This is a genomic window from Tateyamaria sp. ANG-S1, from assembly GCF_000814025.1.
GTDB lineage: Bacteria > Pseudomonadota > Alphaproteobacteria > Rhodobacterales > Rhodobacteraceae > Tateyamaria.
In genome coordinates, this window is the sequence record NZ_JWLL01000005.1 from 285,216 (window position 1) to 397,752 (window position 112,537).

A 112,537-nucleotide genomic window follows, 5' to 3' on the forward strand; every position below is an offset into this window, starting at 1 on the left:
CAAGGATGCCGACGCGGGCAAGGCCACCTTCGTCTCGCTCCTCGGACTGGACGAGGCGAAACGCCGCGCGAACGAACTCGTGACCGAAGCGTGTGACGCCTTACATGTATACCAAGCGGACGCTGACGCGCTGCGGGACGCCGCCCGCTTTGTCGTCACCCGCAACAGCTAGAGACAGACAGATGTCAGACCAGCCAAAGACCCCGCTTCTGGACACCGTTCAACGGCCCGCCGACCTCAAACGGTTCTCCGACGCCCAGCTACGCCAAGTGGCTGACGAGTTGCGTGCCGAAACAGTGTCTGCGGTGTCCGTAACCGGCGGTCATCTCGGCGCAGGTCTTGGGGTGGTCGAGTTGACCGTCGCCATCCACGCCATCTTCGATACGCCGCGCGACAAGCTGGTGTGGGACGTGGGCCACCAATGCTACCCCCACAAGATCCTCACCGAACGCCGCGACCGCATCCGCACCCTGCGGATGAAGGACGGGCTGAGCGGCTTCACCAAACGCTCTGAATCGCCCTACGACCCCTTCGGCGCAGCCCACTCCTCCACCTCGATCAGCGCCGCCCTCGGCTTCGCCGTGGCGCGCGATCTCGGCGGCCAACCGCCCGAAGGCTCTGGTGACGCCATCGCAGTGATCGGCGACGGCTCCATGAGCGCAGGCATGGCCTACGAGGCGATGAACAACGCAGGCCATCTCGGCAAGCGGCTCTTCGTCATCCTCAACGACAACGAAATGTCCATCGCTCCGCCCGTGGGCGCGATGTCCTCCTACCTCTCGCGGCTTTACGCCCAGAACCCGTTCCAGGACCTCAAGGCCGCGGCCAAGGGCGCCGTCAGCCTGCTGCCGGAACCTTTCCGCGAAGGGGCCAAACGGGCCAAGGACATGCTAAAGGGCATGGCCGTCGGCGGCACCCTCTTTGAAGAGCTGGGGTTCAGCTATGTCGGCCCCATCGACGGGCACGATCTGGATCAGCTTCTGCCGGTCCTGCGCACCGTCCACGACCGCGCCACCGGCCCCATCCTGATCCATGTTCTGACGAAAAAAGGCAAAGGCTACGCACCCGCCGAAACCGCCCGCGACAAGGGGCACGCCACCGCCAAGTTCGACGTCGTTACAGGCAAGCAGAAGAAAGCACCCAGCAACGCGCCGAGCTACACCTCAGTCTTCGCACAACACCTGATCAAACAGGCCGAGGCGGACGACAAGATCTGCGCCGTCACTGCCGCCATGCCGGACGGCACCGGCCTGAACCTCTTTGCCGAACGCTACCCGAGCCGCTGCTTTGACGTGGGCATCGCCGAACAACACGGCGTCACCTTCTCCGCCGCCCTCGCGGCTGGCGGGATGAAGCCGTTCTGCGCGATGTACTCCACCTTCCTGCAACGCGGCTACGACCAGGTCGTGCACGACGTGGCAATCCAGCGCCTGCCCGTCCGCTTCGCCATCGACCGCGCGGGCCTTGTGGGGGCAGACGGGGCGACACACGCCGGTGCCTTCGACGTAGCCTATCTGTCGAACCTACCCGGCTTCACCGTGATGGCCGCCGCAGACGAAGCGGAACTGGCCCATATGGTCGCCACCGCCGCCGCCCATGATGAAGGCCCCATCGCCTTCCGCTTCCCACGAGGCGAAGGCACCGGTGTCGACATGCCCGAACGCGGAGAACCGCTCGAAATCGGCAAGGGCCGCATGATCCAGGAAGGCAAGGGCGTCGCCCTCCTCTCCTTCGGCACCCGTCTGGAAGAGGTACAGAAAGCCGCCGAAAACCTTGCTGCCAAGGGGATCACCCCCACCATCGCAGACGCCCGCTTTGCCAAACCGCTCGACCGCGAGCTGATCCTGCAACTCGCCGCGGATCACGAGGCGCTGATCACCATCGAAGAGGGCGCAATCGGCGGCTTCGGCAGCCACGTCGCCCAGCTTCTGGCCGAGGAAGGCGTGTTCGACACCGGGCTCAAGTACCGCTCCATGGTCCTGCCCGACATCTTCATCGACCAGGCGAGCCCGGCAGATATGTACGCCGTCGCAGGCATGAACGCCGAACAGATCGAGGCCAAAGTGCTGAACGTACTTGGCGTGACGTCAATCGGCGAGGCGCGCGCGTAATCCTTGCGCCATCCGCGCCACATCGGCCAGTGTTAGGGTCACATTTCTAAGAGCCCGAGACATGGACATCCACAGCCGCCCCATCCTGATCTACCGCTGGATCGTGTTCCTTCTGGCGGCGGGCTACTGCCTCTACCAGATGATCGGCGGCCAATGGACAGGGGCGGGGGGACCGTTCCGCTACCTTACCATATGGGCTCTGTTCCTCTCCTTCTTCGCCGCCAGCCGGATGCTCGCCCTCAGCGAACACCGGATCACACGGCGGCACGAGGTGACAGCGACATGCGCCGCCGTGCTGAACGTGATGGTCGTGTTTCTCTACTGGCGGCTTTACCTGACCGACCCCTCGCTGGTGAACGGTGGCGGCCCCATCGTCTGGTGGCTCGAATACTACCTGCACGCGCTCGGCCCCGCGCTCCAGATCATCGACGCGCTCTTCATCGGCAAGGTCTTCCGTCGCGTCTGGCGCGCGGCCCTGCCACTCATAGCCATCATCGCCGCCTACGTGGCGTGGGCCGAACTCTTCGTCCAACGGTTCAACACCAAACCCGTCGGCGACGTGACAAGCGGCCTGCCCTACCCGTTCCTCAACTCCATGGAATGGGCCGACCGCGCCATGTTTTACGGCATCAACGGCGCAACAGCGCTCGGCTTGCTTGCAGTCTTCGGCGTGATCGGCGCAGTGCTCTACCGTATCTGGCCCCGTCAGGTCGCCGCCTGAAACAAAAAGATCGCGGCATACAGAATGCCAAAGGTCACGGCATAGCCCGCAAGCATGAAATACCCGTCCCGCGTCACCAAACCAAAGGCCAGCAACGCAACAGCGCCTGCGCCAAAGGATGTCATAAACGGCACCAACTCCAGAAAAGGCCAAGTCAGCGGGATCGCCATGCAGAACAGCAGCGCCACGTTGCGCATCGGATTGTGGGCAAGCAGCCAAAGGCGCGGATGAGAATGCGTGTCAAACCATGTCGCGGGCCGTCGCAGCCAACGGGTGGCCGTCTGCAAACGCTCCCGTGCCAAACGGCGGCGGCGCAAAAAACCCGGTAGCCACAAATGCTTCCGCCCCGCCAATGCCTGCCCAATCAGCAGGATCAGAACAATCGCAGACAGCGTCGGCATCCCCGGAATACCGGACAGGGGTGACACCAGCAGGATCGAAACGACCAAAACCACCGGCATGATCGATCCCTCGCCAATCTCGTCCAGAATGTCCTGCACGGACACATCCGCGCCCTCTCCGGCCCCGTCCAGCGCATCCAGCAGATGATTCAGCGTGCGCTTGTCGTCGGGCGTCATTCCGGGTGCTGCAGCAAGGCCGCCAGCCCTTCCTTGTAGGTGGGATAGATCAACTCCACACCCAACGCATCCTTGATCCGATCGTTCCGCACCCGCTTGCTTTCAGCATAGAAACTGCGGGCCATAGGGGTCATCTCCGCCGTCTCGAAATCCTCGGCGGGTGGAATGGGCAGGCCCAGCAAATGGGCCGCATGTTCAATCACATCCTCCGGCGGCGCGGCGTAGTCATCGCACACATTGTAGGCCGTACCAGGCGCAGGCCGCGCGATGGAGGCCGCCACGATCTGCGCAATGTCCTCCACGTGAATGCGCGAAAACACCTGGTTCGGCTTGATGATCCGCCGCGCGGTACCATTGCGCACCTTGGCAAAGGGGCCGCGACCGGGACCATAAATACCCGCCAATCGAAAGATATGCAGCGGCAGATCAGGAATGGCTGCCCATGCGGCTTCCGCCGCCTTCCGCCACTGCCCGCGCCGCGTGGACGGAACCAGCGGCGTCTCCTCGTCGACCCAATCGCCACCATGGTCGCCATAGACGCCCGTGGTGGACAGATAGCCAACCCACTCAAACTGCCCCGCGCGCGCCGCGATCTGGTCGCCCAGCTCACGCAAAACCGGATCACCCTCAGCATCCGGTCCCGCTGAAATCAGAACATGCGTCGCCGCATCCATCGCCGCGCCCACGTCATCACCGGGAAAGATCAGCGGCTCCACACCGCTGGCTTTCAACGCCTCGGCCTTCTCGGCTGTGCGGGTCGTCCCAATCACGCGCCAACCATGTGGAAGTAGCAGCGTGGTCAGCGCCTTGGCAGAATACCCGTGACCAAAGGAAAGAAGTGTCTTCGTCATTCTGCATAGGTGGCGCGCCGGGCGACCATGCACAAGCCCCTTGCCAAGCTGAACACCGCATCGCCTAATCGCGACATGGCCAAAGACCCATCCCTCGACGCCGCCTATGCCCTCGAAACGCCAGAGGATTCAAAACAGCTCTATGCGTCCTGGGCTGACAGCTACGACAGCGATTTCGCCCGTATCAGTGACTATATCCTGCCCGAAGCGGTCGCCCGTCACTTCGTGAATATCGGCGGTTTCGGTCCTGTTCTGGACGTCGGCGCAGGCACAGGTCTGTGCGGCACCGCACTTCGCGCCCGCGGGATCGAAGACATCGACGGCACCGACATCTCCGCCGACATGCTCAAGGTCGCAAAGACCAAAGGCATCTACCGCACAACCCGCGTCGAAAACCTCTTTGACGGGCTGGCAACGCCCCATGGCCCCTACCAAGGGGCGGTCAGCTCCGGTACGTTTACCAACGGGCACGTGGGACCGAACGGGATCAAACCGATCTTGGCAGCCGTCAGGTCGGGGGGCCGCGTCGTGATTTCAGTGAACACAAAACACTACGCTGCAGCAGGTTTTGAGGACATATTCGCACAATTAGAGACTGAGATTGACGACCTCACCACAACCGAAGCCGCCATCTACGGCCCCTCCGCCAGCGGAGACCACGCCAAGGACACCGCCCTGCTCGTCGCCTTTCGGCGCACCTAGTCCTTGTCGAAAAACGGCGTCACCTGCGCGACGATCACAGCGTTCTCATCCAGCGCACGCTGCATCAGCGCCCGCTCCTCGCCATCAATCTCATGCCCCTCGGCCAACCGCTCATCCAGCGTGCCGTAGCCGGTCACATCCAGCGGCGCGGTATCTGCCTGCTTCAGCAGTGCAACCGTCTCGCGCACCGCCTCGGCCTCATCCACGCCGGACGCAAAACACATCAACGCAGCCCCAGTCGCACCGTCCGGCAGCCCGTCGCCTGCCTTGCGCGCGATCTGCACAAGCAGGGTAAACACTTGCTGCCGCGAGACAGGCTTCGATTTGGATTTTTTGGTCTCGGACATGAAAAGGGCCGCCGCAATTTGATTGCGACAGCCCTAGCCCAATTCACATCAAGGCGAAAGCGTCAGGCGCTGCGCACCGCGCGCCCAAGGGTGATCAGGATACATGCACCGACGATCCCCGCGACCAACTGCCCGATCCAACCGCCCAGCGTCGCGCCAAAGACAAAGGTCACAATCGCGTTGAACACCACCGCGCCAAGGATCCCCAGCACGATGTTCAACAGCAGCGAATGGTCTGTCTTCATGATCTTCTCAGCGATCCACCCGGCCAAAGCGCCCACGATGATCGCCGCAAACCAACCCAGTCCAGTCATAGGTCATCTCCTGTGTGCCAACCTGCACAGACAACATATGACCGGGACAGTTCGTTCCAATCAGTCGCGCAGCAACTCGTTGATCGACGTCTTGGACCGGGTCTTTTCATCGACGCGCTTCACGATCACAGCACAGTACAGGTTCACACCGTTCTTCGATGGCATCGACCCGGCAACGACAACAGAACCGCTCGGCACTTCGCCATACATGACCTCGCCCGTCTCGCGATCCACGATCTTGGTCGACTGGCCGATGAACACACCCATGCCCAGGACCGACCCCTCGCGCACGATGCAGCCCTCAACCACCTCGGACCGCGCACCAATAAAGCAGTTGTCCTCGATAATAGTCGGCCCGGCCTGCATTGGCTCAAGCACACCGCCAATGCCCACGCCACCCGACAGGTGCACGTTCTTGCCGATCTGCGCACAGGACCCGACGGTCGCCCATGTATCCACCATGGTGCCCTCATCCACGTAAGCGCCAAGGTTCACAAAAGACGGCATAAGCACCACGCCCGGCGCGATAAACGCGGACTTGCGCACGACACAGTTCGGCACAGCCCGAAAGCCAGCAGCCTGCCACTGGTTGTCGCCCCAGCCCTTGAACTTGCTGTCGACCTTGTCCCACCAGCCGCCGCCTTGCGGACCACCGTCCTGCTGTTCCATGTCCTTGATACGGAAGCCCAGCAGCACGGCCTTTTTCGCCCACTGATTCACATGCCAGCTGCCGTCGCCCTGCTTCTCCGCCACGCGCAGGCTGCCGCTGTCCAGCGCGTTCAGCGTGTCCTCAATGGCTTCCCGTGTCTCGCCAGTCGTGGCGGGCGTGATGGTATCGCGCGCGTCCCAAGCGGCTTCGATGGCGGTTTCAAGCTGTGCGTTGGACATGCGGTATCTTCCCTCATTGATCGCGGCGCTTAGACAACAATCCGCAGGGCCTTGCAATCATATCTGGGCAAGGCGCGCGCGGCACGCTAGGCCTGTAGGGTCCGACAGGAGAGTATGTGATGAAAGACGACCACCGCAGCCCGTTCCGCGATGCCTATACCGACCGCAAGGCCGTCGAAGGCGCCCCCGATACACCACAGACACGCTCGCCCGCCTATGGTCTGGCCTTTGCCGACGACGAATTCCTGTGCCGGGACGAACTGCGCCCCGTGCGGCTGCAGCTCGAATTGCTGAAGCCCGAGATGATGATGAACGAACAGGGCGTCGAAAGCACGATTGTTCTCTTCGGCGGCGCGCGCATCCCCGACCCGGAAAACAAGGGCGAGGCACGCACCCAAACCCTCGCTGACCTGTCGTCCTTCTACGACGAAGCGCGCGAGTTCTCGCGACTGATGACGCTCACGTCCATGGAGACGGGCGGCACGGAAAACGTGATCGTCACCGGCGGCGGCCCCGGCGTGATGGAGGCGGGCAACCGCGGCGCCGTCGATGCCGGTGGCCGCTCCATCGGGCTCAACATCGTGCTGCCGTTCGAACAGGCGCCCAACGCCTATGTCACGCCTGACCTCTGCTTCAACTTCCACTACTTCGCCATCCGCAAGATGCACTTCCTGATGCGCGCCCGCGCCATCTGCGTCTTCCCCGGCGGCTTTGGCACGCTGGACGAACTGTTCGAATCCCTCACCCTGATCCAGACAGGCCGGATGGAGCGTGTGCCCTTCCTCCTCTTCGGTCGCGCCTTCTGGGACAAGATCATCAACTGGGATGCGCTGTCGGACGCAGGTACCATCTCCGCCGACGATCTCGACCTCTTCCGCTTCGTCGACACGGCACAGGAAGCGATCGAAGTCATCAACACCTGGGCCCCCACCGGCAAACGCGGCGAGGTTCCCGGCAGATAAATCTCGGAACCCTTGCCGCCCTGACCCGTTGTCCCCCCGAACAATTGCTGAACCGGAGGGAACAATGGCACAGGTAAGAAACGGCAAGGCTGACACATCCGACGTGGCAGCACAGATCGAAGTGATCAAGTCCGACATCGCAGCGCTGACGGCCCTGATGGGCGACGTCGCCTCGCAAAAGGCCGAAGGGCCCACGGCGGACGCGGCTGGCATGGCAGACAAAGTCAAACAGACCGCCACCGATCAGGCAACACTCGCACAATTGCGCGCGTAGGACATGGGCGCATCAGTGCGCACAGCAGCCGAAGATGGGTATGCCAAGACCGAGGACGCAATCCGCCAGCAACCCGCCATGGCGGTGGGGATCGCGGCAAGCGTCGGCTTCTTGGTCGGTCTTCTGACCACGCGCCACGCATAATGCTGGCGCAGATCAAACATAACGTCGCTCAGACCGCCCAGCGCGCAGCGCTCGGGGGGTTGGGCGGTATCTGCCTTCTGGCCGGGGTCGGTTTTCTGACCACGGCCCTTTTCATGTATTTGCTGACCCAAACCGATCCGATCACAACTTGCCTGATCATCGGCGGCGGTTTCTCTGGCATCGGACTTGTCTTTGTCGGCCTGTCGCGCACGGGCAAGCCATCAAAACCACCCGCCGTCGCAACGGCGCAAGCCGCACCTTCGGCGTCGGCCATGACGCCCGTGATGCTCGCCTTCCTCGACGGAGTACAAAAAGGCATGGCGGCACGTCAGGCTGCCAAATCCGGGAACAGCGGCTAAATCAGGCGGCCATCTCAGCGGGCAGCGTGCACACCGCCACTCGGTGCGGCAGCGTTTCAACCACATCGCCCGTCGCCGTCTCGCGGATCGAATAGCCATACCCGGCCAACCGATGCTTCCACTCGCGACGCGACAGCGCCTGGCTGCGTTCACGGCTCACCAGATCCAGCACCTGCGCTTCGACAAACGGGTCATTTCCAAAAAACACGGACATAATCATCACTCCATTTCCTTTTCCCTGAGCCTGTCATGCCAAGGCACCGTGGCGCCATTGGTGCGCAAACGGGAAAAGATTGTGACGATTTCGCGAACAATAACGGCGTCAGCCGCCCAAACCGGCTTCTGCCGCAATCTCCTTGCGGCTCTTGCGCGCGCGCTCAGTCGCCGATTTCAACTGCCCACAGGCGGCCAGAATATCTTCACCCCGCGGCGTCCGGATGGGTGAGGCATAGCCCGCCTGATAGATGATATTGGCAAAGGCACGGATCCGATTGTTCGACGACCGCTTGTAGGGCGCGCCGGGCCATTCGTTGAACGGGATCAGGTTCACCTTGGCCGGAATGCCCTCCAGCAGTTCAACCAACCGATGCGCATCCTCATCGGTATCATTCACCCCGTCCAGCATCACATATTCAAAGGTGATCCGCTCCGAATTGCGCCCCCGCGGGTAGGCTTTCAACGCCTCCAGCAGCGCTTCAATGTTCCAGCGCTTGTTGATCGGCACCAACTTATTGCGGACCTCATCCGTGGTGGCATGAAAAGACACCGCCAACTGGCACCCAATCTCATTCGCCGTCCGCTCAATCTCCGGCACGACGCCCGATGTGCTCAACGTGATCCGACGACGGCTAAGCTGAATGCCCTCCTCGTCCATGCAGATCTTCATCGCATCGCGCACATTCTCGAAATTATAAAGCGGCTCGCCCATACCCATCAGCACGATGTTGGAAAGCAGCCGTGTCTCATCCTTCGGCGCCCCGGGCACCGGCCACTCGTCCAGATCATCGCGCGCCATCATCACCTGACCAACAATCTCCGCCGCAGTCAGATTGCGCACCAGCTTCTGCGTGCCGGTATGACAGAACGAACAGGTCAGCGTACACCCGACCTGAGACGACACACACAACGTCCCGCGATCCTCCTCGGGGATATAGACAACCTCAACCTCATGCCCACCGGCAATGCGTACCAACCACTTGCGGGTGCCATCGACACTCACCTGCTTCGACACCACCTCGGGGATCTCGATGACAAACTTTTCTGCCAACTCGGCACGATACACCTTCGACAGGTTTGTCATCGCCTCAAAGTCACGCACGCCCCACTGATAAATCCACTGCCAGATCTGCCCCACGCGCATCTTCGCCTGCTTCTCCGGCGTGCCGTGGGCCACCAAAACCTCCCGCAACTGCGGGCGGGTCAGACCCACAAGGTTCAAAGGCCCCTCCGGCAATTTCCGGGGGATCGTCAAAACATCCTGCGTGATCGGCGCGTCAGCCATAGCGATATCCATAAATAGGGTGATGCGCCCCTATATAGGAAACCAACCAACAATCAAAAGGATTCGCCCAAAACGAAAAGAGCAGCGGCCAAAACCACTGCCCTTCTTCTGGCTAAAAATACCTTCGGGGAGTTTGAGGGGCAGACAGCCCCTCATCATCAAAAATGAATCGCGCGCGCCGTCAGGCGCACCTCTGGATCACTCGGCGGCTACGTTGCCCTTCGGCTCCCACGCAAACGGGGCAAAGGCCGCGTCGGTCGGCGTCTCGAACAGCGCATTGGTAAAGTTCGACATCACCTTCTGCGCATAGATCAGAATGGTATCCAGGATCGCACGCTCCCCATATCCCGCCGCCTCAAAGGCCGCGATGGCCTCAGCCCCCGGACGCCCATGACTGTCGCGAATGGCCAGGGTAAAGGTCCGCAGCGCCTCCAGCTTTGCGGGCAGCGGCGTCTCGTCCCGCAGTGCGTTCACGACATCCTCGTCGATCTTTTCCATCTTCGCGATGCCGGTATGGGCCGGCACACAATAGTGGCATTGGTTGGCAACATTGATGGCCATCCAGACAACGGTGCGTTCCTCGGGGGTAAAGGCCGTGTCGCTGATCGCAAGGCGATGCAGGTGCTGATACCCCTCCAGCAGACCGGGGCTTTCCGCCATGACCCCGTGCAGGCTCGGCAAGCGACCAAACGCCTTGATCGAGTTTTCAAGCAGCGGCTTCGAGGCTTCGGGCGCAGTGTCGAGGGTGTGAACAGTGGTGGTGACCATGTCGAATTCCTTTCGGGTGATGACGTACAGTCACGTAGTAAGGGACCTAAAGGTTCCAAACTGCCCGAATGCACAAAAGGGCCGTGCATGTCCGCACAGCCCCTCGCAGCCTTGTGATTTGAAATGAGCCTGCGCCGCTACCCGGCGCAGCGCGCCTCGGCGTCCTCAACAGCCGCGGTAAAGCCCAGCAGAGAGAACGTGTCCTTGGTCGTCGTCCCCCGGCTCGAAATCCCGGTGACAACCGCATCGGCCCCGCGCTTCATGGCGGTCACGATCTTGGCATCATCCGCCGGGGTCGCGGGCCAGGCCCACTCGCCTTCGGTAAAAAGCTCAAACTCATTGCCGCCAATGTTCACATTCACGGTCGATCCGGACCGGAACGGATACCCACCGGTAAAGGCCACCTGCCCCTTGGCATCCGCGCTCGGGCGGTAAAACACCATCAACAGAATGTCGCCGCGGGTCGCCGCCACAACGCGGCCCTCACGGGTGTTGACCACTTCCTTGGGCGTCGCCACGCCCCAGCATTCGGTCGGGTTATCTTCGACAAACACGCTCCAGTCGGTCTTGGCCGCAACGCGGTTCGTGCTCTGCTCCTGCGCAAGACCGGCACCCGCCATAAGCGAAAGCGCGCCGACCGCTCCAATCATCGTCTTTGTAAATGCCATAGCCACAGCCTCCAAGCTGTTCGAAACCTCAATACCTGAACCGTCCCCCGGGTGCGTCATTTTCGGCGCATTCTCTTGCAAGAGCGGTCTTTCTTCTCGACAAGTGGCACATTAGCGCGAAAGGCGCGACGCAGGAAAGATGAATTGGCGGGAAATCGCCAAGTTGTGAGGGAAAAGATGACGCATCCGGCACATGGCGCGGTCACCCTGGCCGAAATCTGGCGCGGCCCCTTCCTGGAAAGCGCGCATCAGGGCCACGCGGTCATCTGCGACGACACCGGCCAGATCGTTGAGGCATGGGGCGAACCCGGCACCGTCGTGCTGCCCCGCTCCTCCTCCAAAATGATCCAAGCCCTGCCCCTCCTGACAAGCGGCGCAGCCGCAGCCCACAACCTGACCCCAGAACACCTCGCCCTCGCCTGCGCCTCGCACCAGGGCGCACCCGTCCACGTGGACAAGGTCGGCGCATGGCTCTCCGCCATCGGCAAGAACGACGATGACTTCAAATGCGGCCCCCAAGAATCCCGCGACCCGGACCTGCGCACCGCCATGATCAAGGCCAATGAGGCCCCCTGCCGCATCCACAACAACTGCTCCGGCAAACACACTGGCTTCCTGACGCTGGCTAAGCACCTCGGCGCGGGCCCCAACTACGTGGACCCCGACCACCCCGTGCAAAAAGCCTGCCTCGAAGCCTTCGAGCAGGTCACAAACGAAACCTCCCCCGGCTACGGGATCGACGGCTGCTCCGCCCCCAACTTCGCCTGCACCCTACACGGCATGGCGCGCGCCATGGCGCACTTCGCCGCCGCCGACCCCGACAGCGCCGAAGGCGAACTGCGCAACGCCATGACGGCCCACCCCGACCTCGTCGCAGGCGAGGGGCGCGCCTGCACGCGCCTCATGCGTGCCATGAACGGGAAGGTCGCGATCAAGACCGGGGCCGAAGCGTTCTTCATCGCGATCCTACCCGAACAGCGCATGGGCGTGGCCCTCAAAATCACCGACGGCGGCACCCGCGCCGCCGAATGCGCCATCGCCCAAATCCTTGTCCGGCTCGGCGCGCTCGACCCCAACCACCCCGAAGCACTGGCCTACACCAGCGCGCCCATCAAAAACTGGGACGGGCTGACAACCGGCCACCTCCGCGCCGCCCCCGCACTCCTCTAAGGCGGATCAAGATCCGCCTTACGCACGACAACCCTGTTTCTTCCGACTGAAAATACCACGGGGGAGGCGCGCAGCGCCGGGGGCAGCGCCCCCTCACACGCTCACAAATTCAGACCGCGCATAGCCCTGCAGGTACAACAGCGCCGTCAAATCCCCGAAATTCACCCGCACATCACATTGCGCCGCCACAGCAGGCTTCGCGTGCAAGGCCACACCCATCCCCGCGCGCCCCAGCATCTTCAGATCATTGGCCCCATCACCCACAGCCAGCACATCCGCCTCGGCAATCGCCAACCGCGCCGTGATCTCTTCCAAGGCATCTACCTTGGCCTGCTGCCCAAGGATCGGCATACCCACCTCACCCGTCAGCACACCACCTTTGGCCAACAACGTATTGGCCCGATTCTCATCAAAGCCCAACTTGCCCGCCACAGCAGAGGTAAACGCGGTAAACCCACCGGACACCAAGGCCGCATAAGCGCCATGCGCCTTCATTGTCGCCAACAAGACCGGCCCACCGGGCATCAGGGTAATCCGCTCCTCCAGCACCTGCCCAATCACCGCCTCGGGCAGGTCCTTTAACAACCCAACGCGCTCGCGGATCGCTTCCTCGAAATCCAACTCACCGTTCATGGCGCGGGCCGTGATGTCCTTCACCCGATCCCCAACGCCTGCCACATCGGCCAGCTCGTCGATGCACTCCTGCTGGATCATGGTGCTGTCCATATCGGCCAGCAGCATCTTCTTCCGACGCCCCTCCATGGGCAGGATGACCAGATCCACACCCAAGCCCTGCAGGTCCGCCCACACTTCCCACCGATTGTCCGGCATCACCTCCAGCGAAAACGCCGCCGCCTCGTCCACGGCCAGCCACTGCACATCGCCACCCCCCCACGCATTGCGCAGATTGTCGATCAAGGCAGGGTCCAGTGATGGCTTGGCAGGGTCTGTTAACAGGGTACAAACAAACATGAGGGTCCGTTTCCGATACGCGACGCAGATGTCGCAAATAAATGGTCAAGCGGCGCTATAGCCCCGGATTCCCGGTTGCACCACCCCGCAGACCCCCATAAACGCGGCGGTGGGACACCCTTCCCCAACGAAGGGCGCATATCTGTAAGGATAACATCAGATGGCTACTACTGCTCCGGTCACGCGGCCGGCAAACCCGCGTTTTTCGTCTGGCCCCTGTGCCAAACCCCCCACCCATACACTCGCCGCACTCGCCGACGCGCCCCTTGGCCGCTCGCACCGTGCCGCCGAGGGCAAGTCCAAGCTCAAGCAGGCGATCGAGGAAACGCGCGAGATCCTCGGCGTCCCCGCCGACTACAAGATCGGCATCGTCCCCGCCTCCGACACCGGCGCCTACGAGATGGCGATGTGGTCGCTGCTGGGCGAACGGCACGCCGAAATGGTCGCGTGGGAATCCTTCGGCGCAGGCTGGGTCACCGACGTGGCCAAACAGCTCAAGATCGAACACACCGTCCACACCGCCGACTACGGCCAGATCGTGGACATGGCAGCCCTGAACTACGACCACGATGTCTGCTTCACCTGGAACGGCACCACGTCCGGCGTGCGCATGGCAAATGGTGACGCGATCCCCGCAGACCGCGCGGGCCTGACACTCTGCGACGCCACCTCCGCCGCCTTCGCCATGGACCTGCCCTGGGACAAACTCGATGTGACCACGTTCTCCTGGCAAAAGGTGCTGGGCGGCGAAGCAGCCCACGGCATGCTGATCCTCAGCCCCCGCGCGGTAGAACGGCTGGAAAGCTACACGCCGCCATGGCCGCTCCCGAAAATCTTCCGCCTGACCAAAGGCGGCAAACTGATCGACGGCATCTTCCAAGGCGCAACAATCAACACCCCCTCCATGCTCGCAGTCGAGGATTACCTGTTCTCGCTTGCATGGGCCCGCGAGGTCGGCGGCTTGCAAGGGCTGATCGCCCGCGCCGAGGCCAACGCTCAAGCGGTGTTCGATTTCTGCGACCAGCACGACTGGATCGACAACCTCGCCACTGACCCGGCGACACGGTCCACAACCTCAGTCTGCCTCAAATTCACCGACGACCGGATCACCGATGGTGCGGCATTCGCCAAGGCCATCGCCAAACGGCTCGCAGATGAAAACGTGGCGCTCGACATCGGCGCCTACCGCGACGCCCCTCCGGGCCTGCGCATCTGGTGCGGCGGCACGGTCGAAACATCAGACATCGAAGCAATGCTGCCCTGGCTCGCCCACGCCTTCGAAACCGAAATCAATTCCTGACACACCGCTCATCAGCTCCGCTGGAGCCTCTTCGCGAAGAGAGGCCAGCGGCCTCGATGAGCGCGCCAAGAAAGACAGACACATGCCCAAAGTACTCATCTCCGATAAACTCTCCGACGCCGCCGTCCAGATCTTCCGCGACCGCGGGATCGAGGTCGACTTCGAACCCGACCTCGGCAAGGACAAGGACAAACTGGCCGAAGTCATCGGCCAATATGACGGCCTCGCCATCCGCTCCGCGACCAAGGTGACGCCGACGATCCTGAAAAACGCGACCAACCTCAAAGTCATCGGCCGCGCCGGCATCGGCACCGACAACATCGACAAGGAAGCAGCCAGCAAAAAAGGCGTGATCGTCATGAACACGCCCTTCGGCAACATGATCACCACGGCTGAACACGCCATCGCCATGATGTTCGCCGTCGCCCGCCAGATCCCCGAAGCCTCGGAATCCACCCACGCAGGTAAATGGGAAAAGTCCAAGTTCATGGGCACCGAGCTGACCGGCAAAACCCTCGGCGTCATCGGCGCAGGCAACATCGGCGGCATCGTCTGCGACCGCGCCCGTGGCCTGAAAATGAAAGTGCTCGCCTATGACCCCTTCCTGGGCGAAGAGAAGGCCGATAAGATGGGCGTCGAAAAGGTTGAACTCGACGACCTGATCCAACGCGCCGACTTCATCACCCTGCACGTCCCCAAAACCGAGCAGACGGCCAACATGATCACGGCCGAACGCATCGCCATGATGAAACCCGGCGTCCGGATCATCAACTGCGCCCGCGGCGGTCTCGTGGACGAGGCGGCCCTCGCCGAAGCGCTCAAATCCGGCCACGTCGCCGGTGCCGCCTTCGACGTCTTCGCCGAAGAACCCGCCAAGGAAAACGCACTCTTCAACCTGCCAAACGTGGTGGTCACGCCCCACCTCGGGGCCGCCACGACCGAAGCGCAGGAAAATGTCGCCCTGCAAGTGGCGGAACAGATGGCCAACTACCTGCTCACGGGCGCCGTCGAAAACGCGCTCAACATGCCCTCCGTCACAGCGGAAGAGGCCAAGGTCATGGGCCCCTGGGTCAAGCTCGCCGGGCATTTGGGCAGCTTCACAGGCCAGATGACGGACGAACCGATCAAGGCGATCAACATCCTCTATGACGGTGTCGTTTCCGAAATGAACCTCGACGCGCTCAACTGCGGCGTGGTCGCGGGCATCATGAAACGCGCCAACCCGGACGTGAACATGGTCTCCGCCCCCGTCATCGCGAAAGAACGCGGCATCCAGATCTCCACCACGAACCAGGACCAGTCCGGCGCGTTCGAGGGGTACATCAAGGTCACCGTCGTCACCGACAAACGCGAACGCTCAGTCGCGGGCACCGTCTTCTCCGACGGCAAACCGCGCTTCATCCAGATCAAGGGCATCAACATCGACGCCGAGATCGGGGCCAACATGCTCTACACCACGAACGAGGACGTGCCGGGCATCATCGGCCTTCTGGGCAACACGATGGGCAAGAACGGCGTGAACATCGCGAACTTTACGCTCGGCCGGGCCGCTGTCGGCGGCGAAGCCATCGCGCTGCTCTATGTAGACAACCCGATCCCGGGCGACGTGCTGAACACGCTCGAAGGGACAGGGCAGTTCACACAGGTCAAACCGCTCGAGTTTGACGTCGCGTGAGGACCAGGGCGGAGGACACCTCCGCCTTACGATTGTCACCGAACTGAACTAAACGCATGGGCGACCGACAAGGACCGCCCATGCCACCGCCCACAGCCTATATCCTGTGCACCAGCCCGCGCAGCGGCAGCACACTCCTCTGCGGGCTCCTGCGCGACAGCGGCGCGGGACATCCCAAATCCTACTTCCACCGCCCATCCCTCGCGGACTGGCGCAGCGGGTTGGACCTCGACCCAAACACACCTCGCTCCGACATCTTCGCGGAAGCCACACGGCAAGGGCGGGCAAACACAGACATCTTCGGCCTACGCTTGCAACGCCACAGCGCACCCTTCTTCTTCGACCAACTCCGCGGCATGCACACCGCAGCGCAAACCGACGCGCAAGCCGTCACCGCCCAATTCGGCCCCACCCGCTACCTCTACCTGCACCGGACCGACAAGCTGGCCCAAGCCGTCTCACTGGTGCGCGCCAACCAAAGCGGCCTTTGGCACCGCAACGCCGACGGGTCGGAACTGGAACGCACTGCCCCACCGCAAACACCCACATATGACCACGACGCCATCGCAACCGAACTTGCGATGGCCAAAACCTACGACACCGAATGGGAGGCGTGGTTCACGCGCGAGGGCATCACGCCCCTCCGCCTGGACTATGACAGGCTCGCAGCCGACCCACATGCAACACTGGCGCGCGTGCTGAGCCACCTCCACCTGCCAGCCGTCACTCTACCAGCCCCCGCCGTCGCCAAACTCGCCGACGACATCAACGCAGACTGGATCGCCCGGTTCAAAGCCGACACCAAATGACAGCAAGGCACGGGAACCCTCCGCCTTGCACCGCACGCCAATGACGGTACGGTACGCCAATGCCCGGCTTCGACACCCTCCTCGCTTTCCTCATCGCCACCGCGATCTTCGCCTACATCCCCGGCCCCGCGATGCTCTACGCGACGGCGCAAACGCTCGCCCGTGGCGCACGCGCCGGACTCATGGCCGCGCTCGGCATCCATATCGGCGGCTATGTCCACGTGCTGGCCGCCGCCTTCGGCCTCGCCATCCTCTTTGAACTCGTACCGCCCCTCTACCTCGCGCTGAAACTGATCGGCGCTGCCTACCTCATCTGGCTGGGGATCCAGATGATCCGCACACGCAACGCCCGTGTGAACGCCACACCCCAAGGCAGCCGTGACCCGATCCGCGCCTTCCGGCAAAGCATGACGGTCGAAATCCTGAACCCAAAGACAGCACTTTTCTTCGTGGCTTTCCTGCCGCAATTCTCCGACCCAAGCGCCGCTCTGCCGATCTGGGCGCAACTCCTGATCCTCGGCACCGTGGTCAACATCATGTTCTCCAGCGCCGACCTCGTCTGCGTTGCGCTGGCCTCCCGCATGTCACGTCTGCTCGCACGTTCGGGCCAGGCCACGGCAAAGGCCAAAGCGTTCGGCGGCTCCATCCTCGTCGGCCTCGGCCTGACCGTCGCCCTCGACCGATAGATCCAGCGCCCCGGCCGTAGGGTGCGCATTCACTGCGCACCATCACCTCGCATCCCCTCGACCACCAAAACATTGCGCGCTAAGGCAAAAGACGCCCTCCGCCCCGCCCGAAAGACCCCCATGACAGACCCCATCTACGCCATCGGCGACATCCACGGCCAAATGGCCGAGCTGGACCGCGTGCTATCCCTGATCGAAACAGACGGCGGCCCCGACGCCCAAATCGTCTTCCTTGGCGACTACACCGACCGCGGCCCCGACAGCCGCGCTGTCCTCGACACCCTGATCGCCGGGCGCGACGCAGGCCGCAACTGGACGTTCCTCAAGGGCAACCACGACCGCATGTTCGCATGGTTCATGGCCGAACCGCTCCGCCATGATCCCCACCTGATGGTCGAGCTTTATTGGCTCCACGACCGCCTCGGCGGCGCCACGACACTCGCTTCCTACGGCGTGAACGCAAGCGGCCAGCGCCGGGAAAAGGACGTGCAGTCAGACGCCCGCGCCGCCGTGCCTGCATCACACCTGACCTTCCTCCAGAACCTGAGACTGATGCACGTCACCGGCGACCTCATGTTCGTCCACGCAGGTATCCGCCCCGGCGTCCCCATCAAGGAGCAGACGGAAGAAGACCTGCTCTGGATCCGGCAAGAGTTTCACCGCTCCGACGCAACACACCCCAAACTGATCGTCCACGGCCACACCCCGGTCAAGGTGCCGACGCATTACGGCAACCGCATCAACCTCGACACCGGCGCAGGCTACGGCAAGCCCCTCACCGCCGCCGTGTTCGAAGATGGCAAAGTCTGGACCCTGACCGACGCAGGCCGTGTACCGCTCGCACCGTAAACCAAACGCGCAAATCGGGGCCGTAGGGCGGGGTTCCACCCCACCAAACCCGCGACATATCACCGCAAATTAACCTTTAGAATCAGCGCATAACCCACATCCGACCAAAAACACGCAGTTTCACCCCAAAACTTCGCAGTTTTCCAAAACCACTCTGAATCCACCCAGATTCAGCCGCGCCAAAACACGCAGTTTGAGCCCCAAAATGTGCAGTTTCGCGAAACTGCCGACCCGCTCAGCCCCGCAATTCCCACACAAACCGCCGGTTAACACACCGCACGCTGCTCAGGTCCAATCCAGCACAACCTTGCCCGACGACCCCGCCTTCATCGCCGCAAACCCGGCCTCGAACTCCTCCGCCCGGAACCGATGCGTGATCACCTTCGACACGTCCAAACCGTTCTCCAGCATCGCGATCATCTTGTACCAGGTCTCGAAAATCTCGCGCCCATAGACCCCCTTGATCGTGATCGCCTTGAACACGATCCGGCTCCAATCCACGGGGCTCTTACCCGGCGGAATCCCCAGCATCGCAATGCGCCCACCCATCGTCATCGCCTTGACCATCTGGTCCAGCGCTTGCTGATTACCCGACATCTCAAGGCCGACATCAAAGCCCTGGGCCATCCCCAATTCTCCAATGATCTCAGACAGTTCCCGCTCCGCCACGTTCACCGTCACCACGTCAGCAACCCGCTCAGCCAGCGCCAGCCGGTCCGGGTTCACATCCGTGATCACCACATGCCGCGCCCCCACATGGCGCGCCACAGCCGCTGCCATAATCCCGATGGGCCCAGCGCCAGTGACCAGCACATCCTCCCCGATCAGATCAAAGGACAGCGCCGTATGAACCGCATTGCCAAGCGGATCCAAAATGGCCCCCACATCATCCGAAATCCCATCCGGCAGCGGCACGACATTGAACGCAGGCAGGCGCAGATACTCGGCAAAGGCCCCCTGCTCGTTCACCCCGATCCCCCGCGTCGCCGGGTCCAGATGAAACTTCCCCGCCCTGCTCTGGCGCGAGGTTTTACCGATCAAATGCCCCTCGCCCGAGCACCGTTGACCCAAAGCCAAGTCATTGACGTTACGCCCTAAATCCACAATCTCACCGGCAAACTCATGCCCCGTGATCAGAGGCGTCGGCACGGTGGCAGAGGCCCATTCATCCCAATTCCAGATGTGAATATCGGTCCCGCAAATCCCGGTCTTCTTCACCCGAATCAGTACGTCATCCGGCCCAATCTCCGGCACCGGTGCCTCAACCCACCAAAGCCCCTCGCGCGGATGCGTCTTTTCCAATGCCATCATGGTGTTACGCATCAAATCACCCCCACCGCTTTGCCAGCAGTTTCAAAGGCTTGCAGCCCGCGATCCAGATCATCCCGCGTCAGCGCCGCATTCATCTGCGTCCTGATCCGCGCCTGCCCGCGCGGCACAACCGGAAAGAAAAAGCCCGAAACATAGACCCCTTCATCAAACAACCGCGCCGCCATATCCTGCGCCAACTGCGCCTCACCCAGCATCACGGGAATGATCGGATGCTCACCAGGCAGGAGCTCAAAACCCAGCGTTTCCAAACCCTTACGCCAGTACGCCGCATTGTCGAACAACTGCGCCCGCAATGCATCGCCCTCTTCCACCAACCGGATCGCCTCGATCCCCGCGGCCACAATCGCTGGCGGCAGCGAGTTCGAAAACAGGTACGGCCGCGCCCTTTGGCGCAGCAGATCAATCACCGGCTGCGGCCCCGCGATGTACCCTCCAATCGACCCGCCCAGCGCCTTACCGAGCGTGCCGGTCAGCACATCAACATCCACACCAAAATGCGCTGGCGTCCCTGCCCCCTTCGGGCCCATGAACCCGGTGGCATGGCAATCGTCCACCATCACAAGCGCGCCGAAATTCCGTGCAAGTTCAATAATTTCCGGCAATTTCGCCAGATAACCATCCATGGAAAACACGCCATCGGTCGCAATCATGATATGCCGCGCACCATCCGCCTTGGCCGCACGCAACTGCTTTTCCAGAGAGTCCATATCGCTGTTAGCATAGCGATAGCGCTTCGCCTTGCAGAGCCGAATGCCGTCAATGATCGACGCATGGTTCAGCGCGTCCGAAATGATGGCGTCCTCAGGTCCCAAAAGCGGCTCAAACAGCCCGCCATTGGCATCGAAACAGGCGGCAAACAGGATCGCATCATCCTTGCCCAGAAAGCGCGCCAGGCGCTGCTCCAACTCGCGATGCAAGTCCTGCGTGCCGCAGATGAACCGGACGGAGGCCATGCCGAACCCCTTGTCATCCATAGCATTTTTCGCCGCGGCAATCAGGTCGGGATGGTCAGCGAGACCTAGGTAATTGTTGGCGCACAGGTTCAGAACCTCGCGCCCGCCCACGTCGATGCGCCCGCTTTGGGGCGAGGTGATCTCGCGCTCGCGCTTGAACATCCCGTCCGCCTCAATCTGGGCCAGGGTGTCGGTCACATGGGTCAGAAAGGCTTGGGTCATAGATGTGCTCCTTTCCGAGCATATCTAACATCCCGGACGCGATTCCGGTAGAGCGGATTTCATAATTACGGACAAAAATCCGTTATAGCGGATTTATGCTCAGGCGTTCTGCACCACCAGAAAGGCGCGCGCGGGCCGATCCGCCTCGATCCGGTGCGGCACATCAGCGGCATAACGGGCCGTGTCGCCCTGCCCAACTTTTTCAACAGCACCGCCGCTCGTCACCTTCAACTTGCCGTCAATCACGGTCAGATGTTCGCGGGCACCGCGGGCGTGAGGTTGGCTGTCCAGCACGCCGCCTTCGACGAACCGCAGCTCATAGACCTCATGCTGCCCCGCCTCTTCCGGCGGGCTTAGGATGCGGATGGTACAGCCTGCACCGCGATTTTCGATGCTGGGCACATCGCCCGCGCGCAGCACCTCGATCCGCTCCGCCGTGCCCTCGTCCAAGAGCCCCGCAAAATCCACCTGCAAGGCCCGCGTCAGGTTCCAGAGCGTCGCGATGGTGGGCGAAGACTCTCCCCGCTCGATCTGGCTGACCATGGACCGGGACACGCCCGACAGTTTTGCCACCGCATCGAGACTTAAGCCCTGCGCCCGCCGCGCATCCTTCAGCCGTGTGGGCAGAAGGGACAATATAGCGTCTGTATTCTCCGTCATGACGGAGTGATGCCAATGCCGTTGCGTCCAAGTCAAGTCCGGGGGCTGACATGGGCCGGGCGCAGGGTCATATCAAGTGACAAAAGGGAGGATCACCATGACCCAAGACATCGTCATTCTGGACGGCGCACGCACCGCCATCGGCACCTTTGGCGGATCGCTCGCAGGCACCACACCCATCGACCTCGGCACCGTCGCGGCCAAGGCGGCACTTGAGCGGTCAGGTGTCGAGGGCGGGCAGATCGGCCATGTTGCCTTTGGCCATGTCATCAACACCGAACCGCGCGACATGTATCTGTCCCGCGTGGCCGCCATGCAGGCGGGCGTGCCCGACACGACGCCCGCGATGAACGTGAACCGGCTGTGTGGGTCGGGTGTGCAGGCGATTGTGAGTGTGATTCAGTCTCTAATGTTGGGCGATTCCGAGTTTGGTCTGGCTGGCGGGTCCGAGAATATGTCCCGCTCACCCTTTATCATTCCCAGCCAGCGCTGGGGCACCAAGATGGGTGATGTCAAAACGCTCGACATGATGCTGGGCGCACTCAACTGCCCCTTTGGCACCGGCCATATGGGTGTGACGGCAGAGAAGGTCGCCGCAGAACATCAGATCACCCGCGAGGCGCAGGATGCCTTTGCCATGCAAAGCCAAGAGCGTGCCGCTGCCGCGATTGCAGACGGGCGCTTTGCCAGCCAGATCGCGCCAGTCGAGGTTAAGGTGAAGCGGGACACTGTTGCCTTTGAGGTTGATGAGCACCCGAAGGCAACGAGCATGGAAGCTTTGGGCGGTTTGCGCCCCGTGTTCCAAAAGGATGGCTCTGTCACGGCTGGCAACGCATCGGGCATCAATGATGGCGCCGCGGCTGTTGTTTTGGCGACCGCAGATGCCGCCGAGAAAGCGGGGCTGAAACCGAAAGCGCGCGTTTTGGGCTATGCGCATGCGGGCGTACGCCCCGAGGTGATGGGTATCGGTCCGATCCCGGCGGTGCGCAACCTACTCGACCGGACAGGGCTATCTGCAGGAGACTTCGACGTAATCGAATCGAACGAGGCCTTTGCCGCACAGGCCCTTGCTGTGTCGAATGATCTGGGTCTGGACCCCACCCGCGTGAACCCCAACGGCGGTGCAATTGCCCTGGGGCACCCGGTTGGGGCGACCGGGGCCATCATTACCGTGAAGGCGCTGTATGAGTTGGAGCGGATCGGGGGATCGAAAGCGCTGATCACCATGTGTATCGGTGGTGGTCAGGGGATCGCCTTGGCGATTGAACGCATCGCTTGAGGTCAGCGTCGGACTGGGGCTCTGCCCCAGACCCCGGGATTTTTTTTAAACAGGGAAGGGGCTTAGGCCAGAGCTTCGATGAGGAGCGTGAGGCCGCCCCCGGCCAACAGTCCCGCAATTGCAGCCAGCGTGACCCAGCGCCAGAACCCGTTGCGTTTGGGCGGTTGCGGGTTGGATTGCGCAATGAGTGCCTGTTCGACCAGGCGCGGCAGGCGCGGGCCGAAGCGGGTCAGGACGCGCGCCGTTTTGTAGAGATCGCTGACCACAGCGCGGGGACCGATGGACTTCTGGATGTAATCCGATACCACGGGTGAGGCGACCTGCCAGATGTTGATGTTTGGGCTGAGTGAGCGGGCGACGCCCTCGACCACCACCATTGTGCGTTGTAGCAGGATCAGTTCGGTCCGGGTTTCCATGCCGAAGCGCTCGGTCACTTCGAAGAGGTAGGCCAGCAGGCGGCCCATGGAGATCTTGGAGGCGTCCATGCCGAAGATCGGCTCGCCCACGGAGCGTAGGGCGCGGGCGAATTCATCGACGTCTTTATCGGCTGGAACGTAGCCCGCTTCGAAGTGGACCTCGGCCACGCGCTTGTAGTCCTTGCGGATAAAGCCGAACAGGATCTCTGCATAGACGCGGCGGGTGTATTCATCGATGTGCCCCATGATCCCGAAATCGTAGGCGATGATGTCTCCGTTCGCGGCGACCTTGAGGTTGCCCTGATGCATGTCGGCGTGAAAGTAACCATCGCGCAGGGCGTGCATGAGGAACAGCTTGAGCACCCGTTCGCCCAGTTGGACGCGGTCGTGGCCTGCGGCGTCGATTGCGGCATTGTCGCCCATCGGCACGCCGTCGGCCCATTCGAGGGTCATTACGCGCCGGCCCGAATACTCCCAGCGGACTTTGGGCAGGTGGAACCCTTCGTCTTTTTCGGTGTTGGCGGCGAACTCACCAGCGGCGGAGGATTCGAGGCGGAGGTCCAACTCGCCCTGCACCACGCCGTCGAAATGGGCGATGACGTCCACGGGTTTGAGCCGCCGCGCGCCGGGGGCGAACAACTCGACGATGGAGGCGGCGAAATAGAAGGCGTCGATGTCCTTCTGAAACGCCTTTTCGATGCCGGGGCGGAGCACTTTGACGGCGACGTACTTATCATCATCGGCCAGCTTGGCCTTGTGGACCTGCGCGATAGAGGCGGCGGCGACGGGTTCGCTGAACTCGGAGAAGAGGGTGTCGGTGGGCACACCGAGTTCCCGCTCAACCTCGGCCTTGGCATCGGTGGCGGGGAAGGGGGGGAGTTGGTCCTGCAGGACGCGGAGTTGCACGGCGAGTTCATCACCCACCACATCAGGGCGGGTCGAGAGGATCTGGCCGAACTTGATGTAAGCGGGGCCGAGGGCCGTGATCGCGCGGATGGCGGGCGGCATGGACGGGTCGCCCTTGTAGCCCAGCCAGCGGAACGGTTTGGCGAGCGCCTTGGCCACGATGCGCAGGGCAGGGGGCGCTTCGAACGCATCGAGGACGACGTTCATCGCGCCCGCGCGTTCGAGCGTTGCGCCTGTGCGGATCAGGCGGATGATGTTGTGGGGGCCTTTCACCGGGCTGTCCCCGCGGGGACAGAGGGCCGTTTGGAAAGTGTCCCCGCGGGGACACTTGAGCTTAACGCTTTCTTAACCACAAGATATTGAAAAATCATTAGATTTTCCATCCGGAATGTAGGCAAGCAATGCCCATCGACAGGTTGCGGTACTTGGCATTCTCGAACCCCGCGGCGCGGACCATGGACAGGAATGTCTCCTGATCCGGGAACTTGCGAATGGATTCGACCAGGTACTGGTAGCTGTCGCGGTCATTCGCGATGATCTGGCCCATGCGGGGGATCACGTTGAAACTGTAGAGATCATAGAGCTTTTGCATGCCGTCATTGGGCAATTGGCTGAACTCCAGCACCATCAGGCGGCCGCCGGGTTTCAGGACGCGGTAGGCTTCGTTCAGCGCCTCTTGGGGCCGCGTCACGTTCCGGATGCCAAAGCTGATCGTGTAGACATCAAACGTGTTGTCGTCGAAGGGCAGGGCCATCGCATCGCCGACCACCCAGTCGAGGCTATCGGACATCTTGTCCGCCTCGGCCCGTTTGCGACCCTCGACCAACATGGGTTCGGTGAGGTCCAGCACGGTGGCATGGCCGTGGCCTGCGCGTTTCAGGAACTTGAAGGAGATGTCGCCGGTGCCGCCTGCCACGTCGAGCAGCTTTTGACCGGCACGTGGAGCCAGCCAATCCATCATCGCCTCTTTCCAGATGCGGTGGATGCCGACGCTCATCACGTCGTTCATAATGTCGTACTTGGAGGCGACGGAGCCGAACACACCCTGCACGCGCCCAGCCTTCTCCTTCTCAGGCACGGTCTCAAACCCGAAATGCGTGGTCTTGTCATCGGTCATGGGCGGGGGCGTCTTTCTCTTTTGTCAGGCCTTGTTATAGGCCGCCTGCGGGCATACACAACGGGGCCCTTTCGCCGCAGGAGTCTGCGTTCCATGCCCGAACTGCCCGAAGTTGAGACGGTCCGTCGCGGCCTTGCCCCCACCATGGAAGGGGCCGTGATTGCCCAAGCGGATGTGAACCGGCCCGATCTGCGATGGCCGTTTCCGGTTGGCATGGCAGAGCGGTTGAGCGGGCAGCAGGTGCTAGGGCTGCGGCGGCGGTCGAAGTATATTTTGGCTGATCTGGCCTCGGGCGAAACGCTGCTGATCCATCTGGGGATGTCGGGACGGATGCTGGTGTCGGGCGACCCGCTGGGGGTGTTTGTGCATGAGCATCCGGCGCCAGAAAAGCACGATCATGTTGTCCTGCACATGGACAATGGGGCACGGGTTACCTTCAACGATCCGCGTCGCTTCGGCGCCATGGATCTGTTAGAGACAGCAACAGCGGAACAGCACAAGTTGCTGGCCGTGCTGGGGCCGGAACCCTTGGGCAACGCGTTCAACGAGGATCACCTGATCGCCGCCTTCAAGGGCAAGAACACGCCCGTCAAATCCGCGCTGCTGGATCAGAGAATCGTCGCGGGATTGGGCAATATCTATGTCTGTGAGGCGCTTTTTCGGGCGGGCATCTCGCCCACGCGCAAGGCGGGGCGGATTTCGAAAGCACGGGTGGCAGCACTTGTCCCGATCATTCGCGATGTACTGGCAGAGGCGATTGAGGCCGGGGGATCGTCCCTGCGCGATTTCCGGCAAGCCGATGGAGAACTTGGATATTTTCAACATCGGTTCGATGTCTACGGGCGCGAGGGCGAACCCTGTCGCACACCCGGATGTTCGCAAACCGTGGCACGGATCGTGCAGTCGGGGCGGTCGTCTTTCTACTGCAGGTCGTGCCAATCTTGACTTGAAACGGGGCGCGCGCGTGTTAACCCTGACCCCTTGAACCGCAACTGATGAAAGCGAACCCATGGCCTATGAGACGATCATCGTCGACGTGGAAGACCATATTGCAAAGGTCACTCTGAACCGGCCGGATGCGCTGAATGCCCTGAACGATCAATTGCTGACCGAACTGTCCGACGCGATGGCGGCGGCCCAGACCAATGACAAGGTGCGATGCATCGTCATCACCGGGTCGGAAAAGGCGTTCGCTGCCGGGGCCGACATCGCGATGATGAAGGACAAATCCTTTACCGAGGTGTTTTCGGAGGACCTGTTTGGCCCTGAGACCGACGCCATTGTGCGGGTGCGCAAGCCGGTGATCGCGGCTGTGTCCGGCTACGCGCTGGGCGGGGGCTGCGAGTTGGCGATGATGTGTGACTTTATCATTGCGTCAGATACCGCGAAATTCGGCCAGCCCGAGATCAACCTGGGCGTCATGGCCGGGATCGGTGGCACGCAGCGCCTGACCCGCGCCGTGGGCAAGGCCAAGGCGATGGATATGAACCTGACCGGCCGCTTCATGGATGCGGAAGAGGCGGAACGCTCGGGCCTCGTCAGCCGCGTGGTCCCGGCCAAGAAGCTGATGGACGAGGCGATGGCCGCCGCCGAGAAGATCGCCGAGAAGTCGATGATTTCAGTCATGGCGGTGAAGGAGGCCGTCAACCGGTCCTTTGAAATGCCGCTGCGCGAGGGGCTGCTGTTCGAACGGCGCGTGTTCCATTCGCTGTTCGCGACCGAAGATCAGAAGGAAGGCATGGCGGCCTTCCTCGACAAGCGCGAGGCGCAGTTCCGCGACAAGTAGCGGTCAGGTCTGGTTCGCGCCGCGCAACTGGCGAATCGTGGCGCGGATCTTGCGCCAGTCTTCCGCCTCGGCCGAGTTGCCTGCATCCGATGCTGCCCGGGCGTTCTGGGCGGCGTGCGCTTCGGCCTTGTCACCATGGGCGCGATAGAGCGCGCGGGCGTGCTGAACAGTGGCCATGGGTTGGGTCATGTCTTCCTCCGTCAGTTTCTCGCTGTGGTTGATTATAGCACATGGCTGCGGCGTTTTGGTGATTCAAGGTCGGTCATGGGCTGAGGGCAGTTGACTCTAATCCGCAAACCGCCCATATGCGCGACTTCTGAAACTACCGCACCAACCATTTGGGACGAGATAAGCATGGCAAATTCGCCTCAGGCCAAGAAGCGGGCCCGTCAAAACGAAAAACGCTTCGCAGTGAACAAGGCGCGTCGCTCGCGCATCCGCACCTACCTGCGCAAAGTCGAAGAGGCGATCGCCTCGGGTGACAAGGACGCAGCATCGGCCGCACTGAAAGCCGCACAGCCCGAGCTGATGCGCGGTGTGACTAAGGGTGTGTACCACAAGAACACGGCATCGCGGAAAATGTCCCGCCTGTCGGCCCGGGTCAAAGCGCTGGGCTAAGGCGCGTTTTTTGCGCAACACCAAAGCGTCGCAATTTTGCGGCGCTTTTTTTGTTTTTCCCATGAAAACAAGGCGCGCGCAGATTCTTTTCGGCGGATTCCTGAGTCAAGTTTTACTTTGTCTGGACGGCCTGCTCACGAACTTGCTACCCCTGTTCTGCGATTTGGAATCGCCTTGGGGGGACAGGCCAGACGCCGGGCACACATGCTGCGCGTGGCGGGTGGATAGGGGATGACTGAAGCTAGTCTGATCCGAATTGGAGCATGCGCAACCGCGCCTGCCTGACCTGTCATTTACATTTTGGTGTGCGGACGGCACGTGCGGAAAACCCGGCATAGAGGGGACGGCGCGCGCCACATCTGTGAATATCCGAACGGATCAAAGCCACGCCGTAGGCAGTGGTCTGGTTTTGGTCGCCCTGAGTTTTGGGACGGGCTGTGCTGGCGGGCCATCGATCGCCAGTGAAGGAAAATGGCAGAAGGGATGGTTGGACGCGCATGACACAAGAAAAATGGGGACAGCTGAGACAACGGCTGCTCAAAACGGTAGGCCAAAATAATTACAAAACATGGATCGAGCCCCTGCAGTTTCGGGGACTGCAAGACGGGATAGCCACCTTTGATGTGCCCACGAACTTCCTGGGCAACTATGTCAGCCAGAATTTTTCCGACCTGATCCTGCACGAGCTGAAGTCTGAGGATGACAGCATTCGTCGTCTCAGCTTTGCTGTTGCTGCAAATTCCGGCGCGCGCCCAAGCGCTGTTGATACGCCTGCGCCGGCTCCCGCAGCACCTGCGACAGTCAAACCCGCGCAATCCGCCCTGACGGCAGCGCCGCTCGACAAGCGGTTTACCTTTGACAGCTTCGTCGTCGGCAAGCCCAATGAATTGGCCCATGCAGCGGCCAAGCGTGTGGCCGAAGGTGGGCCTGTCACCTTCAACCCGCTTTTTCTGTACGGTGGCGTAGGCTTGGGTAAAACGCACCTCATGCATGCCATTGCATGGGAATTGCAGACCCGCCGTCCTGACCTGAACGTGCTCTATCTGTCGGCAGAACAGTTCATGTACCGCTTTGTCCAGGCGCTGCGCGACCGCAAGATGATGGACTTCAAAGAAATGTTCCGGTCTGTCGATGTGCTGATGGTGGATGACGTCCAGTTCATCGCGGGCAAGGACAGCACGCAGGAAGAATTCTTTCACACCTTCAACGCGCTTGTGGACCAGAACAAGCAGATCATCATCAGCGCCGACCGCGCGCCGGGCGAGATCAAGGACCTGGAAGAGCGCGTGAAGTCGCGTCTGCAATGCGGTCTGGTCGTGGACCTGCACCCGACTGACTACGAACTGCGTCTGGGCATCCTGCAGTCCAAGGTCGAGCAGCAGATGGAGACCTATCCCGATCTGCGCGTCGAGGACGGCGTGCTGGAATTCCTCGCGCACCGCATTTCGACCAATGTGCGCGTGCTTGAAGGCGCTTTGACCCGTCTGTTCGCATTCGCCTCACTCGTGGGCCGCAAGATCGACATGGATCTGACCCAGGATTGTCTGGCCGACGTGTTGCGCGCATCGGAACGCAAGATCACCGTCGAGGAGATCCAGCGGAAGGTGTCCGAGCATTACAACATCCGCCTGAGCGACATGATCGGCCCAAAGCGCCTGCGCGCCTATGCCCGTCCGCGTCAGGTCGCGATGTATCTGGCCAAGCACATGACGTCCCGCAGCCTGCCCGAGATTGGCCGACGTTTTGGCGGTCGTGACCACACCACTGTCATGCACGGTGTGAAGCGGATCGAAGAGTTGAAACAGTCCGACGGCCAGATCGCCGAGGATCTGGAACTGCTGCGCCGCGCGCTTGAGGCGTAAACCTGCCGCAAAAGAATCACAGAGGGGCGTCCACAGGGCGCCCTTTTTCGTTTTCCGCAGCGCCCCGTCTTGACGTCGGTGTCTGCCCGCCCGACAAGCAATAAAATGCTTGTGAAGCGCTGTGGTTGGGCTAGTCTGCCCGTCCCGGACAGAGGTGGGGAGACGGACCATGAAGATCAGTGTCGAACGCGGTGTGCTGCTGAAAGCGGTGAGCCAGGCCCAGTCCGTGGTCGAGCGTCGCAACACCATCCCGATCCTTGCCAACGTGCTGATTGAGGCCGAGGGGTCCGACGTGACCTTCCGCGCCACCGACCTGGACATCGAGGTCGTGGACAAGGCCCCGGCACAGGTTGAGCGGGCAGGGGCCACGACTGTCGCCGCCACGACCCTGCACGAGATTGTCCGCAAGCTGCCCGATGGCGCGCTTGTCACCCTGACCGCCGACACCGCAGCTGGCCGTTTGACGGTCGAGGCGGGGCGCTCGAACTTCTCGCTCGCGACGCTGCCCAAGGAAGATTTTCCGGTCATGGCGTCATCGGAATATGCGTCGAATTTCTCGGTCGAGGCGCCGAAGCTGCGCCGCCTGTTCGACAAATCGAAATTCGCGATTTCGACGGAAGAGACGCGGTACTACCTGAACGGCGTCTACATGCACATCGCGGATGGCGATGACGGCAAGGCACTGCGCTGTGTGGCAACTGACGGCCACCGTCTAGCGCGGATCGACAGCGATCTGCCCGAAGGTGCCAGCGACATGCCCGGCGTGATCGTACCCCGCAAAACCGTGGGCGAGCTGCGCAAGCTGCTGGACGATGACGAGATGAAGATCGCCGTGTCAGTGTCCGAGACGAAGGTGCGCTTTGCCACGCCCGACATCACGCTGACATCGAAGGTGATCGACGGGACGTTCCCCGACTACACGCGCGTCATTCCGGTGGGCAATACCCGCAAGCTGGAAGTGGATGCGTCCGACTTTGCCAAGGCGGTTGATCGGGTCGCAACCGTGTCGTCCGAACGCTCGCGCGCGGTAAAGTTGCAATTGGATGAGGACCGGCTGGTCCTGTCCGTGAATGCACCCGACAGCGGCGCCGCCGAGGAAGAACTGGCTGTCGCCTATGGTGACGAACGTTTGGAGATTGGGTTCAACGCAAAGTATCTGCTTGAGATTGCATCCCAGGTAGACCGCGAAAACGCCGTCTTCATGTTCAACTCTTCGGGCGATCCGACCCTGATGCGCGAAGGCACCGACCAATCGGCGGTCTATGTCGTCATGCCGATGCGCGTCTAAGATTTCGTGCCTCCGGCGGGGATTTTTTTGAAACAGGGAAGGGGGCGGTGATGGCACTGTCCCTTTCTGCTCTGACCCTCTCGCATTTTAGATCGCACAAGGTGGCGCGGCTTGAGCTTGACGCACGGCCTGTCGCCATCTTTGGCCCCAATGGTGCGGGCAAGACCAATATCCTTGAGGCCGTGTCCCTGTTTTCACCCGGTCGCGGGCTCCGGCGATCCTCGGCCGAGGATATGACCCGCCGCCCCGAAGCCCTTGGCTGGAAGTTGTCGGGTGTTTTGCGGTCTCTGGAACAGGTGCATGAGGTCGAAACCTGGTCCGAAGCTGGTTCCGCCCGGCAGGTGAAGATTGACGGCAAGACAGCAGCGCAAACGGCGTTGGGACGCATCGCGCGCGTCCTGTGGCTGATCCCATCCATGGACCGGCTTTGGATCGAAGGGGCAGAGGGGCGGCGGCGGTTTCTGGATCGGATGACATTGTCGTTCATTCCGGACCATGCGCAGGTGTCGCTGGATTACGAAAAGGCCATGCGCGAGCGCAACCGACTGCTCAAGGACATGGTGCGGGATGCACATTGGTATGCGGCCTTGGAACAGCGTATGGCCGAGACGGGGGCAGCCATCCACTCCAATCGATTGCAAGCGTTGGCGGAGTTGGCAGACGCGCAGGCGGGAGCACAGACCGCTTTTCCTACCGCGGACCTGACGCTGCAACCGGGTGAATTGGGTATGCCGGACAGTGCGGAGGACGTGCGGGCAGCTCTGGCACAGGCGCGCGCGCGTGACCTGGCCGCCGGGCGCACGCTGATCGGGCCGCATCGTGCGGATTTGTATGGCGTCTATGCAGCCAAGGGTGTTCCCGCAAAGGATTGTTCCACCGGAGAGCAGAAGGCGTTGCTCGTCTCTTTGATCCTCGCCAACGCGCGGGCCTTGGCGCGGGATTTCGGTGCGCCGCCGCTGTTGTTGCTGGATGAGGTGGCCGCACATCTGGATGCTGACCGGCGGGCCGCTCTCTACGATGAGATCTGTGCGCTGGGGGCCCAAGCCTGGATGACAGGCACCGAAACGGCGCTGTTCGACAGTCTGGGCGACCGTGCGCAATACGTCGAAGTGACGGAAGATGACGGGGTCAGCGCGGTGGCGCGGCACTAGCCCCATCCTCCTGTCCCGACACACAAAATCTTGTGTCAGTTGCGTGACATTCCCTGTTGAAAACGGTATATTTTGCGGAACCACTCAAAGGGCCCGATTATGGCAGATAACGAGCAAAATCCCGAAGATTACGGCGCGGATTCCATCAAGGTTCTCAAGGGCTTGGAAGCTGTACGCAAGCGTCCGGGGATGTATATCGGTGACACCGATGATGGCAGCGGTCTGCACCACATGGTGTACGAGGTTGTCGACAACGGAATTGACGAAGCCTTGGCAGGTCATGCGGATGCCGTGACCGTCACAATTCACGCGGATTCCAGCGTGTCGGTCAGCGACAACGGGCGTGGGATTCCGGTCGGCATCCACGAGGAAGAGGGCGTGTCGGCAGCCGAGGTCATCATGACCCAACTGCACGCCGGCGGTAAGTTTGACTCGAATTCCTACAAGGTGTCGGGCGGTCTGCACGGCGTGGGTGTATCGGTGGTGAACGCGCTTTCAGACTGGCTTGAGTTGCGTATCTGGCGCGATGGCAAAGAGCATATCGCGCGGTTTGAACGCGGCGATACGGTCAAGCATCTGGAAGTCGTAGGCGACGCCGATGGGCACACTGGGACCGAGGTTCGGTTTCTGGCGTCGACCGATACCTTTTCGAACCTCGAATACTCGTTCGACACGCTGGAGAAACGCCTGCGCGAGCTGGCTTTCCTGAACTCCGGCGTGCGGATCATTCTGGTCGATGAACGACCCGTCGAACATCTGCAGTCCGAGCTGTACTACGAAGGCGGCGTGCGGGAGTTCGTAAAGTATCTCGACCGCTCCAAGTCCTCGGTCATGCCCGAACCGATCTTTGTCAGTGGTGAAAAAGACGACATCGGGGTCGAGGTCGCGATGTGGTGGAACGACAGCTACCACGAGAACGTGCTACCCTTTACCAACAACATCCCGCAGCGCGATGGCGGCACGCATATGGCGGGCTTCCGCGGTGCGCTGACGCGGACGATCAACAACTACGCCCAGTCCAGCGGCATCGCGAAGAAGGAGAAGGTGAACTTCACCGGCGATGATGCGCGCGAGGGGCTGACTTGCGTGCTGTCGGTGAAGGTGCCGGATCCGAAATTCTCGTCCCAGACCAAGGACAAGCTGGTGTCGTCCGAAGTGCGCCCGGCGGTCGAAGGGTTGATGAACGAAAAGCTGGCCGAGTGGTTCGAAGAGAACCCGAACGAGGCCAAGATCATCGTGGGTAAGATCATCGAAGCCGCACTGGCGCGCGAGGCGGCGCGGAAGGCGCGGGAACTCACGCGGCGCAAGACGGCAATGGATGTGAACTACCTTGCCGGCAAGCTGAAGGATTGTTCGGAAAAGGACCCCAGCAAAACCGAAGTCTTCCTTGTCGAGGGTGACTCAGCGGGTGGCTCTGCTCAAACAGGCCGTGACCGCCGCACGCAGGCCGTTCTGCCCCTGCGCGGCAAGATTCTTAACGTGGAGCGGGCGCGCTTCGATCGGATGCTGTCCTCTCAGGAAATCGGCAACCTTGTCATGGCTCTGGGCACCGGGATCGGGCGCGATGAATTCGACATCTCGAAACTGCGCTACCACAAGATCGTCATCATGACGGACGCCGACGTGGATGGCGCACACATTCGCACGCTCTTGCTCACCTTCTTCTACCGGCAGATGCCGGAGCTGATCGAAGGCGGGTATCTCTACATCGCGCAACCGCCGCTCTACAAAGTATCGCGCGGCAAGTCCGAGGTGTATCTGAAGGACCAGACCGCGCTCGACGACTACCTTGTCGAACAGGGTACCGATGGCGCGATGCTGCGGCAGGGCAATGGCGAGGAGATCGTAGGCCAGGACCTCGTCCGCGTGGTCGAAGAAGCGCGCCAACTCAAGCGCGTGCTGCAAGCCTTCCCCACGCACTACCCGCGCCACATTCTGGAACAGGCGGCCATTGCGGGCGCATTCGTGCCCGGTGCGGTCGACAGCGACCTGCAAGGCGTGGCTGACAAGGTGGCCGAACGGCTGAATCTGATCGCTCTGGAATGGGAGCGTGGTTGGCAAGGTCGGATCACGCAGGACAAGGGCGTGCGTCTGGCGCGCATCCTGCGTGGTGTGGAAGAAGTGCGGACGCTTGACGGGCCGATGCTGCGGTCGGGTGAGGCGCGCAAGACCGGGTCTTTCACCCAATCGCTGCAAGATGTCTATGGCACGCCCGCTACCTTGATCCGCAAGGACCGGGTGCAGGCGATCATGGGGCCGATGGACCTGCTGGATGCAATCCTTGAGGAAGGCGAGCGCGGCCTGTCCCTGCAACGCTACAAGGGTCTGGGCGAGATGAATCCGGATCAACTGTGGGAAACCACGCTGGATCCAGATGCGCGCACGCTGTTGCAGGTGCAGGTGGATGACATGGCCGAAGCCGACGATCTGTTCACCAAGCTGATGGGCGACGTTGTCGAACCGCGCCGCGAGTTCATCCAGCAGAATGCACTGAGCGTGGAAAACCTGGATTTCTAATCCCACGCCCGGCGGCACCGCCGGGCAGCGCCGTCACGCCCCCCTGCGGCGGCGCTATCGCACCACCCCGCGTGACGGCCCCGCCCTTTGCGCATCATGTTAGACGTGATCGAGAGCCATTCATGTTTTCCAAAGAAAAACTCGAATACCGCCAACTGCCCCTGCCGGATCGGCAGGAGTTAAGCGACGCCGAGATGCTGAAACGGGTCGAAGACTTCCGCGACTTCATGGCCCAGCGACATACCGTGCGCGACTACTCCACCCGGCCTGTCGCCCAAGAGGTCATTGAAGCCTGCGTCGCCGCCGCCGGTACGGCGCCGTCCGGTGCCAATCACCAGCCCTGGCATTTCGTGGCGATCAGCGATCCGGCCATCAAACGCCAGATCCGCGAGGCGGCCGAGGAAGAAGAGCGCAAGTTCTACGATGGCGGCGCCAGCGACGAATGGATCAAGGCGCTGGAACCCATCGGCACCAATGCCGACAAGCCGCATCTTGAGGATGCGCCGTGGCTGATCGTGGTCTTTGCCCAGCGCTACGGGATGTTTGACGATGGCACGCGGTACAAGAATTACTACGTCCCGGAAAGCGTCGGGATTGCGACAGGCATGCTGCTGACCGCGCTGCATACGGCAGGGCTGGTGACACTGACGCACACGCCGAACCCGATGAAGTTCCTTGGTGATCTGCTGGACCGACCGGAAAGCGAAAAGGCGACCATGATCATCGCCGTTGGTCATGCAGCCGAAACGGCCACCGTGCCCGCCGTTGCCAAGATGAAGAAGCCGCTACAGGACATCCTGACAATCCGCTGAACCAGGGCGGCATTGTCTGCAAAATCGCAACAATTTCTTACCTCTGCCCCTTTCTTGCCGCGGATCAGCGTCAAACCCGTTTTGTGTATTTGGTTAATGACGGAGTCACATCATGACGTGGCAGGACGAGGTTTTCGTTGAACGCTTAGCGCGCCTTGAAGAGAAACATGTACAGCGCAAGAGCTTGATTTTCAGGCAAAATCGATCTGACGGGACAGGTTGGGCAATGGATGTCGGCTTTGCCATCTCGCTATTGGCGGCGGGGCTTATCGGGTTCTTTTCCGTTATCCTCGCGCGATATGCGATGTTTCACAGTCAGGGATTGCCTGACGTCAGCGTGAACCCCAACCTTGTTATGGCCGTCGACGGGTTCTTTGCGTTCTTTATCGCTTTTTTCTGGCTGCGCATGGTGTTCAGCATGACATCCCGCCTGCATGTCACGGCAAAGCTTGTCGGCATCTCAGCCGCGCTGGTGTGCATGAACATGCTGGTTCATGGGTACCCGCAGATTTTCGAGCGTGCCTTTTCACCGGAATGGGTAGAGCAGGCGCGCCACGCCAAGGGACCGGGATGGTTGCCGTTTCAAAGCACAGGGTAAGCTACGGATACCTTCCGGGGTGGTGAGCATGTGTTTGCCACCCCGGCTTACGGGGAAAAGCAGGTCAACTTTTTCCTTTGTTTTGGCACCTTTGCTGCACTACGCTCCCGTCCAAGGTCGCGCAGGGCGACCAAAGTCCAAACGGTGGGAGAGAGAATATGGGCAAACGTGACGATCTGATCGCGCAATATGCGGATGATCTGAAGAACAAGTGCGGCATGACGCCGGACATAGATTTGCTGACCAAGGTGACAATCGGATGCGGTCCGTCGATCTACGACGCCGACGCATCGACAGTGGCGTCCAGCCAGCCGAGCGAGTTGGAAACGGTCAAGAACAACTTCCTGATCAAGAAGCTGGGCCTTGCGGACGGTCCGAAGTTGGATGAAGCGATTGCGTCGGTCATCGAAACCTACGGCAAGTCCGAGCGCAACAAGTACCGCGCCGTTGTCTACTACATGCTGACCAAGCACTTCGGCAAAGAGAGCGTCTACGCCTGATTTCTGCGCTTGCAGCGTTAACGAACCGGACACCCGCTTTAAGCGGGTGTTTCATTTTTTGCTCGAATGAAACGTACTATAAAATGGAAATATCTCACCCTCTCTGGTAGTAAGGTGGGTGATCAGACCAGAAGGTCAGACCCGATATTCAGTTGACTTGCGGTGGCTCGTGGGAGTGTGCACCGGGGTGAAAGGGGGGTTCTGACCGATCCGGGTCAGAACCCTTTTTTCTAGAACAACGTCAGCACCGCACCGATGATAGTGCAACCGAACGTGGCATACCCGCCGTCAATCAGCGCCAGACGGAAGGGCCGCGCGCCAAAGGCATAGAATGTCGCAATCCACGGGGTGACAAGGAACAGTCCGATCCCAAAGCCGGACACCAGCCCTTCACCAAAGCTGTCAACGCCACTCAGCACAAAGACGTGGCGCATCATACCCGCCACCAGGATCGCGCCGACGATGCTTGTGATATAGGGAATTGGATTTGACTGGTTCGCCGGAGCGTCCCCTGCGTCGTTCAGCGGCACGCCCGAAACGGCCATCCATGGCTTGGCCAGCACGGTGTACCAGATCGCTCCGAACATGAATCCGGCGACGCCCGCCGCCAAAACAGCTAAAAATCCCATTTGTCCCTCATTCGTTGGCTATTTATGCCAACAGGTTGCCAGACGATGGGAAAAATCCAAAGCGTTTAAGGGTCTACGCCCGCCATTTCACACACGACGGCCCATTCGGCGTCAGTCACCGGCTGCACCGACAGGCGAGAGTTGCGGATCAGAGCCATCTCTTCCAGCCGAGGATCCGCCTTGACCATCTCAAGCGTGACCGGTGTCTGCACAGGACCAATCGCCTTGATATCCACACATTCCCAGCGCGCGTCGTCGATCGTGCTATCCGGATGCGCCTCGGCGATCACCTCAACAATGCCGACCACCGCCTTTTCGGTCTGCGAGTGGTAAAAGAAACCCCGGTCCCCCACCTTCATCTCGCGCATGAAGTTGCGGGCCTGGTAGTTGCGGACGCCATCCCATTCTTCGCCCGCGTCGCCCTTGGCCACCTGCTGGTCCCAGCTCCAGGTCGACGGCTCGGATTTGAACAGCCAGTACCTCATGCCCCGATCACCTGTTTCCACGCCTTGATCTGCACGTCGCGAAACAGGCCCGCCTTGGCGTAGGGATCATTATCTGCCCAGCTTTGGGCGGCCTCCATATCGGCCACATCCAGTACGATCAGCGATCCACAGGGATTGCCTTCGCCATCCAGGAAAGGCCCCGCCTGTTTCACGACGCCCGTGCTGTCGAGATACTCCAGATGCGCCGGTCGATTCTCCATCCGGACATCCAGCGCGCCCTCTTTGTCAAAGGCCATCAGGGCAAAAAGCATGTCATTCCTCCTTCAGCGGGCGGGCCATCAAACGGGCCATCGCACCGGGTACATTCACCTTGTCATCCACCAGATCCGCGACCGTGGCGCAAATGGGCAGGTCCAGACCGTGCTTGGCGGCGACACCGCGCAAAGCCCGCGCCGTCCCGGCCCCTTCGACCGTAATGGCCGCATCAAATTCCGTTCCCGCGCCAAGGGCAAGACCCAGACGGTAGTTGCGCGACTTGTCCGAGGTGCAGGTGAGCGTCAGGTCGCCCAATCCGCTCAACCCCATCAACGTCTCGGGCTGCGCGCCCAGCGCCACGGCAACGCGCTGCATCTCCGCAAATCCTCGGGTGAGCAGAGCGGCGCGTGCGCTGTCACCCAGACCCGCGCCCATGACGGCACCGCACCCGATAGCGATGACATTCTTCAGCGCACCACCCAGTTCTGCCCCGATCACGTCCGACGCGCGGTAGAGGCGCAGTTTTGGCGTAGAAAGCTGTGTTTGCAGCGTTTCGGCAACCTGGCGGTCAGCGCAGGCCAGTGTCAGGGCCGTCGGCAATCCGCGCGCGATGTCGTCGGCAAAGCTTGGACCGGTCAGCGCCGCAACATGGCGCGCACCAGCCAGTATCGAGGTCGGTCCGACCCCGGTTGTCACTTCAATACCCTTGCAGCAGGCAACTGCGATATGGCCCGACAGGTCGAGGTCGGCAGAAAACACGCGTAGCCTCTGTGTAGGCACTGCAAACAAGAGCGTATCACAGCCCAAAACAGTCTCTAACTCGGCCGAAACGGTGATTTCATCTGGCAAATCGACGCCCGGCAGTCGATGCGAATTCTGTCGGGTGTCTCGCATGGCAGCGGTATGTTCCGGGTTGCGCGCCCACAAAGTCACCGGCCCTTTTGACGCCAGCGCGACCGCCAACGCCGTGCCGAACGCGCCTGCGCCGATCACAGCAACGCTCACGCCTTGGCCCCTTTCTTGCCCGACCCGAGCATCGCCGCGCTTTTCGTATCAAGCGGCATACGCGGACGCGCCGACAGGTCCATACCATCCGGGTGCCGGTAGGGCATCTGTTCAATGGCTGCCGCCGCGATCATCGCGGCATTGTCCGTACACAGCGCCAGAGGCGGGGCGTTGAAAGCGACATGTGCTTCGGCACAAACAGTCTCTAACAAAGCGCGAATGGTCATATTTGCCGCCACACCACCCGCCACACAAAGTGTCGGTTGCGCGGGTGCAAGGTCGAGATAGGCGGCCAACGCCCGCCGTGTCTTGCCCGCCAGACTGTCTGCGACCGCCGCCTGAAACGACGCTGCCAAATCCGCCTGATCCTGCACCGTCAAACCCGCTTGGCCCGCGACGATATCATCCCGCGCACGCAGCACCGCTGTCTTCAACCCGGAAAAGCTCAGATCGCAGCCGGGTTTGTTGGCAAGCGGACGCGGAAATGCAAAACGGGCCGGATCACCGTCACGGGCCGCAGCCTCGACCGCTGGGCCGCCCGGCTGACCCAACCCGATCAGCCGCGCGACCTTGTCAAAGGCTTCGCCGGGCGCGTCGTCAATGGTGCCGCCAAGGCGTGTGAAATCATCGGGCCCATGCGCCAACAGAAACTGACAGTGCCCGCCCGACACCAGAAGCATCAGGTAGGAGAAGGGAATGCCATCGGACAACCGCGGCGTCAGCGCGTGCCCCGCAAGGTGGTTGATCCCGTAAAGCGGCTTACCAGTCGCGGCGGACAGCCCCTTGGCCGTCATCACACCCGCAACAACGCCACCGATCAGGCCCGGACCGCAAGTGGCCGCGATGGCGTCAATATCCGCCAGCGAAACGCCCGCCTGCTCCAGCGCACCGGCGACACTGACATCCAAGCGCTCGGCATGGGCGCGGGCGGCGATCTCGGGCACCACACCACCGAAGTCGGCGTGCAGCTCGGATTGACCGAACACCACCGACGACAGGACTGTCATGTCACCCGGCACGCCACGCACCACAGCCGCTGCGGTGTCATCGCAGCTGCTTTCGATCCCCAGAACTGTCACGGCTTGCGTCATGGCCCATCCGTTGCACCAAAGGCGCGTGCGGGGTAACAGCATAAGCCGTGGCGAACAATGCACCTCTCTCTCCGGTCACTCTGTTGATGACCCGCCCGCTGGCCGCATCGCAGCGGTTCGTGGATGAGATGCCGGACGATCTGGCGGTCAGGGTCACCCCCGTGTTCAGCCCCCTTCTGCGGATCGAACCAGTCGATCATACGCCGCGGCTCGCACCGGATGCGGCGGCAATCTTCACGTCATCAAACGGTGTGCGATATGCTCCCGACGGCGCAGGGCGCACGGCCTATTGCGTGGGCGCCCGCACGACGGCTCAGGCAAGTGCACATGGATGGGCCGCGCAAATGGCAGGGCAGGACGCGGATGCGCTGGTCGCGCAAATTTCGGGACATCCTCCCGACCATCAACTTATTCATATTCGCGGACGTCACACGCGCGGCCACATTGCCGGGCGTTTATCCAAGGCGGGCCACACCGTGACAGATGCGATTGTCTACGATCAGGTGCCGCAACCGCTCAACAAAGTGGCACAGGACGTCTTGATCGCGGGTGACGCGACGATTGTCCCCCTTTTCTCTCCCCGCACGGCTATGGAATTTGTCAAACAGGCGCCACGGACCACATGCCTACACGTGATCGCGCTAAGCGCGGCGGTCGCCAAAGCGGCGCACCCGCTGGACGTGCAAAGCGTGGCTGACCGCCCGGATGCGGACGCGATGTATGACGCAATCCGGTGGGCCATCAGTTCGGGTTGAGGGGCGCGTGGGCGCGCTGTAGAGTTTAAAGCGGTGTAAAACCGCACGGAAGAATCGGAAGGGGAGTTCCTTGGCCAAACGCAAAAGTCCGGAAAAGGGGCCCCAGAAAGACACGGCAGCCGACAATACTGACGCTGCTGACCCGAAGAAGATCGAAGAGGCGACACAAGGTACGGACCTGACGCCCGATGTCGCAGCGACCGAAGCGGTCGACCTTGAAGCCGAGGACGTCGATCCGAAAACTGCAACCGACGACGCCAAAGATCAGGACGAACTGATAGTCCAAGCTGAGCCTGAGCCTGAGCCTGAAAATGTGGTTGCGCCACCGCCGCCGCAACCCCAACCGGAACGCAGGAGCGCCTTGCCGCTTGTCTTTGCGGGCGTGATCACCGCGCTGGCTGGTTTCATTGCAGGGCGGACCGACATCCTCGACCCGATCTTTCCACCGCGCGCGACGGCTGATCCGGAACTGGTCGCGGAACTGAACAACACCGTTGCCGACCTGAGCGCGCAACTGAATGAAGCAACCTCTGACATCTCTCTGCTGCGCACCCAAGTGCAGGACCAGAGCGGTGCCGCCCCAACCGACCTTGGACCGCTGGAACAGCAGATCGCCGATCTGACGGGTCGCATTGATGCGCTTGCGGACCGTCCGGCCACGGGGGCGGTCGTACCGGATGAAGCCATTGATGCCGCACTTGCAGACCTGCGCGGAACAGCAGCGGCGCAACAGGAAGAGATTGACCGCCTGCTCTCTGATGCCCGGCTTGCCCGCGAAAACGCCGATGCTGCCGCCTCGGCCACGCTAGCGCGCGCTGCGATGAACCGGGTGATGGCTGCCGTAGACAATGGCGGACCCTTTGCTGCCCCACTGGGCGATCTGCAGCAGGCTGGTGTGTCGGACATTCCCGAGGTTCTGCGCACAACCTCCGCAGACGGGGTTCAACCGCTGTCTGCACTGCAGGCCAGCATCCCCGATGCCGCACGCGATGCACTTTCAGCAGCGCGGCAGGCGGATGGGTCCGGCGGGCTCGGTGCCTTTTTTGAACGGCAACTTGGCACGCGGTCGATCCTGCCCCAGGAAGGATCAGACCCCGACGCCGTGCTGTCCCGTATCGAAGCAGCCACGCGCGACGGACGTCTGGGCGATGCGCTAGCAGAAACAGACGCGCTGCCCGACGCAGCGAAAGCGGCCCTCGGGCCGTGGTTGGAACAGGCGCAACTGCGTCACGACGCGGTCACGGCCGCAAACGCATTGGCGCAACGCCTGTCGGCACTCTAAAGGGGCCCGTTATGATCTGGTCATTGGTAAAAATCATCATCTTCGTGGTCGCCGTGGCGGCCCTGGCCCTTGGCGCTGGCTGGCTTCTGGAAAGCGAGGGCGGCATTCAGATCGTCGTAGCAGGCAAGGAGTACACGCTTGGGCCGCTGCAATCGGTCATCGCACTGGTGGCGCTGGTCTTTGCGGTCTGGGTCTTGCTCAAGCTGCTCGGCCTCGTCATCGCCGTCTGGCACTTCCTGAACGGCGACGACACGGCCATCTCGCGCTTCTTCGAACGCCGGAAATATGCCAAGGGGTTCGATGCGCTCGCCGAAGGGATGATGGCGCTCGCCTCGGGTGAGGCGCGTACGGCGCTGGCCAAGGCGGAAAAGGCGGATCGCTACCTCGACCGCCCGGAACTGACCAACCTGCTGACAGCCCAAGCCGCCGAGATGGCCGGCGACCGTAAAAAGGCGGAAGAAACCTACCGCAAGCTGGTGACGAACGACGCGACACGATTTGTCGGTGTGCGGGGCATCATGAAGCAGAAGCTGGCGGACGGGGACACCGATACGGCCTTGCAACTGGCGGAAAAGGCTTTCGCCATCAAGCCGAAGCACGAAGAAACGCAAGACATCCTGCTCAAGCTGCAAGCGGACAAAGAGGACTGGACCGGTGCCCGCGCCACGCTGAGCGCCAAGCTGAAACATGGCAACCTGCCGCGCGACGTGCACAAGCGCCGCGACGCTGTGCTTGCGCTGAGCGAAGCACGCAAGGTGCTGGAAGAGGATGAAACGATCGAGGCGCGCGAGGCTGCGATTGAGGCGAACCGCCTGTCCCCTGATCTGATCCCGGCAGCGGTCATGGCCGCACAGGGTTATATCGAAAAGGGCCAGAAACGCTACGCCACCCGCGTTCTGAAAAAGGCATGGGATGCCCAGCCGCACCCCGATCTTGCCGCCGCATATGCCGAGATTGAGCCGAAGGAGACATCGACGGACCGGCTCAAGCGGTTCACGGCGCTGACCAAGACCAAGGCAGAGCACCCGGAAACCAAGATGCTGCTCAGCGAGCTGCACATCGCGGCCGAGGATTTCCCGGCAGCCCGTCGTGCACTTGGCGATCTGGCGGAGACCGATCCAACCACACGGTCACTGACGCTGATGGCCGCGATTGAACGGGGCGAGGGCGCAAGCGATGCTGTCGTGCAGGGCTGGTTGGCACGGGCTGTGACAGCACCGCGCGGCCCGCAATGGGTGTGCGACAACTGCCAGAACATCATGCCCGCATGGGCGCCAACCTGCAGCAATTGCAGCGCCTTTGACACTCTGACATGGAAGCGGCCACCGAACGCGGAACTCAGCCTGCCCGGCGGAAGTGAGATGCTGCCCCTGCTGGTCGGGGGCCCCGAGCAGTCCAAGGATGACACCGAGGTCGCCGTTGTCCAAGATGCAGATGTGATCGAAGCCGAGGATATGGGCAACCCAACGGTCAAGAACAGTTGATTTTACAGGCTCTGCCTATTGTCATTGGGCAACGTTTTGGGCGATTGACCGCCCGTAAAAGAAATATTTGTGTGTGCTACCGCCATTTCCGGATAGACCATTTTCAAACATGATGCCGTGACCGGCTCAGAGGGACAGATCGTGCAAAATCCATTTCGCTTTCTCGCGTCTTTAGGTCTTATTTTCATTCTCGCAGCCTGCTCTTTGCCCCGTGGCGCCGCCATCGAAGGCGAGGTCATCCGCAATCAGAACAACGAGGATGCAGCATTCTCGGTTGTTCCGATCACCCGCGAAAATGTCGCCCAACTGGCCACATGGCCTGCAACCGGTTGGGAAGGGCACTATCACTGGTTCACGCGCAACCCCGGCCCCAAGTCCAACGTCATCCGCCCTGGTGATGCCATTGACCTGGTCATTTGGGACAACCAGGAAAACTCGCTTCTGACAGGTACTGCACAACAGAACGTGGCACTGGAGGGCATTATAGTGTCCCCCAGCGGTTCTATCTTTGTGCCCTACATCGACGAGGTGCGTGTAAGTGGGTCCACGCCAGATGCCGCACGGCGCGGCATTGAAGAACAATTGCGCTCGGTCATACCGGATCCTCAGGTGCAGTTAGCTGTCACGTCGGGACCGGACAACTCGGTTGATGCCGTTGGCGGCTTCAATGCCCCCGGTACCTATCCACTGCCGAACCGCAACTACTCGATCCTCAGCCTCATTTCCACGGCCGGAGGCATCACGCCCACACTTGAAAACCCACTGGTACGGGTAATTCGTGGTGGTCAATCCTTTGGTATCCGCGCCGGCGATCTGTTTAAGCAGCCGTCCGCCAACGTCATTCTGCGCGGCGGCGACCAGATCATCGTCGAAGAAGACGAACGCTACTTTGTTGCCCTCGGCGCGACCGGTACGGAGACCATCGTGCCGTTCACACAAGAACGCATCAATGCGGTCGAGGCGCTTGCACTGGTCAACGGCCTCAATGAGTCCCGCGGCAATCCCAAGGGCGTCTTGATCCTGCGCGATTACACGCGCCAGGATCTGCGCGCCGACGGCTCGGGACCGACCAAGACGCAAGTGGTCTTTGCCATTGATCTGACATCGGCAGATTCGCTCTTTGCCGCACGCAAGTTCAACATCAATCCCGGCGATCTTGTCTTGGCGACGGAAAGCCCGGTCAGCTCGGTCCGCACCATCTTCGGCCTGATCGGATCGGTTGTCGGCGTGGGCAACTCTCTCAGCGGCAACTAAAAAGGCCGCGCAACAGCGCGGCCCTTCGCAATGATATTGGGCGGGGTCATCCCCGCCCTTTTTGCTTAGTAGCGGTAGTGTTCCGGCTTGAACGGACCCTCGGGGGCGACACCGATATAGGCCGCCTGTTCCGGGTCCATCTGCGTCAGCTTCACACCGATGCGGTCGAGATGCAGGCGCGCCACCTTCTCATCCAAGTGCTTGGGCAGGATGTAGACGTCGTTCTGGTAATGCTCGTTCCGGGTCCACAGCTCGATCTGCGCCAGCACCTGGTTGGTGAACGACGCCGACATCACGAAGGATGGGTGGCCCGTGGCATTGCCCAGGTTCAGCAGACGCCCTTCGGACAGCAGGATGATGCGATTGCCCGAAGGCATCTCGATCATGTCCACTTGTTCCTTGATGTTGGTCCACTTGTGGTTCTTCAGGCTTGCGACCTGGATCTCGTTATCGAAGTGACCGATGTTACCGACGATGGCCATGTCCTTCATCTCGCGCATATGCTCGATGCGGATCACATCCTTGTTGCCGGTGGTGGTGATGAAGATATCGGCATCCAGGTTCTCTTCCAGAAGCACAACCTCAAACCCGTCCATCGCCGCCTGCAGTGCACAGATTGGATCAACCTCGGTTACCTTTACGCGCGCGCCCGCGCCACGCAGGCTGGCAGCGGACCCTTTGCCCACATCACCGTAGCCCATCACAACGGCAACCTTGCCCGCCATCATGGTGTCGGTGGCACGGCGGATACCGTCAACCAGCGATTCCTTGCAGCCGTACTTGTTGTCGAACTTCGACTTGGTAACGCTGTCGTTCACGTTGATGGCAGGGAAGGGCAGCTGCCCGTTCTTCACCAACTCATACAGACGGTGCACGCCGGTTGTTGTCTCTTCGGACACGCCCTTGATCTGGTCGCGCATCTTGGTGAACCAGCCGGGGCTCTGCTCCATCCGCTTGGCGATCTGTGCCTTGATCACCGCTTCTTCCTCGGAGGTCGGCACAGGGATAATCTCCTCCCCGGCTTCGGCGCGCGCACCCAGCAGGATGTACAGCGTCGCATCGCCCCCATCGTCCAGGATCATGTTCGGACCATCAGCAAACTGGAACGACTTGTCGAGGTAATCCCAATGCTCTTCCAGCGACTGCCCCTTGATGGCAAACACAGGCACGCCACCCGCTGCAATCGCTGCCGCCGCGTGGTCCTGAGTGGAGAAGATGTTGCACGACGCCCAGCGCACATCCGCGCCCAGCGCCACCAGCGTTTCAATCAGAACCGCGGTCTGGATCGTCATGTGAAGCGATCCGACAATACGGGCACCGGCCAACGGCTTGCTCTCACCATATTCCGCACGGCAGGCCATCAGCCCCGGCATTTCAGTCTCGGCGATATCCAGTTCCTTGCGGCCGTAGTCAGCTAGGCCAATGTCCTTGACGATGTAATCCTGCGACATCCGTTTGTCCTTTCAAATCGGGTTGCCGCGCAGATATCACCGACCCCCGTCAGGAGCAATCACCGCAGCATCGCGCCTGTCGGTGTCAGGATGCGTCAGATGTCAGCAGGTCAAGAAAGGCAAGCGCTTCGGCAGGTGCCGCATTCCCCTGCTCGCGCAGAAGCTGCTCGAAGGCGACGATTGGATCGTCATTCGGCACCCAATCCTCACCCTGGCTGATAACGCAGGCCCGGTCATCTGCGCCAAGCTGCATCAGCGTCCAGGTGCCGGTCGCTTCTGACGCCCAAAGCTGCTGGTCAGCCGCCCAAGCACCCGGGACAGGCGTCTCGCCATACCAGTCGATCAGCGCTGCTTCCATCTCTGCCGCCTCCATACAAACCGGAGATGCGAGTGCCGCCGTCGCTGTGGCAAGGGGTACAAGTGTCGTCAGAACCAGGGTTTTAAGTGCGTGTTGCATGTCTGAACAACGTGCAATCGATGATTCAGTTCCCACACAATTGCTTCCCCACCTCGCACGGCTGCGCTAGGACACGGAACAGACCGGAGGCATAGATGGCAAAACAACCCCGTGCATGGCAGCGCATGCTGTCGGGCCGCAGGCTCGATCTGCTGGACCCGACCCCTATGGATATCGAGATCGAGGACATCGCCCACGGCCTCGCCTTCGTCGCGCGCTGGAACGGGCAGACAGCAGGGGACTACGCCTATTCCGTGGCCGAGCATTCCCTGTTGGTAGAGACGCTTTTTGGCCGGATCGCACCCAATGCGCCCGCGAAATGGAAGCTGGCCGCGCTGCTGCATGACGCACCGGAATACGTGATCGGCGACATGATTTCACCGGTCAAGGCTGCGGTCGGACCAGACTATAAATTGCTCGACGAACGGCTGGAGGCGGCAGTCCACATTCGCTTCGGCCTGCCTGCCAAGGTGCCACAAACCATCAAACGGCAGATCAAGAAAGCCGACCGGATCAGCGCCTGGATGGAAGCCACGCAGATCGCCGGATTCACGGAAGCGGAGGCAAGCAAGTTCTTCGGCAAACCCGACGCCACCCTGACCGACGGGCTGCAAATCGTGCTCCGCCCCCCGGTCGAAACCCGCAATGCCTTCACCGCCCGCCATGCCAGCCTGCTGGAGAGTTGCACATGATCCACGTCCGCCCCGCCATCGCACTTGATGCACCCTCAATGGCATCCCTTCTGAACGCCATCATCGACAAGGGCGGAACCACAGCGCTGACCAAAAAGGTGTCCGGCAGCGACCTCGCCGACTGGATGGCCGCCAATGACGGGCGCGCAGCCTGGCATGTCGCCGTGAACGAGGGCGAACAGGTCGTGGGCTTCCAGTGGATCGAAAGCACGGACGCCCTCCCACCCGAAGCGGCAGACATCGCAACCTTCGTCCAGATGGGCCAGACCGGCCTTGGTATCGGCTCCAAGCTGTTCGATGCGACGCGCAAGGCGGCCAAGGACATCGGCTATGTCTGGATCAACGCCAACATCCGCGCCGACAACGAGGGTGGGCTGATCTACTACCAGTCGCGCGGCTTTCAGGACTATGGCCGGATCGAGGGATACGAGATGGGCAACGGTCAGGTCGTGGACAAAATCCTCAAGCGCTACGATCTTTAGCGTCGGTACATCCGAAACTACTCACACAGGCCGGGCTAACCCACCCGCCTCTTGCGACCGTCCGCGCCCTTACTCCGCTGACGCAGCGTTGCCATGTGCCTGCATCAACAGCTCGATTGGATCGCGGTAACCACTCAGCGCGTCCCTCTTGTACATCTTGCGCAGATCCAGCGCGGCAAGCTGAGCCGCAGCTCCGATTGCAGGCTGGCCCCAAAGCTCCGCTATCACATCCAGTATCGCCCCCGCACTCCGCACTTGTTTGGGCAACACACGAACAGAACTCAATCGTTCCGCGGCTCGCAGCGCATTGGACAATTGCTCGTGCTGCATGGGCAAGGCCAAAACCGGTATCCCTGACAGCACAGCAAGCGAAAGGGTGCCAGCCTGCCCCGCACACAGGACCATCCGACTGCGATGCACGATCTGATCCGGTGACAGCGGCGCTGACAGGGCAGACAAACGCGGATTGCGCGCTAGATCCGCGGCCATATCGGGGGACATTCCGGGTGCCACAAGCAAGGCTTTGAATGGCAGCCGACGCAAGGCATCGCGGATTGCGGGCTCCGCCAACTCATTGGTCGAGAAATAGATGAAGATCTCACCCCCAGCCTCTCGCTTCAGCGGTGGCAGCGACGCAAACGGCAGGGCAAGGGGTCGGTCGCGGGCATCAGCATAAGGATCCCACGCAGACACACCATGCGGCAGGGACAAATCGGCGGCATAAACCTCGGGAAGGTGCGCCAGCGACGAAAGCCCAAGTGGCCCAAGTGTCGTATTCACGCAGTCGAGGATTGGTTTCTCTTGCGGCCCTGGCTCGTCAGGCACCGGATCATGCAAGGCGGCCTGTTCGGGCGTAAGCACTTCGGGAAAGCAAGTCAGCGTCGCAGGCGGCAGCCCAAAGGCTGCACCAACTGCGACGGTTGGAATGCCCTGCGCCCGCGCGGCCAGCAGCGCCGTTGGTGCATAATCCGCCACAACAAGCACGGGCCGCACCGCGCGTATCGCTTCTGACCACCAATCGAATTGTGCCTTCAGGATTTTGGGGTCGGCATAGCCCCGGTTGCGCAACCAGACTGCCCAGGTGAACGCGCCTGCCGGTGGCTGCCCGGGTAGTCGGTACAGCACGGCACCGCGATCCACCTGATTGCAAACCGGGGTCAGCACATCGGCATTTTTAAGTTCGGGTATGATCGCACGGTAGGCATAACTTGTGCCCAAAGCGCGCGCGACCGTTGCCAGGGTTGTGACATGCCCCCGACCTTCGCCCGTTTCGCAACACAGCAACACACAAGGTAATGGAACACCCGTCACGCCGAAGGCCTATGTCGATGCCTTGCGCCCGCCGACCAGCGCGCCGCACGCACGAAAAACGGTTCGGCGCGCGGCGACCAAGACGTTCTCAGAACATGTATGGGCTTGGACCCGGGCTCGGAATTGGAGCCGGAGTGGGAATTGGCGTGGGCGCCGGAGTAGAAACCGGCGTTGTCGGGGGCACGGGAGCGGGAGCAGGCGCAGGCGCCACAGCGGCGTCCTCCGTATCCACGAAACCCGCACCGATGCCAAAGTCCAGATCCCTCCCTCCAAAGGGAAGGCCAAGATCCGCGCCCACGTACCAGTCGTCTCCCAGATACGCGAGCCCGACAGTTCCACGCCAGCTCTGGCTTTGGAACATATAGTCAAGGCCAATGGAAGCCGCGGCGCTATCCTCTTCATCGTCGGAGAATATTCTCACGCCGATGCCCGTCTCCACAGTGCCGTTGCCGAAGCTGAACGACAGACCAATACCAAGCGACGGATCAGCAACCGCAGGTGCTGTCAAAAGCGCTGGAATGGCGCAGGTCATAGAAAGCCATTGCACCTTCTTCTTAAATTTTTGCATAACAAATACCTCAAAAATTGGTAGTTTATTGAAACGCAAGTTCGCCATACCTGTCAACAATGGGCTGATTTCACCTGTCTGCCGTAGCGGTCGAAGCGTTTTGTTGATGAAATGATAAGCTGAGAAGCCAACACCACCTGAACCACCGTGCGCCGGAGTGATACCGCTCCAAACGGTAAGGTTTAGACCAAGCGAGGCAGACCCGCCGGCCACCTCAAATGCCCGGAATGCTTAACAAATTCTTACCCCACCCTCACGATGGGGGTGTACGGATGGTGCACAGGGGGTGCACGGGGGGTGACAGGCCGGAATCGAACCCCAGATTTCAAAAATTGAAAACTATTGGATGGGCTGAACGCGCAGGTCCAACCCTTCCCTGTTTCAAAAAATCCTCGGGGGGAGGCGCGCCGCGCCGGGGGGCAGACAGCCCCCCTCTGACCTCTCAGCGAGGCGAGCGTTTCGCCAGAATGCGCTGCAACGTCCGGCGGTGCATGTTCAGCCGCCGCGCCGTCTCCGACACGTTGCGATCGCACAGTTCATAGACGCGCTGGATGTGTTCCCAACGCACCCGGTCGGCGCTCATCGGGTTCTCCGGGGGTGGAGGCAGGTCATCGCCCGTAGCCAACAGCGCGTTGGTGATGTCGGTCGCATCCGCGGGCTTCGACAGGTAGTCGGTCGCCCCGATTTTGACTGCGGCAACGGCGGTCGCGATGGCACCGTAACCGGTCAAAACCACCACACGCGCATCGGGCCGCTTGTCGCGCAAAACCTCGACCACGTCCAATCCGTTGCCGTCTTCCAGTCGCAGATCAACCACGGCGTAGGCCGGGGGACGGGCTGTGGCGATGGCCTTGCCCGCGGTCACGCTGTCGGCGGTTTCAATCTCGAATCCGCGCTTTTCCATCGCCTTGGCCAGCCGCCGCAGAAAGGGTTCGTCGTCGTCAACCAACAAGAGCGATTTGTCCGCGCCCAAGTCCCGCATTGCCGCTTCGGCCATCGAATTCTCCAGTTCCCGCTTATTTTTCTGGCTGAAGCGGAATATGGCGCGTGCAACCAGCGGGGTCAAATTTTTCCGGCAATATCAGGCGTTTTCTACAAAGCATGCAACACGATCCGCCATCGTTTCTGCCGTGATGTCACGGCGGAAAAACTCAACGAATCCATGCTCTGGCATCACGAGATAGGTAAAGGTCGAGTGGTCGACGAGGTAGAACTCGTCCGACTTGTCATGGGCCTTGTAGTAGGTGCGGTAGGTCTTGCTTGCCGCGTCCGTCTGTTCCAATGACCCGGTCAGGCCGATCATCTTTTCATGCAGGTTATAGGCGAAGTCGCCAACAATCTCGGGCGTATCGCGTTCCGGATCGACGGTGATGAAGATCGGCGTGACTGACATGCCGCGCTCAGCCAGAACATCGACGGCCTCGGCGTTGCGGGCTGTGTCCAGCGGACAAACATCCGGGCAGAAGGTGTAGCCGAAATAGATCAGGCTCGGCTCGGTGATCACATCCTGATCCGTCACCGTCTGCCCTTCGGCGTTGACCAGTTCGAACGGGCCGCCAATTCCGTTGCCATCGCCCGCGATTTGCGTGGAATTGCACTGTGCGAACTGCCCGTCTTCACCCCCCGACTGCGTGACCCACCAGATCCCGCCAAGAAAAAGGGCAGCGACAAGGGCGGCAACGGGTGCGATGATGCGGGTCATGTGAGGGCTCCGGGCTAGGGTTGTACCCTAGCTAACAATCCATTGACCGAGTTCAATAAGCGAAGAAGTGACACAATGGCGCAACCTGACTTTGGCCTGCTGACCGGCCAGCAAAGATCGAACTGGATTCGCCTGCGCACGATGATCCTGCTGCGTTGGGTTGCCATCGTGGGCCAGCTCGTGGCGCTGACGGTCGCGCAGCGGTTCTACGGCCTGCAACTGGAATTGGGTCTATGCTACCTTGCCGTTGGTGTTTCGGTGATCGGCAACCTGATCGCCATCTTTGTCTTTCCCGAAAACAAGCGCCTGAACGAAGGCGAGAACCTCATGATGGTCCTCTTCGACGTCCTACAATTGGGCTTCCTTCTGTTCCTGACCGGGGGTCTTCACAATCCGTTTGCGCTGTTGCTGCTTGGGCCCGTCACCATCTCGGCTGCGGTGCTGACGACGCGGTCGACCCTACTGGTGGGCGCGACGGCCATTGTGATCGTGACGATCCTGTCTGAATACCATCTGCCCCTGCGCACGCAGCAGGGGTTCATCCTGCGCATCCCGGATCTGTTTGTGTTCGGCAACTGGATCGCGCTGGTCATCGCGATCTGCTTCATCGGTCTTTATTCCCGCAGGGTGACGTCCGAGATTCATTCGATGTCTGACGCCCTGTCCGCCACGCAGCTTGCCCTGTCACGTGAACAAAAGCTCACCGATCTGGGCGGCGTTGTCGCCGCCGCTGCGCACGAGTTGGGCACGCCACTGGCGACGATCAAGCTAACCAGTGCGGAGTTGATCGAAGAACTGGATAACCGACCCGAGTTGAAGGAAGATGCTGCATTGATCCGGGAACAGGCCGACCGGTGTCGCGACATCCTGCGCGACATGGGCCGGGCCGGTAAGGATGACCTGCACCTGCGCCAAGCGCCCTTGATGACTGTCGTGCAGGAGGCGGCGGAACCGCACACGCATCGCGGCAAGGCAGTACAATACACCCACGACCCCGATGCCGGGGACGAGATCGATCAACCCGCCATCTTGCGCCAGCCCGAGATCATTCACGGGCTGCGCAATCTTGTGCAAAACGCCGTGGACTTCGCCCGCTCCACTGTCTGGATCGAGGCGCATTGGACCGATACCGAAATCACGATCCGGATCATGGATGACGGACGAGGGTTCCCGCCGCAGCTTCTGGGCCGCATTGGCGATCCGTTTGTTCGACGGCGCAAAACCTCGACCGAACGGGCCCAGCGCCCCGAATACGAGGGCATGGGGTTGGGACTGTTCATCGCCAAAACGCTATTGGAAAGATCAGGCGCCGAACTGACCTTTGCCAACGGTGCTGACCCTTACGGTGCCTGGGCGCCGAATGACACACATGTCGGCGCGATCGTAGAGGTGAAGTGGCCGCGTGAGACCGTCGATGCCCGGCACGGTAAGAACGCGGTGGCAGTGGGTCGGAACGAGCCTATTCGCACCTGACGTCCGGCCGCTTTTTGAAACATCTGTTAAGGCTGCGTTAACCATCCTTACCTGATACTGCACGCGGGTGGCGAAAGGTCGCGTGATGGCAATCGTGGAACTGATTGTAGTGGTTGGCTCTGCCCTGTGCGCGGCAGCGGTCGGGCTTGTGCTTTTGCGGCGCACGGAATTGCCCGCCACGTCGCCGACACCTCCGGATACCGGCAGCATGAGCCTTTTGTTTGAAGGTGTCGATCTTCACCACGCGACACCCGAGGCCGAAATGACACTGCAACGGCACGGTGGGAAAACCGATTGGCAGGCCCTGCAAAGCGGTCTTGGCGCACGATTTCCAAGGCTGCCAGGCCAGGAGGATCTGCCGGACACAGGCACGCTCACACTGCAAGCCACCAAACAGGATGACGCCGCTGTTCTGCGCCTGCACCGGGAGGCGGACATGACGCGGGTCGAGATACAGGACGACACGCCAGCGGATCCGACAACACAGCACAAGCTGAGCGTGTTGCAATTCGAATTGGACACCTTGCGGTTGGCCGCAACCGAGGCACCCTATCCGATATGGTTGGTCGACGATGCCAAGAAAATCTGCTGGCGCAATTCGGCTTACATGTCGTTGCAGGCCGCGGTGCATGGCAATGACGACGACGCGCTGACCGAAGTCTTCCACTTCACGCCAAATGATGTGACCGGCAAGACGTCGGTGCGCGTCCCGGTCAAGATGGACCGCAATGGCACAACGGAATGGTACAACGTCACCGCAACCGAAGCGGGCGCTTCTACAGTGTTTCACGCCGTAGACATCAACGCAGTCATTCACGCCGAGGTGGCCCAGCGCAATTTCGTGCAGACGCTGGCCAAGACTTTTGCCCAGCTTTCCATCGGGCTGGCAATTTTTGATCGCAACGGACAGCTTGCCCTGTTCAACCCCGCCCTGGTCGACTTGACGTCACTGCCAGCGGAATTCCTAAGCGGGCGTCCGGATATGTTGTCGTTCTTTGATCGGCTGCGCGACAATCGCGTCATGCCGGAGCCCAAGAATTATGGCTCATGGCGGCACGAAATCTCGGAGATGATCAATGCCGCGTCCCATGGCAGCTATCATGAGACGTGGAACCTGGACACTGGGCACACCTACCGAGTGAGCGGGCGACCACACCCGGACGGCGCCATTGCGTTTTTGATCGAGGATATCACTGCCGAAATCTCCCTGACCCGCAACTTCCGTGCGGAGCTGGAGTTGGGGCAATCCCTAATGGACACATTCGAAGACGCTTTGGTCGTGTTTTCGTCTGCCGGTGTGCTGACTTTCTGCAATGCCGCTTATCGTGACATGTGGAAGCTTGATCCCGACAAAAGCTTTGCAGATGTAACAATCGTCGACAGCTTGCGCGCATGGCAGGAAAAGTGCGCACCTGACCCGGCCTGGGGCGACATACGGGACTACGTTATGAAATGCGGCGAACGCGCAGCCTGGGATGTGGATTTAAAGCATCAGGACGCGGGACAGATCAGGGCGCAGGTCTCACCCATTGCATCTGGTGCGACCTTGATCAGGTTCACGGCCTGCGAACACATTCTGGCAAGCCCGATCACCGAAATGACCTGACCATTCCAACTTGCAGCAGCGGGCAATGGCGGTAGGTTGACCGCATGACGACCGCCCCCCTGATCCTGCACTGGCTGACCGAGGATGACACCGCGCGCGCTGCGCGTGCGATCGGAGAAGATCTGCGTCCCGGTGACGTTCTGTTGCTTGAGGGCGATGTCGGGGCGGGCAAAACCCATTTCGCGCGTGCTTTGATCAAGTCCGTTCTGCTTCAGGTGGAAGACGTACCTTCACCCACATTTACGCTCGTGCAGATCTATGACACCAAGCATGGGCCGCTGTGGCATACGGACCTGTACAGGATTTCCTCAGACACCGAGATTGACGAGTTGGGCTTGTTTGACGCTTTTGAGACGGCGATCTGCCTGGTCGAATGGCCAGATCGACTGGGTACAATGATGCCAGCAGATGCGCTGAACATCCATATCGATGCGCAGGGCGATGCCCGGTCCGCGCGTTTGTCGTGGACAGACACGCGCTGGGCGGAGCGCTTAAGCAAGGTGGCGCACAATGTCTGATCGTGCCGAACTCAAGGGTCACTTTTTGGCGGAAGCTGGCTGGGGCGAAGCGCCAAGAGTACTGGTCGCCGGTGATGCGTCAAACCGGAAATATGAAAGGCTATCCCTCAACGGACGTTCGCGCATTCTCATGGACGCGCCGCCAGAGAAGGGGGAGGATGTCCGTCCGTTTGTAGATGTAACGAACCAGCTGCGCGATGTGGGACTGTCGGCACCTGAGATATTCGCGCAGGATGCCGAGCACGGGTTTTTGTTGATCGAAGATCTGGGTGACGACCTGTTCGCACGCTTGATCAAAGCGCAGCCATCGCTGGAAACGCCTTTGTATGAGGCTGCAACGGATGTCCTCTTGCATCTGCATCGCGCGGCAACGCCCAACCTGCCGCGCTACGATGCCAAGGTGATGACCGACTTCGCCTGCTTGGCCTTCGACTGGTACCAGCGCGGCGCAACCGGGTCGGTTGACGCGAGCGCCCGCAGCGCCTTTGCCGCAGCGATGGAGGAGGCACTGTCACCGCTTGATGCAGCGACACCTGTTTTAATCCAACGGGACTATCACGCGGAAAACCTGATCTGGCTACCTGACCGCCACGGCGTGCAACGGGTGGGTTTGCTGGATTATCAGGACGCGATGCTGGGGTATCCAGCCTATGATTTGGTTTCGGTGCTGCAGGACGCGCGGCGCGATGTATCGGTAGAGGTCCACCGCGCCATGCTGGACAGGTACATCGCCAAAACAGGCGTGGACGCTGCCGCGTTTGGCGATGCATATGCGCTGCTTGGTCTGCAACGCAATTTGCGCATTCTCGGGGTCTTTGCCCGCCTTTCACTCGCCTATGGGAAACCGCACTATGTTGACCTTATCCCCCGGGTCTGGGGTCATATCATAACCAATCTGGCGCACCCGAGTGCATGTCATCTGACCGAATTCATCAAAGTGCATCTGCCCGAACCAACCCAAGACATTCTTGAAAGCCTAAAGGCCCAATGCAAAACGATTCCCCTGCCATAATGATCTTTGCCGCGGGGTTCGGGACGCGCATGGGGCACCTGACCAAACAGCAACCAAAACCATTGATCAAGGTCGCGGGCATGCCTCTGATCGACCGGGCGCTCGGGCTTATGTCAGACATCGCACCACCGCGGACAGTGGTCAATCTGCACTACCTTCCCGATATGCTTGAGGCGCATCTGCAAGACCGGCCCGTCATCACTGTCCGGGAAGAACCGGACATACTCGAAACAGGGGGTGGGCTGCGCAACGCGCTACCGCTGCTGAACAGCGATCCGGTTCTGACACTCAATCCCGATGTCATCTGGATCGGACAAAACCCACTGCAGGTTGCGCTTGACGCATGGGACCCGGCGGACATGGACGCACTGCTGGTTTGCATTCCGGAAACGCGCGTACATGGGCGGGATGAGGGCGGCGACTTTCACATTGATGACGGCGGCAAGCTGCATCGGGGCGGCGATCTGGTCTATGGTGGCGTGCAGATCATGAAGACAGCGCGCCTGCACGATGTACAGCAGCCAGCCTTTTCCCTGAATGTCGTTTGGAACGAGATGGCCAAAGATGGGCGGTTGCACGGCGTGATCCATCCCGGCCACTGGTGTGATGTGGGGCGTCCCGACGGGATCGGCATTGCCGAAGACATGCTACGGCAACACCATGTTTGAGCCAATCGGTACAGCACGGCTGTTCGGATGCGCCCCCGGCGTGGACTTTCCGCTGGCGGTGGTGCGCGGGCTCGAAGATCGGTTTGCCACCGCACCGCCAGAGGCGTGGGCCCACGTGACAATTCTGGTCAACACGACCCGCATGGCCCGCCGCCTGCGGGCCCTGTTTGACGAAGGGCCCGCGCGTCTGTTGCCGCGCATCCGCATGATCACGCAGCTTGACGATCTGTATCCGCACGCACCGATGCCCCCAGCCGCGACACCCCTGCGGCGACGTCTGGAGCTGGCGCAACTGATCAAAACGCTGATTGAAAACCAGCCCGAGCTCGCCCCAGATGCGGGACCGTTCGATCTGGCCGACAGTCTGGCCACGCTGCTTGACGAAATGCAGGGCGAAGGCGTGAGCGCCGAGGATATCGCGGACCTCGATGTCTCGGATCAGTCGGGGCACTGGGCGCGAGCGCAGAAATTCATCGCCATCGCACAAGAGTATATCGACGACAGCCAGAGCGCGCCGGACCCCGAAGCGCGGCAGCGCGATACGGTTCTACGGCTTGCTGAACACTGGACTGACACCCCGCCCCGCGATCCGATCCTGATTGTTGGCTCCACCGGGTCACGCGGTACGACGCTGCGCCTGATGGAAGCTGTCGCAAGCTTGCCGCAAGGTGCTGTGATCCTGCCCGGCCTAGATGAGCACATGCCGCGCCATGTCTGGGACACTCTGACAGACAACAAGACCGCCGAGGACCATCCGCAATACCGCTTCCTTCGCTTGTGCGAGGCGCTGGAACTGCACCCGTCTGATGTGGGCCGCTGGACAGACCTGCCGCCTGCATCGGACACGCGCAACGCCCTTGTTTCTCTGGCCCTGCGTCCGGCACCCGTTACAGATGCGTGGCGGGAGGAGGGACCGAAGCTTGCGCATCTTGATAATGCAACGAACGCAATCACCTTGGTCGAGGCGGACACCCCCCGCGCCGAAGCCATCGCCATCGCGATGCGACTGCGCCAGGCCGCAGAAGACGGGCAAAAGGCGGCCCTGATCACACCAGACCGGATGCTGACCCGGCAAGTCACTGCCGCACTAGACAGGTGGGACATCGTGCCGGATGACAGCGCGGGAACACCGTTGCATCTGTCCCCGCCCGGGCGATTCCTGCGTCATGTTGCGGGCCTCTTTCAGACACCCCTTGATGCCGAGGCGCTGCTGACGCTCCTCAAACATCCGTTGACTCACTCCGGCATCAACCGCAACCTTCACCAACTGAACACGCAGCGTCTTGAGCTACGAATGCGCAAGGATGGGCTGCCCTATCCCGAAGCCGACAGCCTGAAACGCTGCGCTGCCAGGGCGACACGACAGGTCGAGGAAATCACACCCTGGGCCGATTGGGTCGCGGAACTGATGTGCGAGTGTGAAACGCCCGGGCTGCTATCGCTTGAGGCTTGGGTGATGCGGCACCGTGCGCTGGCAGAAGCATTGGCGAGCGGTCTGGATGGCACAGATGCGGGCGAGCTTTGGCAGAAAAAAGCGGGGCAAGCCGCGCGCAAGGTGATGGATGGTCTGGCCGAGGCCTCACCGCATGGCGGTGAGATGTCAGCACGTGACTATGCCGGTTTGGTTGCCACCGCGCTGCGGCAAGGCGACGATGTGCGCGATCGCGACACACCACATCCGAACATCATGATCTGGGGCACTCTGGAGGCACGGGTACAGGGCGCTGACCTCGTGATCCTTGCCGGCCTCAACGACGGGACGTGGCCCGAAGCACCTGCGCCTGACCCGTGGCTGAACCGCAAGATGCGTTTCGACGCCGGTTTGTTACTGCCCGAACGACGGATCGGCCTATCTGCACACGACTTCCAGCAGGCCATCGCCGCACCAGAGGTGTGGCTGACCCGCTCCATTCGATCCGATGATGCCGAAACAGTGCCGTCCCGCTGGATGAATAGGCTGCGCAACCTGTTGAAGGGGCTTGTCGCGTCGGGCCATCCCGACCATTGGGCAGTGATGCGCGCGCGGGGGGATCATTGGCTTGCTTTGGCCCGGCAACTGGACACGGCCCCTGACGTATCAAAGGCACATCGTCCTTCGCCCTGTCCGCCCGTTTCGGCCCGCCCGCTCCGTCTGACGGTGACAGAAATACAGACACTCATTCGCGATCCCTACGCGATCTACGCCAAACACGTGCTGCGATTGCGCGCGCTCCGGCCCTTGGTCCAGACGCCGGACGCGCTGTTGCGCGGGATTCTATCGCACGATGTGATGGAACGCTTCGTACGCGAGACGTTGGACAGCGCAAACGCGCTCACACCCGATACGTTGATGCAGCACGCACGCTATATCCTGAACCGTGACGTCCCCTGGCCCGCAGCCCGCGCGCTGTGGCTTGCCCGATTTGAACGCGCCGCCGACTGGATTGTCGAGACAGAAAAGGTGCGCCAGATGCTGGCCACGCCGACCCTGTTCGAAAAGGAAGCCATCGGGAAGCTGACACTGCCCGCCATCCGCACCGAGTTGGAGGGCCGCGCCGACCGGATTGATGTGGACGATAGCGGCGCAGTGATCCTGTACGACTACAAGACCGGATCGCCCCCGACCAAGGATCAACAGAAACACTTCGACAAACAGCTGCTGATCGAGGCGGCTATGGTAGAGCAAGGTGGCTTTGCCGCGCTTGGTCCCCGTCCGGTTCGCGCCGCGCAGTTCATCGGCATGGGCGGCACGCCCAAGATTGAAGACGCGCCGCTGGATGCGGAACCACCGCAGCAGGTTCTGGCGGATTTGGTTGGTCTGCTCAGCGCATATCTGGAAGGGGACAAGGGTTACACCTCGCGCCGCGCGCTGTACGAGGATCGGGAGGCGCGCGACTATGACCAGCTTGCGCGGTTCGGTGAGTGGGATGTCACGCAGGACCCGATGCCAGAGGTGCTGATATGACAGCACCGTTCAGTGACGCAACCCTGCGCCAGCAGGAGGCTGCGCAGCCCATGCAATCAACCTGGCTGTCGGCCAATGCGGGGTCGGGTAAGACCCGAGTGCTGACCGACCGTGTGGCGCGTTTGCTGCTGGAAGATGTGGAACCGCAGCACATCCTGTGCCTAACCTACACCAAGGCCGCCGCGTCCGAGATGCAGAACCGCCTGTTCCAGCGCCTCGGGGCGTGGGCCATGCTGGATGACGACGCCCTGCGCAAAGAGTTGGCCGAACTTGGTCTGCCGCAGGCGCCTTCGGCCGAAGGCTTGCGTCAGGCCCGCACTCTTTTTGCCCGTGCTATCGAAACCCCGGGCGGCCTGAAAATCCAGACTATCCACTCGTTCTGTGCCTCTCTCCTCAGGCGTTTTCCGTTAGAGGCTGGCGTAAGTCCCCAGTTCACAGAAATCGAAGACCGCGCCGCTGACCTGTTGCGTGCAGAGCTTGTCGATCAGATGGCGGATGGCCCGGATGCGGATGCGCTGGCGGGCATCGCAGGGCAGTACAAGGGCGAAGACTTTCTGTCCCTGACCAGAGAAATCGTGAGTGGCGACGGCTACCGCGACCTGTCGCTGGGCGACGCGCTGGAGCTGTTGGGTCATCCCCGCGATCTGACGCATGACCGCCTTGTCAGCATGACATTTGCCCCGGGCGACTGGGACATGTTGCAAGAGCTGCTGCCAATCTTGGCGACGCAAGGCGCGACAGATAAGGGCGTCGGTGAAACCCTTGGCGAGATCGCGGCGCTTGACGCTGCTAGCCTGTCCATCGCTGAGGCTGCCTTTCTGACGCAGGCAGGCACGCGCAAGAAGCGGTTTCCGACCAAGGCAACCCAGGCACAGGCCGCGCATCTTTTGCCGCAACTTGATGCGCTGATCGAGCGTGTGGAGGCCGCGCGCGAAGCGCGTCTGGCACTTGAAGCGGCAAAGCACACCGTGGCGTTGCACCGTTTCGCGCGTCGTTTTTCTGACCTCTACACCGAGGCAAAGAAGCGACGTGGATGGCTGGACTTCGATGACCTGATCCAGAAGGCACAGCAACTGCTCAGCGATGATCGGGTTGCGGCATGGGTGCTGTATCGGCTTGACGGAGGGATCGACCATATTCTGGTGGACGAGGCGCAGGACACCAGCCCCCTGCAATGGGACGTGATCCGCCGCCTGGCCGAAGAGTTTTCCAGCGGTGAGGGCGCGCGCGCGGATGTCACACGCACCATTTTCGTGGTCGGGGACAAGAAGCAGTCGATCTATTCCTTCCAGGGCGCTGACCCGCGTGAATTCGACCGGATGCAGGCTGAATTCGGCTCTAAACTGGGCGAATCCGGTCAAAAGCTTTGGGATCGAAGTCTCGATTTCTCGTTCCGGTCATCGCCAGCGATCCTAAATCTGGTCGACAGGGTTTTTCAGAACGAGTTGGACGCAGGCTTTGCCGGTGGGGCGCACATCGCCTTCAACACCGATCTGCCGGGCCGTGTTGACCTTTGGCCGTTGGTCCCGAAGCCGGAAAAGACAACTGAACGCGACTGGTTTGATCCGGTGGATCGACGCAGCCCCGAACACCAATTTCGAACGCTCGCCATGGCGGTGGCCGGACAGATCAAGCAGATGCTGGATGACAAGGTGCTGATCCCGCACAAGGACGGTGCCCGGCCGATCCAGCCGCGCGATGTCCTGATCCTGGTGCAACGGCGGGGCGGCATCTTTCCCGACATCATCCGCGCCTGCAAAGAGCTGAACCTGCCCATCGCGGGCGCGGATCGGTTGAAGGTTGGCGCAGAAACAGCTGTGCGCGACCTGGCTGCGCTGCTGGCCTTTCTGGCAACCCCCGAAGACAGCTTGTCCCTTGCCACTGCCCTGCGTTCACCGCTGTTCGGTTGGTCTGAACAAGACCTGTTTACGCTGGCGCACCACCGTACCGAAGATGAACTTTGGCGCGCCTTGCGAACGAAGACCGACACTTATTCCGAAACAGTCTCTGTCCTGCGAGATTTGCGCAATAACGTGGATTTCCTGCGGCCTTACGATCTGATCGAGCGCATTTTGACCCGGCACCGCGGACGGCAACACATGCTGGCCCGACTGGGCGCAGAAGCAGAGGACGGGATTAACGCGCTGCTATCCCAAGCCCTGTCATACGAGCGCAATGAGGTGCCCAGCCTGACGGGTTTCCTGACCTGGATGGAAACTGACGATCTAGAGGTAAAACGCCAGATCGACAGTGCATCGAACCAGATCCGGGTGATGACCGTCCACGGCTCCAAAGGGCTGGAAGCGCCTGTTGTGATCCTGCCGGAATGCGGCAAGCGGGATGTTCAAATTCGCGACACCATTGTCGAGATGGACGAAACCCCGGTTTGGAAAATGCCATCCGGCCAGCTTCCGGAACAACTGTCGGCCCGGTTGGACGACATGAAATCCGCCCAGCACGAAGAGTCCCTAAGGTTGCTCTATGTGGCTCTAACACGGGCCGAGAAGTGGCTGATCATTGGTGCGGCCGGTGAGTTGAGCAAGGACGGCAGCGATTGGCACCAGCGCGTGCAGGCCGGGATGGAGGACATCGGGGCGACAGCCATCGACACGCCCACCGGACCGGGGTTGCGCGTGGAACATGGTAACTGGTCCTTGGCAGCACAACAGGATCACGACCCTGATGACGCTCCAAAGCCGCAGATGCCCACGCATTTCAACAATGTCGCACCAAGGCCCGCAGTTGAGATGGAAACGGTATCTCCATCCAACCTTGGGGGGCCCAAGGCACTTCCGGGTGACGGGCTGGACGAAGAGACGGCCAAGATGTTTGGTACCCTCGTGCATGCTCTGCTTGAAGGACAAAACAAAGGCGCGCGTGCACTGGCGGCATCCGATTTAAGCGCAGCTTTGAAAGCCGAAGCTGAGATGCAAGCTGAACGGGTTTTGTCCGATCCCGACCTTGGGTGGCTGTTTGCTGATGGTGTCCTCGCCGAAGTGCCCGTTACAGCGCCCATGGGCAGCATGCGCATGCACGGGACAATTGACCGGCTGCATATCACGCCGTCGACCATTCACATCGTCGATTTCAAGACCAATCGCGCTGTCCCAAGGCAACCGGATCAGATACCAGAGGGCGTGCTACGTCAGATGGGCGCCTATGCACATGCAATCGCTCAGATTTACCCGGATCGCGACATTCAACTCAGCGTCCTTTGGACACACACAGGCACCCTGATGTCTGTTCCCCACGATATCGTGACAGAGGCGTTGCAGCGCACTCAATATCTTGACGATATGTCGGGGGATACCTAGTTTGCCACCCTACGCTTGAGCCTGGCAGGAGAACTCATATGGCAACCGTGGCAGTCACTGACGCGACTTTCGACGCCGAAGTCAAAAATTCCGATGTCCCCGTCGTGGTGGACTTCTGGGCCGAATGGTGCGGCCCGTGCAAGCAGATCGGCCCCGCTCTGGAAGAGCTGTCGTCCGAGATGGAAGGCAAGGTCAAGATCGCTAAGGTCAATGTGGACGAGAACCCGAACTCGCCCGCACAAATGGGCGTACGTGGCATCCCAGCCCTGTTCATCTTCAAGAACGGCGAAGTAATCTCGAACCGCGCAGGCGCGGCCCCCAAGGCGGCACTCCAAAGCTGGATCGAAGAGAGCATCTAAGAATTCCAAGGGCATCCGCAGCGCGGGTGCCCCTACTCAACCGGCCAACCCGCGGTCTTCAGCTTGGCGGCAATCTTGGCTTCGGCACTTTCATGGCCAGCATTGACCGCCATGTGCTGCCACACCCACCAGATATATGCGGCATAGTTCGGGCGATGCGTATGCACTTTGCGAAACGCATCCGCGTCTTGGCCATCCAGCACGAGATGATGAAAATCCGCCTTGCCGAATAGGATCGCGGGCTTGCCAAAGAACATCGCATCGAACGCAACGCTTGAGTTCATGGTGACAACGAAAGAACAACGCGGGAGCAGCGTGTCTCGACCCCCGGCTTGCACAGTAAGATCCGTGTCAGCTGCCGCCATCTGTTCCAGTGCCGCCAGTTCCGCTTGGCTGTAGTTCTCCTTTGGATGCAACGTCGCGATGATCTTGTGCCTGGGGCAAGCCGCACGCACCTGTGCCAGCATTTCAAGTGGAGTGCAGGATTGAAATGACCGGTGATCCAATAGCCGTCCCTGCAGCGGGACGTAAACAAACCCGTCATCCTCAACGTGCCCAAGCAGCGGCCCGGCAATCCGCTTCTGCCAGAAGCCAAAGAAGCGCTGCGCCTCTTTTTCAGGGCAGGTTGAGACATCAAAGTCAGCCTGCGCCACATCCCATTCCCATCGTTTGTCCGACTTTTGAATTTGCCAGAACGGGTAGTGGTAGACCCGGCGGAAGGTCACGGCCCGGTCGTTGGGTGGGGGTGTCATCTGGCACAGGGCATATCCACGTCGCGTGGTCGCCTTGAGCCGTTCCGCCAATGTGTTCGGATGAAACAACACATCAAATCCGGATGCGTGCAGAACTGACGTGACTTTGGTGATAAAGTTGTGCTCTCCGGCCTGTGCCCGCCGTCGGGTGCCATCATCCAGATAGAAACGCGCGCGTTTGGGGTGGGCCATGGCCGCACCCTAGGCGTGCGGATGCGCATCGGCAACCGGCCCTTGCCCGTCTTGCAACAGCCCGCCATACATCTTCCAACTGAACAAGGAGAGCGACATGGCCAGCTCAGACTTCCCCGGATGGCACGGGACCACAATCATCGGTGTGAAAAAGGGCGGCGAGGTCGTGATTGCCGGGGATGGCCAGGTGTCATTGGGTCAGACCGTAATCAAAGGCACCGCTCGCAAGGTCCGGCGGCTCAGCCCTGGCGGATATGACGTCGTCGCAGGGTTTGCCGGATCCACGGCAGATGCGTTCACTTTACTCGAACGGCTTGAGGCCAAGCTGGAAGCCACACCCGGTCAACTCGCCCGCGCCAGCGTCGAATTGGCCAAGGATTGGCGCACAGATAAATACCTGCAAAAGCTCGAAGCGATGCTGATCGTATCAGATGGCGCGGACATGTTCGTCATCACCGGCGCGGGTGACGTGTTGGAGCCTGAACATGATGTGACGGCGATCGGATCGGGCGGCAACTACGCCTTGGCCGCTGCGCGCGGGATGATGGACAGCGAACGCGATGCCGAAGCCGTGGCCCGCGACGCCATGCAAATCGCGGCAGATATTTGCGTCTACACCAACGGCAACCTGACGGTGGAGAAGATCAGCAAATGACCGACATGACCTATACCCGCATGGGCAACAGCGGTCTGATTGTCAGTCGCATGTGCTTTGGCACAATGACCTTCAACGCCGGTTCTGAATGGATCCCCGGAGTAGCAAAGGTTGGCCAAAAAGCCGCGACAGAGATGGTGGATCATGCGCTGGACGCCGGAGTGAACTTCTTTGACACGGCCGATGGGTACTCCAACGGAGAGTCCGAAGTCATTCTGGGAAAAGCCTTGGGCAAGCGCCGGAACGAAGCGGTGGTCTGCACCAAACTGGGGTTCCGTCAGTCAGACCAGATCAGTGACGCAGGTCTGAGCCGCACGCATGTTCTGAAGCAGATCGACAGCAGCTTGGGGCGCATGGGTATGGACCATATCGACCTGCTGGTGCTGCACAAAACCGACTTCACGACGCCGATGGAAGAAACGCTCGCCGCCCTGCAGACGGCGATTGATCATGGCAAGGTGCGCTATGTCGGCGTGTCCAACTGGCCTGCATGGCAGATGGCCCGCGCAGTGCAGTATCAGCGCGATCATCGCATGGCGTCTTTTGTGGCGGGGCAGTATCTTTACAACCTCGTCGCCCGCGACATCGAACAGGACGTACTGCCCATGATGACCGAAATGGGCGGTGGGCTGATGGCATGGTCACCGCTTGCAGGTGGACTGTTGTCCGGCAAGTACGACCCAGAAAAGCTGGAGGATGGCGAAGGACGGCTGAGCGAAGGCGGCGATTTTCTGGGCATCGACACAGCCACCGCGCGCAAGATGATTGAAACGCTGGGCGAGATTGCCAAGGCGCATGATGCGCACCCTGCGACTGTCGCGTTGGCGTGGCTTTTGGCGCAGGATCGCAGTCACAACGTGATCTTTGGCGCATCAAAGATAAGCCATATGGACGCCGCCCTTGCTGCGCCGGGTCTAAACCTGACATCGGATGAACGGACGGCATTGTCGGACATCGCCCCACCGGCCAAGCGCTATCCCCATTGGTTCGATACGATGATGAAGGATGAGGTGCATTCCAACAGTCTGAGCTGATCATCGAATTGCCCAACAGTCGTTGCGTTTCGGCTGATTTCGCATAGGTAAGGCGGGACATTTGTAACAAATGAGCCGCTTGTGACTGACTTGACCCCCCGCGAAATCGTCTCGGAACTTGATCGTTTCATCATTGGACAAAAGGACGCCAAGCGCGCCGTGGCCGTGGCGCTGCGCAACCGTTGGCGCCGCAAGCAATTGGGCGATGATCTACGGGACGAGGTTTATCCCAAGAACATCCTGATGATTGGCCCCACTGGCGTGGGCAAGACCGAGATCAGCCGCCGTTTGGCCAAGCTGGCACGTGCGCCATTCCTCAAGGTTGAGGCAACCAAGTTTACCGAGGTCGGCTATGTCGGTCGCGATGTGGAACAGATCATTCGCGATCTGGTCGATGCCGCCATCGCGCAGACGCGCGATCATATGCGCGAAGATGTGAAAGCAAACGCGCACAAGGCCGCAGAAGACCGCGTGATCGAAGCCATCGCTGGAACAGATGCACGCGATGGCACGCGGGAGATGTTTCGTAAGAAGCTGAAGGCGGGCGAACTGGATGACACCGTGATCGAGCTGGAAGTGGCGGATACCAGCAACCCGTTCCCGACCATGGACATCCCCGGCCAACCAGGCAGCGGCATGGGCATGATGAACCTTGGCGATATCTTTGGCAAAGCGCTGGGCGGACGTACCGTGCGCAAGAAGCTGACCGTCGCGCAAAGCTACGAGGTTCTGATCGGGGAAGAAGCCGACAAGCTGCTGGACGACGAAACGGTAACGAAGACAGCTTTGGAAGCCGTTCAAGAGAACGGAATCGTCTTTCTGGACGAGATCGACAAGGTCTGCGCACGCTCCGACGCACGCGGTGCGGATGTCAGCCGCGAAGGTGTGCAACGCGATCTGCTGCCCCTGATCGAAGGTACAACCGTCAGCACCAAGCACGGTCCGGTCAAGACGGACCACATCCTGTTCATCGCATCCGGTGCCTTCCACATCGCGAAGCCCTCTGACCTGCTGCCGGAATTGCAGGGGCGCTTGCCCATTCGGGTTGAATTGCGGGATCTGACAGAAGACGATTTTGTCCGCATTCTTGATGAAACGGACAACGCGCTGACCCTGCAGTACACCGCGCTTATGAAAACCGAAGAGGTCACCGTGACCTTTGAGCCGGAAGGCATCCGTGCCCTCGCCCGCATCGCAGCTGATGTGAACAAAAGCGTCGAAAATATCGGTGCGCGTCGGCTCTACACGGTGATGGAACGTGTCTTCGAAGAGTTGTCATTCACGGCACCAGATCGGGCAGGGGACAGCATTACGGTTGATGCAGGTTTTGTCGAAACGCATCTCGGCGAACTTGCGCGATCAACCGATGTGAGCCGGTACGTCCTATAGCCGTTTGCCCAGCGCTCGGGTACATCCGGGTTATTGAACGTATACGGGTTTGACATGCGCGCAATACTATTGGTTCTTGTCCTTGCGCTTGCATCTTGTAGCGACAGAACGGCGGCGCCCGTGATTCCAGCGGCTTTGGACATCGGCACGAACCGTGACGTCTTTATCGGTACGACGCGCGGGATTAACGATGCCGGTGAATATGGGATCGGGCGATCAGCGTCGCTGAACCTGTTGCAAGCGACCATCTCGCTCCCACCGGGGCGTGCGCTGGGGACAGTGTCTGATGGGCAAGAGCGTCCAAAGCTAGGCCGCGACTTTGTCATGGCCGGTCTTGATCGGTTCAGATCAGACCAGGGTTTCCGCGCAGCGCTTGAGGCCGACATACGGTCGCAACCCACTGATCAACGCGAAGTGACGCTGTTTGTTCACGGGTTCAACAACAGCTTCAGTGATTCCGCCTTTCGCCTGGCTCAATTGGCGGAAGACCTTGAAATCCCCGGAACACATGTCGCCTATTCCTGGCCCAGCCGGGGCAACCCGTTGGGGTATGAGTACGACCGCGACAGCGCGCTGTTCGCACGGGATGGATTGGCGGACATGCTGCGATTGATCCGATCTGCAGGGCAGCCGGACATCATTCTGGTCGCACATTCGATGGGCAGCGCGCTGGTGATGGAAACTCTGCGCCAGCTTGAAATAGCAGACCCCGGATGGACCGGTCGCAACATAAGCGCCGTGATCCTGCTGTCACCGGACATCAATGTCGATGTGTTCCGCAGTCAGTTCTCGCGCATCAAGACGGCACCCGATCCCTTTGTGGTGATGGTGTCGCGCAAGGATGCCATCCTGCGCGTATCCTCACGCCTGCGTGGAGAACGATCGCAACTCGGGAACATCCAAAACGCAGACTCGGTCGCCGATTTGCCAATCACTGTCGTGGATGTCACTGCCTTCACAGACCGAAGATCAGGTAACCATTTTGTTGCCGGGGGATCGCCCGCACTGATCCAACTTCTGCGGCGATCGTCCGACCTCGACCGTGAGTTCTTGCGTGGGCGACCCGGCACCGTTTTGACGATCCCCGGCGCACGCCGTGTCCGGGCACCGGTGCGCGTTACAAACAACGACATCATTCCTGGTGAGTCCCGGTGACAGGCGCACTACCGTTGTCGGCGTAGATAGACATAGTAAGCGCCGCCGCCACCATGCTTTACGTTGGCCTGACTCACCTGCAACACAGCCGAAGACAAGGGCGGCATCGATAGCCATTGAGGCACCTGATGCCGCAACACACCAAACCGAACCGGGATTGGCCCATCGTCATCGCGATGCTTACCTTTGCCCGTAACCACAAGAACCAAACGTTTGCCCTGCCCATGGGCTGACAGGATGAAGCGGGTCAAAGCAGGGTGCGCCCGGTCAATGGTCATCCCGTGCAGATCAAGCTTGCCTTCTGGCTTGAGCTTGCCGCGCCTCATCTGGGTGAACGCCTTGCGATCCATCTGGACGGGTTGCGCGGCAACCTGATCGACAATGGACGGGGACAGATTCACCGACGTTTTCGGACCAGAAGTACGCGACGTCTGACGAGCAGGCGCAACTTCAAAAGTCGGTCTGGAACGAGGGGAGGGTGGCGGTGTCGTAACGAAATCATCCGGATGGAACGGCTTTTCAGGATGAAGGCGTTCGGTCTTGTCGGCCACCCGTCGCCAAAGATCCTCTTCCTCCGGCCGCAACTCGCGACGTGTCATATCGCACCCTCTGGCAGCAGGGCATAGGCGCGCTGGATCGGCATCAGCACCATCATTTTACCTGGATCACGCAAGCGACCGGCGGCGCGGCCCGCATCATCGCCCGTGCCGTAAAACACATCGGCGCGTTGTGCGCCCTTGATCGCTGACCCGGTATCCTGCGCGATCATCAAGCGACGGAGCGGATCGGCCCCATCCTTTTCGATCCAGACCGGCGCGCCAAGAGGCACGAACTTTGGATCAACGGCGATGGACCGCAGTGTTGTGATGGACCTGTTCATGGCTCCCAGTGGCCCACGCTCGGCGGGCACTTCGCTGACTTCGCGAAAGAAGACATAGGACGGGTTGTGATACAGCAACTCTTTTCCGACAACGGGATTACGCTGGACATAGTTCCGGATGACCTGAGCGCTGACCTGATGCGCGGCGTAGGTCCCACGCCGCACAAGCTCTGCGCCGATAGAACGGTATTCGTGGCCGTTGAAGCCGCTATAACCAACACGGATCATCTGTCCGTTCGGCAAGCGGATCCGACCTGAGCCCTGAATTTGCAGAAAGAATAATTCCACCGGATCATCGACCCAGGCAATTTCCAGACCTCTGCCCTGCATAAACGGGCCCTCAAGAATCTGACGGCGCGTCAACCAGGGGCGAATGGTGCGCGCTTCGGGCGGCATAGCGTAAACCGGGTAACGGTAGCGCGCACTGCGACGCAGCGCGCCGTCCAACTCCGGCTCAAAATAGCCTGTAAACAAGGCTGGCTGGCCGTCTTCGATCAGGACCGGGCGAAAGAACAGCTCGAAAAAGGCGCGCGCATCGGGAACGTCACCGGCCAAGGCACACAAGGATGTCCAATCGGGATCATCCATATCCTGACAGGTATTCCTAAACGTTGTCAGCGCTGCAGCGTGATCGTCCTGCGCCCACCCATCAAGGGATGTAAAATCAAGGACAGTGTATTTGATATCCGACGCCGCAGCTGCCATGACCCAGAATGTGGCGCAGATAAAAGATGCGCAAAACCGGGCTATGCGTCGGTTGACACAAGTACCCAATTCGGATCGTCCGCACCCATCGTTCGGGAGAAGGCCCATGTGTCTTTCTGCCGCTTCACCTCAGTCAGGCTACCTTCTACGATATCTCCGCCCTGATCGCGAACAGCAGATTTCAGTTCTGCGACAAAGCGGATCGTCAACTCGCCCTCGCTGGTGGCTGGATCAAAGGTCGCGTCCATCAGTTTGAGTTCGCGGACACCCACGAACTCCGCTTCGATGGTCAGGCCCTGATCTTCGCGGGCGGCAACACCATCAACAAAGGATTCGTATATCTCTTCGGACAGGAACGGCTCGATCTCTGCGAGGTTGCCGTTCTCGTAACCCATCACGATCATCTCATATGCACCGCGCGCGCCGCCCAGAAACTCTGCCACATGAAATGACGGTTCAACGCGCTTCATCTCTGCCAGTGCCTTGGCTGCATCACTGTCCTCTTCCACGTGGTCAGTGATATCAAGGTCAGGGCCGCCTTCGATCACCTCCAGATCCGGGCGGTTCAACCGGTCATTCGCCTGTTTAGGCACCGGCGGCTGTTCAAACCCTTCGCGTGTCCCCAGCACGTTTTTCAGGCGCAAGATCAGGAAAACAGCGATGCCTGCAAGCACCAGCAACTGGATAAGCGGAGAGTTCATTCAATCCTCGTCGTTCGGGGTCGGGTGGCGATTGCGCCGTCGGTCACTTATGTAGGTGCACGGGGGACGCAAGTCCACTGTACGGCCCCTTGTGTAAAACGAAAGGATTGCTCGAATGTGGCTGTTTCTGGCCTTTCTTCTGGTTCCGCTGATCGAGATTGCCCTGTTCATTCAGATCGGAGGGGCGATTGGTCTTGGCTGGACCCTGCTGATTGTCGTCATCACCGCCGTTCTGGGCACGATGCTGGTCCGAGCGCAGGGGATGCAGGCGCTTGGTCAGGTGAAATCCTCGTTCAACCAGATGCGTGATCCGAGCGAAGCGCTGGCTCATGGTGCGATGATCCTGTTTTCAGGCGCATTGTTGCTGACCCCCGGTTTTTTCACAGATGCCGTCGGCTTTGCACTTCTGGTGCCAGCGGTTCGGCTGGCCGTTTTCCACTGGGCAAAGTCCCGCGTCAAAGTCACAACTTTTACAACGCAAACCGCCCATCAGCGGGACCCGAACATCGTTGATGGTGAGTACACCGAGGTTGATCCAGACCAACGTGAGGTTCGTGGCCCGTCGGGCTGGACCAAGCATTGAGGCCAGAGGACCAAGCTGTTACCAAGCCTGCAACCTTTTATTTGCCTCGGAGAGAGAAACAGATGGCCGAAGAACAAGCCACGCAGCCCGCCGCACCGCAGATGCGCGTGCTGGGCCAATACATTCGCGACATGTCATTTGAAAATATCGTGTCCCAAAAGGGCGCAGCACCGGATGTGCAGCCCGATGTCCAAGTGCAAGTGAACCTGGATGCCAAGAAGCGCGCGCAGGAAAACCAGTACGAAAGCACGATCAAACTGAATGTTACGTCCAAGGCCAAGGAGGGCGACAGCGTCCTGTTCGTGCTGGAGATCGAATATGTCGGCATGTTCCACATCGAAAACGTACCAGATGAGCAGATGCACCCCTTTCTGCTGATCGAATGCCCGCGCATGATCTTCCCCTTCCTGCGCCGCGTTGTCAGCGACGTCACGCGCGACGGTGGCTTCCCGCCGTTAAACCTGGAAAATATTGATTTCGTATCGCTGTACCGCAACGAAATCGCGCGCCGTCAGAAGGAGGCAGCGCCGTCAGAAACCATCAACTAAGCGGTTTTACAGTCCAAGCAAAAGCCCGGTGTTCGCACCGGGCTTTTTCATTTGGACCAGAGCGTCTGATCCCCAAGCTTTTCGACAAATGCGGCGTGTGCATTGGCTTCTTCAGCCGTGATGCGGTTTGGTAATGCGCGCGGGCGGGGTGGAGGCGACCATGCTTCGACCTCAACAGCGTTGCTGGTGCCGCTGTTACTGGTGGACAGTCCGAAGTCAGGCTGACGACCCCCAATCAGCTCAAGATAGACCTCCGCCAGGATTTCACTATCAAGCAAAGCGCCGTGCAACGTCCGCGCCGAGTTGTCGATGCCGAAACGGCGGCACAAAGCATCCAGAGACGCTGGTGAACCCGGAAACCTGCGGCGCGCGATGTCGAGCGTGTCGATCGCACGGTCAAACGGAATTTGCGGCAGACCCATCCATTTCAACTCGGCGTTCAAAAACTTCATGTCGAAGGCCGCGTTGTGGATCACCAGCTTTGCGTCGCCAATGAAATCTACGAACTTTTGGCCCAATTCTGCGAACTTTGGTTTGCCGCGCAGAAAGTCATCGCCAAGCCCGTGCACCTCGAACGCTTCCTGTGGCATGGACCGTTCAGGGTCGATGTATTCGTGAAACACGTTGCTCGTCGGGACGTGGCCGATCAGCTCAATCGCCCCGATCTCGACGATCCGATCCCCGCTTTCGGGATCAAAGCCTGTCGTTTCTGTATCGAGGACGATTTCACGCATCTTTGAGCCTGCTTCTGATCTGCTGAACCACAGAATGAACCTGCGCGCGGGCATGTTCAACCGTATCGGTTTCGATGACAAAATCCGCGCGGGCACATTTATCTGCGCTTGGCATCTGCTTGGCGAGGATCGCTTCGAACTGTGCCTCTGTCATGGAACCCCTCGCCAGAACACGGGCGCGTTGGGTTTTGGCATCAACATGGACAACAGCAACCGCGTCCATGGCTGCATCGCCACCGGTTTCAAACAAAAGCGGGATGTCAAAAACGATGATGTCCGCGATGGTCTCGGCTATGAACGCGGCCCGGTCTTTTGTGACGAGCGGGTGCACAATCGCCTCGATCCGTTTGAGGGCCGACGGATCCCCGGAAATGATCGAGCGCAGTGCGTCACGGGATACGGCACCGTTGATTACGGCATCAGGAAAATGCGCTTGCATAGGTGCAACCGCCGCACCACCCACATCATACAACTGGTGCACTGCGGCATCGGCGTCCCACAAGGCGCACCCTTCCTCGACAAACATCGCGGCCGTGGTCGATTTTCCCGTGCCGATAGAGCCGGTCAGGCCAAGCTTGAATGTCATCGCAAAGCGGCCGCACGTGTGGCGCTGTCAACGACGGGGCGACGGCCGAACCAACGCTCAAACGCTGGAACCGCCTGATGCAACAGCATTCCGAGACCGTCGACGGTGACGCATCCCTTAGCCTCCGCCGCGGCGAGAAGATCGGTCTTTAGCGGGGTATAGACAAGATCGGTCACTACCGTACCGGCGCGTAGGCCGTCGAGCGGTACGCGCATTGCCGGTTTACCAATCATGCCGAGGGATGTCGTGTTCACGATCAAAGCGGAATCTTCGAGGATATTTCCCGCCTGGACCCAATCAACAACCGATACCTTCTTGCCGAAATCATCGGCCAGTTTTTCCGCGCGCACACGGGTGCGGTTGGTCAAAAGGATTTCAGGCACACCGGCATCAAGAAGGGATGCAATCACCGCCCGTGCCGCACCGCCGGACCCAATAACGGTCGCAGGACCGGACTGAGGTGCCCAGTCAGGCGCACCTGCCTTAAGGTTTTCTATGAACCCGTACCCATCTGTATTATCAGCGTGGATCTGTCCGTCCTTGCGAAAGATCAGCGTATTCGCCGCCCCAATCAGTGTGGCCCGATCGGTGACAAGATCGGCCAGTTCGAGAGCGGCTTCCTTGTGCGGAATCGTGATGTTCACACCAACGAACCCGGCTTTGGGCAAAGTGCGCAGTACCGTCTCAAGGTCCTGGGCGGCGACATCCATGGGGATGTAGTCGCCTTTCAACCCCAGCGTCTTGAGCCAATGTCGATGCAGTTGCGGAGACTTGGAATGTGCTATGGGCGTTCCGATGACACCCGCCAAAGGAATTTTGTCGCTCATCCGTACCCGCCTTCGATTATCCGTCGATCACTCCGCGCAGCGTCAGGAAAGCAAGCAGTTCCAGCAGCGGCATCCCAAGAACGTTGAAATAGTCCCCTTCGATGCTGTGAAACAGGCGTACCCCCTCAGCCTCTAGCTGATATGCGCCAACTGAGTGCCGGATGTCATCCCAATTTCTGGTAATGTAGTCATTCAGGTAAGTGTCGGACACATTCCGCATCCGCAGACGAACCTGACCGACATGGCGCCAGATCGGCTTGCCCTCATGATAAATCACGGCCGCAGACAGGAGCATATGCCGCTCACCGCGCATGGCGCGCAGTTGTTCGGCTGCATCCGATTGATCGCGGGGCTTTGACAGAATACCGCCGTCGAAGGCAAGAACCTGATCACAACCAATGACCATGGCATCTGGTACTTTGTCGGCGATCTTGCGCGCCTTCATCTCGGCCAAAGCATCGGCGATGTCCCGGGGCGGGGCGGCTTCGGCCAAAAGCGATTGCTTTATTGCATCCTCGTCCACGCGGGGCGCTTTGACTTCAAAGGATACGCCTGCATTGCGCAGCAGTTGCGCGCGGATTGTCGAGCCGGACGCAAGGATGATGGGGGTGGTCATGTGGATATCCCTGTGTGTCACAGGGATGGAAGTGCGGGATCAAAGCGGTGAAGGCAAGATAGTTCAGCCCGAACCAAGCATTGTCCGCGAGTTTGAAGATCACTGCCAACGTTTCGTCCCGGGTGAGCAAGGACAAGTTACATCGTGGGGAGAAACAGGGATTTCATTGTTTTCACACACTCTTATCCACATTTATCATCAGTATAGGATTTCCGTAAGTATATGTTTTTATTTATATTTATAACATCATCCACCGTCCAATGAACAAATCAGGTAAACGTATCAACCTGTGTGTAAGGCGTAGGGTAAGGGGATAATCCACAGAACGCGACGCCCCTACCAAATCATCATCTCTTTTCTTTCTTATATTTATTTATAAGGGTAGCGCAGAACGACTTGAGCAGGCGAAGACATGGATTTCATCATCTCACTCTATCCGTGGATCAAGGCGTTTCACATCATGGCTGTCATCGCGTGGATGGCTGCGTTGTTCTACCTGCCTCGGCTGTACGTCTACCACACAGAAAGTGTTGGTCTTGAGGGAGAGACCCATGCCTTGTTCCAGACGATGGAGTACAAGCTGCTGAAGGTCATCATGAACCCAGCGATGATTGCAACATGGGTTTTTGGGCTGCTGCTTGCTTCAATTCCTGGTGTGATCGATTGGGGTGCCGTTTGGCCCTGGACGAAGCTGATTGGCATTCTTGCCATGTCCGGTTTTCACGGATGGCTCGGCAAGCAGCGCAAGGCATTCGCCGCCGGTGGACCGGTAAAGACGGGTCGCCAATACCGGATGATGAATGAGGTTCCAACGCTTTTGATGGTTCTGATTGTCTTGTCGGTGGTCGTGAAGTTCTGATTTCATTGACTCCACGGGTTCCAGCACCTATGTGCTGCCTCGCACCCCGTCCGGGGATCGCACACAGCTATAACAATTGACTGGACGCGCACCGCTGTACAACGGCGGGCCAAGAGTATTCCCATGACCGCAGAACGCCTCGCCCTTGCTGACCTCAAGGCGCAAAGCCCCAAAGACCTCCTTGCCATGGCAGAGGAGCTGGAGATCGAAAACGCCTCGACCATGCGGAAGGGTGAGATGATGTTCCAGATCCTGCGCGAACGCGCGGATGAGGGGTGGGAGATTTCCGGTGACGGTGTGCTTGAGGTTCTGCAGGACGGGTTTGGCTTCCTGCGTTCGCCCGAGGCGAATTATCTGCCGGGCCCCGATGACATCTATGTTTCGCCCGAGATGATCCGGCAGTATTCGCTGCGGACCGGTGATACCATCGAGGGTGTGATCAAAGCGCCCGACGACAATGAACGCTATTTTGCCCTTACCAACGCGACGAAGATCAATTTTGAAGAGCCGGAAAAGGCAAAGCACAAGATTGCCTTTGATAACCTGACGCCGCTTTATCCCGACGAGCGTTTGACGCTTGAGAAGAAGGACCCGACGACCAAGGATCGGTCTGCACGTATCATCGACCTTGTGGCCCCTATCGGGAAAGGGCAGCGGTCCCTGATCATGGCGCCGCCGCGGACGGGTAAGACAGTGCTCTTGCAAAATATCGCATCCAGCATCGAGGAAAACCATCCTGAGTGCTATCTGATCGTTCTGTTGATCGACGAGCGGCCGGAAGAGGTGACCGACATGCAGCGGTCTGTTCGGGGCGAGGTTGTGAGCTCGACCTTCGATGAACCGGCGACGCGCCACGTGGCTGTGTCTGAAATGGTGATCGAAAAAGCCAAACGGCTGGTCGAGCATAAACGAGATGTTGTTATCTTACTAGATTCGATCACAAGACTTGGTAGGGCGTTCAACACTGTGGTCCCATCCTCGGGCAAGGTTTTGACCGGTGGTGTGGATGCCAATGCTCTGCAGCGTCCCAAGCGGTTCTTCGGTGCGGCCCGCAACATTGAAGAAGGCGGATCGCTTACTATCATCGCGACGGGTCTGATCGAGACGGGCAGCCGGATGGATGAGGTGATCTTTGAAGAATTCAAAGGCACTGGTAACTCGGAAATCGTGCTGGATCGTAAGATCGCGGATAAGCGCGTGTTCCCGGCTATCGACATCCTCAAGTCCGGTACACGGAAAGAGGATTTGTTGGTCGACAAGACAGACCTCGCGAAAACCTTCGTGCTGCGCCGGATCCTTAATCCGATGGGGACCACCGATGCCATTGAGTTCCTGATTTCGAAGTTGAAACAGACGAAGACAAACAGCGAGTTCTTCGATTCCATGAACACCTGATCCATTCGCCGGAGGAAGAGGGATGGATACAATCTTTGCCCTCGCCACGGCGCAGGGGCGTGCCGGTGTCGCCGTTGTCCGTATATCCGGAGCGGCGGCGAAGGCAGTCGCCACGCAGCTTTGCTCTGACCTTCCAGCGTCTCGGGGCATGGCTACGCGGATTCTGCGCCGTTCAGACGGTCAGGTTCTGGATCATGCGCTGGTCCTTGTCTTTGACGCGCCACGCAGCTTTACCGGCGAAGATGTGGTTGAGCTTCATCTGCATGGCAGTATCGCTGTCGTGTCCGCCGTTTTGAGAGAGCTTTCCAAAACAGACGCTCGGCTAGCGGAACCAGGGGAGTTCACACGGCGCGCCCTGGAAAACAACAAGATGGATTTGGCGCAAGTCGAAGGCTTGGGCGATCTGATTGAGGCAGAGACCGAAGCGCAACGGCTACAAGCGCTGCGCACGGTTTCCGGCGAGCTTGGGCAACGGATTGAAGTCTGGCGCAGCCTTTTGATTCGTGCTGCTGCATTGATTGAAGTGACAATCGACTTTGCGGACGAGGATGTTCCGGTTGATGTCACGCCAGAAGTGCTGGATCTCTTGAAGCAGGTTACCGAAGACGTTGATGATCAGCTGCAAGGTTTTGCGTCCGCTGAAAGGATCAGGACGGGCTTCGAGGTTGCCATTGTAGGTGCGCCAAACGCTGGTAAATCCACACTCCTGAACACTTTGGCAAAACGCGATGCAGCGATCACGTCCGATATCGCTGGCACGACGCGGGATGTCATTGAAGTGCGGATGGATCTTGGCGGTTTGCCGGTGACGCTTCTTGATACGGCTGGCTTGCGTGATACGGGTGACAGGCTGGAGGCAGAAGGGATTGCGCGCGCATTTTCGCGCGCGAAGGACGCTGACTTGCGTGTTTTTCTGATTGAACCCGGGGAAGACTTGGGTGTTCTTGTTCAAGACGGCGATGTGGTGCGTGCACCAAAGGCGGATATCAGGAGGGACGCAGTGCCTTCCGTATCTGGGCTTAGCGGCCATGGTGTTGATACTTTGGTCAAGGAAGTGACTCAGGCACTTTTGAGCCGCAGTCAGTCCGCTGGCCTGGCCACACACGAACGGCATCGATCGGCGATGGAGAATGCCTTGAGTGATTTATCGTCGGCGTCTGTGCTGGTTGCGGCAGGTCCGGATCAGTACGAAATTGCTGCAGACCAAATGCGCATCGCGATTCGCTCTTTGGAAGCTGTCGTCGGGCGTGTAGACGTAGAAAACCTTTTGGACGAAATCTTTTCCAGCTTTTGCCTGGGTAAGTGATGGGAGTGTTTCACGTGAAACATTTTGACGTCATCGTTATCGGCGGCGGTCACGCTGGAACCGAAGCGGCACATGCTTCGGCCCGCATGGGTGTTTCCACGGCTTTGGTCACAATGAAGCGCTCGGGCATTGGGGTTATGTCCTGCAATCCCGCAATTGGTGGTTTGGGCAAAGGGCATCTAGTTCGAGAAATTGATGCTATGGATGGAGTCATGGGACGGGTCGCTGATGCTTCCGGCATCCAGTTCCGCTTGTTGAACCGTCGTAAGGGTCCGGCTGTTCAAGGTCCGCGTACACAATCTGATCGTACCGTCTATCAGGCGACTATGTTGAAGCTGACCGAGTCGGCGCCTAACCTGACAGTCATCGAAGGCGAGGTCGTTGATTTTCGGATGAACGGTAAAGACGTCGCTGGCGTTGTGCTGAGTGATGGTAGTGAAATTCCATCGTCGGCGGTTATTTTGACAACAGGCACATTTCTTCGCGGTGTCATTCATATCGGCGATATGTCCTATTCCGGTGGACGTATTGGGGATGACGCATCGGTCCCGCTTGCTGATCGTTTGGATGGTTTTGGATTGCCGATGGGTCGGTTGAAAACCGGGACGCCGCCCAGGTTGGACGGTAGAACGATCAACTGGGACATTTTAGAGGAACAAGAAGCGGACGAAGAGCCAAGTCTGTTTTCCTTCCTGTCCAAGTCAGCGCCGCTGCCGCAGGTCGCCTGCGGTATCACCCATACCAACAGTAGGACTCACGACATCATTCGCCAGAACCTCGATAGGTCTGCCATGTATGGGGGGCACATAGAGGGTGTCGGGCCAAGGTATTGTCCGTCTATCGAAGACAAAATCGTTCGCTTTGCGGATAAAGACAGCCATCAGGTTTTTCTTGAGCCTGAAGGTCTGAATGACGATACGATCTACCCTAATGGTATTTCCACATCTTTGCCTGCAGACGTCCAACTGCAATACGTGCATTCCATTGTGGGTCTGGAGCGTGCCGAAATTCTGCAGCCGGGCTACGCTATCGAATATGACTACATTGACCCACGCGCTCTGAACGCAAGTTTGGCGTTGCGTGGGGTGAACGGCCTTTTCCTTGCTGGGCAAATCAACGGTACAACCGGATATGAAGAGGCTGCTGCGCAAGGTTTGGTTGCTGGTCTGAATGCTGCCAGTGCTGTGTTGGACGGTGATCCGGTGCATTTTCGCCGTGACGAGAGCTATATCGGCGTGATGATTGATGATCTGACGACTCGCGGTGTTTCCGAGCCGTATAGAATGTTCACATCACGTGCAGAGTTTCGATTGTCCTTGCGCGCAGATAATGCTGATCAACGGCTGACAGAGTTTGGGTGCCAGATCGGTTGCGTGAGTGATGAAAGATTTTCGCTGTTCGATCAGAAGCGGGAAAAGCTGTCGGGCCTGCGTAGGCAACTCGACGCGGTTCAGTTCACGCCCAAAGAGATCGCAGCGCGTGGCGTTCGCATAAATCAGGATGGGACAAAGAGAACACCGTTTCAGCTTTTGGCTTTTCCGGATGTTACGTTTGCGCAGATCGCTGATCTGGTTCCTGAAGCAAAGGGCTACGCGCCGGACATTCAAGAGCAGATAGCCCGTGATGCCTTGTACGCCAACTACATTGCGCGGCAGCGCAAGGATATTGAAAAACTGCGTAAGGATGAGCAGCTGAAGATCCCGGCTGGCTTCGATTACTCAGAAATTTCAGGTCTCTCCTCTGAGCTGAAGTCGAAGCTTTCCACGGTTGCACCGGTGGACCTGGCGCAAGCTGGGCGTATCGACGGAATGACGCCAGCGGCACTTGCCCTCATTCTTGGGCGGATTCGACTGCTTGAAAAGAAATCTGCATGATCAGAGTTCCTGATTGGCTGCCATACGATGTTTCACGTGAAACATTGGAGAAGTTGCATGCTTACTCTGCGCTAATCCATAAGTGGAATCCCAGAATCAACTTGGTTGCACGATCAACACTTCAGGATTTGGAAGACAGACACATCTGGGACAGTGCCCAAGTGTATATAGATCGGGATGGCGGCTGGGTTGATTTCGGCAGCGGAGGTGGCCTGCCAGGTGTTGTTGTTGCAATCCTTGCTGACGGGTTCGGCGATGATCTTTCGGTGACGCTCGTTGAAAGCGATCAAAGGAAGGCGGCCTTTTTGCGCACTTGCGCACGAGAGCTGGAAATTCCCATGAAGGTCATCGCCAGCCGCGTTGAAAGTATTGCTGCGCTGAACGCTTACACAATATCTGCGCGTGCTCTGGCACCGCTTGATATGTTGCTTGGTTTTGCCGATCACCATTTGGCGGCGGACGGACTTTGCGTCTTTCAAAAGGGCGAACAGTGGCGACGTGAAATTGCCGATGCCGAAAGAAACTGGCGGTTTTCATACGAAGTGATGCACAGTAAAACCAAAAGCGAAGCAGTCGTCCTGCAAATCAAGGATATCCAGCGTGTCTGACCCCACGCGGCCGCCAGGGCCCAAAATCATCTCTGTCGCCAATCAAAAGGGTGGTGTGGGCAAAACCACAACAACCATCAACCTTGCCGCAGCATTGGTTGAGTTGGGAAACAGGGTTCTCGTTGTCGATTTGGACCCTCAAGGCAATGCATCCACTGGTTTGGGCATCGAAATGGATGATCGCGAGCGTACGACTTATGATCTGTTGCTTGAGGATGTTGCGCTAGAGGATGTGATCCTCGCGACGGATATCGAAGATCTTGCGATTGTGCCAGCGACCGTTGACCTTAGCTCGGCCGATATTGAGCTTATTTCAAACGAAAGGCGTAGCTTTTTGCTGCATGATGCTTTGCGGCAGACTGACATAGACGCCTATGAGTTTGACTTCGTTTTAATCGATTGCCCGCCGTCGCTGAACCTTTTGACGGTCAATGCGATGATCGCATCGCATTCCATATTGGTGCCGCTTCAAAGTGAATTCTTTGCGCTTGAGGGCCTGTCGCAGTTGATGCTGACCGTCCGGGAGGTTCGGCAAACCGGCAATCCCAATTTGCGGATCGAAGGTGTCGTGCTGACAATGCACGATGCGCGTAACAATCTGAGCCAACAGGTTGAGCAGGACGCGCGTGATAATCTTGGGGACATTGTGTTCAAGACGCGGATACCGCGCAACGTGCGAGTAAGTGAAGCGCCGTCGTTCGCGCTTCCGGTTCTTTCGTATGATAGCATGTCCAAGGGCGCAATCGCCTATCGTGACCTGGCCAAAGAACTGGTCGCCAACAATGCAGCAGTGGGGGCCTAACATGGCGAACAATGACAAGAAACGAGGGCTGGGCCGGGGTCTCTCTGCTCTCATGGCGGATGTGAACGAGCCAGCGCCGCAAGCTGCCTCCGCAGGCGGGGCTGGCGAACAGCAGATTCCGATCGAAAAGATAAAGCCGAACCCGAACCAGCCGCGCCGCCAATTTGAAGCTGCTCCATTGGAGGACCTCGTTGCGTCGATCAAGGAAAAGGGAGTCTTACAGCCTTTGATCGTGCGCCCATTGGGCGAAGGATTCGAGATCGTCGCCGGTGAACGCCGCTGGCGCGCTGCGCAGCAAGCGCAACTTCACGAACTTCCGGTGCTCGTGCGTGATTTCACGGACACTGAGGTTCTTGAGGTCGCCATTATTGAAAACATCCAACGCGCTGATCTGAACCCAATGGAAGAGGCTGCGGGCTACCGGCAACTGATGGATCGTTTCGGTCATACCCAAGAGAAGATGGCTGAGGCTTTGGGTAAGTCCCGCAGTCACATCGCCAATCTGCTGCGCCTTCTGCAATTGCCAGACTCGATCCAGAGCTTTGTCATGGATGGGGCACTAAGTGCGGGCCACGCGCGTGCGTTGATTACTGCGGCCGATCCGCTGGCGCTCGCCAAAACGGTCATTGTCGACGGTTTGTCGGTTCGCGCAACCGAAGCACTGGTTAAGAAAGAGGGCGAAGGATCTGGAAACAAGAATTTTACTGGATTGTCTAAGCCCAAGGTCGTTGAAAAGGATGCGGACACCAGAGCGCTGGAAGATGACTTGTCTGCGGCCACAGGCGTGAAAGTGTCGTTGACGCATAAACCGGATGGTGAGTCCGGTACTTTGACCCTGCAGTACAAGACGTTGGATCAACTTGATGATCTGTGTCGTAGGTTGAGCACAAGCTAGTCGGTCAACAGGGATCGAAGAACCCCGTTCAATAGGCTAAACCCTTGATTTGAAACGGATAATCTTTGATCCGCGACATGGACTAAGCTCATGTCTTTCAGCTCTTGCAGCTTTTCGTGGGGAAGGACGTGACCTGCGATCTTCTCAAATCGCCTTATGTCGATGCCTTCGACCAGGCGAAGACCCATCATGATGTATTCGACGGATTGGTCAGATTCTGAAAGAGCTTCCCGAGTTTCCCGATTGTCGCCTATGAGCCACGCTGCTGGCATCCGTTGCTGTTCGGTTGCGATACGGCTGCCGTTTAGGGTCAGACGCCCGTGCGCACCCGGTCCAATTCCTGCGTAGTCTCCATAGCGCCAGTAGATCAGATTGTGCCGGGATTCCGCGCCATCCTTTGCGTGGTTGGACACTTCGTACCGCGGCATATTGTGGGACGTGCAAACGTCTTGGGTCAGAGCGTACATATCTGCAGACAGATCATCATCCGGCAGTCCGCCCAGCTTCCCCCGTTTGTACCGATCTCCAAAGGCAGTGCCTGGCTCAACCGTAAGTTGGTACAGGGACACATGGTCCAGATCGAGTGACAGCGCTTGTTTGAGTTCTGCTTCCCATTGCGCCAGGGATTGATTTTGGCGCCCATACATCAGATCGAAGCTCACGCGATCAAATACGGAACGTGCGATGTCGAATGCGGCGAGGCCTTCGGCCGCCGTATGAAGGCGGCCCAAAGCGCGTAAGTCGGAGTCGTCGAGCGCCTGAATACCCATCGACACGCGGTTGACGCCAGCCGATCGGAAGGCTGCAAATTTGTCCGCTTCTACGGATGTTGGGTTGGCTTCGAGCGTAACTTCGACGTCATTGGCCATCGGCCATGTCCTTGCTGCGGTGTTCAACACAGCCTCGACCGTTGATGGTTCCATCAGACTTGGCGTGCCGCCGCCGAAAAAGATTGAGCGCAAGACACGTCCAGAGGTAAGTGCACCGACGCGCTGAATCTCAGAAACAAACGCGGTACGCCATGCTTCGTGATGGACAGTTCGAGTGACGTGACTGTTGAAGTCGCAGTAGGGGCATTTGGCGGCACAAAAAGGCCAGTGGATGTACAGTCCAAAACCACCTGCTTCCCAATCCTCAGCCAAAGCAACCCGCTATCAGTTTCTTAAAGCTGTCCGCCCGGTGGCTGATCGCATTTTTCTCGTCCGCTGACATTTCGGCAAATGTGCGTTCGTGTCCCAACGGTTGGAACATCGGGTCATATCCATGACCCAGCTTTCCGCGCACCGGCCAGACCAACGTGCCTTCGACCGTTCCGGCAAAGATTTCTTCGTGGCCGTCGGGCCAGGCCAGCACAAGCGTTGAACAGAAACGCGCCGTCCATGGCTGGGCGGCTTTGCGATCCTGTAATTCAGAGTGCGTGCGTGTCATCGCCAACATGAAATCGCGCCCATTCGGCGTTTCGGCCCAATCGGCGGTGTAGACGCCAGGTGCGCCATCCAGCCCATCCACCTCAATCCCGGAATCATCGGCAAGGGCAGGGAGGCCGGTTGCTTCTACCGCCGCCCGCGCCTTGATGCGTGCATTGCCGACAAAGGTGGTTTCTGTTTCTTCTGGCTCGCCCAGGTTCATTTCCTTTGCGCCGACCACACTCACACGAAAGGGATGGAACAATTGCTCCATCTCTTCCAGCTTGCCCGCGTTGTGCGTGGCGACCAGGATGCGATCCTCTTCGAACCGGCGTGTCATTCGGCAGCGCTTTGTTGCAGGGCGATCAGCTCGCCAACGCCCTTGTCCGCCAGATCCATCAGGGCATTCATTTGATCACGCGAGAATGTGGCGCCTTCTGCACTCATCTGCACTTCGATCAACTGTTTGTCGCCGGTCATGATGAAATTCCCGTCGACACCCGCGTCGCTGTCTTCGGGGTAGTCGAGGTCCAGCACCGGTTGGCCTGCGTAAATGCCGCAGCTTACTGCAGCGACGGGAGAGATCAGTGGATCGGTGATGACGTCACCTGCTTTCATCAGCTTGTTCACTGCCAGACGCAGTGCGACCCAGCCACCCGTGATGGACGCGCAGCGCGTTCCGCCATCGGCTTGCAGCACGTCGCAATCGACGGTGATTTGACGCTCACCCAACGCGACCCGGTCAACACCCGCACGGAGCGACCGGCCGATCAGACGCTGGATTTCAACTGTCCGCCCGCCTTGTTTGCCTGAGGCTGCCTCGCGCCGCATGCGCGTGTTGGTCGCGCGCGGCAGCATCCCGTATTCCGCCGTCACCCAACCGAGGCCGGAGCCCTTAATAAATGGCGGCACCCGATCCTCGATCGTTGCGGTACACAGGACATGGGTGTCACCCACTTTGATCAGTGCCGATCCTTCGGCGTGTTTGGTAAAGCCTGTTTCGATTGAAACAGACCGCATTTCGCTCAGTTCTCGACCGGAGGGGCGCATATGATGTCCTTTTGAGTGTGTGCATCGGGGATAGCCTTGCGCCCGGCCCAAGGGCAACCCCGATTGACCTTTGTTTTCTCAGGTCTTTAATACCTAGGGATGACCGACACGCAGAAATTGCTGGACGAGATGAACGACCGCTCGCGCGAGGTGTTTCGGCGGGTGGTCGAGGGGTATCTGAGTTCGGGTGACCCTGTTGGTTCCCGTACGCTGACGCGGGATTTCAGTGAAAAGGTCAGCGCAGCTACGATCCGCAACGTGATGCAGGACCTTGAGTTCATGGGCCTGCTTGACAGCCCGCACGTGAGTGCTGGGCGGATACCGACGCAGCTTGGGTTGCGCATGTTCGTCGATGGCTTGCTGGAAGTTGGCGTGCCTGACGAATCCGATCGCGAAAAGATCGACGCGACACTTGGGACCAATGAACGGGATGTCACTGGACTGCTGGATCGTGTCGGATCGGCTTTGTCCGGTGTGACGCAAGGCGCGTCATTGGTGTTGACGCCTAAACATGAGGCAGCGATCAAGCATCTGGATTTTGTCCCCTTGGGCCCGGAACAGGCGCTGGTGGTTCTGGTCTTTGCCGATGGGCATGTGGAGAACCGGCTTTTTCAACCGCCGCCGGGCCAAACGCCGTCGTCCATGCGGGAGGCCGCGAACTTCCTGAACGCCATGATCGAAGGGCGCACGCTGAGCGAAGTGAAAACGATCATGCAGCGCGATATTTCCGAACGCCGGCAAGAAATTGATTCGCTTGCTCAAGCGCTTGTCGAAAGCGGTTTGGCGTCTTGGGAGGGTGAAGGAGACACGCCCGAGCGGCTGATTGTCCGTGGGCGGTCAAACCTTCTGGCCGAGTCGACCGAAGCTGAGGATCTGGATCGCATTCGGTCCCTTTTTGACGACCTTGAGCGCAAGCGCGACATTGCCGAATTCCTGGACCTGACCCAGGATGGCGATGGTGTGCGCATTTTTATTGGCTCAGAGAACAAACTTTTCTCACTTTCGGGTTCCTCTTTGGTTGTTTCCCCATATATGAACGCGGATCGAAAGATTATCGGAGCGGTGGGGGTCATCGGGCCCACCCGGCTTAATTATGGCCGGATCGTTCCGATTGTGGATTACACAGCCCAGCTGGTCGGGCGGATGCTGACGGACCGCAACGAAAGGTGACACATGGCTGAGCCGAAGAACGACGAATTCCTCGATGACATCGATATGGCCGAGGAAGAAGTCTATGCCGATGAGATGGCGGAAATTGATGATGAGGCGCTGGAACTTGACCAGTTGCGTGCTGAACGGGACGAGTTGAAAGACCGCTTCATGCGCGCGCTGGCTGATGCCGAGAATGCGCGTAAGCGGTCTGAGAAAGACCGTCGCGAGGCGGAGAATTATGGCGGCTCCAAGCTGGCCCGTGACATGCTGCCCGTCTATGACAACATGAAACGCGCACTCGAATCCGCGACGGATGAACAGCGTGAGATCTCGGCTGCATTGCTGGAAGGTGTCGAGCTGACGATGCGCGAACTGCTGAACGTGTTCAAGAAACACGGGATCGAGCGGATTTCGCCGGAAGTTGGTGACACCTTTGATCCCCAGCACCACCAGGCCATGTTTGAGGCACCTGTACCTGGAACCAAGGCAGGCGAGATCATTCAGGTGTCTGCCGAAGGATTTATGCTGCACGATCGCTTGCTGCGTCCCGCTCAGGTTGGCGTGTCATCAACACCTGCAAGCTAGGGCTTTTGAATATCTGAAGAACAATGAAGGCGCGGTCAGGATTTGACCGCGTCTTTCAGTTTGTAGATCAGATCGAGCGCCTCGCGAGGCGTGAGTTCGTCGGGATGGATCGACTCAACCATCTCTAACACGGGCGATTTTTCGATTTTCACCGGTTGCGGCGGTGGTGCCGCCGAGAATAGCGGCAGATCATCGATCAGCGTCTTTTGTGTGGCGCCGCCTTCGCGCTCGCCGGATTCCAATGCGTCCAGTACGACCCGCGCGCGGGCAATAACCGCGGGTGGTAGGCCCGCCAATTGCGCCACTTGCACGCCATAGGATCGGTCCGCTGCGCCGCGTTTGACCTCGTGGAGGAAAATGACCTCGCCATCCCATTCCTTGACCGACACAGTGGCGTTTTCCACTCCGTCCAACTTGCCTGCCAGCGCCGTCATCTCGTGATAATGCGTGGCAAAAAGCGCGCGGGACTTGTTCACATCATGCAGGTGTTCAAGCGTGGCCCAGGCGATGGACAGTCCGTCATAGGTTGCCGTGCCGCGCCCGATTTCGTCGAGGATCACCAGCGCGCGATCATCGGCCTGGTTAAGAATGGCCGCCGTCTCGACCATTTCGACCATAAAGGTCGACCGTCCGCGTGCCAGATCGTCGGACGCACCAACACGGCTAAAAATCTGGCTGACGAGCCCGATATGCGCTGACTGTGCGGGAACGAAACTGCCCATTTGCGCGAGGATTGCGATGAGCGCGTTCTGACGCAGGAAGGTCGACTTACCCGACATGTTCGGCCCTGTCAGAAGCCAAACCGCCGCACCATCTTCTGCGTTCAGTTCGCAATCATTGGCAATGAAAGGTGAACCACCTTGCTTGGATAGTGCGTGTTCAACAACAGGATGCCGGCCGCCTGCAATTTCAAATGTGCGAGACGTATCGAGGTTGGGTTTGGTCCAATTCTGGGCCGTAGCCAGCGTGGCCAAGCCGGTGGCCAGATCAATCTCGGCCAAGGCATTTGCCGTTTGACTGATCTGGGCTGCGTTGTCCAAAACTAGCGTTTTCAGGCTTTCATAGAGACGCTTTTCGATTTCAAGCGCCCTGCCACCAGCATTCAGGATGCGCGTTTCCAGGTCTGACAGTTCCACGGTCGTGAACCTAATCTGATTGGCCGTCGTCTGCCGGTGAATAAAGGTTTCGTTCAGCGGCGCGGACATCATCTTGTCCGCATGGGTCGCTGTGACTTCGATGAAGTAGCCGAGCACATTGTTGTGCTTGATCTTTAAGGATTGAACGCCGGCTTGGGCGGCGTAGTCCTGTTGCATCTTGGCGATGACTGATCGCCCCTCGTCCCGCAATTGCCGCGCTTCGTCCAAGTCGGCATCGCATCCGGTCGCGATGAACCCGCCATCGCGTGCGAGCAGTGGCGGATCGGCAACCAGATCATTTTCCAAACGCTCAATGAGGTCTGCATGTCCGGCGAGATCCCGGTAAGCACGCACCAGCAATTCAGGCAAATCGTCAGGTTGCGTGTCGAACAGCGCCTGTGCTTGACCCAATCCGTTGCGCAAAGCGGCCAGATCACGCGGCCCGCCCCGATCGAGAGACAGCCGTGACAATGCGCGATCCATATCCGGGACACGTTTGAGTGCCTCTCGGATAGCGCGTGCAAATTCAGCGTTCTCGGTGCTGTAATCTACGGCATTCAAACGATCTGAAACCGTCTCTAACACGCGCGAAGGCGAGGAAAGCCGCCGTTCCAGCAGCCTTGCACCTGCTGCGGTGACGGTCTGGTCGATCACTGACAGAAGCGATCCGTTGCGCCCACCTGACAGCGCGGATGTCAGTTCAAGATTGCGGCGCGTGGCGGCATCGATCTGCACGGTGCGCGCTTGAACCTCCTGCCGAGGTGGGCGGAGGAGGGGCAGTTTGCCCTTTTGCGTGATCTTAAGATACTCGACCAGCGCACCCATGGCGCCAACCTCGGCCCGTGAAAACGTACCGAACGCGTCGAGTGTTTGCACATTGAACAGCGTCCCAACGCGGTCGGCACCCGCAGTGCTGTCGAACGCCGCGCCTCCAAGCGCCGTGATCGAAATGCCAAAATCTTCGACCAAGGGGCGCAACTCGGCCTCCTTCGCATCGGTGACGATCAGTTCGGAGGGTGCGAGGCGGGCCAATTCAGGCCCTAACAAGGTCAAATCAAGCGACATCACCGATAGCGCACCGGTTGAGATGTCGACCCAAGCCAATGCGCCTTCGCCCCGCACATCGGCAAAGGCAGCAAGGAAATTGTGTCGCCGTGCTTCGAGCAGTGTGTCTTCGGTCAACGTCCCAGGTGTGACCAGCCGCACGACATCGCGCTTCACGACCGACTTCGATCCGCGTTTCTTCGCCTCCGCCGGGCTTTCCATCTGTTCACAGACCGCGACGCGAAAGCCTTTGCGGATCAAGGTCAGCAGATAGCCTTCGGCCGAATGCACGGGCACACCGCACATGGGGATGTCAGCGCCGTCATGCTTGCCGCGCTTGGTCAGGGCGATGTCCAGCGCCTCTGCTGCGTTGACTGCATCGTCAAAGAACATCTCGTAGAAATCGCCCATGCGATAGAACAGAAGCGCACCGGGGTGCGCCTCCTTGATCTCGAGATATTGCGCCATCATGGGCGTGACCGACATGACATTCCCCCGTTCGTCGCGCGACCTTACAAACGGTCACACCCAAGGAAAAGCCAAAGTCGATTGAGGCGCGGAACCTGGCGCGCTAAGACGCCATGGTGCGACGGGAGGACAACCGCAGATGAGTAAGACAAAGGTGACGCCAGAAGAAGCGTTGGCGTTCCACACGGAACCCACGCCCGGCAAGTTCGAGATCCAGGCCACTGTGCCGATGACGACCCAACGGGATCTGAGCCTTGCTTACAGCCCCGGCGTTGCGGTGCCTTGTGAGGCTATCGCGGAAAATCCCGAAACGGCTTATGATTATACGAACAAGGGCAACCTTGTGGCCGTGATTTCCAATGGCACTGCCGTGTTGGGCTTGGGCAATCTGGGCGCGCTTGGGTCGAAGCCTGTGATGGAAGGCAAGTCGGTCTTGTTCAAGCGGTTTGCGGACGTGAACTCCATCGACATCGAGCTGGACACCGAAGACCCGGATGCCTTCTGTCAGGCAGTGAAACTGATGGGTCCGACCTTTGGTGGCATCAATCTTGAGGACATCAAGGCGCCCGAATGCTTCATCATTGAACAGCGCCTGAAGGAAGAGATGGACATTCCGGTCTTCCATGACGACCAGCATGGGACCGCCGTGATTTGTGCGGCTGGCCTGATCAATGCGCTGCATATCTCGGGCAAAAAGATCGAAGACGTGAAGATTGTTCTGAACGGGGCAGGGGCTGCGGGTATCGCGTGTATCGAGCTGCTCAAGTCGATGGGCGCGCGGCACGAGAATTGCATCGTGTGTGACACCAAGGGAGTCATCTACCAGGGCCGGACCGAAGGGATGAACCAGTGGAAGTCGGCCCATGCGGTTAAAACCGAGCTGCGATCGCTGGAAGAGGCCATGAAAGGTGCTGATGTCTTCCTTGGTGTGTCGGTCAAGGGGGCGGTGACGCCTGCGATGGTTGAAAGCATGGGCGACAACCCGGTGATCTTTGCTATGGCGAACCCGGATCCCGAGATCACGCCCGAAGAAGCGCATGAGGTCCGAATGGACGCCATCGTTGCGACCGGGCGCAGCGACTATCCGAACCAGGTCAACAACGTGCTTGGGTTCCCGTACCTCTTCCGAGGCGCGCTGGACATCAATGCACGCGCCATCAACGACGAGATGAAGATCGCCTGCGCCCACGCCCTTGCCGCGCTTGCCCGCGAGGATGTGCCGGACGAAGTGGCGCTGGCCTATGGCAAGTCGCTGTCCTTTGGACGCGATTACATCATTCCGACACCGTTTGACCCGCGCCTTATCCACCGTATTCCCCCTGCCGTGGCCAAGGCTGGTATGGACACAGGTGCAGCGAGGCGCCCCATCATCGACATGGAGGCGTACGAACTGAGCCTGAAGTCCCGCATGGACCCGACGGCCAGCATCCTGACCGGCATCAACGCCCGCGCGCGCGCGGCACAGGCGCGCATGATCTTTGCCGAAGGCGACGATCCGCGCGTCTTGCGCGCTGCTGTCATGTACCAGCGCAACGGCTTCGGCAAAGCGCTGGTCGTGGGACGGCAGGACGAGGTGAAGGCCAAGCTGGAACAGTCTGGCCTTGGCGATGCCGTGCGTGAACTGGAGGTCGTGAATGCCGCCAACACCACGCATCTGGATGCTTACAAATCGCATCTTTATGACCGTTTGAACCGCCGTGGATTTGACCGTCAGGACATCCACCGGCTTGCCGCGCGGGATCGACACGTTTTTGCGGCCCTTATGCTGGCCCATGGACACGGCGACGGGATTGTAACGGGCGCAACGCGCAAGTCTGCCCACGTCCTGGACCGGATCGGCCATGTCTTTGACGTTCAACCGAAAAGCAAGACCGCCGGGATCACGGCCCTGATCCAGAAGGGGCGCATCGTGTTCATGGCGGATACGCTGGTGCATGAATGGCCGGACGAAGAGGATTTGGCAGACATTGCCGAACAGGCCGCAACGGTCGCACGCAACATGGGGCTTGAGCCGCGCGTTGCCTTTGTCAGCTTCTCGACCTTTGGCTACCCGGTGTCGGAACGGGCTGAAAAGATGCACAAAGCGCCGCTGGTTTTGGACGAACGTGGGGTCGATTTCGAATACGAAGGCGAGATGACAGTTGATGTTGCGCTGAACGCGCAGGCGCAGGCGGCCTATCCGTTCTCGCGCCTGACAGGGCCTGCCAATATCCTCGTTGTACCAGCCCGTCACTCGGCGAGTATTTCGGTCAAGTTGATGCAGGAAATGGGTGGTGCCACGGTGATTGGCCCCATCCTTGCCGGTGTTGGGGGGTCGATCCAGATTTGTTCGGCCGTATCGACGGCCAATGATATCCTCAACATGGCGGTCCTTGCCGCGTGCAAGGTGGGCTGATGGCTGTCTGGAACCTCGGCTCCATCAATATCGACAATGTGTATCGCGTGCCGCACCTGCCTGCGGCGGGTGAGACGTTAGCGGCGACGGAGTTCAGCCAGGGTCTGGGCGGCAAGGGGGCCAATATGTCCGTCGCGATTGCCCGGGCCGCGGCCCGTGTTGCGCACATTGGTGCCGTTGGATCTGAGGGGAAATGGACGGTCGAACGCTTGATGGAATACGGCGTAGACACGCGCCCCATTGAGGTGATGAGTGATCGTGCGACGGGCCACGCAAACATCGCGGTGGCTGAAGATGGCGAAAACCAAATCGTGCTGTTTTCAGGCTCTAACAGGGCGATTTCGTCGTCCTCTGTTGGTCAAGCTCTCGCCGAAGCATCGCCGGGCGACACGTTCATCACGCAGAATGAGACCAACGGTCAGCGAGAGGCAGCAGAGATCGCCAAGCAGTTGGGTCTGCGGGTGATTTACGCCGCCGCACCCTTCGACCCGGATGCCGTTCGCGATGTTTTGCCCTTTGTCGACTTGTTGGTACTGAACCAGGTTGAGGCCGAACAGCTTGAGGACGCTCTTGGCAAACCGGTCCACGCGCTGGGCGTCGAAGATGTCGTTGTCACGTTGGGGTCAGGCGGGTGCTTGTGGCTGAACGGATCAGGTGAGGAAACGCATGTTCCAGCGATTTCCGTCACACCGGTCGATACCACAGGGGCCGGGGACACCTTTACGGGTTATCTAGTGGCTGGCTTGGACCGTGGTATGCCCATGCAGCAGGCGTTGAACCTTGCGACACAGGCTGGCGCACTCATGGTCACGCGGTTGGGAACTGCCGATGTCATCCCCGATCTGAAAGAGATCGAGGACGCCAAGCTCGGTTAGCTTCCGGCAAACGGTGCCGCGTCGCCCCACAATTGGCGCACCCGCTCGTCCCGGCCACATGCCTCGCGGTAGGCTTTGTAAGCGTTTGCTTTCGATTTGGGGCCGAACCGGGTCAGGATGATGCCGGTTTGCTTGTAGTAGTCCTGATGATAGCTGTCCGCTGGGTAGAATTCTGATGCGTTCAGGATGGGCGTTACAACAGTCTGACCAAGTGCTGTCTGCGCGTCCGACTTTGCTTGTTCGGCAGCTGCCTTTTGATCCGGACTGGCGAAGATAGCCGTCCGGTAGCTTTCACCCCGGTCGCAGAACTGGCCGCCAGCGTCCGTGGGATCAACGGAACGGAAAAACAGATTGTAGAGCGTATCGGCAGACACCTTGGACGGGTCGTATGTGATCTGCACCGCCTCGTAGTGGCCCGTTCCGCCCTTCACCACTTGCTTGTAGGTTGGGTTTGCGACTGTGCCACCGGCAAAACCTGACACGGCTTCGGTCACGCCATTCACCTTTTCAAAGTCCGCCTCGACGCACCAGAAACAGCCACCAGCGACGGTGATGGTTTCAAGCTGCTGCGCGTGGGCAGTTTTTGCCTGCGCTAGAAATCCCAGCCCAATCATGAAGCCAAGTGAGACGGTTTTCAGTGTGCGAACGGATGTCATAATGTGCCTCCTCTGTCCCCAGCCAGGTTAACGCGATGCGCAAGACGCTCAATTCACAGGACAGAGAGATCGCGCAAGCGTGAGATTGTTTACCGTCCGCGTGAACCCGCGTAGCGTCGCGCCATGACGATACGCATTGCCATGTGGTCCGGCCCCCGCAACCTGTCGACTGCCATGATGTACAGCTTTGCGGCGCGGGGTGATTGCCGGGTGGTGGATGAGCCCTTTTACGCCGCATACCTGGCGCAAACGGGGGCCGATCATCCAATGCGGGACGATGTGTTGCGAACGCAAAACCAGGACCCGGATCGTGTTGCGGAAACACTGATTTCCCCTGTGTTAGAGCCTCTTTTTTACCAGAAGCATATGACCCACCACATGTTGGATGAATGGAGTACGGAGTGGATGGACCATGTCATGCACTTGTTCCTAATCCGGCACCCGGCACGGGTTGTCGCCAGCTATGCCCGCAAGCGTGAAGCGCCGGTTTTCGAGGATTTGGGCTTTGCCCAGCAAGCTCAGATATTTGCCCAGCTCGGCGGAGGCATTGTTGTGGATTCGAGTGATATCCGCGCTGACCCTGCAGGAGTGTTACAGAAGCTTTGCAACGCAATCGGCATTTCTTGGACCGAAAGGATGTTGTCTTGGCCTGCCGGTGGGCACCCCGACGACGGAGTGTGGGCTGCGCATTGGTATAATGCGGTTCATGCCTCGACCGGATTTGATGAGGCAGAGGGGCCTTTACCGGAGTTAGCCGGTAAATACGCAGTTTTAGTGGATGCGGCGATGCCCTATTACGAGGCGCTCGCCGCACACAGAATCACTTGAGCCGACGGTCCCGCGCGGCCAACAGCTTGAGCCGCAGAGCGTTCAGTTGGATGAACCCTGCTGCGTCCTTCTGATCATAAGCGCCAGCGTCATCTTCGAAGGTCACGTGCGCTTCGGAGTAGAGCGAGTGATCCGACCAACGGCCGACTGTACGTGCCAGACCCTTGTAGAGTTTCAAACGGACAGTTCCCGTCACATGCTCCTGGCTTTTGTCGATCAGGGCTTGCAACATCTCGCGTTCGGGCGAGAACCAGAAGCCGTTGTAGATCAGTTCGGCATAGCGCGGCATCAATTCGTCCTTGAGGTGCGCAGCCCCGCGGTCCAGCGTGATCTGTTCGATCCCGCGATGGGCCTCCAGCAGGATCGTGCCGCCGGGCGTTTCGTAGATGCCGCGGGATTTCATGCCGACAAAGCGACCCTCGACCAGATCGAGACGGCCAATCCCGTGTTTGCCGCCCAGTTCGTTCAATTTGGTCAGAACGGTGGCCGGCGACATCATTTCGCCGTTGATAGAGACTGCATCGCCTTTGTCGAAGCCCACTTCGATGTACTCGGGCGTGTCCGGCGCATCCTCAGGATTGACAGTGCGTTGGTATACGTAATCGGGCGCATCCTCGGCTGGATCTTCCAGCACTTTGCCCTCGGATGAGGTGTGCAGCAGGTTGGCGTCCACGCTGAAGGGGGCCTCGCCGCGCTTGTCCTTGGCGATGGGGATTTGATTTTTCTCTGCAAAGTCGATCAGTTTCGTCCGGCTGGACAGGTCCCATTCGCGCCAGGGTGCGATGACCTTGATGTCGGGGTTGAGCGCGTATGCGGCCAGTTCGAACCGGACCTGATCGTTGCCTTTGCCGGTGGCGCCGTGGGCGACGGCATCCGCGCCTTCTGCGGCAGCAATTTCAACCAGCCGTTTGGAAATCAACGGGCGCGCGATGGAGGTGCCCAGCAGATACAAACCTTCATAAAGGGCATTGGCGCGGAACATTGGGAAGACGAAATCGCGTACGAATTCTTCGCGTACGTCTTCGATGTAGATCGCGGATGCACCCATCATTTCCGCCTTGGCGCGTGCCGGTTCCAGTTCTTCGCCCTGGCCCAGATCGGCGGTGAAGGTCACGACCTCGCACCCGTATTCCGTCTGCAGCCATTTCAGGATGATCGAGGTGTCGAGGCCGCCGGAATAGGCCAGCACAACTTTCTTGGGTGCGCTCATCGTCTGTCTTCCCTTGCAAGAGTTGGCTGCCGATAGCCGTTTTGGCGCAGAGGGGCAAGATTGACCCGTGTTGGCGGTGCCGCTAGGTCAGTGAGATTGCCGCGAAGGGGTGAATGGATGAGCTTTCAGGATGATGCGCGCGCCGGGGAACAGGCCATGCGCGCGGTTTTTCCGCCAACTCCGCTGCTTCGGAACGAGGTGCTGTCGGATCGGTACAAAGCCGATATCTGGCTCAAGCGCGAGGACCTGAGCCCAGTACGATCCTACAAGCTGCGCGGCGCGTTCAACGCGATGCGGAAGGTGATGACCGATGGCGCTGTGTTCGTCTGTGCCAGTGCGGGCAATCACGCGCAGGGTGTTGCCTTCATGTGCAAGCATTTCGGTGTGCATGGCGTGATCTTCATGCCGGTCACGACGCCACAGCAGAAGGTCATGAAGACCCAGATGTTTGGCGGCGATCATGTCGAGGTGCGTCTGACTGGTGACTACTTTGACGACACACTTGCCTCTGCCCAAAGGTTTTGCGCGGACGCGGACGCGCATTTTTTGTCGCCTTTCGATGATGGGGATGTGATTGAAGGGCAAGCGTCTGTTGCGGTCGAGATCGAGTCACAGTTGGGTCGCGCCCCTGATCACATTATCCTGCCCGTCGGCGGCGGTGGACTGTCCGCAGGCACACGCAGCTATTTCGAAGAGCGCGTGCACTACACATTTGTAGAGCCGACTGGTGCGCCGTCGCTCGCCAGCGCGGTTGCGGCCGGTCATCCGGTCGACGTGTCGCCGATCAATACCTTTGTTGATGGTGCTGCCGTGGCAACTATCGGTGCGCGCACTTTTGCACGGTTGAAAACCGTTAACCCATCGGACGTGATCGACATCCCCGAGGACCGCATTTGTACCACGATCATCGACATGTTGAATGTAGAAGGCATTGTGCTGGAACCCGCTGGCGCACTGGCCATCGAAGCGCTGGGCGATGTCGCGGATCGGATCGTGGGCAAAACGGTTGTCTGTGTCACATCCGGTGGAAACTTCGATTTCGAGCGGTTGCCCGAGGTCAAGGAACGCGCGCAGCGATATTCCGGTGTGAAGAAGTATTTCATCCTGCGGATGCCGCAGCGCCCCGGTGCGTTGAAGGACTTTCTGAATATCCTTGGACCGGATGATGACATTGCCCGCTTTGAATATCTCAAGAAGTCAGCGCGCAATTTCGGGTCTGTCCTGATCGGGATCGAGACGAAGCGCCCCGAAAACTTTGACCGCTTTCTGTCGGAGCTGGATGCGGGTGGCTTTACCTACACCGACATCACCAACGACGAAACTCTGGCGCAATTCGTGATCTAGGCGGCTTGGCCATCAGCGAGACCGGATGTGAATGCGGCCTTGGATGCGTCAAAACTCGTCAGAATCGCAGTTATGTCGACCTCTGACGCCTTACCCTTGGCCGATAGCGCTTCACCCTTGTGACAGAGCGTCGAAAACTCGGTAAAACCAAGGTTGAGAGCGCTGCCTTTGAGTGCGTGAAGGTCCTCTTCCAAACGGGACAAATCCGGTCCCGCCCGCAGGCCGTCGATGATTTCTGTGACCTCTTCGATGAACAGCGGAACCACTTCTTCGAAGTCTTCTTCGCCGATTTCAGCACGCAGGGTGCTGACACGTTCCCAATCAATCATTACCGTCTCCGATCGCTTTGACCGCGTTTCAGCACAGATCACGTTAAGGAACGGTGACCGTTAAAGGTTTAGGTAATCGGGTTTTCAGTTTCACTGCCTGTTAAGTGGCCGGACCTATCCAGCACTCAAGCAGTTGGAATACGCGGTACATGAATGTTGAATTGATCCAGCAGGAGGAGGCTTCTGCCCCCGACGCCACACATCGTGTGCTGATTGTCGACGACAGCCGTCTACAACGCAAAATCTTGTCGAGTTCCGTGAAGCGCTGGGGGTTCGAGGTTTATGAGGCAGGCTCGGGTGAGGAAGCGCTGAGTGTATGCAGGGATGTATTGCCTGATTTGGTCCTGAGCGATTGGATGATGCCGGGCATGACTGGGCTCGAATTCTGTGCCGCCTTTCGAGAGTTGAGCAAGGACCAATACGGCTACTTCATCCTTCTGACATCCAAGAGCGAAAAGGCCGAAATCGCCATGGGGCTTGAGGCAGGTGCGGACGACTTTGTGACGAAGCCGGTTGATGCCAATGAATTGCGCGCACGGATCGCTGCTGGTGAACGCATCCTGCACATGCAGCGCGAATTGACTGAAAAAAACCGCCTGATCACCGACACGCTGGATGAATTGCAGCGGCTTTATGATTCGCTCGACAGTGATTTGCTTGAGGCGAAGAAGTTGCAGCAATCGCTTGTCCGTGAACGCCACAAATCGTTCGATACAGGTGATCTAAGCCTGATGCTACGCTCCAGCGGGCACGTCGGCGGTGACCTTGTCGGCTTCTTTCCTGCGCAACCGGGCCATCTGGGGCTTTTTTCCATTGATGTGTCCGGCCATGGGATCAGTTCCGCGTTGATGACGGCACGTCTGGCGGGTTACCTGTCTGCCGCAGCGCCAGACCAAAACGTGGCGCTTGAGCGTAGCGACGATGGGTCATACGCATTTTTGCCACCGGAAGACGTCATTGAAACCCTGAATGATCTTGTCCTCGATGAAATGGAGACAGAGCACTACTTTACCCTGCTTCTGGCCGATGTGGATTTGACAACCGGACATGTCAGGATGGCACAGGCAGGTCACCCGCATCCTGCAGTCCAACGCCAGGACGGCACGATTGAACAGGATGGCCCCGGCGGGTTCCCCGTTGGGCTGATGTCGGGGATCTCCTTCACTCAGTTTGAAACGCAACTGACACCGGGCGACCGGCTTTTGTTGCTGTCGGATGGCGTGACGGAATGCCCGGGCACCGATGGTGAGATGCTTCAGGAGGCGGGCCTTGCAAATCTGATGCAAGACTTGGCTGATGTTTCGGGACCTGCTTTTTTCGAAGCACTCTTGTGGCGCATGACCGAGTTTGCGGGTGAAACGACATTTCCCGATGATGTGTCCGGCATTCTCTTTGAATTCCGAGGTGCAGACTAGATGAAGTATCGGTTTAGGAACATCCGATCGCCGTCGTTGTAAACAGCGTCAGTGGCTGATGTCGAGTTCATCCAGATCACGGTATGGTCAGGCTCCAGCGGTTCGCCCAAACGCATCACGGGGCGCGCAACGAACACGTGGCATAGCTTTTCGGCCCATAGATCGTATTCTGGCATATATGTGAAACGACGGAACGCCCCCAGCTTTCGCGGCGATCCGATGTGCCAGCCGGTTTCCTCATAGACCTCGCGGTGCAATGCCCGGATCGGGCTTTCGCCAGGATCAATGCCGCCGCCGGGTAATTGGAATTCCGGCTCTGGACGGCTTTGAAAGGTGAGCATGACCGAAGGTCCGCGATGCAGTATCGCATACGCGCCGGGCCGCATCGTGTACCTGCGTCTGGGGTCGGGCTGTTCGCCAAAACGCCGGATCATGCGCCCCCCTTTCAGTTTCCGCCCGCTATCCTATATAGTCGCGATATGCCAATGACTGGCACCAAAGGAAACCCCAATGACACTCGGTTCGCAACTCGCGTGGGACGATACCGTCCTGCCCTTCCAACTTGATGCTTCCGACATCCGCGGGCGCGTTGCGCGTCTGGACGGAGTGTTGGATGGCATCCTGAAACAACATGATTACCCGCCGCAGGTTGAGGCGCTGATTGCTGAAATGGCATTGCTAACAGCGCTGATCGGCCAGACGATCAAGCTGCGTTGGAAGCTGTCGCTGCAGGTGCAATCCAAGGGTCCCGTGCGGATGATCGCGACGGACTACTACGGACCGGAGAACGAGGGCGACATCGCCCGTATCCGTGCTTACGCCAGCTTTGATCGTGATCGGCTGACCGATGGTGCGCCCTTTGAACAGGTGGGCGAAGGCTATTTTGCCATCATGATCGATCAGGGGACCGGCATGACGCCCTACCAAGGCATCACGCCGCTGGATGGCGCATCGCTTGCCGCCTGCGCACAGACCTACTTTGCGCAATCCGAACAGCTTCCGACACGGTTCCAGCTGAGTTTTGGTAAGTCTACCGAAGCTGGCGGGCCCGAGCACTGGCGCGCAGGTGGCGTGATGCTACAACACATGCCCAAGGCCTCACCCTTTGCCGCAACGTCCGAGGGTACGGGCGACGTGCTGCGGTCCGATGACCTGCTTGAAGGCGATGAGTCCGAGAACTGGAATCGTGTGAACATCCTGCTCGATACCGTGGAAGAGATGGAATTGATCGGACCGCACCTTGCGCCGAACGACTTGTTGCTACGGCTCTTCCACGAGGAGACACCGCGCGTGTTCGACACCCAGCCGATCCGCTTCGGTTGCACATGTTCCGAGGATCGCGTGCGCCAAAGCCTGTCGATCTATTCTGCGCGGGACATTGAGAAGATGACTACCGAAGACGGCCGCGTTACAGCAGATTGCCAGTTTTGCGGCGCGCATTACGACCTGGACCCGGCCACGGTTGGATTCGAGGCGGAAACCCAGGGCGGTGCCTGATCTTCTGGAACAAACACGAGCGGCGCTGGCACAAACCGGCGCCGCTTCGTCTGACTACGATTTGAACAAAGGCGTTCTTCTGCCTGAGGGACGCAAACTGCGTCCCGCTGCGGTCCTTGCTCCGATCATTGAGGGACCAAACGGGTACGAACTGATCCTCACCAAACGGTCTTCGGCACTCAAGCACCATCCGGGTCAGATCGCCTTTCCGGGGGGGAAGCAGGATGATGATGACAGTGATCTGGTTGCGACTGCATTGCGCGAAGCGCATGAAGAAATAGGGTTACAGAGCAACAGTGTCGAAGTGCTTGGCACATTCGCGCCGCACGAGACTGTGACATCTTTCACCGTCACACCGGTTGTTGCCTTTGTGAACGGCCGTTTCGATGCCATTCCCGAAGTTGGTGAGGTGTCAGAGGTGTTTCGCGTGCCTTTGTCCCATGTTCTGCAATCGGCCAATTTCGTTGTTGAGGCCCGGCAGTGGCGCGGACAAAAACGGATGTATTATACGGTGCCCTACGGCCCCTATTACATATGGGGCGCAACCGCGCGTATATTGCGGGCATGGACCGACCTATTGCCCCCAGACTAGAGCCTAACACTGCCTTTTTGACCGATACGGCCGCGCAAGAGCTGTGCGCAGCGTTTGCTGAAGCGGGCTTTCGAGCGCTTTTTGTCGGAGGGTGTGTGCGCAACGCGATCATGTGCGTTCCTATTTCGGACATCGACATCGCGACTGACGCGACACCGGATCAAACCATCAAGATTTGCACCGACGCGGGGTTTCGATGTGTCCCGACCGGAATTGACCATGGCACCGTGACGGTGGTGGTGCAGGGCCATCCGTTTGAGGTGACGACCTTTCGCAAAGATGTTGCAACCGATGGGCGCCGTGCTGTCGTGGCGTTTTCACGTCATATGGGCGACGACGCCCGGCGGCGGGATTTCACCATGAACGCCCTCTATGCAGATGCGCATGGGGTGATCTTTGACCCGGTTGATGGCTTGAACGACGCCCGAGCGAGGTATGTGCGGTTCATTGATGATGCCGGTCAGCGCATCCGCGAAGATTATCTGCGGACCCTTCGTTACTTCCGCTTCTCTGCCCAATACGCGGACCCAGCTGCCGGTTGGGATGCAGAAGCTTTGGCTGGCATCGCCGAGAACCTCGACGGGCTTGAAACGCTGTCCGCCGAGCGGGTGGGTTCCGAGTTGTTGAAACTGCTGTCCGCGCCTTACGCATCGCCAGCGGTTTCCGTCATGCACCAGACGGGTGTTCTTTCACGGTTGCTGCCTGGTGCAGATCCGACATTTCTGGGACCGCTTGTTCACTTGGAAGATCTGACAGGTACCGATCCCGACCCGTTGGTTCGTCTTGCGGCGCTGGGCGGGCAAGATGTTGAGGCGCGACTTCGTCTGTCACGGCGTGATCAGCGACATCTCGAATCGGTGCGGACCTTGTCTGTGTCATCAAACAGCGCTGTTGTGATCGGATACCTGGCTGCCAAGGATGCCGGTCGGGGTGCGGTGCTGCTGAAAGCTGCTTATTCGGGCAACGTTCTTGATCCGAACCTTTTGCGACAAGTGGACAAGGGCGCCGAGGCAGTTTTCCCATTGCTTGCCAGAGACTTGCCGCACCTCTCGGGGCCTGAGTTGGGTGCTGAACTCAAGCGGTTGAAGCAGCTCTGGCTCGACTCCGACTTGATGAAGAGCAAGGAAGAGCTGCTCGCCCCGTGACATTTGACCCCTCCGTCACTATGTGTCGTTACAACCTGATGGAGAGCGCAATGGTACCAAGGATCTGGAACGACGCCTGATCGTCGCTGAACGTCCTTTGTGACGCGCGTGGCCTTGGCTCGCGTCACATACCTATTGCACCACATCTCTACGGACCAATCATGTTTAAGTTCTTTGAATCGCTAGTCGATCCATACCTGCCTTATACGGAAGCCGACACGCCCCCGACCAAGCTTTGGCCATTTCTTCGGGAGTATCTGAAGCCGTTCCGTTGGGTGATTGCCATCACCTTCATCTTCAGCACGGTTGTCGCGTTTGGTGAAATCCTGCTGATCTGGTACGTGGCGCGGATCGTCGATCTGCTGGCGCAGGGAACGCCGGAAGCGATTATTCCGGAATACGGTCTTGAGTTCATGCTGGTCGCCCTGTGGGTGTTGGTGTTGCGCACGCTGATGGCCTTTGTGGATGTTGCGCTACTGCACAATACGCTTCTGCCCAACCTTGGCACGTTGATCCGTTGGCGGTCACACAAGCACGTGTTGCGCCAGTCGGTGGGCTGGTTCGAAGATGACTTTGCCGGGCGCATCGCCAACCGCATCATGCAAACGCCGCCTGCCACGGGTGAGGCGATGTTTCAGGTGCTGGATGCCGGGTCATTCTTTGTCACGTCGGTGATCGGTGCGACCATCCTTTTGATTAGCTTTGATTTGTGGCTTGCTCTGCCGCTGATCCTCTGGATTGTCGGGTATTTGCTGTTGATGCGCTGGGTAATCCGCCGTGCGGGTCCTGCGTCCAAGGCCAGTTCGGACGCACGCAGTGCGATCACGGGCCGGGTCGTGGACAGCTATTCGAACATTCATTCCGTCAAGATGTTCGCCCACCACGACCGCGAGATCGACTACGCCAAAGAGGCGATTGAGAACGCGCGTCAGACCTTCATGAAAGAGATGCGTATCATCGTCAAAATGGACGTGTGCCTGACCATCCTGAACGCGAGCATGATCGTGTCGATGGGTGCACTGGCCATCTGGCTTTGGATCGGTGGGTTCACGACCGAAGGAATGGTGGCGGCTGCACTGACAATTGCGCTGCGCTTGAACAACATGACTTACTGGATCATGTGGGCCATGACATCTCTGGTCCAGAATCTGGGTATCATCTCCGAAGGGATGGAGACGATTGCCCAGCCTGTCACGCTTGTCGATGCGCCTGATGCCAAACCGCTTGAACTGACCCGTGGCGAAATTGCCCTGGAAGATCTGACGCACCACTACGGACGTGGCAGCGGCGGTCTGCAAAGTATCTCCACTGTCATTCAGCCCGGCGAAAAGGTGGGCCTTATCGGTCGGTCTGGCGCTGGTAAATCGACTTTGGTCAAGCTTCTATTGCGGTTTTACGACGCCGAGGCGGGGCGCATCACCATTGACGGTCAGGACATTGCAAAGGTGACGCAAGACAGTCTGCGCCTGAACATCGGTATGGTGCAGCAGGACAGCTCGCTTTTGCACCGGTCTGTCCGTGACAACATTCTGTACGGTCGCCCGAACGCCACAGAGGAAGAGATGGTTGCCGCAGCCGTTCGGGCCCAGGCGCACGAGTTCATCCTTGATCTTTCTGATCCGGAGGGGCGCACCGGGTATGATGCGCAGGTCGGCGAACGCGGCGTGAAGCTTTCGGGCGGCCAACGGCAGCGGATCACGCTGGCGCGTGTGATCCTCAAGAACGCGCCAATTCTTGTTCTTGATGAAGCCACCAGCGCACTCGACAGTGAGGTCGAAGCAGCCATTCAGGATACGCTCTACCAGATGATGGAGGGCAAGACGGTGATCGCGATCGCTCACCGCCTGTCCACCATCGCAGAGATGGACCGCATTCTGGTCCTCGATAACGGGAAAATCGTCGAGGATGGCAGCCATGACGCGCTTTTGGCGCAGGGCGGCCTATATGCCGAACTCTGGGCGCGCCAATCCGGTGGGTTCATCGCGACCGAGGCAGCAGAATGAAGATTTCGAACTGGATCGACTCATTCAGGCGGGCGGAGGGGTCTCCGCCGCAATCCCTATGGCCGTTCATGCGCTGGTGCCTGTCCGGTGCGTGGCCTGCCCTGTGGTTGGCCGCTGCGTGTTCGGCTGCAGCTGGCGCGCTTGAGGCGGGCACAGCGCTGATCCTAGGTAAGGTGATCGACGCGACAGTTCAGCTTGGGCCAGATGGCTTCTTTTCCGTCTCTAACATTGGGCTTGTTGTGGGTGCTCTCGCGTTCTTTCTGATCGCGCGCCCGATCTTGTTTGGGCTAAGCGCGGCAACTAATGCCATCATCGTGCAGCCGAATGTAAACCCGCTGGTCCTGTCTCGCCTGCATCGTTGGACCCTTGGGCAGTCGGTGACATTCTTCGATGATGATTTCGCAGGTCGTATCGCGCAAAAGCAGATGCAGGCGGCACGGGCTGTTACTGATGTCGTGTCCGAATTCATCAACGTCGTTGCCTTTGCGCTAGCGTCGCTCGCAGGGTCGATCATTCTGCTGTTCGCGATTGACTGGCGTGTCGCTATTGGCTTCGCCGTTTGGCTTGTTGCCTACTTCACCTTGATCCGCTGGTATCTGCCACGCATCCGCAAACGGTCTGCGGCGCGTGCGGCAGCACGGGCCATGGTGTCAGGCCAGGTCGTGGACACCATTACGAACATCAAGACAGTGAAGTTGTTCGCCCATGACGACCACGAAGATCAGGCTGCGCTGGGCGCGATGGGCCATTTTCGCAAGACAGCGGTGGATTTCGGTATCCTGTCCGCCGGGTTCCGCTTTGCCCTGATGACCCTGGCCGGGCTGCTGCCTGTGCTTTTGCTGGGTGGTACCATCGTCATGTGGCGACAGGGTATCGCGACACCGGGCGATATCGTTGCGTCCGGTGCAATTGCTATCCGCATTGCGCAGATGACGGGTTGGGTCAGCTTCACGCTAATGGCGATCTATTCGAACGTGGGTGAGATTGAGGACGGCATGCGCACCCTGACCCCGCGCAACCGGGTGCAGAATGCCGAAGGTGCCAAGGCACTTGGCGACGTTGCCGGTGAGGTTGTCTTTGACAATCTCGGCTTCAGTTACGGGCGTGATACAGGTGGGATCACAGGCATTTCGCTGCGCATCGCTCCGGGTGAAAAGGTTGGCATTGTTGGCGCGTCGGGCGCAGGCAAGTCAACACTCGTTTCGTTGCTTTTGCGTCTCTATGAAGGGGAAAGTGGCCGTGTTCTGATTGATGGGCACGACATCAATCATGTGACACAGGACAGTCTGCGCCACAATATTGGGATGGTCACGCAGGAAACGGCGATGTTCAACCGCTCGGCCCGTGAGAACATTCTGTATGGGCGACCGACTGCATCAGAGACTGATATGATCGCAGCTGCACAAAAAGCGGAAGCCCACGAGTTCATCCTGGATCTGCAGGACCACAAGGAACGCAAAGGATACGAAGCGCATCTTGGTGAGCGTGGCGTGAAGCTGTCGGGCGGTCAGCGTCAACGCATAGCCCTGGCGCGCGCCATCCTGAAAGACGCTCCAATCCTTGTCTTGGACGAAGCCACCAGCGCGCTTGATAGTGAGGTCGAGGCGTCGATCCAATCCGCGCTGACCCGCGTGATGGAGGGTAAGACCGTACTTGCTATCGCGCACCGCCTGTCCACGCTGACCGAGATGGACAGAATTGTAGTGATGGATCAGGGCCGCATTGTCGAGGAAGGTCCACACGATGCGCTCTTGGCCAAAGGCGGGCTTTATGCGCGCTACTGGCAGCGGCAATCCGGCGGTTTCATCAGCACGCAGGCTGCGGAATAGCACTTTTCCGCCCGCGCCGATCCCGGTAGGCCACCTGACATGACGACAGTGACGATTGAGAGAATGGGCCAGCAGGGTGATGGTATTGCGCCGGGTCCGATCTATGCCCCCATGACATTGCCTGGAGAGGTGGTGACGGGCAAGGTTGATGGTACGCATCTCACCGATATCCGGATCGTTACTCCGTCGCCTGATCGTGTGTCCCCGCCGTGTTCTCACTTTCGCTCTTGTGGCGGTTGTCAGTTGCAGCACGCATCTGGCGATCTGGTGGCGGACTGGAAGCGCGAGGTGGTCGCGGGTTACCTCAAACATGCCGGTTTAGAGGCTGATGTTCGACCAACAATAACATCCCCGGCGCAATCGCGCCGCCGTGCAAGTTTCGCGGCAAGGCGTACCAAAAAGGGCGCGATGGCGGGTTTTCACGGTCGAAAATCCGATACCATCGTGCAGGTGCCGAACTGCATCCTGATTACACCAACGCTCCGCACGGCTTTGCCGATGTGCGAAGATCTTGCCGTCGCCGGTGCCAGTCGCAAGGCGGCCCTGTCCATCACGGTTACTGAATCGGATACGGGACCGGATGTTGCCGTAACGGGGGGCAAGCCATTGGATGGTACTTTGCGGATCACGCTTGCGGCTTTGTGTGAACAGCATCGTCTTGCGCGCCTGACATGGGATGGCGAGCTCATCGGGATGCGCGCACCGCCAGGCCAGTCCATGGGAACCGCGCGGGTCGTGCCCCCCGCCGGTGCGTTTCTTCAGGCCACGGAACACGGGCAGCAAACGCTGACTGACCTTGTGTGCAGTATCGTCAGTTCGGCGAAATCCGTCGTGGACCTTTTTGCCGGATGCGGCACGTTTGCCTTGCCCTTGGCTGAAACGGTAGAGGTGCACGCGGTCGAGGGCGACAGCGACATGATGATAGCGCTCGATGCAGGTTGGCGGCAGGCCGCTGGATTGAAACGGGTGACGACCGAGACGCGCGACCTGTTCCGGCGCCCGCTCCTGCCGGATGAGCTTGCACGGTTTGATGCGGTCGTGATTGATCCGCCGCGTGCAGGCGCGGTCGCTCAGATGGCGGAACTGGCGCGCGCGCAGGTGCCGGTCATCGCACATGTGTCCTGCAACCCGCAGACCTTTGCGCGTGATGCCGAAACCTTGTGCAATGCCGGATATCTGCTGGATTGGGTGCAGCCGGTGGATCAGTTCCGCTGGTCTACCCATGTGGAACTTGTCGGTGCCTTCCGTTTGGCCCATATCGCCGCGTGAAGGAGACGAGACATGGACCGGACCACCCTTGCCCTGTGGCTTGAAAGCGCGCGTGTCACGAATGCGATTATTGCGGTCATCATTTTGAACGCAATTACGCTGGGTCTGGAAACGTCCCAGGCTGCCATGTCGGTTGCTGGTGGGTTGATCCTCGCCGTGGATCGCATTTGCCTTGGTATCTTTACTGTTGAGATCATTCTGAAGCTGATCGCGTACCGCGGTAAGTTCTTCCGTAATGGCTGGAATGTCTTCGACTTCGTGATCGTTGGTATCGCCCTTATGCCCAGCACGGGTGGTCTGTCCGTCCTGCGCGCGCTGCGTATATTGCGGGTCTTGCGGGTGATTTCAGTGGCGCCAAGCCTGCGCCGCGTCGTTGAGGGGTTTGTGACTGCTTTGCCGGGTATGGGCAGCGTTTTCCTTTTGATGGCGCTGATTTTCTATATCGGTGCGGTCATGTCGACCAAGCTGTTCGCAAGCAGCTTTCCCGAGTGGTTCGGCGATCTTGGCCGCAGTGCCTATTCGCTCTTTCAGATCATGACCTTGGAATCATGGTCCATGGGCATCGTCCGCCCGGTGATGGAGGTGTATCCCTACGCCTGGCTCTTCTTTGTGCCGTTCATCATGATGACCACCTTTGCCGTCGTGAACCTGTTGGTCGGTTTGATCGTCAATTCGATGCAGGATGCGCACGCCGAGGAATCGAATGCAGCAACGGACAGCTACCGGGATGAAGTGCTGAAGCGTTTGGACGCAATCGAGTCAAAGCTGCGCGACAAGTGATCACGCGCTGGTGATCATGCTGGTCAAAATGCCGCTAGGCTGGACGCCGCCGACCGTGGTATTTTTTGCCCAACTACAAAAACAACCCATTGGGACAGGATTTTCATGAAACGCAGACATCTTATGATGGGCGGAGCGGCGGCCATGAGCCTTGGCGCCTGTTCATCCCCAAGCAAGTTCAAGACCTATCGCGGACCTGACGTGACCTACATCGTGGTGAACAAGGAACCGCGGCGCATGTATCTCATGCATGGTGACAGAGTTCTGAAGGACTATGACATCGACCTGGGCTTTGCCCCGATCGGCGACAAGTTCTTTGAAGGGGATGGGCGCACGCCCGAGGGCACCTACATCATCGACCGGCGCAATCCGAACAGCCAGTTCCACTTGTCGTTGGGCATCTCATATCCCAATGCAAGGGACCGGATGGAGGCTGCAGCGTTGGGAAAGCCTCCCGGTGGTGACATCTTTATTCATGGCGAATCCAGCCCGTTCAAGCGCAGGCGAGAGGATTGGACGTGGGGATGCATCGCGGTGACCAACCGCGAGATGGAAGACGTCTATGCTATGGTGCGCAACGGCACGCCGATCCAGATCAATCCCTGATTACGTCGCGGGCGTCGTGGTGATGATGACCGCGTCGTCCTGAGTGTCGTCAATGTTGACCGCCGCAGCATCCGGGTTTGGTGTTGGATCGGGCACAAGCCGGGTCGCCGACGGGTTTGCCTCAGGGATCAACGCGACAGAGTTCGGATTGCCCATGACCATAGTCCACCAGATCTTGCCGTTCTGCTCCTGGAACCAGGCAAAACCCATGTCGCGTGCCTGGGGTGACAGGATCGTGCGGCGCGTGTCCGGCTGCTCCATCCATGCAGCGAGCGTTTCAAGTTCGGTTTCGTAGGTTTCGGATATGTTTTCGCCAATTAGGCTGCCGGAATACCCGACGCGCTGCAGGCGGTCGATGGGCGACGACCCGTCTGATCCGAAGTGCCACGGGCGGTTCTGAACGGACATATCCCGGGCATGGGTTGCTGCCGCTGCATTCAGTTGTGGGTTCAACTCAACAGGCGCTGCGCCTTGAGCGCCGCGCAATGCGTTCACGGAATCAAGCATACGGAACTGTAGCTTCGCTGTATCACCGCCACGTATGCGATACAGTTGGGGTAGCGGACGACCGTCCTCCCCAACCGTCGGTACTGGAGGTGTCGCACAAGCCGCAAGGGTCATCATCGCGACCAGAAGAACCGAGAAAATACGCATTGATCCTGCACATCGTTGTTGCCGTTTGAAACTCGATAGCGACTTGGGCGTTGCATTACAAACCCACATCGGCGTGATGCTGCATAGATGACATCTGTTTGATTTGCGATTGCGACATTCACGCAATAATTTTCACGGAACTGGCAGGAAAACATCATCGGAGAGGCATTCAATGTCCAAATCACCTTTTAACAGTCCCAGCCGCCGCGCGTTTCTCGCTGGCTCGGCGGCCTTGCTCGGTGCCCCTGCGCTCGCGCAGAATGTGCCCGCCGGTCAGGCGTCGCGCGACCCGTCACAGTCGGTTCGTCGCAACATTTCCAGCTTCCGCTCCCTGGCGTGGGAGCCGTATTTCGACAACCTGAGAAACGGTGCAATTCTGGTCGATATCGACAGCCGTGCTGTCCACTACTGGAACGAAGACCAAACAATCTACAAGTTGTACCCCTCCAGTGTTCCGCTGACGGAGGATCTGACCCGTCGTGGCCGTACCCGTGTAACGCTCAAGGACCCGAATCCGGATTGGCGCCCGACCCCCTCTATGAAGAAGCGCAACCCGGAATGGCCTGACTATATCGGCCCTGGTCCGGACAATCCGCTTGGCACGCGGTCCCTGCACCTGAGCTGGACCTATTACCGTATCCACGGCACCCACGATACGCGCAAGATTGGCCGCAAATCTTCGAACGGCTGCATTGGTTTGTATAACGAACATATCGAAGAGCTGTTCGAGATGGCGAACGTCGGGACGCAAGTGTTGCTAATTTGACGACATTACGGCGGATCGGCGGCTAAGTCCCTGAAACACGGTTTGCAATTGCGCAATATTGCTGTTTACAGAGACCCACGAGGTAAGTCTTGGGTGCGTTCCAATGCTAATTGTTGGGGCGCTTAACTGGAGGTTAATATGAAAAAACTCGTTCTCGCTGCTGCTCTGACTGCTGCTGCTTCGACCGCATTCGCCGGCGCACCTGCCGAGCCGATCATCGAAGCACCCGTGATCGTTGAAGAGACTCGTAGCTCTTCGGGCGGCATCGTTCTGCCCCTGCTGATCCTGATCGCAGTTGCAGCTGTTGTTGCGGACTAAGTCCTAAACAATTTACAAAAGAAAAAGGCGGCTCGTTTAGAGCCGCCTTTTTTAATTGCTGACTGAGTACGGTACCGTCAGTCCAGCCAACCGCGTAGATTTTCTTCGATGACGGTGTTCAAGGCATCAATGTGCGCGTCATCGTCATTGAGGCATGGAATATAGGTGAACGTCTCACCCCCGGCTTCTTCAAAGCTTTCCTTGATTTCTTCGTTGATCTCTTCCAGCGTTTCAATGCAATCCGCAGAAAACGCTGGCGCACATACGGCGATGTTCTTTTTCCCAGCTTCAGCCAGGCGCGCGACCTCTTCGACCGTGTAAGGTTTCAGCCACTCTTCGGGTCCGAATTTCGATTGGAAAGTTGTTTTAATTTCAGTGTCTTGCCACCCAAGACGCTCTTTCAACAAGCGCGTCGTTTTCTGGCACTGACAGTGATACGGATCGCCTTCCATAAGGTAGCGCAGGGGCACGCCATGGTAGCTGCACACCAGAATGTCCGGGCGCGTATCCATGGCGCCATAAGCGCGCTCGATGGATTGGGCGAGCGCTTCGATGTATTTCGGATGTTCGAAGTAGGGCTGGACTGTCCGCGTTGTCGGCTGCCACTTCTCCTCCATGAGCGCGCGAAAGAACTGGTCATTCGCTGTGGCCGACGTCGCCCCGGCATAGTGCGGGTAAAGCGGGAAAAATAGGATCTTCTGGCACCCGGCCTCGACCATCTCACGGACTTTGGACTTGGTCGACGGGTTACCGTAGCGCATGCAGAAATCGACCATGACCTGATCGCCGTACTTGTCGTGCATGGCCGCCTTGATCTTGGCCGTCTGATCCTTGGTGATCGTCATCAACGGGCTTTCGCCCGCCTCTTCGTTCCAGATCGACTTGTAGGCGGCGCCGGATGAGAAGGGACGCTTCGTCAGGATAATAAGCTGGAGAAGCGGCTGCCAGATCCAGGCGCTGTAGTCGATGACGCGCTTGTCGGACAGAAATTCGTTCAGATAGCGCCGCATGGACCAATAGTCATAGCCATCCGGGGTGCCGAGGTTCGCCAGCAGAATGCCCACGCGGGCCGGCGGGATGGCCGGGTGATCGTCTTCCGCATGGGCCGGACGGGTCGCGGTCTTGCTGGTATCGAGCATCTTGGTCTCTTCCTGGTCGCCAATGGGCCTGAGATAAACGGATTTGCGTGCACGTCAATCTGGCAGCGACGTTTCGTCCGTGTTGAGGGCGTCAGCCAGTCTGGCCTGCGCTGATCCGGGACGCAGCGGCTTTTGCTGGCTTTTATCCGGGGCCCAACCTGTCAGCACGATCAGTTCAAAGGTCGCAATCACACCGCCGTCGTCGCTGGGAAAGCTGGCCGCATATATGTCCGCCGCCCGTTTCAGCACGCCGGGCCGTGTCGCTGCCTTGTTGCGGGCATTGAGTGCATTCGCCTCGCCCATGGCACGCAGGTCTCGCATCAGATGCCATATAGACTTGTATTGCACGCGCAGAGGGACAGTGTCGGCGACTGGCAGTGCCAGACCGGCGCGTTGTAGCAGGGCGCCGAGGTCGCGCACCTCTGCCATCGGCGCGACGCGGGGTGACAAGCCACCTGTCTCTGCCACTTCCGCCTCCGCCAGACACGCGCGCAATTCATGCAGGGTTTGGCCACCCAGTGCGACCGCTAACAGAAGTCCGTCTGCTGTCAAAGCGCGGCGGCATTGGATCAGTTGCCCCACCGGATCATTGGCCCAATGCAGACCCAAACTGTGGATCACCAGATCATGTTTTGCCTGGTCGAGCGGTAGTGTTTCTTGTTCTTCCATGAGGTGCGCGCCGTCAACTTGGCCCCTCCACAGATCTGGGAAAGCCGCAACCACCGCAGCAGATGAAAAGGATTTGTTAACCATCATAAGTCGATCTTGGACCTCATCACGTGCTGCTTCCTGAAGAAAAAGCGCGGATGCGTCGGCGCGCGCCCTGTTTCGGGTAAGTGCGCCAAGATCGGTCAAGGGGGCAGGCTGCGTCATGGCGGCATAGGTAGGACAGCAATGGGTCTTTTACAAACGGCGCTCACTGCAATTTATCCGCCCCGGTGCCTTGGGTGCGGGCAGATGGTCGATAGTGATTTCGGCCTTTGTGGCACGTGCTGGGGGCAGACATCCTTTATAGGGGGCACGATCTGCGACAGTTGCAGCACGCCGCTCCCCGGTTCGGCGGTGGGCGAGATTGTTCATTGCGACGCTTGTTTGAAGTCGCCAAAGCCTTGGAAGCAAGGGCGCGCGGCGCTGATATACACCGGGATGGGTCGCAAGATGGTCCTGCGGCTCAAGCATGCTGACCGGCAAGAGATTGCGAAACCAGCGGCGGGTTGGATGCGCCAATCCGTTCTCGAAATCGCCCCAGACAATGCGTTGCTTGCGCCCGTCCCGTTGCATTGGATGCGCCTTGCCAAACGGCGATACAATCAATCCGCGCTGATCGCGATGCACTTGTCTGACAAAACCGGCCTAGATGTGTGCCCCGATTTGCTTGAACGCCCACGGCGGACCCCGTCACTCGACGGCAAGACAAAGGTTGAGCGTGCCGCCATCCTCGACGGCGCCATTCGCGTGGCCCAGCGTCGCCGCCATCGGATCGTCGGTCGGTCGGTGGTGCTGATTGACGACGTGCTGACGACCGG

At 59.6% G+C, this 112,537-nt stretch carries 116 protein-coding genes and 1 pseudogene (2 of these 117 only partly in view); 71 read left to right on the top strand and 46 right to left on the bottom strand.

Going from position 1 to position 112,537, the window contains the following annotated elements:
• The 3 genes from RA29_RS08690 to RA29_RS08700 form a co-directional block, all read left to right on the top strand.
• Positions 1-172, top strand: the 3' portion of a protein-coding gene (locus RA29_RS08690; RefSeq protein ID WP_039684980.1) for a polyprenyl synthetase family protein. It extends 695 nt beyond the left edge of the window; only the last 172 of its 867 coding nucleotides appear in the window; the start codon falls outside the window, past its left edge; the stop codon is at positions 170-172.
• A gap of 10 nt (positions 173-182) precedes the next feature.
• Complete coding sequence (dxs, locus tag RA29_RS08695) at positions 183-2,111, top strand: 1-deoxy-D-xylulose-5-phosphate synthase (RefSeq protein WP_039684982.1); 1,929 nt, start codon at positions 183-185, stop codon at positions 2,109-2,111.
• A gap of 61 nt (positions 2,112-2,172) precedes the next feature.
• Positions 2,173-2,832: a hypothetical protein gene (locus RA29_RS08700; RefSeq protein WP_039684983.1), complete on the top strand. Its 660-nt coding sequence runs from the start codon at positions 2,173-2,175 to the stop codon at positions 2,830-2,832.
• Here the strand turns inward: RA29_RS08700 and RA29_RS08705 are convergent.
• Together RA29_RS08705 and RA29_RS08710 are read right to left on the bottom strand one after the other, a co-directional pair.
• Positions 2,817-3,410, bottom strand: coding sequence for an exopolysaccharide biosynthesis protein (locus RA29_RS08705; protein ID WP_039684984.1), 594 nt, complete (start codon positions 3,408-3,410; stop codon positions 2,817-2,819). The two genes, RA29_RS08700 and RA29_RS08705, sit on opposite strands and share 16 nt — an antisense overlap.
• Entirely contained in the window at positions 3,407-4,261 is an 855-nt protein-coding gene (locus tag RA29_RS08710) for an SDR family oxidoreductase (protein WP_039684985.1), read from the bottom strand. Before RA29_RS08710 ends, RA29_RS08705 begins: the two co-directional genes overlap by 4 nt.
• A gap of 27 nt (positions 4,262-4,288) precedes the next feature.
• Here RA29_RS08710 and RA29_RS08715 point away from each other — a divergent pair, with 27 nt between their 5' ends.
• On the top strand, positions 4,289-4,963 hold the full coding sequence (locus RA29_RS08715; protein ID WP_241462575.1) for a methyltransferase domain-containing protein: 675 nt from the start codon (positions 4,289-4,291) through the stop codon (positions 4,961-4,963).
• Here the strand turns inward: RA29_RS08715 and RA29_RS08720 are convergent.
• The 3 genes from RA29_RS08720 to dapD form a co-directional block, all read right to left on the bottom strand.
• Positions 4,960-5,310, bottom strand: coding sequence for a hypothetical protein (locus RA29_RS08720; protein WP_039684987.1), 351 nt, complete (start codon positions 5,308-5,310; stop codon positions 4,960-4,962). The two genes, RA29_RS08715 and RA29_RS08720, sit on opposite strands and share 4 nt — an antisense overlap.
• Positions 5,311-5,372: 62 nt before the next feature.
• Positions 5,373-5,624 (bottom strand): GlsB/YeaQ/YmgE family stress response membrane protein, encoded by a 252-nt coding sequence (locus tag RA29_RS08725; protein WP_039684989.1) that lies wholly within the window; start codon positions 5,622-5,624, stop codon positions 5,373-5,375.
• 60 nt (positions 5,625-5,684) lie between these two features.
• Positions 5,685-6,512 (bottom strand): 2,3,4,5-tetrahydropyridine-2,6-dicarboxylate N-succinyltransferase, encoded by an 828-nt coding sequence (gene dapD, locus RA29_RS08730; RefSeq protein ID WP_039684991.1) that lies wholly within the window; start codon positions 6,510-6,512, stop codon positions 5,685-5,687.
• A gap of 119 nt (positions 6,513-6,631) precedes the next feature.
• Between dapD and RA29_RS08735 the strand changes: the two genes are divergently transcribed.
• The 4 genes from RA29_RS08735 to RA29_RS21845 all read left to right on the top strand — a co-directional run bounded on the left by RA29_RS08735 (position 6,632) and on the right by RA29_RS21845 (position 8,251).
• The gene (locus tag RA29_RS08735) at positions 6,632-7,474 is read left to right on the top strand and encodes a TIGR00730 family Rossman fold protein (protein ID WP_039684992.1); all 843 of its coding nucleotides are present in this window, start codon (positions 6,632-6,634) and stop codon (positions 7,472-7,474) included.
• A gap of 64 nt (positions 7,475-7,538) precedes the next feature.
• The gene (locus RA29_RS08740) at positions 7,539-7,748 is read left to right on the top strand and encodes a hypothetical protein (protein WP_039684994.1); all 210 of its coding nucleotides are present in this window, start codon (positions 7,539-7,541) and stop codon (positions 7,746-7,748) included.
• A gap of 3 nt (positions 7,749-7,751) precedes the next feature.
• Positions 7,752-7,892 (top strand): hypothetical protein, encoded by a 141-nt coding sequence (locus RA29_RS23195; protein ID WP_193743500.1) that lies wholly within the window; start codon positions 7,752-7,754, stop codon positions 7,890-7,892.
• Entirely contained in the window at positions 7,892-8,251 is a 360-nt protein-coding gene (locus RA29_RS21845; protein WP_052249560.1) for a phage holin family protein, read from the top strand. Before RA29_RS23195 ends, RA29_RS21845 begins: the two co-directional genes overlap by 1 nt.
• Before the next feature lies 1 nt (position 8,252).
• Here the strand turns inward: RA29_RS21845 and RA29_RS08755 are convergent, their stop codons facing one another.
• The 4 genes from RA29_RS08755 to RA29_RS08770 form a co-directional block, all read right to left on the bottom strand.
• A complete protein-coding gene (locus RA29_RS08755) occupies positions 8,253-8,465 on the bottom strand; it encodes a hypothetical protein (RefSeq protein WP_039685897.1) in 213 nt (70 codons plus the stop codon).
• Positions 8,466-8,573: 108 nt separating this feature from the next.
• Positions 8,574-9,752, bottom strand: a complete 1,179-nt coding sequence (gene rlmN, locus RA29_RS08760) for a 23S rRNA (adenine(2503)-C(2))-methyltransferase RlmN (RefSeq protein ID WP_039685898.1) — start codon at positions 9,750-9,752, stop codon at positions 8,574-8,576.
• 198 nt (positions 9,753-9,950) lie between these two features.
• Positions 9,951-10,520 carry a carboxymuconolactone decarboxylase family protein gene (locus RA29_RS08765; RefSeq protein ID WP_039684996.1) on the bottom strand — a complete coding sequence of 190 codons (570 nt, stop codon included), beginning with the start codon at positions 10,518-10,520 and terminating at the stop codon, positions 9,951-9,953.
• A gap of 137 nt (positions 10,521-10,657) precedes the next feature.
• Positions 10,658-11,188 carry an invasion associated locus B family protein gene (locus tag RA29_RS08770; protein ID WP_039685900.1) on the bottom strand — a complete coding sequence of 177 codons (531 nt, stop codon included), beginning with the start codon at positions 11,186-11,188 and terminating at the stop codon, positions 10,658-10,660.
• A 177-nt stretch (positions 11,189-11,365) separates the two neighbouring features.
• Between RA29_RS08770 and RA29_RS08775 the strand changes: the two genes are divergently transcribed.
• Positions 11,366-12,358, top strand: a complete 993-nt coding sequence (locus RA29_RS08775; RefSeq protein ID WP_039684999.1) for an asparaginase — start codon at positions 11,366-11,368, stop codon at positions 12,356-12,358.
• 93 nt (positions 12,359-12,451) lie between these two features.
• On the opposite strand, the gene serB is transcribed toward RA29_RS08775, so the two are convergent.
• Positions 12,452-13,330, bottom strand: a complete 879-nt coding sequence (gene serB, locus RA29_RS08780; RefSeq protein ID WP_039685001.1) for a phosphoserine phosphatase SerB — start codon at positions 13,328-13,330, stop codon at positions 12,452-12,454.
• A 160-nt stretch (positions 13,331-13,490) separates the two neighbouring features.
• Between serB and RA29_RS08785 the strand changes: the two genes are divergently transcribed.
• From RA29_RS08785 to RA29_RS08805, 5 genes are all read left to right on the top strand, one after another.
• The gene (locus RA29_RS08785) at positions 13,491-14,630 is read left to right on the top strand and encodes a phosphoserine transaminase (protein ID WP_039685003.1); all 1,140 of its coding nucleotides are present in this window, start codon (positions 13,491-13,493) and stop codon (positions 14,628-14,630) included.
• 82 nt (positions 14,631-14,712) lie between these two features.
• Complete coding sequence (gene serA / locus RA29_RS08790) at positions 14,713-16,305, top strand: phosphoglycerate dehydrogenase (RefSeq protein WP_039685005.1); 1,593 nt, start codon at positions 14,713-14,715, stop codon at positions 16,303-16,305.
• Between the two features lie 80 nt (positions 16,306-16,385).
• On the top strand, positions 16,386-17,114 hold the full coding sequence (locus tag RA29_RS08795) for a Stf0 family sulfotransferase (protein WP_082029510.1): 729 nt from the start codon (positions 16,386-16,388) through the stop codon (positions 17,112-17,114).
• A gap of 59 nt (positions 17,115-17,173) precedes the next feature.
• Positions 17,174-17,800: a LysE family translocator gene (locus tag RA29_RS08800; RefSeq protein ID WP_039685009.1), complete on the top strand. Its 627-nt coding sequence runs from the start codon at positions 17,174-17,176 to the stop codon at positions 17,798-17,800.
• A 120-nt stretch (positions 17,801-17,920) separates the two neighbouring features.
• Positions 17,921-18,649 (top strand): metallophosphoesterase family protein, encoded by a 729-nt coding sequence (locus tag RA29_RS08805; protein ID WP_039685010.1) that lies wholly within the window; start codon positions 17,921-17,923, stop codon positions 18,647-18,649.
• Between the two features lie 285 nt (positions 18,650-18,934).
• On the opposite strand, the gene tdh is transcribed toward RA29_RS08805, so the two are convergent.
• The 3 genes from tdh to RA29_RS08820 all read right to left on the bottom strand — a co-directional run bounded on the left by tdh (position 18,935) and on the right by RA29_RS08820 (position 21,816).
• Positions 18,935-19,972, bottom strand: coding sequence for an L-threonine 3-dehydrogenase (gene tdh / locus RA29_RS08810; RefSeq protein ID WP_039685012.1), 1,038 nt, complete (start codon positions 19,970-19,972; stop codon positions 18,935-18,937).
• Positions 19,972-21,156, bottom strand: coding sequence for a glycine C-acetyltransferase (locus tag RA29_RS08815; RefSeq protein ID WP_039685015.1), 1,185 nt, complete (start codon positions 21,154-21,156; stop codon positions 19,972-19,974). Before RA29_RS08815 ends, tdh begins: the two co-directional genes overlap by 1 nt.
• A 99-nt stretch (positions 21,157-21,255) precedes the next feature.
• Positions 21,256-21,816 (bottom strand): XRE family transcriptional regulator, encoded by a 561-nt coding sequence (locus RA29_RS08820; RefSeq protein ID WP_039685016.1) that lies wholly within the window; start codon positions 21,814-21,816, stop codon positions 21,256-21,258.
• Positions 21,817-21,913: 97 nt separating this feature from the next.
• On the opposite strand from RA29_RS08820, the gene RA29_RS08825 reads away from it, so the two are divergent.
• A complete protein-coding gene (locus RA29_RS08825) occupies positions 21,914-23,095 on the top strand; it encodes an acetyl-CoA C-acyltransferase family protein (RefSeq protein ID WP_039685019.1) in 1,182 nt (393 codons plus the stop codon).
• A gap of 62 nt (positions 23,096-23,157) precedes the next feature.
• On the opposite strand, the gene ubiB is transcribed toward RA29_RS08825, so the two are convergent.
• Together ubiB and ubiE are read right to left on the bottom strand one after the other, a co-directional pair.
• Positions 23,158-24,690, bottom strand: coding sequence for a 2-polyprenylphenol 6-hydroxylase (ubiB, locus tag RA29_RS08830; protein WP_039685021.1), 1,533 nt, complete (start codon positions 24,688-24,690; stop codon positions 23,158-23,160).
• A 97-nt stretch (positions 24,691-24,787) separates the two neighbouring features.
• On the bottom strand, positions 24,788-25,534 hold the full coding sequence (gene ubiE, locus RA29_RS08835) for a bifunctional demethylmenaquinone methyltransferase/2-methoxy-6-polyprenyl-1,4-benzoquinol methylase UbiE (protein ID WP_039685022.1): 747 nt from the start codon (positions 25,532-25,534) through the stop codon (positions 24,788-24,790).
• Positions 25,535-25,627: 93 nt separating this feature from the next.
• Here ubiE and mutM point away from each other — a divergent pair, with 93 nt between their 5' ends.
• Positions 25,628-26,479, top strand: a complete 852-nt coding sequence (gene mutM, locus RA29_RS08840; RefSeq protein WP_039685024.1) for a bifunctional DNA-formamidopyrimidine glycosylase/DNA-(apurinic or apyrimidinic site) lyase — start codon at positions 25,628-25,630, stop codon at positions 26,477-26,479.
• A 64-nt stretch (positions 26,480-26,543) separates the two neighbouring features.
• Complete coding sequence (locus RA29_RS08845; protein ID WP_039685026.1) at positions 26,544-27,320, top strand: enoyl-CoA hydratase; 777 nt, start codon at positions 26,544-26,546, stop codon at positions 27,318-27,320.
• Between the two features lie 3 nt (positions 27,321-27,323).
• On the opposite strand, the gene RA29_RS22835 is transcribed toward RA29_RS08845, so the two are convergent.
• Positions 27,324-27,509 carry a hypothetical protein gene (locus RA29_RS22835; protein ID WP_152612972.1) on the bottom strand — a complete coding sequence of 62 codons (186 nt, stop codon included), beginning with the start codon at positions 27,507-27,509 and terminating at the stop codon, positions 27,324-27,326.
• A gap of 165 nt (positions 27,510-27,674) precedes the next feature.
• On the opposite strand from RA29_RS22835, the gene rpsT reads away from it, so the two are divergent.
• From rpsT to RA29_RS08885, 8 genes are all read left to right on the top strand, one after another.
• Positions 27,675-27,938 (top strand): 30S ribosomal protein S20, encoded by a 264-nt coding sequence (gene rpsT, locus RA29_RS08850; RefSeq protein ID WP_039685028.1) that lies wholly within the window; start codon positions 27,675-27,677, stop codon positions 27,936-27,938.
• Between the two features lie 497 nt (positions 27,939-28,435).
• The gene (dnaA, locus tag RA29_RS08855) at positions 28,436-29,800 is read left to right on the top strand and encodes a chromosomal replication initiator protein DnaA (protein WP_039685030.1); all 1,365 of its coding nucleotides are present in this window, start codon (positions 28,436-28,438) and stop codon (positions 29,798-29,800) included.
• A gap of 169 nt (positions 29,801-29,969) precedes the next feature.
• The gene (gene dnaN / locus RA29_RS08860; protein ID WP_039685032.1) at positions 29,970-31,088 is read left to right on the top strand and encodes a DNA polymerase III subunit beta; all 1,119 of its coding nucleotides are present in this window, start codon (positions 29,970-29,972) and stop codon (positions 31,086-31,088) included.
• A 47-nt stretch (positions 31,089-31,135) separates the two neighbouring features.
• Positions 31,136-32,239 (top strand): DNA replication/repair protein RecF, encoded by a 1,104-nt coding sequence (recF, locus tag RA29_RS08865; protein ID WP_152612973.1) that lies wholly within the window; start codon positions 31,136-31,138, stop codon positions 32,237-32,239.
• Between the two features lie 99 nt (positions 32,240-32,338).
• Positions 32,339-34,756 carry a DNA topoisomerase (ATP-hydrolyzing) subunit B gene (gyrB, locus tag RA29_RS08870; RefSeq protein ID WP_039685036.1) on the top strand — a complete coding sequence of 806 codons (2,418 nt, stop codon included), beginning with the start codon at positions 32,339-32,341 and terminating at the stop codon, positions 34,754-34,756.
• 122 nt (positions 34,757-34,878) lie between these two features.
• Positions 34,879-35,568 carry a nitroreductase family protein gene (locus RA29_RS08875; protein WP_039685038.1) on the top strand — a complete coding sequence of 230 codons (690 nt, stop codon included), beginning with the start codon at positions 34,879-34,881 and terminating at the stop codon, positions 35,566-35,568.
• Positions 35,569-35,794: 226 nt separating this feature from the next.
• On the top strand, positions 35,795-36,166 hold the full coding sequence (locus RA29_RS08880) for a hypothetical protein (protein ID WP_039685040.1): 372 nt from the start codon (positions 35,795-35,797) through the stop codon (positions 36,164-36,166).
• Between the two features lie 158 nt (positions 36,167-36,324).
• A complete protein-coding gene (locus RA29_RS08885; RefSeq protein WP_039685042.1) occupies positions 36,325-36,666 on the top strand; it encodes a DUF2853 family protein in 342 nt (113 codons plus the stop codon).
• Positions 36,667-36,896: 230 nt separating this feature from the next.
• On the opposite strand, the gene RA29_RS08890 is transcribed toward RA29_RS08885, so the two are convergent.
• From RA29_RS08890 to tsaD, 5 genes are all read right to left on the bottom strand, one after another.
• Complete coding sequence (locus RA29_RS08890) at positions 36,897-37,295, bottom strand: DUF1761 domain-containing protein (protein WP_039685044.1); 399 nt, start codon at positions 37,293-37,295, stop codon at positions 36,897-36,899.
• A 65-nt stretch (positions 37,296-37,360) separates the two neighbouring features.
• Positions 37,361-37,780, bottom strand: a complete 420-nt coding sequence (locus RA29_RS08895) for an EVE domain-containing protein (protein WP_039685046.1) — start codon at positions 37,778-37,780, stop codon at positions 37,361-37,363.
• On the bottom strand, positions 37,777-38,052 hold the full coding sequence (locus RA29_RS08900) for a YciI family protein (protein WP_039685048.1): 276 nt from the start codon (positions 38,050-38,052) through the stop codon (positions 37,777-37,779). Before RA29_RS08900 ends, RA29_RS08895 begins: the two co-directional genes overlap by 4 nt.
• 1 nt (position 38,053) lies before the next feature.
• Positions 38,054-39,001, bottom strand: coding sequence for an NAD(P)H-dependent glycerol-3-phosphate dehydrogenase (locus RA29_RS08905; RefSeq protein ID WP_039685049.1), 948 nt, complete (start codon positions 38,999-39,001; stop codon positions 38,054-38,056).
• Positions 38,998-40,092, bottom strand: a complete 1,095-nt coding sequence (gene tsaD / locus RA29_RS08910; RefSeq protein WP_039685051.1) for a tRNA (adenosine(37)-N6)-threonylcarbamoyltransferase complex transferase subunit TsaD — start codon at positions 40,090-40,092, stop codon at positions 38,998-39,000. Before tsaD ends, RA29_RS08905 begins: the two co-directional genes overlap by 4 nt.
• Positions 40,093-40,178: 86 nt before the next feature.
• On the opposite strand from tsaD, the gene RA29_RS08915 reads away from it, so the two are divergent.
• The 4 genes from RA29_RS08915 to RA29_RS08930 all read left to right on the top strand — a co-directional run bounded on the left by RA29_RS08915 (position 40,179) and on the right by RA29_RS08930 (position 44,867).
• Positions 40,179-40,847, top strand: a complete 669-nt coding sequence (locus RA29_RS08915; RefSeq protein ID WP_052249561.1) for a uroporphyrinogen-III synthase — start codon at positions 40,179-40,181, stop codon at positions 40,845-40,847.
• 70 nt (positions 40,848-40,917) lie between these two features.
• Positions 40,918-42,129 carry a hypothetical protein gene (locus RA29_RS21850; protein ID WP_052249562.1) on the top strand — a complete coding sequence of 404 codons (1,212 nt, stop codon included), beginning with the start codon at positions 40,918-40,920 and terminating at the stop codon, positions 42,127-42,129.
• Positions 42,130-42,140: 11 nt separating this feature from the next.
• Positions 42,141-43,613: a heme biosynthesis HemY N-terminal domain-containing protein gene (locus RA29_RS08925; protein ID WP_039685056.1), complete on the top strand. Its 1,473-nt coding sequence runs from the start codon at positions 42,141-42,143 to the stop codon at positions 43,611-43,613.
• Positions 43,614-43,817: 204 nt separating this feature from the next.
• Positions 43,818-44,867: a polysaccharide biosynthesis/export family protein gene (locus RA29_RS08930; RefSeq protein ID WP_241462576.1), complete on the top strand. Its 1,050-nt coding sequence runs from the start codon at positions 43,818-43,820 to the stop codon at positions 44,865-44,867.
• 65 nt (positions 44,868-44,932) lie between these two features.
• On the opposite strand, the gene ahcY is transcribed toward RA29_RS08930, so the two are convergent.
• Together ahcY and RA29_RS08940 are read right to left on the bottom strand one after the other, a co-directional pair.
• Complete coding sequence (gene ahcY, locus RA29_RS08935; RefSeq protein ID WP_039685058.1) at positions 44,933-46,318, bottom strand: adenosylhomocysteinase; 1,386 nt, start codon at positions 46,316-46,318, stop codon at positions 44,933-44,935.
• A gap of 85 nt (positions 46,319-46,403) precedes the next feature.
• Positions 46,404-46,775 (bottom strand): hypothetical protein, encoded by a 372-nt coding sequence (locus RA29_RS08940; protein WP_193743501.1) that lies wholly within the window; start codon positions 46,773-46,775, stop codon positions 46,404-46,406.
• A gap of 95 nt (positions 46,776-46,870) precedes the next feature.
• On the opposite strand from RA29_RS08940, the gene RA29_RS08945 reads away from it, so the two are divergent.
• Both RA29_RS08945 and RA29_RS08950 read left to right on the top strand, forming a co-directional pair.
• On the top strand, positions 46,871-47,467 hold the full coding sequence (locus RA29_RS08945; protein WP_039685060.1) for an HD family hydrolase: 597 nt from the start codon (positions 46,871-46,873) through the stop codon (positions 47,465-47,467).
• Positions 47,464-47,949 carry a GNAT family N-acetyltransferase gene (locus RA29_RS08950; protein ID WP_039685062.1) on the top strand — a complete coding sequence of 162 codons (486 nt, stop codon included), beginning with the start codon at positions 47,464-47,466 and terminating at the stop codon, positions 47,947-47,949. Before RA29_RS08945 ends, RA29_RS08950 begins: the two co-directional genes overlap by 4 nt.
• 69 nt (positions 47,950-48,018) lie before the next feature.
• Here the strand turns inward: RA29_RS08950 and RA29_RS08955 are convergent, their stop codons facing one another.
• The 4 genes from RA29_RS08955 to RA29_RS08970 all read right to left on the bottom strand — a co-directional run bounded on the left by RA29_RS08955 (position 48,019) and on the right by RA29_RS08970 (position 51,530).
• A complete protein-coding gene (locus tag RA29_RS08955) occupies positions 48,019-49,167 on the bottom strand; it encodes a hypothetical protein (RefSeq protein ID WP_152612975.1) in 1,149 nt (382 codons plus the stop codon).
• A 181-nt stretch (positions 49,168-49,348) separates the two neighbouring features.
• Positions 49,349-50,041 (bottom strand): hypothetical protein, encoded by a 693-nt coding sequence (locus RA29_RS21855; protein WP_152612976.1) that lies wholly within the window; start codon positions 50,039-50,041, stop codon positions 49,349-49,351.
• A gap of 229 nt (positions 50,042-50,270) precedes the next feature.
• A complete protein-coding gene (locus RA29_RS08965) occupies positions 50,271-50,825 on the bottom strand; it encodes an ActR/PrrA/RegA family redox response regulator transcription factor (protein ID WP_039685909.1) in 555 nt (184 codons plus the stop codon).
• Positions 50,826-50,909: 84 nt separating this feature from the next.
• Positions 50,910-51,530, bottom strand: a complete 621-nt coding sequence (locus tag RA29_RS08970; RefSeq protein WP_039685065.1) for an SCO family protein — start codon at positions 51,528-51,530, stop codon at positions 50,910-50,912.
• A gap of 75 nt (positions 51,531-51,605) precedes the next feature.
• On the opposite strand from RA29_RS08970, the gene RA29_RS08975 reads away from it, so the two are divergent.
• From RA29_RS08975 to trxA, 8 genes are all read left to right on the top strand, one after another.
• A complete protein-coding gene (locus tag RA29_RS08975) occupies positions 51,606-53,003 on the top strand; it encodes an ActS/PrrB/RegB family redox-sensitive histidine kinase (protein WP_039685067.1) in 1,398 nt (465 codons plus the stop codon).
• Positions 53,004-53,088: 85 nt separating this feature from the next.
• The gene (locus tag RA29_RS08980) at positions 53,089-54,609 is read left to right on the top strand and encodes a PAS-domain containing protein (protein ID WP_052249564.1); all 1,521 of its coding nucleotides are present in this window, start codon (positions 53,089-53,091) and stop codon (positions 54,607-54,609) included.
• A 44-nt stretch (positions 54,610-54,653) separates the two neighbouring features.
• The gene (gene tsaE, locus RA29_RS08985; RefSeq protein ID WP_039685069.1) at positions 54,654-55,127 is read left to right on the top strand and encodes a tRNA (adenosine(37)-N6)-threonylcarbamoyltransferase complex ATPase subunit type 1 TsaE; all 474 of its coding nucleotides are present in this window, start codon (positions 54,654-54,656) and stop codon (positions 55,125-55,127) included.
• A complete protein-coding gene (locus RA29_RS08990) occupies positions 55,120-56,139 on the top strand; it encodes a phosphotransferase (protein ID WP_039685071.1) in 1,020 nt (339 codons plus the stop codon). The genes tsaE and RA29_RS08990 overlap by 8 nt, the downstream gene beginning before the upstream one ends.
• Positions 56,139-56,807 carry a nucleotidyltransferase family protein gene (locus tag RA29_RS08995; RefSeq protein ID WP_039685073.1) on the top strand — a complete coding sequence of 223 codons (669 nt, stop codon included), beginning with the start codon at positions 56,139-56,141 and terminating at the stop codon, positions 56,805-56,807. The genes RA29_RS08990 and RA29_RS08995 overlap by 1 nt, the downstream gene beginning before the upstream one ends.
• Positions 56,800-59,751, top strand: coding sequence for a double-strand break repair protein AddB (gene addB / locus RA29_RS09000; protein ID WP_039685075.1), 2,952 nt, complete (start codon positions 56,800-56,802; stop codon positions 59,749-59,751). Before RA29_RS08995 ends, addB begins: the two co-directional genes overlap by 8 nt.
• Positions 59,748-63,065 carry a double-strand break repair helicase AddA gene (addA, locus tag RA29_RS09005; protein WP_039685077.1) on the top strand — a complete coding sequence of 1,106 codons (3,318 nt, stop codon included), beginning with the start codon at positions 59,748-59,750 and terminating at the stop codon, positions 63,063-63,065. Before addB ends, addA begins: the two co-directional genes overlap by 4 nt.
• Before the next feature lie 38 nt (positions 63,066-63,103).
• Positions 63,104-63,424: a thioredoxin gene (gene trxA, locus RA29_RS09010; protein WP_039685079.1), complete on the top strand. Its 321-nt coding sequence runs from the start codon at positions 63,104-63,106 to the stop codon at positions 63,422-63,424.
• A gap of 32 nt (positions 63,425-63,456) precedes the next feature.
• Here trxA and RA29_RS09015 read toward each other — a convergent pair whose 3' ends face one another.
• Entirely contained in the window at positions 63,457-64,368 is a 912-nt protein-coding gene (locus RA29_RS09015) for a hypothetical protein (protein WP_039685081.1), read from the bottom strand.
• Between the two features lie 97 nt (positions 64,369-64,465).
• Between RA29_RS09015 and hslV the strand changes: the two genes are divergently transcribed.
• From hslV to RA29_RS09035, 4 genes are all read left to right on the top strand, one after another.
• Entirely contained in the window at positions 64,466-65,023 is a 558-nt protein-coding gene (gene hslV / locus RA29_RS09020) for an ATP-dependent protease subunit HslV (RefSeq protein ID WP_039685083.1), read from the top strand.
• Positions 65,020-66,057: an aldo/keto reductase gene (locus tag RA29_RS09025; RefSeq protein ID WP_052249565.1), complete on the top strand. Its 1,038-nt coding sequence runs from the start codon at positions 65,020-65,022 to the stop codon at positions 66,055-66,057. The genes hslV and RA29_RS09025 overlap by 4 nt, the downstream gene beginning before the upstream one ends.
• A gap of 81 nt (positions 66,058-66,138) precedes the next feature.
• Positions 66,139-67,446, top strand: a complete 1,308-nt coding sequence (hslU, locus tag RA29_RS09030) for an ATP-dependent protease ATPase subunit HslU (RefSeq protein ID WP_039685084.1) — start codon at positions 66,139-66,141, stop codon at positions 67,444-67,446.
• 120 nt (positions 67,447-67,566) lie between these two features.
• Positions 67,567-68,601, top strand: coding sequence for an alpha/beta fold hydrolase (locus RA29_RS09035; RefSeq protein WP_193743502.1), 1,035 nt, complete (start codon positions 67,567-67,569; stop codon positions 68,599-68,601).
• 8 nt (positions 68,602-68,609) lie between these two features.
• Here the strand turns inward: RA29_RS09035 and RA29_RS09040 are convergent, their stop codons facing one another.
• From RA29_RS09040 to RA29_RS09050, 3 genes are read right to left on the bottom strand one after another with little or no spacing between them, the layout of a single operon-like run.
• Complete coding sequence (locus tag RA29_RS09040; RefSeq protein ID WP_039685086.1) at positions 68,610-69,200, bottom strand: Smr/MutS family protein; 591 nt, start codon at positions 69,198-69,200, stop codon at positions 68,610-68,612.
• Positions 69,197-70,186: a murein transglycosylase A gene (locus RA29_RS09045; RefSeq protein WP_039685088.1), complete on the bottom strand. Its 990-nt coding sequence runs from the start codon at positions 70,184-70,186 to the stop codon at positions 69,197-69,199. The genes RA29_RS09040 and RA29_RS09045 overlap by 4 nt, the downstream gene beginning before the upstream one ends.
• A 41-nt stretch (positions 70,187-70,227) precedes the next feature.
• On the bottom strand, positions 70,228-70,887 hold the full coding sequence (locus RA29_RS09050) for a Tim44/TimA family putative adaptor protein (protein ID WP_039685091.1): 660 nt from the start codon (positions 70,885-70,887) through the stop codon (positions 70,228-70,230).
• A gap of 115 nt (positions 70,888-71,002) precedes the next feature.
• On the opposite strand from RA29_RS09050, the gene RA29_RS09055 reads away from it, so the two are divergent.
• Positions 71,003-71,470, top strand: a complete 468-nt coding sequence (locus RA29_RS09055) for an FxsA family protein (RefSeq protein ID WP_039685093.1) — start codon at positions 71,003-71,005, stop codon at positions 71,468-71,470.
• Positions 71,471-71,532: 62 nt separating this feature from the next.
• Entirely contained in the window at positions 71,533-72,018 is a 486-nt protein-coding gene (gene secB / locus RA29_RS09060; RefSeq protein WP_039685095.1) for a protein-export chaperone SecB, read from the top strand.
• 47 nt (positions 72,019-72,065) lie between these two features.
• Here secB and dnaQ read toward each other — a convergent pair whose 3' ends face one another.
• From dnaQ to RA29_RS09080, 4 genes are read right to left on the bottom strand one after another with little or no spacing between them, the layout of a single operon-like run.
• Positions 72,066-72,752 carry a DNA polymerase III subunit epsilon gene (gene dnaQ / locus RA29_RS09065; RefSeq protein WP_039685097.1) on the bottom strand — a complete coding sequence of 229 codons (687 nt, stop codon included), beginning with the start codon at positions 72,750-72,752 and terminating at the stop codon, positions 72,066-72,068.
• Positions 72,745-73,338, bottom strand: coding sequence for a dephospho-CoA kinase (gene coaE / locus RA29_RS09070; protein WP_039685098.1), 594 nt, complete (start codon positions 73,336-73,338; stop codon positions 72,745-72,747). The genes dnaQ and coaE overlap by 8 nt, the downstream gene beginning before the upstream one ends.
• Positions 73,335-74,165, bottom strand: a complete 831-nt coding sequence (locus tag RA29_RS09075) for a shikimate dehydrogenase (RefSeq protein WP_039685100.1) — start codon at positions 74,163-74,165, stop codon at positions 73,335-73,337. The genes coaE and RA29_RS09075 overlap by 4 nt, the downstream gene beginning before the upstream one ends.
• A 16-nt stretch (positions 74,166-74,181) precedes the next feature.
• Complete coding sequence (locus tag RA29_RS09080) at positions 74,182-74,781, bottom strand: Maf family nucleotide pyrophosphatase (protein WP_039685102.1); 600 nt, start codon at positions 74,779-74,781, stop codon at positions 74,182-74,184.
• A gap of 412 nt (positions 74,782-75,193) precedes the next feature.
• Between RA29_RS09080 and hemJ the strand changes: the two genes are divergently transcribed.
• From hemJ to RA29_RS09115, 7 genes are all read left to right on the top strand, one after another.
• Positions 75,194-75,640: a protoporphyrinogen oxidase HemJ gene (gene hemJ / locus RA29_RS09085; RefSeq protein WP_039685104.1), complete on the top strand. Its 447-nt coding sequence runs from the start codon at positions 75,194-75,196 to the stop codon at positions 75,638-75,640.
• Between the two features lie 123 nt (positions 75,641-75,763).
• Positions 75,764-77,035 (top strand): transcription termination factor Rho, encoded by a 1,272-nt coding sequence (gene rho / locus RA29_RS09090; RefSeq protein ID WP_039685106.1) that lies wholly within the window; start codon positions 75,764-75,766, stop codon positions 77,033-77,035.
• Positions 77,036-77,057: 22 nt separating this feature from the next.
• Positions 77,058-78,341 carry a tRNA uridine-5-carboxymethylaminomethyl(34) synthesis GTPase MnmE gene (gene mnmE, locus RA29_RS09095; protein WP_039685108.1) on the top strand — a complete coding sequence of 428 codons (1,284 nt, stop codon included), beginning with the start codon at positions 77,058-77,060 and terminating at the stop codon, positions 78,339-78,341.
• A gap of 14 nt (positions 78,342-78,355) precedes the next feature.
• Positions 78,356-80,215 carry a tRNA uridine-5-carboxymethylaminomethyl(34) synthesis enzyme MnmG gene (gene mnmG / locus RA29_RS09100; RefSeq protein WP_039685917.1) on the top strand — a complete coding sequence of 620 codons (1,860 nt, stop codon included), beginning with the start codon at positions 78,356-78,358 and terminating at the stop codon, positions 80,213-80,215.
• Positions 80,212-80,823 carry a 16S rRNA (guanine(527)-N(7))-methyltransferase RsmG gene (gene rsmG / locus RA29_RS09105; RefSeq protein WP_039685110.1) on the top strand — a complete coding sequence of 204 codons (612 nt, stop codon included), beginning with the start codon at positions 80,212-80,214 and terminating at the stop codon, positions 80,821-80,823. The genes mnmG and rsmG overlap by 4 nt, the downstream gene beginning before the upstream one ends.
• Positions 80,816-81,625: an AAA family ATPase gene (locus RA29_RS09110; RefSeq protein ID WP_039685112.1), complete on the top strand. Its 810-nt coding sequence runs from the start codon at positions 80,816-80,818 to the stop codon at positions 81,623-81,625. Before rsmG ends, RA29_RS09110 begins: the two co-directional genes overlap by 8 nt.
• Before the next feature lies 1 nt (position 81,626).
• On the top strand, positions 81,627-82,520 hold the full coding sequence (locus tag RA29_RS09115) for a ParB/RepB/Spo0J family partition protein (protein ID WP_039685114.1): 894 nt from the start codon (positions 81,627-81,629) through the stop codon (positions 82,518-82,520).
• Here the strand turns inward: RA29_RS09115 and hemW are convergent.
• From hemW to rph, 3 genes are read right to left on the bottom strand one after another with little or no spacing between them, the layout of a single operon-like run.
• On the bottom strand, positions 82,517-83,662 hold the full coding sequence (gene hemW / locus RA29_RS09120; RefSeq protein ID WP_039685115.1) for a radical SAM family heme chaperone HemW: 1,146 nt from the start codon (positions 83,660-83,662) through the stop codon (positions 82,517-82,519). The two genes, RA29_RS09115 and hemW, sit on opposite strands and share 4 nt — an antisense overlap.
• Complete coding sequence (gene rdgB / locus RA29_RS09125; RefSeq protein WP_039685117.1) at positions 83,655-84,266, bottom strand: RdgB/HAM1 family non-canonical purine NTP pyrophosphatase; 612 nt, start codon at positions 84,264-84,266, stop codon at positions 83,655-83,657. Before rdgB ends, hemW begins: the two co-directional genes overlap by 8 nt.
• Positions 84,263-84,976: a ribonuclease PH gene (gene rph, locus RA29_RS09130; protein ID WP_039685119.1), complete on the bottom strand. Its 714-nt coding sequence runs from the start codon at positions 84,974-84,976 to the stop codon at positions 84,263-84,265. Before rph ends, rdgB begins: the two co-directional genes overlap by 4 nt.
• A 99-nt stretch (positions 84,977-85,075) precedes the next feature.
• Here rph and hrcA point away from each other — a divergent pair, with 99 nt between their 5' ends.
• A complete protein-coding gene (gene hrcA / locus RA29_RS09135; protein ID WP_039685121.1) occupies positions 85,076-86,146 on the top strand; it encodes a heat-inducible transcriptional repressor HrcA in 1,071 nt (356 codons plus the stop codon).
• A gap of 3 nt (positions 86,147-86,149) precedes the next feature.
• Positions 86,150-86,713 (top strand): nucleotide exchange factor GrpE, encoded by a 564-nt coding sequence (locus RA29_RS09140; protein WP_039685123.1) that lies wholly within the window; start codon positions 86,150-86,152, stop codon positions 86,711-86,713.
• A 35-nt stretch (positions 86,714-86,748) separates the two neighbouring features.
• Here the strand turns inward: RA29_RS09140 and mutS are convergent, their stop codons facing one another.
• On the bottom strand, positions 86,749-89,379 hold the full coding sequence (gene mutS / locus RA29_RS09145; protein ID WP_039685124.1) for a DNA mismatch repair protein MutS: 2,631 nt from the start codon (positions 89,377-89,379) through the stop codon (positions 86,749-86,751).
• Between the two features lie 121 nt (positions 89,380-89,500).
• On the opposite strand from mutS, the gene RA29_RS09150 reads away from it, so the two are divergent.
• Both RA29_RS09150 and RA29_RS09155 read left to right on the top strand, forming a co-directional pair.
• Positions 89,501-91,756, top strand: a complete 2,256-nt coding sequence (locus tag RA29_RS09150) for an NADP-dependent malic enzyme (protein ID WP_039685129.1) — start codon at positions 89,501-89,503, stop codon at positions 91,754-91,756.
• Positions 91,756-92,631, top strand: a complete 876-nt coding sequence (locus tag RA29_RS09155) for a ribokinase (RefSeq protein WP_039685130.1) — start codon at positions 91,756-91,758, stop codon at positions 92,629-92,631. The genes RA29_RS09150 and RA29_RS09155 overlap by 1 nt, the downstream gene beginning before the upstream one ends.
• On the opposite strand, the gene msrA is transcribed toward RA29_RS09155, so the two are convergent.
• A complete protein-coding gene (msrA, locus tag RA29_RS09160; protein WP_052249567.1) occupies positions 92,628-93,287 on the bottom strand; it encodes a peptide-methionine (S)-S-oxide reductase MsrA in 660 nt (219 codons plus the stop codon). The genes RA29_RS09155 and msrA overlap by 4 nt on opposite strands.
• Positions 93,288-93,410: 123 nt before the next feature.
• Between msrA and RA29_RS09165 the strand changes: the two genes are divergently transcribed.
• The gene (locus tag RA29_RS09165; RefSeq protein ID WP_241462577.1) at positions 93,411-94,115 is read left to right on the top strand and encodes an HAD family hydrolase; all 705 of its coding nucleotides are present in this window, start codon (positions 93,411-93,413) and stop codon (positions 94,113-94,115) included.
• Here RA29_RS09165 and RA29_RS09170 read toward each other — a convergent pair.
• On the bottom strand, positions 94,108-95,325 hold the full coding sequence (locus RA29_RS09170) for an argininosuccinate synthase (protein ID WP_039685132.1): 1,218 nt from the start codon (positions 95,323-95,325) through the stop codon (positions 94,108-94,110). The genes RA29_RS09165 and RA29_RS09170 overlap by 8 nt on opposite strands.
• Before the next feature lie 117 nt (positions 95,326-95,442).
• Here RA29_RS09170 and ilvA point away from each other — a divergent pair, with 117 nt between their 5' ends.
• Positions 95,443-96,669, top strand: a complete 1,227-nt coding sequence (gene ilvA, locus RA29_RS09175) for a threonine ammonia-lyase IlvA (protein WP_039685134.1) — start codon at positions 95,443-95,445, stop codon at positions 96,667-96,669.
• Here the strand turns inward: ilvA and RA29_RS09180 are convergent.
• The gene (locus RA29_RS09180; protein WP_039685136.1) at positions 96,666-96,998 is read right to left on the bottom strand and encodes an Hpt domain-containing protein; all 333 of its coding nucleotides are present in this window, start codon (positions 96,996-96,998) and stop codon (positions 96,666-96,668) included. The two genes, ilvA and RA29_RS09180, sit on opposite strands and share 4 nt — an antisense overlap.
• A gap of 149 nt (positions 96,999-97,147) precedes the next feature.
• Here RA29_RS09180 and RA29_RS09185 point away from each other — a divergent pair, with 149 nt between their 5' ends.
• On the top strand, positions 97,148-98,413 hold the full coding sequence (locus tag RA29_RS09185; RefSeq protein ID WP_052249568.1) for a SpoIIE family protein phosphatase: 1,266 nt from the start codon (positions 97,148-97,150) through the stop codon (positions 98,411-98,413).
• On the opposite strand, the gene RA29_RS09190 is transcribed toward RA29_RS09185, so the two are convergent.
• On the bottom strand, positions 98,410-98,847 hold the full coding sequence (locus RA29_RS09190) for an NUDIX hydrolase (RefSeq protein WP_039685138.1): 438 nt from the start codon (positions 98,845-98,847) through the stop codon (positions 98,410-98,412). The genes RA29_RS09185 and RA29_RS09190 overlap by 4 nt on opposite strands.
• 76 nt (positions 98,848-98,923) lie before the next feature.
• On the opposite strand from RA29_RS09190, the gene RA29_RS09195 reads away from it, so the two are divergent.
• The 8 genes from RA29_RS09195 (at position 98,924) to RA29_RS09230 (ending at position 108,134) form a co-directional block, all read left to right on the top strand.
• Entirely contained in the window at positions 98,924-99,910 is a 987-nt protein-coding gene (locus tag RA29_RS09195; RefSeq protein WP_039685140.1) for an Hsp33 family molecular chaperone HslO, read from the top strand.
• Positions 99,903-100,502 carry a CoA pyrophosphatase gene (locus tag RA29_RS09200; RefSeq protein WP_039685142.1) on the top strand — a complete coding sequence of 200 codons (600 nt, stop codon included), beginning with the start codon at positions 99,903-99,905 and terminating at the stop codon, positions 100,500-100,502. Before RA29_RS09195 ends, RA29_RS09200 begins: the two co-directional genes overlap by 8 nt.
• Positions 100,475-101,647 carry a CCA tRNA nucleotidyltransferase gene (locus RA29_RS09205; protein WP_039685144.1) on the top strand — a complete coding sequence of 391 codons (1,173 nt, stop codon included), beginning with the start codon at positions 100,475-100,477 and terminating at the stop codon, positions 101,645-101,647. The genes RA29_RS09200 and RA29_RS09205 overlap by 28 nt, the downstream gene beginning before the upstream one ends.
• Before the next feature lie 161 nt (positions 101,648-101,808).
• A complete protein-coding gene (locus RA29_RS09210; protein ID WP_039685146.1) occupies positions 101,809-103,650 on the top strand; it encodes an ABC transporter ATP-binding protein in 1,842 nt (613 codons plus the stop codon).
• On the top strand, positions 103,647-105,479 hold the full coding sequence (locus RA29_RS09215; RefSeq protein WP_039685148.1) for an ABC transporter ATP-binding protein: 1,833 nt from the start codon (positions 103,647-103,649) through the stop codon (positions 105,477-105,479). The genes RA29_RS09210 and RA29_RS09215 overlap by 4 nt, the downstream gene beginning before the upstream one ends.
• Before the next feature lie 39 nt (positions 105,480-105,518).
• Positions 105,519-106,748: a class I SAM-dependent RNA methyltransferase gene (locus RA29_RS09220; RefSeq protein WP_039685150.1), complete on the top strand. Its 1,230-nt coding sequence runs from the start codon at positions 105,519-105,521 to the stop codon at positions 106,746-106,748.
• A gap of 12 nt (positions 106,749-106,760) precedes the next feature.
• Complete coding sequence (locus RA29_RS09225) at positions 106,761-107,528, top strand: ion transporter (RefSeq protein ID WP_039685152.1); 768 nt, start codon at positions 106,761-106,763, stop codon at positions 107,526-107,528.
• Between the two features lie 105 nt (positions 107,529-107,633).
• Positions 107,634-108,134, top strand: coding sequence for a L,D-transpeptidase family protein (locus tag RA29_RS09230; RefSeq protein ID WP_039685154.1), 501 nt, complete (start codon positions 107,634-107,636; stop codon positions 108,132-108,134).
• Here RA29_RS09230 and RA29_RS09235 read toward each other — a convergent pair whose 3' ends face one another.
• Positions 108,135-108,755, bottom strand: coding sequence for a CAP domain-containing protein (locus RA29_RS09235; protein ID WP_082029511.1), 621 nt, complete (start codon positions 108,753-108,755; stop codon positions 108,135-108,137).
• A 205-nt stretch (positions 108,756-108,960) separates the two neighbouring features.
• Between RA29_RS09235 and RA29_RS09240 the strand changes: the two genes are divergently transcribed.
• A complete protein-coding gene (locus RA29_RS09240) occupies positions 108,961-109,554 on the top strand; it encodes a L,D-transpeptidase (RefSeq protein ID WP_039685155.1) in 594 nt (197 codons plus the stop codon).
• 138 nt (positions 109,555-109,692) lie between these two features.
• On the top strand, positions 109,693-109,872 hold the full coding sequence (locus RA29_RS09245) for a hypothetical protein (RefSeq protein WP_039685157.1): 180 nt from the start codon (positions 109,693-109,695) through the stop codon (positions 109,870-109,872).
• Between the two features lie 77 nt (positions 109,873-109,949).
• Here RA29_RS09245 and hemH read toward each other — a convergent pair whose 3' ends face one another.
• Together hemH and RA29_RS09255 are read right to left on the bottom strand one after the other, a co-directional pair.
• Positions 109,950-111,011, bottom strand: a complete 1,062-nt coding sequence (gene hemH, locus RA29_RS09250; protein ID WP_039685160.1) for a ferrochelatase — start codon at positions 111,009-111,011, stop codon at positions 109,950-109,952.
• Positions 111,012-111,065: 54 nt separating this feature from the next.
• Positions 111,066-111,680: an SAM-dependent methyltransferase gene (locus RA29_RS09255; RefSeq protein ID WP_342666402.1), complete on the bottom strand. Its 615-nt coding sequence runs from the start codon at positions 111,678-111,680 to the stop codon at positions 111,066-111,068.
• A 225-nt stretch (positions 111,681-111,905) separates the two neighbouring features.
• Between RA29_RS09255 and RA29_RS23825 the strand changes: the two are divergent.
• Together RA29_RS23825 and RA29_RS23830 are read left to right on the top strand one after the other, a co-directional pair.
• Positions 111,906-112,094, top strand: a pseudogene (locus RA29_RS23825) (double zinc ribbon domain-containing protein); the annotation flags it as partial.
• 75 nt (positions 112,095-112,169) lie between these two features.
• Positions 112,170-112,537 carry the 5' portion of a phosphoribosyltransferase family protein gene (locus tag RA29_RS23830; protein ID WP_342666408.1) on the top strand. The gene runs 94 nt beyond the window's last position, so the window shows 368 of its 462 coding nt (coding positions 1-368); the start codon lies at positions 112,170-112,172; the stop codon falls past the right edge of the window.

Bases quoted from the DNA above. Each gene is read 5' to 3' on its own strand.
- dxs (WP_039684982.1), top strand. From the start codon at position 183: ATGTCAGACCAGCCAAAGACCCCGCTTCTGGACACCGTTCAACGGCCC.
- RA29_RS08700 (WP_039684983.1), top strand. From the start codon at position 2,173: ATGGACATCCACAGCCGCCCCATCCTGATCTACCGCTGGATCGTGTTC.
- RA29_RS08705 (WP_039684984.1), bottom strand. From the start codon at position 3,410: ATGACGCCCGACGACAAGCGCACGCTGAATCATCTGCTGGATGCGCTG.
- RA29_RS08710 (WP_039684985.1), bottom strand. From the start codon at position 4,261: ATGACGAAGACACTTCTTTCCTTTGGTCACGGGTATTCTGCCAAGGCG.
- RA29_RS08715 (WP_241462575.1), top strand. From the start codon at position 4,289: ATGCACAAGCCCCTTGCCAAGCTGAACACCGCATCGCCTAATCGCGAC.
- RA29_RS08720 (WP_039684987.1), bottom strand. From the start codon at position 5,310: ATGTCCGAGACCAAAAAATCCAAATCGAAGCCTGTCTCGCGGCAGCAA.
- RA29_RS08725 (WP_039684989.1), bottom strand. From the start codon at position 5,624: ATGACTGGACTGGGTTGGTTTGCGGCGATCATCGTGGGCGCTTTGGCC.
- dapD (WP_039684991.1), bottom strand. From the start codon at position 6,512: ATGTCCAACGCACAGCTTGAAACCGCCATCGAAGCCGCTTGGGACGCG.
- RA29_RS08735 (WP_039684992.1), top strand. From the start codon at position 6,632: ATGAAAGACGACCACCGCAGCCCGTTCCGCGATGCCTATACCGACCGC.
- RA29_RS08740 (WP_039684994.1), top strand. From the start codon at position 7,539: ATGGCACAGGTAAGAAACGGCAAGGCTGACACATCCGACGTGGCAGCA.
- RA29_RS23195 (WP_193743500.1), top strand. From the start codon at position 7,752: ATGGGCGCATCAGTGCGCACAGCAGCCGAAGATGGGTATGCCAAGACC.
- RA29_RS21845 (WP_052249560.1), top strand. From the start codon at position 7,892: ATGCTGGCGCAGATCAAACATAACGTCGCTCAGACCGCCCAGCGCGCA.
- RA29_RS08755 (WP_039685897.1), bottom strand. From the start codon at position 8,465: ATGTCCGTGTTTTTTGGAAATGACCCGTTTGTCGAAGCGCAGGTGCTG.
- rlmN (WP_039685898.1), bottom strand. From the start codon at position 9,752: ATGGCTGACGCGCCGATCACGCAGGATGTTTTGACGATCCCCCGGAAA.
- RA29_RS08765 (WP_039684996.1), bottom strand. From the start codon at position 10,520: ATGGTCACCACCACTGTTCACACCCTCGACACTGCGCCCGAAGCCTCG.
- RA29_RS08770 (WP_039685900.1), bottom strand. From the start codon at position 11,188: ATGGCATTTACAAAGACGATGATTGGAGCGGTCGGCGCGCTTTCGCTT.
- RA29_RS08775 (WP_039684999.1), top strand. From the start codon at position 11,366: ATGACGCATCCGGCACATGGCGCGGTCACCCTGGCCGAAATCTGGCGC.
- serB (WP_039685001.1), bottom strand. From the start codon at position 13,330: ATGTTTGTTTGTACCCTGTTAACAGACCCTGCCAAGCCATCACTGGAC.
- RA29_RS08785 (WP_039685003.1), top strand. From the start codon at position 13,491: ATGGCTACTACTGCTCCGGTCACGCGGCCGGCAAACCCGCGTTTTTCG.
- serA (WP_039685005.1), top strand. From the start codon at position 14,713: ATGCCCAAAGTACTCATCTCCGATAAACTCTCCGACGCCGCCGTCCAG.
- RA29_RS08795 (WP_082029510.1), top strand. From the start codon at position 16,386: ATGCCACCGCCCACAGCCTATATCCTGTGCACCAGCCCGCGCAGCGGC.
- RA29_RS08800 (WP_039685009.1), top strand. From the start codon at position 17,174: ATGCCCGGCTTCGACACCCTCCTCGCTTTCCTCATCGCCACCGCGATC.
- RA29_RS08805 (WP_039685010.1), top strand. From the start codon at position 17,921: ATGACAGACCCCATCTACGCCATCGGCGACATCCACGGCCAAATGGCC.
- tdh (WP_039685012.1), bottom strand. From the start codon at position 19,972: ATGCGTAACACCATGATGGCATTGGAAAAGACGCATCCGCGCGAGGGG.
- RA29_RS08815 (WP_039685015.1), bottom strand. From the start codon at position 21,156: ATGACCCAAGCCTTTCTGACCCATGTGACCGACACCCTGGCCCAGATT.
- RA29_RS08820 (WP_039685016.1), bottom strand. From the start codon at position 21,816: ATGACGGAGAATACAGACGCTATATTGTCCCTTCTGCCCACACGGCTG.
- RA29_RS08825 (WP_039685019.1), top strand. From the start codon at position 21,914: ATGACCCAAGACATCGTCATTCTGGACGGCGCACGCACCGCCATCGGC.
- ubiE (WP_039685022.1), bottom strand. From the start codon at position 25,534: ATGACCGATGACAAGACCACGCATTTCGGGTTTGAGACCGTGCCTGAG.
- mutM (WP_039685024.1), top strand. From the start codon at position 25,628: ATGCCCGAACTGCCCGAAGTTGAGACGGTCCGTCGCGGCCTTGCCCCC.
- RA29_RS08845 (WP_039685026.1), top strand. From the start codon at position 26,544: ATGGCCTATGAGACGATCATCGTCGACGTGGAAGACCATATTGCAAAG.
- RA29_RS22835 (WP_152612972.1), bottom strand. From the start codon at position 27,509: ATGACCCAACCCATGGCCACTGTTCAGCACGCCCGCGCGCTCTATCGC.
- rpsT (WP_039685028.1), top strand. From the start codon at position 27,675: ATGGCAAATTCGCCTCAGGCCAAGAAGCGGGCCCGTCAAAACGAAAAA.
- dnaA (WP_039685030.1), top strand. From the start codon at position 28,436: ATGACACAAGAAAAATGGGGACAGCTGAGACAACGGCTGCTCAAAACG.
- dnaN (WP_039685032.1), top strand. From the start codon at position 29,970: ATGAAGATCAGTGTCGAACGCGGTGTGCTGCTGAAAGCGGTGAGCCAG.
- gyrB (WP_039685036.1), top strand. From the start codon at position 32,339: ATGGCAGATAACGAGCAAAATCCCGAAGATTACGGCGCGGATTCCATC.
- RA29_RS08875 (WP_039685038.1), top strand. From the start codon at position 34,879: ATGTTTTCCAAAGAAAAACTCGAATACCGCCAACTGCCCCTGCCGGAT.
- RA29_RS08880 (WP_039685040.1), top strand. From the start codon at position 35,795: ATGGATGTCGGCTTTGCCATCTCGCTATTGGCGGCGGGGCTTATCGGG.
- RA29_RS08885 (WP_039685042.1), top strand. From the start codon at position 36,325: ATGGGCAAACGTGACGATCTGATCGCGCAATATGCGGATGATCTGAAG.
- RA29_RS08890 (WP_039685044.1), bottom strand. From the start codon at position 37,295: ATGGGATTTTTAGCTGTTTTGGCGGCGGGCGTCGCCGGATTCATGTTC.
- RA29_RS08895 (WP_039685046.1), bottom strand. From the start codon at position 37,780: ATGAGGTACTGGCTGTTCAAATCCGAGCCGTCGACCTGGAGCTGGGAC.
- RA29_RS08900 (WP_039685048.1), bottom strand. From the start codon at position 38,052: ATGCTTTTTGCCCTGATGGCCTTTGACAAAGAGGGCGCGCTGGATGTC.
- tsaD (WP_039685051.1), bottom strand. From the start codon at position 40,092: ATGACGCAAGCCGTGACAGTTCTGGGGATCGAAAGCAGCTGCGATGAC.
- RA29_RS08915 (WP_052249561.1), top strand. From the start codon at position 40,179: ATGACCCGCCCGCTGGCCGCATCGCAGCGGTTCGTGGATGAGATGCCG.
- RA29_RS08925 (WP_039685056.1), top strand. From the start codon at position 42,141: ATGATCTGGTCATTGGTAAAAATCATCATCTTCGTGGTCGCCGTGGCG.
- ahcY (WP_039685058.1), bottom strand. From the start codon at position 46,318: ATGTCGCAGGATTACATCGTCAAGGACATTGGCCTAGCTGACTACGGC.
- RA29_RS08940 (WP_193743501.1), bottom strand. From the start codon at position 46,775: ATGCAACACGCACTTAAAACCCTGGTTCTGACGACACTTGTACCCCTT.
- RA29_RS08945 (WP_039685060.1), top strand. From the start codon at position 46,871: ATGGCAAAACAACCCCGTGCATGGCAGCGCATGCTGTCGGGCCGCAGG.
- RA29_RS08950 (WP_039685062.1), top strand. From the start codon at position 47,464: ATGATCCACGTCCGCCCCGCCATCGCACTTGATGCACCCTCAATGGCA.
- RA29_RS08965 (WP_039685909.1), bottom strand. From the start codon at position 50,825: ATGGCCGAAGCGGCAATGCGGGACTTGGGCGCGGACAAATCGCTCTTG.
- RA29_RS08970 (WP_039685065.1), bottom strand. From the start codon at position 51,530: ATGACCCGCATCATCGCACCCGTTGCCGCCCTTGTCGCTGCCCTTTTT.
- RA29_RS08975 (WP_039685067.1), top strand. From the start codon at position 51,606: ATGGCGCAACCTGACTTTGGCCTGCTGACCGGCCAGCAAAGATCGAAC.
- RA29_RS08980 (WP_052249564.1), top strand. From the start codon at position 53,089: ATGGCAATCGTGGAACTGATTGTAGTGGTTGGCTCTGCCCTGTGCGCG.
- tsaE (WP_039685069.1), top strand. From the start codon at position 54,654: ATGACGACCGCCCCCCTGATCCTGCACTGGCTGACCGAGGATGACACC.
- RA29_RS08990 (WP_039685071.1), top strand. From the start codon at position 55,120: ATGTCTGATCGTGCCGAACTCAAGGGTCACTTTTTGGCGGAAGCTGGC.
- RA29_RS08995 (WP_039685073.1), top strand. From the start codon at position 56,139: ATGATCTTTGCCGCGGGGTTCGGGACGCGCATGGGGCACCTGACCAAA.
- addB (WP_039685075.1), top strand. From the start codon at position 56,800: ATGTTTGAGCCAATCGGTACAGCACGGCTGTTCGGATGCGCCCCCGGC.
- addA (WP_039685077.1), top strand. From the start codon at position 59,748: ATGACAGCACCGTTCAGTGACGCAACCCTGCGCCAGCAGGAGGCTGCG.
- trxA (WP_039685079.1), top strand. From the start codon at position 63,104: ATGGCAACCGTGGCAGTCACTGACGCGACTTTCGACGCCGAAGTCAAA.
- RA29_RS09015 (WP_039685081.1), bottom strand. From the start codon at position 64,368: ATGGCCCACCCCAAACGCGCGCGTTTCTATCTGGATGATGGCACCCGA.
- hslV (WP_039685083.1), top strand. From the start codon at position 64,466: ATGGCCAGCTCAGACTTCCCCGGATGGCACGGGACCACAATCATCGGT.
- RA29_RS09025 (WP_052249565.1), top strand. From the start codon at position 65,020: ATGACCGACATGACCTATACCCGCATGGGCAACAGCGGTCTGATTGTC.
- RA29_RS09040 (WP_039685086.1), bottom strand. From the start codon at position 69,200: ATGACACGTCGCGAGTTGCGGCCGGAGGAAGAGGATCTTTGGCGACGG.
- RA29_RS09045 (WP_039685088.1), bottom strand. From the start codon at position 70,186: ATGGCAGCTGCGGCGTCGGATATCAAATACACTGTCCTTGATTTTACA.
- RA29_RS09050 (WP_039685091.1), bottom strand. From the start codon at position 70,887: ATGAACTCTCCGCTTATCCAGTTGCTGGTGCTTGCAGGCATCGCTGTT.
- RA29_RS09055 (WP_039685093.1), top strand. From the start codon at position 71,003: ATGTGGCTGTTTCTGGCCTTTCTTCTGGTTCCGCTGATCGAGATTGCC.
- secB (WP_039685095.1), top strand. From the start codon at position 71,533: ATGGCCGAAGAACAAGCCACGCAGCCCGCCGCACCGCAGATGCGCGTG.
- dnaQ (WP_039685097.1), bottom strand. From the start codon at position 72,752: ATGCGTGAAATCGTCCTCGATACAGAAACGACAGGCTTTGATCCCGAA.
- coaE (WP_039685098.1), bottom strand. From the start codon at position 73,338: ATGACATTCAAGCTTGGCCTGACCGGCTCTATCGGCACGGGAAAATCG.
- RA29_RS09075 (WP_039685100.1), bottom strand. From the start codon at position 74,165: ATGAGCGACAAAATTCCTTTGGCGGGTGTCATCGGAACGCCCATAGCA.
- RA29_RS09080 (WP_039685102.1), bottom strand. From the start codon at position 74,781: ATGACCACCCCCATCATCCTTGCGTCCGGCTCGACAATCCGCGCGCAA.
- hemJ (WP_039685104.1), top strand. From the start codon at position 75,194: ATGGATTTCATCATCTCACTCTATCCGTGGATCAAGGCGTTTCACATC.
- rho (WP_039685106.1), top strand. From the start codon at position 75,764: ATGACCGCAGAACGCCTCGCCCTTGCTGACCTCAAGGCGCAAAGCCCC.
- mnmE (WP_039685108.1), top strand. From the start codon at position 77,058: ATGGATACAATCTTTGCCCTCGCCACGGCGCAGGGGCGTGCCGGTGTC.
- rsmG (WP_039685110.1), top strand. From the start codon at position 80,212: ATGATCAGAGTTCCTGATTGGCTGCCATACGATGTTTCACGTGAAACA.
- RA29_RS09115 (WP_039685114.1), top strand. From the start codon at position 81,627: ATGGCGAACAATGACAAGAAACGAGGGCTGGGCCGGGGTCTCTCTGCT.
- rdgB (WP_039685117.1), bottom strand. From the start codon at position 84,266: ATGACACGCCGGTTCGAAGAGGATCGCATCCTGGTCGCCACGCACAAC.
- rph (WP_039685119.1), bottom strand. From the start codon at position 84,976: ATGCGCCCCTCCGGTCGAGAACTGAGCGAAATGCGGTCTGTTTCAATC.
- hrcA (WP_039685121.1), top strand. From the start codon at position 85,076: ATGACCGACACGCAGAAATTGCTGGACGAGATGAACGACCGCTCGCGC.
- RA29_RS09140 (WP_039685123.1), top strand. From the start codon at position 86,150: ATGGCTGAGCCGAAGAACGACGAATTCCTCGATGACATCGATATGGCC.
- mutS (WP_039685124.1), bottom strand. From the start codon at position 89,379: ATGTCGGTCACGCCCATGATGGCGCAATATCTCGAGATCAAGGAGGCG.
- RA29_RS09150 (WP_039685129.1), top strand. From the start codon at position 89,501: ATGAGTAAGACAAAGGTGACGCCAGAAGAAGCGTTGGCGTTCCACACG.
- RA29_RS09155 (WP_039685130.1), top strand. From the start codon at position 91,756: ATGGCTGTCTGGAACCTCGGCTCCATCAATATCGACAATGTGTATCGC.
- msrA (WP_052249567.1), bottom strand. From the start codon at position 93,287: ATGACATCCGTTCGCACACTGAAAACCGTCTCACTTGGCTTCATGATT.
- RA29_RS09165 (WP_241462577.1), top strand. From the start codon at position 93,411: ATGACGATACGCATTGCCATGTGGTCCGGCCCCCGCAACCTGTCGACT.
- RA29_RS09170 (WP_039685132.1), bottom strand. From the start codon at position 95,325: ATGAGCGCACCCAAGAAAGTTGTGCTGGCCTATTCCGGCGGCCTCGAC.
- ilvA (WP_039685134.1), top strand. From the start codon at position 95,443: ATGAGCTTTCAGGATGATGCGCGCGCCGGGGAACAGGCCATGCGCGCG.
- RA29_RS09180 (WP_039685136.1), bottom strand. From the start codon at position 96,998: ATGATTGATTGGGAACGTGTCAGCACCCTGCGTGCTGAAATCGGCGAA.
- RA29_RS09185 (WP_052249568.1), top strand. From the start codon at position 97,148: ATGAATGTTGAATTGATCCAGCAGGAGGAGGCTTCTGCCCCCGACGCC.
- RA29_RS09190 (WP_039685138.1), bottom strand. From the start codon at position 98,847: ATGATCCGGCGTTTTGGCGAACAGCCCGACCCCAGACGCAGGTACACG.
- RA29_RS09195 (WP_039685140.1), top strand. From the start codon at position 98,924: ATGACACTCGGTTCGCAACTCGCGTGGGACGATACCGTCCTGCCCTTC.
- RA29_RS09205 (WP_039685144.1), top strand. From the start codon at position 100,475: ATGGACCGACCTATTGCCCCCAGACTAGAGCCTAACACTGCCTTTTTG.
- RA29_RS09210 (WP_039685146.1), top strand. From the start codon at position 101,809: ATGTTTAAGTTCTTTGAATCGCTAGTCGATCCATACCTGCCTTATACG.
- RA29_RS09215 (WP_039685148.1), top strand. From the start codon at position 103,647: ATGAAGATTTCGAACTGGATCGACTCATTCAGGCGGGCGGAGGGGTCT.
- RA29_RS09220 (WP_039685150.1), top strand. From the start codon at position 105,519: ATGACGACAGTGACGATTGAGAGAATGGGCCAGCAGGGTGATGGTATT.
- RA29_RS09225 (WP_039685152.1), top strand. From the start codon at position 106,761: ATGGACCGGACCACCCTTGCCCTGTGGCTTGAAAGCGCGCGTGTCACG.
- RA29_RS09230 (WP_039685154.1), top strand. From the start codon at position 107,634: ATGAAACGCAGACATCTTATGATGGGCGGAGCGGCGGCCATGAGCCTT.
- RA29_RS09235 (WP_082029511.1), bottom strand. From the start codon at position 108,755: ATGACCCTTGCGGCTTGTGCGACACCTCCAGTACCGACGGTTGGGGAG.
- RA29_RS09240 (WP_039685155.1), top strand. From the start codon at position 108,961: ATGTCCAAATCACCTTTTAACAGTCCCAGCCGCCGCGCGTTTCTCGCT.
- RA29_RS09245 (WP_039685157.1), top strand. From the start codon at position 109,693: ATGAAAAAACTCGTTCTCGCTGCTGCTCTGACTGCTGCTGCTTCGACC.
- hemH (WP_039685160.1), bottom strand. From the start codon at position 111,011: ATGCTCGATACCAGCAAGACCGCGACCCGTCCGGCCCATGCGGAAGAC.
- RA29_RS09255 (WP_342666402.1), bottom strand. From the start codon at position 111,680: ATGGAAGAACAAGAAACACTACCGCTCGACCAGGCAAAACATGATCTG.